Source organism: Streptomyces griseochromogenes, assembly GCF_001542625.1.
GTDB lineage: Bacteria > Actinomycetota > Actinomycetes > Streptomycetales > Streptomycetaceae > Streptomyces > Streptomyces griseochromogenes.
Genome location: NZ_CP016279.1, coordinates 392,422 through 507,427 on the forward strand (window position 1 = coordinate 392,422; position 115,006 = coordinate 507,427).

The 115,006-nt window shown below is 71.4% G+C and carries 98 protein-coding genes, 1 tRNA gene and 4 pseudogenes (1 of these 103 cut by a window edge); 64 read left to right on the plus strand and 39 right to left on the minus strand.

Annotated features, from left to right (window positions below; genetic code table 11):
- Positions 1-35 precede the first annotated feature (35 nt).
- From AVL59_RS01900 to AVL59_RS01935, 8 genes are read left to right on the plus strand one after another with little or no spacing between them, the layout of a single operon-like run.
- Complete coding sequence (locus AVL59_RS01900; RefSeq protein ID WP_067299473.1) at positions 36-1,229, plus strand: acyltransferase family protein; 1,194 nt, start codon at positions 36-38, stop codon at positions 1,227-1,229.
- The gene (locus AVL59_RS01905) at positions 1,222-2,607 is read left to right on the plus strand and encodes a sensor histidine kinase (protein ID WP_067299474.1); all 1,386 of its coding nucleotides are present in this window, start codon (positions 1,222-1,224) and stop codon (positions 2,605-2,607) included. Before AVL59_RS01900 ends, AVL59_RS01905 begins: the two co-directional genes overlap by 8 nt.
- Positions 2,604-3,278 carry a response regulator gene (locus tag AVL59_RS01910; RefSeq protein ID WP_067299475.1) on the plus strand — a complete coding sequence of 225 codons (675 nt, stop codon included), beginning with the start codon at positions 2,604-2,606 and terminating at the stop codon, positions 3,276-3,278. The genes AVL59_RS01905 and AVL59_RS01910 overlap by 4 nt, the downstream gene beginning before the upstream one ends.
- Positions 3,279-3,334: 56 nt before the next feature.
- Positions 3,335-4,723 (plus strand): sensor histidine kinase, encoded by a 1,389-nt coding sequence (locus tag AVL59_RS01915; protein ID WP_208870289.1) that lies wholly within the window; start codon positions 3,335-3,337, stop codon positions 4,721-4,723.
- The gene (locus AVL59_RS01920) at positions 4,720-5,385 is read left to right on the plus strand and encodes a response regulator (RefSeq protein ID WP_067299477.1); all 666 of its coding nucleotides are present in this window, start codon (positions 4,720-4,722) and stop codon (positions 5,383-5,385) included. Before AVL59_RS01915 ends, AVL59_RS01920 begins: the two co-directional genes overlap by 4 nt.
- A 43-nt stretch (positions 5,386-5,428) precedes the next feature.
- Positions 5,429-5,890: a hypothetical protein gene (locus tag AVL59_RS01925; protein WP_067299478.1), complete on the plus strand. Its 462-nt coding sequence runs from the start codon at positions 5,429-5,431 to the stop codon at positions 5,888-5,890.
- A 16-nt stretch (positions 5,891-5,906) separates the two neighbouring features.
- Positions 5,907-6,398 (plus strand): hypothetical protein, encoded by a 492-nt coding sequence (locus AVL59_RS01930; RefSeq protein ID WP_067299479.1) that lies wholly within the window; start codon positions 5,907-5,909, stop codon positions 6,396-6,398.
- Between the two features lie 58 nt (positions 6,399-6,456).
- Positions 6,457-7,677 carry a cytochrome P450 gene (locus AVL59_RS01935; RefSeq protein ID WP_067299480.1) on the plus strand — a complete coding sequence of 407 codons (1,221 nt, stop codon included), beginning with the start codon at positions 6,457-6,459 and terminating at the stop codon, positions 7,675-7,677.
- Between the two features lie 27 nt (positions 7,678-7,704).
- Here the strand turns inward: AVL59_RS01935 and AVL59_RS01940 are convergent, their stop codons facing one another.
- From AVL59_RS01940 to AVL59_RS01950, 3 genes are all read right to left on the minus strand, one after another.
- Positions 7,705-8,274, minus strand: coding sequence for an RICIN domain-containing protein (locus AVL59_RS01940; protein ID WP_067299481.1), 570 nt, complete (start codon positions 8,272-8,274; stop codon positions 7,705-7,707).
- A 163-nt stretch (positions 8,275-8,437) separates the two neighbouring features.
- Positions 8,438-10,078, minus strand: a complete 1,641-nt coding sequence (locus AVL59_RS01945; RefSeq protein ID WP_067299482.1) for an ABC transporter permease — start codon at positions 10,076-10,078, stop codon at positions 8,438-8,440.
- Positions 10,075-10,968, minus strand: coding sequence for an ABC transporter ATP-binding protein (locus tag AVL59_RS01950; RefSeq protein WP_067299483.1), 894 nt, complete (start codon positions 10,966-10,968; stop codon positions 10,075-10,077). The genes AVL59_RS01945 and AVL59_RS01950 overlap by 4 nt, the downstream gene beginning before the upstream one ends.
- Positions 10,969-11,042: 74 nt before the next feature.
- Between AVL59_RS01950 and AVL59_RS01955 the strand changes: the two genes are divergently transcribed.
- Entirely contained in the window at positions 11,043-11,558 is a 516-nt protein-coding gene (locus tag AVL59_RS01955; RefSeq protein WP_067299484.1) for a GbsR/MarR family transcriptional regulator, read from the plus strand.
- 85 nt (positions 11,559-11,643) lie between these two features.
- On the opposite strand, the gene AVL59_RS01960 is transcribed toward AVL59_RS01955, so the two are convergent.
- Complete coding sequence (locus tag AVL59_RS01960; protein WP_067299485.1) at positions 11,644-13,155, minus strand: APC family permease; 1,512 nt, start codon at positions 13,153-13,155, stop codon at positions 11,644-11,646.
- 135 nt (positions 13,156-13,290) lie between these two features.
- Positions 13,291-14,145 carry a diacylglycerol kinase family protein gene (locus tag AVL59_RS01965; RefSeq protein WP_067299486.1) on the minus strand — a complete coding sequence of 285 codons (855 nt, stop codon included), beginning with the start codon at positions 14,143-14,145 and terminating at the stop codon, positions 13,291-13,293.
- 196 nt (positions 14,146-14,341) lie between these two features.
- Here AVL59_RS01965 and AVL59_RS01970 point away from each other — a divergent pair, with 196 nt between their 5' ends.
- From AVL59_RS01970 to AVL59_RS01990, 5 genes are all read left to right on the plus strand, one after another.
- Positions 14,342-15,625: an adenylosuccinate synthase gene (locus tag AVL59_RS01970; protein ID WP_067299487.1), complete on the plus strand. Its 1,284-nt coding sequence runs from the start codon at positions 14,342-14,344 to the stop codon at positions 15,623-15,625.
- A 110-nt stretch (positions 15,626-15,735) separates the two neighbouring features.
- Positions 15,736-15,945: a hypothetical protein gene (locus AVL59_RS01975; RefSeq protein ID WP_067299488.1), complete on the plus strand. Its 210-nt coding sequence runs from the start codon at positions 15,736-15,738 to the stop codon at positions 15,943-15,945.
- A gap of 183 nt (positions 15,946-16,128) precedes the next feature.
- Positions 16,129-16,752 carry a DUF6230 family protein gene (locus AVL59_RS01980; protein WP_067299489.1) on the plus strand — a complete coding sequence of 208 codons (624 nt, stop codon included), beginning with the start codon at positions 16,129-16,131 and terminating at the stop codon, positions 16,750-16,752.
- Complete coding sequence (locus AVL59_RS01985; protein ID WP_067299490.1) at positions 16,743-17,204, plus strand: DUF6114 domain-containing protein; 462 nt, start codon at positions 16,743-16,745, stop codon at positions 17,202-17,204. Before AVL59_RS01980 ends, AVL59_RS01985 begins: the two co-directional genes overlap by 10 nt.
- 128 nt (positions 17,205-17,332) lie before the next feature.
- Positions 17,333-19,156: a bifunctional metallophosphatase/5'-nucleotidase gene (locus AVL59_RS01990; protein WP_067299491.1), complete on the plus strand. Its 1,824-nt coding sequence runs from the start codon at positions 17,333-17,335 to the stop codon at positions 19,154-19,156.
- 111 nt (positions 19,157-19,267) lie between these two features.
- Here the strand turns inward: AVL59_RS01990 and AVL59_RS01995 are convergent, their stop codons facing one another.
- The 4 genes from AVL59_RS01995 to AVL59_RS02010 all read right to left on the minus strand — a co-directional run bounded on the left by AVL59_RS01995 (position 19,268) and on the right by AVL59_RS02010 (position 24,947).
- Entirely contained in the window at positions 19,268-19,918 is a 651-nt protein-coding gene (locus tag AVL59_RS01995) for a hypothetical protein (RefSeq protein WP_067299492.1), read from the minus strand.
- 66 nt (positions 19,919-19,984) lie between these two features.
- Complete coding sequence (locus tag AVL59_RS02000; protein ID WP_067316785.1) at positions 19,985-22,369, minus strand: dolichyl-phosphate beta-glucosyltransferase; 2,385 nt, start codon at positions 22,367-22,369, stop codon at positions 19,985-19,987.
- 428 nt (positions 22,370-22,797) lie between these two features.
- Positions 22,798-23,490, minus strand: a complete 693-nt coding sequence (locus tag AVL59_RS02005) for a GntR family transcriptional regulator (RefSeq protein WP_067299493.1) — start codon at positions 23,488-23,490, stop codon at positions 22,798-22,800.
- Between the two features lie 101 nt (positions 23,491-23,591).
- Entirely contained in the window at positions 23,592-24,947 is a 1,356-nt protein-coding gene (locus AVL59_RS02010; RefSeq protein ID WP_067299494.1) for an aspartate aminotransferase family protein, read from the minus strand.
- Positions 24,948-25,096: 149 nt separating this feature from the next.
- On the opposite strand from AVL59_RS02010, the gene AVL59_RS02015 reads away from it, so the two are divergent.
- The 4 genes from AVL59_RS02015 to AVL59_RS02030 all read left to right on the plus strand — a co-directional run bounded on the left by AVL59_RS02015 (position 25,097) and on the right by AVL59_RS02030 (position 29,965).
- Positions 25,097-25,735 carry a DJ-1/PfpI family protein gene (locus AVL59_RS02015; protein ID WP_067299495.1) on the plus strand — a complete coding sequence of 213 codons (639 nt, stop codon included), beginning with the start codon at positions 25,097-25,099 and terminating at the stop codon, positions 25,733-25,735.
- Complete coding sequence (locus AVL59_RS02020; RefSeq protein ID WP_067299496.1) at positions 25,732-26,199, plus strand: MarR family winged helix-turn-helix transcriptional regulator; 468 nt, start codon at positions 25,732-25,734, stop codon at positions 26,197-26,199. Before AVL59_RS02015 ends, AVL59_RS02020 begins: the two co-directional genes overlap by 4 nt.
- 80 nt (positions 26,200-26,279) lie before the next feature.
- Positions 26,280-28,301, plus strand: coding sequence for a serine/threonine-protein kinase (locus tag AVL59_RS02025; protein ID WP_067299497.1), 2,022 nt, complete (start codon positions 26,280-26,282; stop codon positions 28,299-28,301).
- A 128-nt stretch (positions 28,302-28,429) separates the two neighbouring features.
- Positions 28,430-29,965: a substrate-binding domain-containing protein gene (locus AVL59_RS02030; RefSeq protein ID WP_067299498.1), complete on the plus strand. Its 1,536-nt coding sequence runs from the start codon at positions 28,430-28,432 to the stop codon at positions 29,963-29,965.
- A gap of 10 nt (positions 29,966-29,975) precedes the next feature.
- Here AVL59_RS02030 and AVL59_RS02035 read toward each other — a convergent pair whose 3' ends face one another.
- A complete protein-coding gene (locus AVL59_RS02035; RefSeq protein ID WP_067316787.1) occupies positions 29,976-30,725 on the minus strand; it encodes an SLATT domain-containing protein in 750 nt (249 codons plus the stop codon).
- Between the two features lie 316 nt (positions 30,726-31,041).
- Between AVL59_RS02035 and AVL59_RS02040 the strand changes: the two genes are divergently transcribed.
- Genes AVL59_RS02040 through AVL59_RS02050 form a run of 3 tightly spaced genes read left to right on the plus strand, consistent with a single transcriptional unit; the run spans position 31,042 to position 32,702 of the window.
- Positions 31,042-31,386, plus strand: coding sequence for a YbaB/EbfC family nucleoid-associated protein (locus AVL59_RS02040; protein ID WP_079146488.1), 345 nt, complete (start codon positions 31,042-31,044; stop codon positions 31,384-31,386).
- Positions 31,387-31,441: 55 nt separating this feature from the next.
- A complete protein-coding gene (recR, locus tag AVL59_RS02045; RefSeq protein ID WP_067004569.1) occupies positions 31,442-32,041 on the plus strand; it encodes a recombination mediator RecR in 600 nt (199 codons plus the stop codon).
- Positions 32,034-32,702 carry a DUF5063 domain-containing protein gene (locus AVL59_RS02050; RefSeq protein WP_067299500.1) on the plus strand — a complete coding sequence of 223 codons (669 nt, stop codon included), beginning with the start codon at positions 32,034-32,036 and terminating at the stop codon, positions 32,700-32,702. The genes recR and AVL59_RS02050 overlap by 8 nt, the downstream gene beginning before the upstream one ends.
- 2 nt (positions 32,703-32,704) lie before the next feature.
- Here AVL59_RS02050 and AVL59_RS02055 read toward each other — a convergent pair whose 3' ends face one another.
- From AVL59_RS02055 to AVL59_RS02065, 3 genes are all read right to left on the minus strand, one after another.
- Positions 32,705-33,100, minus strand: a complete 396-nt coding sequence (locus tag AVL59_RS02055; RefSeq protein WP_245383831.1) for a hypothetical protein — start codon at positions 33,098-33,100, stop codon at positions 32,705-32,707.
- 193 nt (positions 33,101-33,293) lie between these two features.
- Positions 33,294-34,112 carry a class I SAM-dependent methyltransferase gene (locus tag AVL59_RS02060; RefSeq protein ID WP_067299502.1) on the minus strand — a complete coding sequence of 273 codons (819 nt, stop codon included), beginning with the start codon at positions 34,110-34,112 and terminating at the stop codon, positions 33,294-33,296.
- On the minus strand, positions 34,109-34,597 hold the full coding sequence (locus tag AVL59_RS02065; protein ID WP_237281419.1) for a hypothetical protein: 489 nt from the start codon (positions 34,595-34,597) through the stop codon (positions 34,109-34,111). The genes AVL59_RS02060 and AVL59_RS02065 overlap by 4 nt, the downstream gene beginning before the upstream one ends.
- A 140-nt stretch (positions 34,598-34,737) precedes the next feature.
- Here AVL59_RS02065 and AVL59_RS47360 point away from each other — a divergent pair.
- The 8 genes and pseudogenes from AVL59_RS47360 to AVL59_RS02095 form a co-directional block, all read left to right on the plus strand.
- Positions 34,738-34,950: pseudogene (locus tag AVL59_RS47360) on the plus strand (hypothetical protein); the annotation flags it as partial.
- Positions 34,947-35,342 carry an ASCH domain-containing protein gene (locus AVL59_RS02070; RefSeq protein WP_067299503.1) on the plus strand — a complete coding sequence of 132 codons (396 nt, stop codon included), beginning with the start codon at positions 34,947-34,949 and terminating at the stop codon, positions 35,340-35,342. The pseudogene AVL59_RS47360 and the gene AVL59_RS02070, both read left to right, overlap by 4 nt.
- Positions 35,263-35,526, plus strand: a complete 264-nt coding sequence (locus AVL59_RS55495) for a DUF397 domain-containing protein (protein WP_079146489.1) — start codon at positions 35,263-35,265, stop codon at positions 35,524-35,526. Before AVL59_RS02070 ends, AVL59_RS55495 begins: the two co-directional genes overlap by 80 nt.
- 293 nt (positions 35,527-35,819) lie before the next feature.
- On the plus strand, positions 35,820-36,863 hold the full coding sequence (locus AVL59_RS02075; RefSeq protein WP_067299504.1) for a hypothetical protein: 1,044 nt from the start codon (positions 35,820-35,822) through the stop codon (positions 36,861-36,863).
- Positions 36,864-37,340: 477 nt separating this feature from the next.
- Positions 37,341-38,612 carry an aspartate kinase gene (locus tag AVL59_RS02080; protein ID WP_067299505.1) on the plus strand — a complete coding sequence of 424 codons (1,272 nt, stop codon included), beginning with the start codon at positions 37,341-37,343 and terminating at the stop codon, positions 38,610-38,612.
- Positions 38,612-39,691 carry an aspartate-semialdehyde dehydrogenase gene (locus tag AVL59_RS02085; RefSeq protein ID WP_067299506.1) on the plus strand — a complete coding sequence of 360 codons (1,080 nt, stop codon included), beginning with the start codon at positions 38,612-38,614 and terminating at the stop codon, positions 39,689-39,691. The genes AVL59_RS02080 and AVL59_RS02085 overlap by 1 nt, the downstream gene beginning before the upstream one ends.
- Positions 39,692-40,085: 394 nt before the next feature.
- The gene (locus AVL59_RS02090; RefSeq protein ID WP_067316791.1) at positions 40,086-40,688 is read left to right on the plus strand and encodes a SigE family RNA polymerase sigma factor; all 603 of its coding nucleotides are present in this window, start codon (positions 40,086-40,088) and stop codon (positions 40,686-40,688) included.
- 128 nt (positions 40,689-40,816) lie between these two features.
- Entirely contained in the window at positions 40,817-41,905 is a 1,089-nt protein-coding gene (locus AVL59_RS02095; RefSeq protein WP_067299507.1) for a hypothetical protein, read from the plus strand.
- Positions 41,906-41,936: 31 nt separating this feature from the next.
- On the opposite strand, the gene AVL59_RS02100 is transcribed toward AVL59_RS02095, so the two are convergent.
- Positions 41,937-42,728 (minus strand): SURF1 family protein, encoded by a 792-nt coding sequence (locus AVL59_RS02100; RefSeq protein WP_067299508.1) that lies wholly within the window; start codon positions 42,726-42,728, stop codon positions 41,937-41,939.
- Between the two features lie 457 nt (positions 42,729-43,185).
- Between AVL59_RS02100 and AVL59_RS02105 the strand changes: the two genes are divergently transcribed.
- Positions 43,186-43,413, plus strand: coding sequence for a hypothetical protein (locus tag AVL59_RS02105; protein ID WP_067299509.1), 228 nt, complete (start codon positions 43,186-43,188; stop codon positions 43,411-43,413).
- A 350-nt stretch (positions 43,414-43,763) separates the two neighbouring features.
- Complete coding sequence (locus tag AVL59_RS02110; RefSeq protein WP_067299510.1) at positions 43,764-45,557, plus strand: S9 family peptidase; 1,794 nt, start codon at positions 43,764-43,766, stop codon at positions 45,555-45,557.
- Between the two features lie 148 nt (positions 45,558-45,705).
- Here AVL59_RS02110 and AVL59_RS02115 read toward each other — a convergent pair whose 3' ends face one another.
- Positions 45,706-47,541 carry an NAD-binding protein gene (locus AVL59_RS02115; protein WP_067299511.1) on the minus strand — a complete coding sequence of 612 codons (1,836 nt, stop codon included), beginning with the start codon at positions 47,539-47,541 and terminating at the stop codon, positions 45,706-45,708.
- Between the two features lie 156 nt (positions 47,542-47,697).
- Between AVL59_RS02115 and AVL59_RS02120 the strand changes: the two genes are divergently transcribed.
- From AVL59_RS02120 to AVL59_RS02130, 3 genes are all read left to right on the plus strand, one after another.
- Positions 47,698-48,780, plus strand: coding sequence for a permease (locus tag AVL59_RS02120; RefSeq protein ID WP_237281422.1), 1,083 nt, complete (start codon positions 47,698-47,700; stop codon positions 48,778-48,780).
- On the plus strand, positions 48,777-49,493 hold the full coding sequence (locus AVL59_RS02125; RefSeq protein WP_067299512.1) for a TIGR03943 family putative permease subunit: 717 nt from the start codon (positions 48,777-48,779) through the stop codon (positions 49,491-49,493). The genes AVL59_RS02120 and AVL59_RS02125 overlap by 4 nt, the downstream gene beginning before the upstream one ends.
- Positions 49,494-49,650: 157 nt before the next feature.
- A complete protein-coding gene (locus AVL59_RS02130) occupies positions 49,651-51,174 on the plus strand; it encodes a serine/threonine-protein kinase (RefSeq protein WP_067316794.1) in 1,524 nt (507 codons plus the stop codon).
- Positions 51,175-51,192: 18 nt separating this feature from the next.
- Here the strand turns inward: AVL59_RS02130 and AVL59_RS02135 are convergent, their stop codons facing one another.
- The 4 genes from AVL59_RS02135 to kdpB (AVL59_RS02150) all read right to left on the minus strand — a co-directional run bounded on the left by AVL59_RS02135 (position 51,193) and on the right by kdpB (AVL59_RS02150) (position 56,140).
- Positions 51,193-51,708 (minus strand): hypothetical protein, encoded by a 516-nt coding sequence (locus tag AVL59_RS02135; RefSeq protein ID WP_067299513.1) that lies wholly within the window; start codon positions 51,706-51,708, stop codon positions 51,193-51,195.
- A gap of 129 nt (positions 51,709-51,837) precedes the next feature.
- Positions 51,838-52,659: an SCO2400 family protein gene (locus AVL59_RS02140; protein WP_067299514.1), complete on the minus strand. Its 822-nt coding sequence runs from the start codon at positions 52,657-52,659 to the stop codon at positions 51,838-51,840.
- Positions 52,660-52,832: 173 nt separating this feature from the next.
- Positions 52,833-53,651 (minus strand): SDR family NAD(P)-dependent oxidoreductase, encoded by an 819-nt coding sequence (locus AVL59_RS02145; protein WP_067299515.1) that lies wholly within the window; start codon positions 53,649-53,651, stop codon positions 52,833-52,835.
- Positions 53,652-53,986: 335 nt separating this feature from the next.
- Positions 53,987-56,140 carry a potassium-transporting ATPase subunit KdpB gene (gene kdpB, locus AVL59_RS02150; protein WP_067299516.1) on the minus strand — a complete coding sequence of 718 codons (2,154 nt, stop codon included), beginning with the start codon at positions 56,138-56,140 and terminating at the stop codon, positions 53,987-53,989.
- A 564-nt stretch (positions 56,141-56,704) separates the two neighbouring features.
- Between kdpB (AVL59_RS02150) and AVL59_RS02155 the strand changes: the two genes are divergently transcribed.
- Positions 56,705-58,153: a hypothetical protein gene (locus AVL59_RS02155; RefSeq protein ID WP_067299517.1), complete on the plus strand. Its 1,449-nt coding sequence runs from the start codon at positions 56,705-56,707 to the stop codon at positions 58,151-58,153.
- 107 nt (positions 58,154-58,260) lie between these two features.
- Here AVL59_RS02155 and AVL59_RS02160 read toward each other — a convergent pair whose 3' ends face one another.
- Positions 58,261-59,835: a Na+/H+ antiporter gene (locus AVL59_RS02160; protein ID WP_067299518.1), complete on the minus strand. Its 1,575-nt coding sequence runs from the start codon at positions 59,833-59,835 to the stop codon at positions 58,261-58,263.
- A gap of 235 nt (positions 59,836-60,070) precedes the next feature.
- On the opposite strand from AVL59_RS02160, the gene AVL59_RS02165 reads away from it, so the two are divergent.
- Both AVL59_RS02165 and AVL59_RS02170 read left to right on the plus strand, forming a co-directional pair.
- Positions 60,071-62,566: a sensor histidine kinase gene (locus AVL59_RS02165; RefSeq protein WP_067299519.1), complete on the plus strand. Its 2,496-nt coding sequence runs from the start codon at positions 60,071-60,073 to the stop codon at positions 62,564-62,566.
- A complete protein-coding gene (locus AVL59_RS02170; RefSeq protein WP_308281979.1) occupies positions 62,566-63,372 on the plus strand; it encodes a DUF4118 domain-containing protein in 807 nt (268 codons plus the stop codon). Before AVL59_RS02165 ends, AVL59_RS02170 begins: the two co-directional genes overlap by 1 nt.
- A 78-nt stretch (positions 63,373-63,450) precedes the next feature.
- Here the strand turns inward: AVL59_RS02170 and AVL59_RS02175 are convergent, their stop codons facing one another.
- The gene (locus AVL59_RS02175; RefSeq protein WP_067299520.1) at positions 63,451-64,008 is read right to left on the minus strand and encodes a hypothetical protein; all 558 of its coding nucleotides are present in this window, start codon (positions 64,006-64,008) and stop codon (positions 63,451-63,453) included.
- A gap of 272 nt (positions 64,009-64,280) precedes the next feature.
- On the opposite strand from AVL59_RS02175, the gene AVL59_RS02180 reads away from it, so the two are divergent.
- The 9 genes and pseudogenes from AVL59_RS02180 to AVL59_RS02220 all read left to right on the plus strand — a co-directional run bounded on the left by AVL59_RS02180 (position 64,281) and on the right by AVL59_RS02220 (position 76,188).
- Positions 64,281-66,119, plus strand: a complete 1,839-nt coding sequence (locus AVL59_RS02180) for an APC family permease (RefSeq protein ID WP_067299521.1) — start codon at positions 64,281-64,283, stop codon at positions 66,117-66,119.
- Between the two features lie 256 nt (positions 66,120-66,375).
- A complete protein-coding gene (kdpF, locus tag AVL59_RS02185) occupies positions 66,376-66,465 on the plus strand; it encodes a K(+)-transporting ATPase subunit F (protein WP_009326374.1) in 90 nt (29 codons plus the stop codon).
- Between the two features lie 7 nt (positions 66,466-66,472).
- The gene (gene kdpA, locus AVL59_RS02190; protein WP_067299522.1) at positions 66,473-68,134 is read left to right on the plus strand and encodes a potassium-transporting ATPase subunit KdpA; all 1,662 of its coding nucleotides are present in this window, start codon (positions 66,473-66,475) and stop codon (positions 68,132-68,134) included.
- Positions 68,134-70,272, plus strand: a complete 2,139-nt coding sequence (gene kdpB, locus AVL59_RS02195; RefSeq protein WP_208870290.1) for a potassium-transporting ATPase subunit KdpB — start codon at positions 68,134-68,136, stop codon at positions 70,270-70,272. Before kdpA ends, kdpB (AVL59_RS02195) begins: the two co-directional genes overlap by 1 nt.
- A 5-nt stretch (positions 70,273-70,277) precedes the next feature.
- Complete coding sequence (locus tag AVL59_RS02200; RefSeq protein WP_067299523.1) at positions 70,278-70,910, plus strand: potassium-transporting ATPase subunit C; 633 nt, start codon at positions 70,278-70,280, stop codon at positions 70,908-70,910.
- A gap of 79 nt (positions 70,911-70,989) precedes the next feature.
- Positions 70,990-71,673 (plus strand): response regulator, encoded by a 684-nt coding sequence (locus AVL59_RS02205; RefSeq protein ID WP_067299524.1) that lies wholly within the window; start codon positions 70,990-70,992, stop codon positions 71,671-71,673.
- 2 nt (positions 71,674-71,675) lie between these two features.
- On the plus strand, positions 71,676-74,222 hold the full coding sequence (locus AVL59_RS02210) for a sensor histidine kinase (RefSeq protein WP_067299525.1): 2,547 nt from the start codon (positions 71,676-71,678) through the stop codon (positions 74,220-74,222).
- A 124-nt stretch (positions 74,223-74,346) separates the two neighbouring features.
- Positions 74,347-75,453 (plus strand): annotated as a pseudogene (locus AVL59_RS02215) (PH domain-containing protein); the annotation flags it as partial.
- Positions 75,454-75,645: 192 nt separating this feature from the next.
- The gene (locus AVL59_RS02220) at positions 75,646-76,188 is read left to right on the plus strand and encodes a hypothetical protein (protein WP_159399859.1); all 543 of its coding nucleotides are present in this window, start codon (positions 75,646-75,648) and stop codon (positions 76,186-76,188) included.
- Here AVL59_RS02220 and AVL59_RS02225 read toward each other — a convergent pair.
- The gene (locus tag AVL59_RS02225) at positions 76,155-76,421 is read right to left on the minus strand and encodes a GlsB/YeaQ/YmgE family stress response membrane protein (protein ID WP_067299528.1); all 267 of its coding nucleotides are present in this window, start codon (positions 76,419-76,421) and stop codon (positions 76,155-76,157) included. The genes AVL59_RS02220 and AVL59_RS02225 overlap by 34 nt on opposite strands.
- Before the next feature lie 236 nt (positions 76,422-76,657).
- Here AVL59_RS02225 and AVL59_RS02230 point away from each other — a divergent pair, with 236 nt between their 5' ends.
- The 4 genes from AVL59_RS02230 to AVL59_RS02245 all read left to right on the plus strand — a co-directional run bounded on the left by AVL59_RS02230 (position 76,658) and on the right by AVL59_RS02245 (position 82,509).
- Positions 76,658-77,020, plus strand: a complete 363-nt coding sequence (locus AVL59_RS02230; protein ID WP_067299529.1) for an ArsR/SmtB family transcription factor — start codon at positions 76,658-76,660, stop codon at positions 77,018-77,020.
- Positions 77,013-79,793 carry a magnesium-translocating P-type ATPase gene (gene mgtA, locus AVL59_RS02235; RefSeq protein ID WP_079146490.1) on the plus strand — a complete coding sequence of 927 codons (2,781 nt, stop codon included), beginning with the start codon at positions 77,013-77,015 and terminating at the stop codon, positions 79,791-79,793. Before AVL59_RS02230 ends, mgtA begins: the two co-directional genes overlap by 8 nt.
- A 54-nt stretch (positions 79,794-79,847) precedes the next feature.
- Positions 79,848-80,528: a hypothetical protein gene (locus tag AVL59_RS02240; protein ID WP_067299530.1), complete on the plus strand. Its 681-nt coding sequence runs from the start codon at positions 79,848-79,850 to the stop codon at positions 80,526-80,528.
- Between the two features lie 265 nt (positions 80,529-80,793).
- Positions 80,794-82,509: an LCP family protein gene (locus AVL59_RS02245; protein ID WP_208870292.1), complete on the plus strand. Its 1,716-nt coding sequence runs from the start codon at positions 80,794-80,796 to the stop codon at positions 82,507-82,509.
- Between the two features lie 95 nt (positions 82,510-82,604).
- On the opposite strand, the gene AVL59_RS02250 is transcribed toward AVL59_RS02245, so the two are convergent.
- From AVL59_RS02250 to AVL59_RS02265, 4 genes are all read right to left on the minus strand, one after another.
- Positions 82,605-82,838 carry a hypothetical protein gene (locus AVL59_RS02250; RefSeq protein ID WP_067299531.1) on the minus strand — a complete coding sequence of 78 codons (234 nt, stop codon included), beginning with the start codon at positions 82,836-82,838 and terminating at the stop codon, positions 82,605-82,607.
- Positions 82,839-83,108: 270 nt separating this feature from the next.
- A tRNA-Pro gene (locus tag AVL59_RS02255) sits at positions 83,109-83,182 on the minus strand.
- A gap of 66 nt (positions 83,183-83,248) precedes the next feature.
- The gene (locus AVL59_RS02260; RefSeq protein WP_067299532.1) at positions 83,249-84,007 is read right to left on the minus strand and encodes a Pr6Pr family membrane protein; all 759 of its coding nucleotides are present in this window, start codon (positions 84,005-84,007) and stop codon (positions 83,249-83,251) included.
- Between the two features lie 158 nt (positions 84,008-84,165).
- Positions 84,166-85,092 (minus strand): metallophosphoesterase, encoded by a 927-nt coding sequence (locus AVL59_RS02265; protein ID WP_067299533.1) that lies wholly within the window; start codon positions 85,090-85,092, stop codon positions 84,166-84,168.
- A gap of 93 nt (positions 85,093-85,185) precedes the next feature.
- Between AVL59_RS02265 and AVL59_RS02270 the strand changes: the two genes are divergently transcribed.
- A complete protein-coding gene (locus AVL59_RS02270; protein ID WP_067299534.1) occupies positions 85,186-85,653 on the plus strand; it encodes a GatB/YqeY domain-containing protein in 468 nt (155 codons plus the stop codon).
- 134 nt (positions 85,654-85,787) lie between these two features.
- On the opposite strand, the pseudogene AVL59_RS02275 reads toward AVL59_RS02270, so the two are convergent.
- Positions 85,788-88,114, minus strand: a pseudogene (locus tag AVL59_RS02275) (transglycosylase domain-containing protein).
- Between the two features lie 611 nt (positions 88,115-88,725).
- Here AVL59_RS02275 and wblA point away from each other — a divergent pair.
- Positions 88,726-89,064: a transcriptional regulator WblA gene (wblA, locus tag AVL59_RS02280; protein WP_023547781.1), complete on the plus strand. Its 339-nt coding sequence runs from the start codon at positions 88,726-88,728 to the stop codon at positions 89,062-89,064.
- Positions 89,065-89,384: 320 nt separating this feature from the next.
- Here the strand turns inward: wblA and bagB are convergent, their stop codons facing one another.
- Both bagB and bagA read right to left on the minus strand, forming a co-directional pair.
- Positions 89,385-90,812, minus strand: a complete 1,428-nt coding sequence (gene bagB / locus AVL59_RS02285; protein ID WP_067299535.1) for an ATPase BagB — start codon at positions 90,810-90,812, stop codon at positions 89,385-89,387.
- Positions 90,809-91,786 (minus strand): ATPase BagA, encoded by a 978-nt coding sequence (gene bagA / locus AVL59_RS02290; RefSeq protein WP_067299536.1) that lies wholly within the window; start codon positions 91,784-91,786, stop codon positions 90,809-90,811. The genes bagB and bagA overlap by 4 nt, the downstream gene beginning before the upstream one ends.
- Before the next feature lie 106 nt (positions 91,787-91,892).
- On the opposite strand from bagA, the gene AVL59_RS50260 reads away from it, so the two are divergent.
- From AVL59_RS50260 to AVL59_RS02305, 4 genes are all read left to right on the plus strand, one after another.
- Entirely contained in the window at positions 91,893-92,054 is a 162-nt protein-coding gene (locus tag AVL59_RS50260; protein WP_003975360.1) for a DUF4177 domain-containing protein, read from the plus strand.
- Entirely contained in the window at positions 92,051-92,515 is a 465-nt protein-coding gene (locus AVL59_RS02295) for a RidA family protein (RefSeq protein WP_067299537.1), read from the plus strand. The genes AVL59_RS50260 and AVL59_RS02295 overlap by 4 nt, the downstream gene beginning before the upstream one ends.
- Positions 92,516-92,595: 80 nt before the next feature.
- On the plus strand, positions 92,596-93,477 hold the full coding sequence (locus tag AVL59_RS02300) for an NUDIX hydrolase (RefSeq protein ID WP_067299538.1): 882 nt from the start codon (positions 92,596-92,598) through the stop codon (positions 93,475-93,477).
- Positions 93,474-94,304 (plus strand): MBL fold metallo-hydrolase, encoded by an 831-nt coding sequence (locus AVL59_RS02305; protein ID WP_067299539.1) that lies wholly within the window; start codon positions 93,474-93,476, stop codon positions 94,302-94,304. Before AVL59_RS02300 ends, AVL59_RS02305 begins: the two co-directional genes overlap by 4 nt.
- On the opposite strand, the gene AVL59_RS02310 is transcribed toward AVL59_RS02305, so the two are convergent.
- A complete protein-coding gene (locus tag AVL59_RS02310; RefSeq protein ID WP_067299540.1) occupies positions 94,301-95,128 on the minus strand; it encodes a nucleotidyltransferase domain-containing protein in 828 nt (275 codons plus the stop codon). The two genes, AVL59_RS02305 and AVL59_RS02310, sit on opposite strands and share 4 nt — an antisense overlap.
- 137 nt (positions 95,129-95,265) lie before the next feature.
- The gene (locus AVL59_RS02315) at positions 95,266-95,940 is read right to left on the minus strand and encodes a Crp/Fnr family transcriptional regulator (RefSeq protein ID WP_018547939.1); all 675 of its coding nucleotides are present in this window, start codon (positions 95,938-95,940) and stop codon (positions 95,266-95,268) included.
- 275 nt (positions 95,941-96,215) lie between these two features.
- Between AVL59_RS02315 and nth the strand changes: the two genes are divergently transcribed.
- The 3 genes from nth (at position 96,216) to AVL59_RS02330 (ending at position 99,288) form a co-directional block, all read left to right on the plus strand.
- The gene (nth, locus tag AVL59_RS02320; RefSeq protein WP_067299541.1) at positions 96,216-97,199 is read left to right on the plus strand and encodes an endonuclease III; all 984 of its coding nucleotides are present in this window, start codon (positions 96,216-96,218) and stop codon (positions 97,197-97,199) included.
- Between the two features lie 52 nt (positions 97,200-97,251).
- The gene (locus tag AVL59_RS02325) at positions 97,252-97,947 is read left to right on the plus strand and encodes an NUDIX hydrolase (RefSeq protein ID WP_067299542.1); all 696 of its coding nucleotides are present in this window, start codon (positions 97,252-97,254) and stop codon (positions 97,945-97,947) included.
- A 141-nt stretch (positions 97,948-98,088) separates the two neighbouring features.
- A complete protein-coding gene (locus tag AVL59_RS02330) occupies positions 98,089-99,288 on the plus strand; it encodes a MarP family serine protease (RefSeq protein WP_067299543.1) in 1,200 nt (399 codons plus the stop codon).
- A gap of 16 nt (positions 99,289-99,304) precedes the next feature.
- On the opposite strand, the gene AVL59_RS53875 is transcribed toward AVL59_RS02330, so the two are convergent.
- From AVL59_RS53875 to AVL59_RS02355, 6 genes are all read right to left on the minus strand, one after another.
- Entirely contained in the window at positions 99,305-99,484 is a 180-nt protein-coding gene (locus tag AVL59_RS53875; protein ID WP_079146492.1) for a hypothetical protein, read from the minus strand.
- 262 nt (positions 99,485-99,746) lie between these two features.
- Positions 99,747-100,682, minus strand: a complete 936-nt coding sequence (locus AVL59_RS02335) for an alpha/beta fold hydrolase (protein WP_067299544.1) — start codon at positions 100,680-100,682, stop codon at positions 99,747-99,749.
- Positions 100,679-101,167, minus strand: a complete 489-nt coding sequence (locus tag AVL59_RS02340; protein ID WP_067299545.1) for a phage holin family protein — start codon at positions 101,165-101,167, stop codon at positions 100,679-100,681. The genes AVL59_RS02335 and AVL59_RS02340 overlap by 4 nt, the downstream gene beginning before the upstream one ends.
- 91 nt (positions 101,168-101,258) lie before the next feature.
- Positions 101,259-102,701, minus strand: a complete 1,443-nt coding sequence (gene nhaA / locus AVL59_RS02345) for a Na+/H+ antiporter NhaA (protein ID WP_067316800.1) — start codon at positions 102,699-102,701, stop codon at positions 101,259-101,261.
- A gap of 213 nt (positions 102,702-102,914) precedes the next feature.
- Complete coding sequence (gene acs, locus AVL59_RS02350; protein WP_067299546.1) at positions 102,915-104,870, minus strand: acetate--CoA ligase; 1,956 nt, start codon at positions 104,868-104,870, stop codon at positions 102,915-102,917.
- 116 nt (positions 104,871-104,986) lie between these two features.
- Complete coding sequence (locus AVL59_RS02355) at positions 104,987-107,293, minus strand: SulP family inorganic anion transporter (protein WP_067299547.1); 2,307 nt, start codon at positions 107,291-107,293, stop codon at positions 104,987-104,989.
- A gap of 351 nt (positions 107,294-107,644) precedes the next feature.
- Between AVL59_RS02355 and AVL59_RS02360 the strand changes: the two genes are divergently transcribed.
- Entirely contained in the window at positions 107,645-108,910 is a 1,266-nt protein-coding gene (locus AVL59_RS02360; protein ID WP_067299548.1) for a polysaccharide deacetylase family protein, read from the plus strand.
- A 3-nt stretch (positions 108,911-108,913) separates the two neighbouring features.
- Here AVL59_RS02360 and AVL59_RS02365 read toward each other — a convergent pair whose 3' ends face one another.
- Positions 108,914-109,894, minus strand: coding sequence for an ATP-binding protein (locus AVL59_RS02365; protein WP_208870293.1), 981 nt, complete (start codon positions 109,892-109,894; stop codon positions 108,914-108,916).
- A gap of 146 nt (positions 109,895-110,040) precedes the next feature.
- Between AVL59_RS02365 and AVL59_RS02370 the strand changes: the two genes are divergently transcribed.
- Positions 110,041-110,865: a Fic family protein gene (locus AVL59_RS02370; protein ID WP_067299550.1), complete on the plus strand. Its 825-nt coding sequence runs from the start codon at positions 110,041-110,043 to the stop codon at positions 110,863-110,865.
- 330 nt (positions 110,866-111,195) lie between these two features.
- On the opposite strand, the gene AVL59_RS02375 is transcribed toward AVL59_RS02370, so the two are convergent.
- The gene (locus AVL59_RS02375) at positions 111,196-112,029 is read right to left on the minus strand and encodes an HAD family hydrolase (RefSeq protein ID WP_067299551.1); all 834 of its coding nucleotides are present in this window, start codon (positions 112,027-112,029) and stop codon (positions 111,196-111,198) included.
- Between the two features lie 583 nt (positions 112,030-112,612).
- Here AVL59_RS02375 and ssd point away from each other — a divergent pair.
- The 3 genes and pseudogenes from ssd to AVL59_RS02390 all read left to right on the plus strand — a co-directional run.
- Positions 112,613-113,269 (plus strand): annotated as a pseudogene (gene ssd / locus AVL59_RS02380) (septum site-determining protein Ssd); the annotation flags it as partial.
- A gap of 113 nt (positions 113,270-113,382) precedes the next feature.
- Positions 113,383-114,831 (plus strand): site-specific integrase, encoded by a 1,449-nt coding sequence (locus tag AVL59_RS02385; protein WP_308281998.1) that lies wholly within the window; start codon positions 113,383-113,385, stop codon positions 114,829-114,831.
- Positions 114,831-115,006, plus strand: the 5' portion of a protein-coding gene (locus tag AVL59_RS02390) for a hypothetical protein (protein WP_067299553.1). The gene runs 1,597 nt beyond the window's last position; 176 of the gene's 1,773 nt are visible here — the first part of the coding sequence; the start codon lies at positions 114,831-114,833; the stop codon falls past the right edge of the window. Before AVL59_RS02385 ends, AVL59_RS02390 begins: the two co-directional genes overlap by 1 nt.

Genomic DNA, 115,006 nt, shown 5'->3' on the forward strand with positions numbered 1-115,006 from the left:
CCGCCCTGAGCGCTCCGCGCCGCGCGCTGGAGGCGATGCGTCGCGGTGCCCACCGCGTGGACGCCGCCACACCCGCCTCCCGGGACCGCGCGGTCGACGCCCTGCGCGCCTTCGCGATCCTCGGCGTCGTCCTCGGCCACTGGCTGGTCACGGCCCTGGTCGCCGAGGACGGAGCGCTGCACACGGCGAGCCCGCTGCAGCACATGCCGTGGCTGGCCCCCATCTCCTGGGCCTTCCAGACCCTCGCCGTGTTCTTCCTGGTCGGCGGCCATGTGGCGACCCGCAGCCATGCCGCCGCGCGGGCCCGTGGGGTGTCGTACGGCGCCTGGCTGCGCGCCCGCCTGGCCCGCCTCCTCGGGCCGGTCGTCGCCCTCCTCACCCTGTGGACGGTGGCCGCGACGGCCCTGCTGCTGACCGGCACTTCCTTCTTGACGCTCCACACGCTCGTCAAGCTGGCCCTGTCCCCGCTGTGGTTCCTCCTGGTCTTCGCCGCTCTGACGGCGGTCACCCCCCTGGCCGCCCGCCTCAACCCGCTCTGGCCCCTGGCCGTCGTCCTGCACGTGGACATCCTCCGCTTCGGCCTGCACACCGGCCCCTCCTGGCTGGGCTGGGTGAACCTGGCGGCGGGCTGGCTGGTCCCGTACACCCTCGGCGCCGCCTGGACCCGCGGCGAGCTGGAGACCCGCCGCGCGGCCTGGGTCCTGCTCCTCGGCGGTACGACGGCCACGGCCGTGCTCGTGCTGGCGGCGGGCTACCCCGCGTCGATGGTCGGCGTCCCGGGCGCCCCGGTCTCCAACCTCAACCCGCCGACCCTGGCGGCCGTGACCTTCGGACTGGCCCAGTGCGGTCTGGCCCTCCTCCTGCGCGAGCGGCTGCGGCGCGCGATGCGCCGCCCGCTCGTCTGGGCGGCCGTGGCGCTGGTCAACCTCTCCGCGATGACGATCTTCCTGTGGCACCAGACGGCGCTGATGGCCACGACGGCGACGGCCCTCTCGGCGGGCCGCCTTCCCGGACTGCACACGCTCCCCGACGGCCTGGGCTGGGTGGCGGCCCGGCTCCTGTGGCTCCCGGTGTTCGCCCTGGTCCTGGCCGTGTGCTGGACCGCGTTCCGGTCCCTGGAACAGAGGGCCCACCGTCGTTCCGCCGGCGCACACCGGGTGCGCCCGCGGGTGGTCCGGGTGCACCGGCCCAGGGACGCGGAGACTGCGCGGGCGGTCCGCCATGTCTAGGGTGAGGCGCGTGACGGAAACGGAGGGGCGCCGGGTGCTCGTGGCGCTCGGGGGCTGGGCCAGACGCTGGCTGCGCGTGCTGCGCGACGACTTGTGGACGACCAGGCCGGATCCGCTGCCCCCCTCCGTGTGGCTGCGCTGGCTGCCGCACGGCGTCGTGTGCCTGGCCGCGCTCGGGGTCACGCTCGGCGCAGTGGCACAGCTCAGGGAGAACGGGCATCTGGGCACCGGAGCGGCCTTCGTCATCGGTGTCGCGCCGGGCGGCGCGATGGTCCTCGCGCTGTGGCGGCCCATCCCGGCCTGGTGGCTGTCCATGGCGGCGACCGTGGTGGGAGCCGTCGCGGTCCACGGAAGACTGAGCATGGTGCGCCAGGTGACGTTCACCTGGCCCTGGACCGCGTCGGGCATCATCGCGCACCTGTTCGTCCTGCTGCTGCTCGCGCTGCGCGTGCGCACCCGGGTGACGCTCGAGGCGCTGGCCCTGACCGTGCTGGTCACCTACGTCCTGGAGGGCGTGTGGGGCGCGGAGCACTACCAGACCACCGGGGTCGTCACGGTGGTGCTGTCCGCGGTCGTCGTGCTGCTCGGCATCGCCCTGCGCGGCCGCCGGGTGGCGCGGGCCGAACTCGTCCAGCAGACCACCCTCACCGCGGAGGAGCGGGCCCGCCGCACCCTGCTGGAGGAGCGCAGCCGTATCGCGCGGGAGCTGCACGACGTGGTGGCGCACCACATGTCGGTCATCTCCATCCAGGCGCAGGTGGCCCCGCACCTCGTCGAGCAACCGCCCGACGAACTGATCGAGAACCTGGCGGGCATCCGCAAGAACGCGCTGGAGGCGCTCACCGAGCTGCGCCGGGTGCTCGGCGTGCTGCGTTCGGAGAACCCCGAGGACCCCTACGGCCTCGGGGATCCCGGCACCAGGTCGGCCCCGGACGCTCCCCAGCCCACGCTCGACCGGCTCGACGTGCTCATGGAGAACACCCGCGCGGCGGGGCTGGACGTGACCATCGAGGTCGTCGGCAAGGCGCGGCCCTACGATCCCGGTGTGGAGCTGTCGGCGTACCGGATCGTGCAGGAGGCGCTGAGCAACGCCCTGCGGCACGCGCCGGGGTCCCGGGTGCGCGTCGAGGTCGGACACTTCCCGAACGGCCTGCACCTGGAGGTGACCAACTCCCGCCCGCGGGAGCCCGTCCCGCCCTCTCCGGGCGCCGGGCACGGACTGCTCGGCATGCGTGAGCGCGCGGCGATGCTCGGCGGCCATGTCACCGCGAGCAGCACCCGGCACGGCGGCTTCCAGGTCATGGCCTTCCTGCCCCGGGACGGCACCCCGCCCGCGTCCCCGTCCGACCCGCCCCTGACAGGAGAAGTGACCCCATGACGAGCGGCACCATCCGCGTACTCATCGCCGACGACCAGGAGATGGTCCGGCAGGGCTTCACCGTGCTGCTCAACACCAAGCCCGACATCGAGGTCATCGGGCAGGCGGTGGACGGCAGGGACGCGATCGCCAAGGTCGCCGAACTGACCCCGGACGTGGTCCTGATGGACATCCGGATGCCCGATGTCGGCGGCATCGAGGCGACCGGCCGCATCACCCTCGACCACCCGGGCATCAGGGTCCTCGTCCTGACCACCTTCGACCTGGACGAGTACGTGTACGACGCGCTGCGCGCCGGGGCCGCCGGGTTTCTGCTCAAGGACGCCTCCGCGGACCAGCTCGCCGAGGCGGTCCGGATCGTGGCGGCCGGGGACGCGCTGCTCGCCCCGGGCATCACCCGCCGGCTGATCGCCGAGTTCTCCCGCCTGGACGGCACCCGCCGGGCCCCGCTCAAGCAGCGGGTGGGCGGTCTGACGGATCGGGAGACGGAGGTGCTGGCGCTGATCGCGCAGGGCCTGTCGAACGCGGAGATCGCCGAGCGGCTGGTCGTGGCCGAGCAGACGGTGAAGACGCATGTGGGCCGGATCCTGGTGAAGCTGGGCCTCAGGGACCGCACCCAGGCGGCGGTCTTCGCCTACGAGTCGGGCCTGGTCCGCCCCGGCGGCCGCTGACCCCGGCCCCGCGCCCGCGCGTAGTACCTGAGACGGACCCCCGAGGACCCCCCTCCATGGGGACGACCGCGCCCCCTCCGCCGCCTACCGTGTCGCATGTGACCGAGACGACACACACGCAGACGACACCGCCGGGCGGAGCCGCGAGGCCGCGCAGCCCCGAGTTCCAGCTCGCCGCGGACGCCCTGCGCGGGCTGCGGCAGGACTTGTTCCAGGACGCCTTCGCCTACCGCCCGCTGCCGCGCAGGGAGGCCCACGGCCGGCTCGCCCGCCGGTCCGGCCGTGTGAAGGAGTACGCGCCCTGGGCCCCGCACGCGATGGTGGCCGCCTTCGGCACGGTGGCGATGCTCCTCGCCCTGTCGAGCGAAGCCGGACTGCCGTCCGCGCTGTGCGGGCTGCTGGCGCTCGGGCCGGTGCTGCTGACCCTGGCCCGTCCGGTGGGCGCGTTCTGGTTCTCGCTCGCCGCGTCCACGGCCGCCGTCGTCGTCGGCGCCAGCACCTGGAGCGACCGGCCGTGGCTGCCGAGCAGCTTCCTGTCCCACCTGGTGGTGCTCACGGTCGTCGCGATACGCACGCGCCCGCGTACGGCGGCCTGGATGTGGGTGCTGACCGCGGCCTACGGTTTCCTCACCGAGACCATCGCCCCATGGAGCCAGTACGACACCAACGTGGGCCCGATGCTGGTGGTCTCCGCGCTGTCCCTGCTGGTCGTCACCGTCCGGCACACCCGCCGGGAGGCCCAGCAGGAGGTGACCGCCCAGCTGACCGTGACGGAGCACGAGCGCTCGCGGCGCACGCTGCTGGAGGAGCGCACGACCATCGCCCGTGAGCTGCACGACGTCGTCGCCCACCACATGTCGGTGGTCGCGATCCAGGCGGAGGCCGCGCCCTACCGGGTGGAGAACCCGCCGCCGGAGCTGGAGAAGGCGTTCGCCACCATCCGGGAGAACGCGGTGGCGGCCCTGACCGAACTGCGCCGCGTCCTGGGCGTGGTCCGAGCCGAGGACTACGAGGCCCCCGACGCCCCGCAGCCGAACCTCGCCGACCTGGACGGGCTGCTCGCCAATGTGCGGGAGGCCGGACTGGAGGTGGAGAAGGTGGTGACCGGAGCGGTGCGCGAACTGCCGCAGGGCGTCGAGCTGTCGGCGTACCGGATCGTGCAGGAGGCGCTGAGCAACTCGCTGCGGCACGCCCCGGGCGCGGGCGCCCGGGTGGAGATCGGGTACGTTCTCGGTGGACTGGGCCTGCGCATAGTCAACGGTCCGCCGCCCGCTTCCGCCCTGCTCAAGCCCTCGCCGGGCGCGGGGCACGGCATCACGGGGATGCGGGAGCGCGTCTCGATGCTGAACGGTGAGATGACGGCGGGCCCGGTGCCCGACGGAGGCTACGAGGTGACGGTGTTCCTGCCGGTGCCGGCGGACACCCCGATCGAGGGTGAGGCATGACGATCCGCGTACTGATCGCGGACGACCAGATGATGGTCCGCGAGGGCTTCTCCGTCCTGCTGAACGCGATGCCGGACATCGAGGTCGTCGGTGAGGCCGTCAACGGCCGCGAGGCGGTCGAGCGGGTGCGGGAACTCGCCCCGGACGTGGTGCTGATGGACATCCGCATGCCGGAGCTGAACGGCATCGAGGCGACCCGGGAGATCGTCGCCGCGGACGGGGCGGCGAAGGTGCTGGTGCTGACCACGTTCGACCTGGACGAGTACGTCTACCAGGCGCTGCGCGCGGGAGCCTCCGGCTTCCTCCTGAAGGATGCCTCGGCGCGCCAGCTGGCGGAAGGGGTGCGGGTGGTGGCGTCCGGGGAGGCGCTGCTCGCCCCCTCCGTGACCAAGCGGCTGATCACGGAGTTCTCGCGCCTCGCCGAGGCGCCGCGCATGATGCCGTCGGCACGGGCGGCGTACGGGGAGCTGACGGAGCGGGAGACTGAGGTGCTGGTCCTGATCGCGCAGGGCCTGTCGAACGCGGAGATCGCCGAGCGCCTGGTGGTGGCGGAGTCGACGATCAAGACTCATGTGAGCAGGATCCTGGTGAAGCTGGGCCTCAGGGACCGCACCCAGGCGGCCGTGTTCGCGTACGAGGCCCGGCTGGTCACACCGGGCTGACGGCGCGTGATGTCCACACGGGGGTCTGAGTGAGGGAGTACGCATGGAGGTCGAGATCCGCCCGCACGTCGGCGTGGGTCCTTTCCGGCTCGGCATGTCGGTCGAGGAGGCGCGCGGCGCGTTTCATGGGCCCGGGCCCTTCCGGACCGTCGCGAGCGATGCGCACCCGGGGCAGATCGTCCTCACACACGACGAGTCCCGGCTGAACATCGTGCTCGGATTCACCTCGGGCGCACTGAGCGGTGTGGAACTGTTCAGGTTCCAGAACGAGGACGCCGACGTGCGGATACTGTTCGACGGGCTGGATGTCTTCCGCACCCCGAGCGAGGACCTCTTCGGGCAACTCGCGCGGCGGGGCCACGTCATCGAGGAGGACGACCTCGGTTTCGACGCCCTGCCGGAGCTGAAGGTGATCCTCGCGAGCCAGAGCGGCCACGAGCACCCGGTGGACGAGGAGGGCGATCCCCTCTACTACGACTACGTTCTGGTCGCGGACTGGATCTGAACGGCGAAGGGCGGCCATGGAACTGGTACTCGACCCACCGCGCGGAGTCGCACCGCTGCGCCTCGGGATGACGCTCGACGAGGCGGTCGCGGCGGTGTCCGGCTGGGGCGAGCCCAGGGTGCTCGTGCGGGGCCGGAACTCGGCGACGGTCTCCTCGTCCCCGGACGGGGTGGGCGTGCAGGCTCTTCTGGAGGGCGGTCCCACCGTCACGGCCGTCGAACTGTGGTGGCCGGGGGAGGGCCGGGAGTCGAGCACACGCGTCCTGCTCGACGGGGACGACGTGTTCGCGACACCCGCCGTCGACCTGTTCCGCCGCGCCGCCGAGCGGGGCTGGACGGTCGACACGTCCCGGCCCGAGTACCCGGTGATCCCCGGGGTGTCCCTGGGCTTCACCCGGCAGACCTCCCAGGAGATCCCCCGCGACGCCGAGGGCCTGCCGCGGTACGTCACATCCGTCCTCGTCGGCGGCAAGGACTACTACGACTTCCGGTACGAGAACCGCGGCTGAGCACGTCAGCGGCGGACACCCCTGGTCAGACGCCGGTCCGGCGCGCTAGCGTCCCCGCATGGCAGGCCCCACCGACCTCGCGTTCGACCCCTGGGACCCCGCGTTCCTCGCCGACCCGTACCCGGCCTACGCCGAGCTGCGGGCACGCGGCCGGGTGATCTGGTACGAGCCGACCCGCCAGTGGCTGGTCCCGCACCACGCGGACGTCTCGGCGCTGCTGCGCGACCGCCGTCTGGGCCGCACCTACCAGCACCGCTTCTCGCACGAGGAGTTCGGCCGGAGCGCGCCCCCGCCGGAGCACGAGCCGTTCCACACCCTCAACGACCACGGCATGCTCGACCTGGAGCCGCCGGACCACACCCGGATCCGGCGCCTGGTGTCGAAGGCGTTCACCCCGCGCACGGTCGAGCGGCTGGGGCCGTACGTGGCGGACCTCGCCGGCCGGCTGGTGGACCGGCTGGTCGCGGCGGGCGGCGGGGATCTGCTCACGGATGTCGCCGAGCCGCTTCCCGTGGCCGTGATCGCCGAGATGCTGGGCATCCCGGAGCCGGACCGGGCCCCGCTGCGCCCCTGGTCGGCGGAGATCTGCGGGATGTACGAGCTGAACCCGTCGCAGGAGACGGCGCGCAGGGCGGTGCGCGCCTCGGTCGAGTTCTCGGACTACCTGAGGGAACTGATCGCCGAGCGCCGCAAGGAGCCGGGCGACGACCTGATCTCCGGGCTCATCGCCGCCCATGACGAGGGCGACCGGCTGACCGAGCAGGAGATGATCTCCACGGCCGTACTGCTGCTGAACGCCGGGCACGAGGCCACCGTCAACGCCACGGTCAACGGCTGGTACGCCCTGTTCCGCAACCCCGGCCAGCTCGCCGCCCTGCGCGGCGACCACTCCCTGATCCCCTCGGCCGTCGAGGAGCTGATGCGCTACGACACCCCGCTCCAGCTCTTCGAACGCTGGGTCCTGGACGACATCGAGATCGACGGCACGGTGATCCCGAGAGGCGCGGAGATCGCCATGCTCTTCGGCTCCGCCAACCACGACCCGGAGGTCTTCCACCACCCCGGGGAGCTCGACCTCGCCCGCGAGGAGAACCCGCACATCTCCTTCAGCGCGGGCATCCACTACTGCATCGGCGCCCCGCTGGCCCGTATCGAGCTGGCCGCCTCGATGACGGCCCTGCTGGAACGGGCACCGACCCTGCGGCCGGCCGAGGAACCGGAGCGGAAGCCGAACTTCGTGATCCGGGGGCTGGAAGGACTCCGGGTGGAGGTGCGCTGAAGTGCGGTGAGCCCTTGGGCGGGCGCGTCATCCGGCCAGTCGCAGGACCCAGCGCCGTGACGGGTCGGAGTCGCAGGTGAACTGGACCATCTCCAGGTTGTTGTCGGACAGGGTGCCGCCCGCGATCGTCGCGCACTTGCCGGTCTTCACGTTGACGAGCTGGTAGGAGGAGCCGTTCCAGTCGGCCACCCGATAGCGCCGTGACGGGTCGGAGTCGCAGGTGAACTGGACCATCTCCAGGTTGTTGTCGGGCAGGGTGCCGCCCGCGATCGTCATGCACTTGCCGGTCTTCGCGTTGCTGATCTGGTACGAGTCACCGTCGAAGTCGATGAGATTCCAGCGGCGTGAGGCGTCCGTGTCGCAGTCGAACTGGACCATCTTGAGGTTGTTGTCGGGCAGGGTTCCTCCGGCGATCGTGGCGCACTTGCCGGTCTGCACGTTACGGATCTGGAAGGAGGCTCCGGAGATCCGCGGCGCGTCAGCGGCGGCGGAGGTGGCGAGTTCCGCACGGGCGGGAGCCGGCAGAAGCAGGATGCCCCCGGCCACGAAGACCGTCGGCACCGTCAACAGACGGCGTGCGCGGGCGTTTTTGCGCATGGGGGTGCTCCTCTCCGAGGAAGAGGGAGGTGACAGCCCCGCCGACTGGTCGTCAGGTCCGCTCTCCGGCGCCGTGGGACGGACGGTCCGCCGGGGGATCACTGATCGGGACGCGGCTGTTCTCCCACTATCGGCGCCCCTGACCCCGCCCGCAACCTCAGCCTCACGACCCGATGTCCCGCCTGTGCAGCCCCGTCAGTCCCGCGGCCACCAACGCCGCCGCCAGCCCGGTGAGGACCAGCACCGGCCCCCATTCCATCCCCCCGCCCGGCAGCTTCGGCACATGCCCGAACGGGGAGAGGTCCAGGACGATCCGGGGTGCGTCCAGGGCCGGGCCGACCCAGCCGATCAGCAGCACGGCCACGGCCACGCCCCAGCTCGCGGGTGCCGACCGCGGTGCGACCCCGTACAGCAGCACCGCCACCCCGCCGATCACCCACACCGCCGGGAGCTGCACCAGGCAGGCGCCCAGGACCGGCCCCACCTGCTTGCCGTAGCCCACCGCGAAGCCCAGGCCCGCCAGGAGCATGATCAGGGCCGAGCCGCCGAAGGCGATCGTCAGATGGCCCGCGGCCCAGCGCAGGCGCCCCACCGCGCAGGCCAGCACCGGTTCGGCGCGGCCCGAGGTCTCCTCGCCGTGCGGGCGCAGCACCGAGGCCACGATGCAGAGGGCCGCGATCAGGCCGAGCATGCCGGTCATGGAGGCGAGGAACGCGTCCGTGAGGCCGCTCTGCCCGCCCATGCGCTCGAAGATCTGCCGGGCCTGGTCGTTGTCGCGGACCAGGTCGGCCGCGCCGTCCGTGAGGCCGCCGTAGACGACTCCGGCGAGGAAGAAGCCGATCGACCAGCCGAGGACGCCGCCGCGTTGCAGGCGCCAGGCCAGCGCGGCCGCCGTGCCGAGGCGGCCCACGGACGGTCCGGTCGGGGTCCCCCCGCTCAAGCGGAGCCGGGAGTGGGGGAGGGCGGGCAGGAAGCGCATGCCGAGGTCCCGGCGCCCGGCGAGTCCGTAGGCCACCGCGCCCTGCGCGACCACCGACGCCGCGAAGAGCGACAGCACCCACCACCGCTCGTCGGCGAAGGAGCGCAGGTTCTCCAGCCAGCCCAGCGGCGAGAGCCAGGTCAGTACCGAAGTGCCCCCGTCCGCCGCCGAGTCGCCCGCCGCGCGGAGGACGAACGCGGCCCCGAGCACCGCGGCCGTCAGGCCGCGGGCGAGCCGCCCGCTCTCCGTCAGCTGGGCGACGATCGCCGCCGTCGTGGCGAAGACCATGCCGACGCCCGCGAGACCGAGACCGAGGGCCAGGGCACCCGAGGGTCCTTGCCCGGCCAGACCGGCCGTGACCAGCAGCGCCAGTACGGCGTTGGCGACGGCCGCCGCCAGCAGCGCCGCCGTGAGGGAGGCCCGGCGGCCCACCATCCCCGACGCCACCAGCTCCTGCCGGCCGCTCTCCTCCTCGTCCCGGGTGTGCCGTACGACGACGAGCAGGCTCGCCGCGGCCGCCAGCGCGGCGGCGTACACCCCCACGCGCCAGGCGGTGAGCGCGCCGGTCGAGGTGTCGAAGACCGGTCCGATCAGGGCCCGGAACGAGGCGTTGGTCTCCAACTGGTGGACCAGGCCGGTGCGTTCGGCCGGGGTGCCGTACAGGTTCTTCAGCGTGTACGGCATGGAGAGGACCATGAGCGCGTTCACCGCGACGAAGACCGGGATCATCACCCGGTCGCGGCGCAGGGCGAAGCGCAACAGGGCTCCGGTGCCCGCGAGCCGGCGGGAGCCGCCGGACGGCGCCGGTGCCGCGAGAGCCGTCATCGGGAGACCTCGTCCTGGTAGTGGCGCAGGAACAGCTCTTCCAGGGTCGGCGGGGTCGACGTCAGCGAGCGCACACCGGACCGGCTCAACTGCCGCAGTACGGCGTCCAGCCGGTCCGTGTCGACCTGAAGCCGCACCCGGCGGCCCCGCACGTCGAGGTCGTGGACGCCGGGCAGGCGCGCGAGCCCGTCCGGCGGGCCCGCGAGTTCGGCGCTCACGCTGGTGCGGGTGAGGTGGCGCAGGTCGGCGAGCGAGCCGGTCTCCACGGTGCGGCCCCGGCGGATGATGCTGACGCGGTCGCAGAGCTCCTCGACCTCGCTCAGGATGTGCGAGGAGAGCAGGATCGTGCGGCCCCGGTCGCGCTCCTCCTCGACGCAGCGCCGGAAGACCTCCTCCATCAGCGGGTCCAGGCCCGAGGTCGGCTCGTCCAGGATCAGCAGGTCGACGTCCGAGGCGAAGGCGGCGACCAGGGCGACCTTCTGCCGGTTCCCCTTGGAATAGGTGCGGCCCTTTTTGGTCGGGTCCAGCTCGAAGCGGTCGATCAGCTCGGCGCGACGCCGGGTGTCGAGGCCTCCGCGCAGGCGGCCGTAGAGGTCGATGACCTCGCCGCCGGAGAGGTTGCGCCACAGGGTCACGTCGCCGGGGACATAGGCGATGCGGCGGTGTGCCTCCACGGCGTCCGCCCACGGGTCGAGGCCGAGCACCTGCGTGGCGCCCGCGTCGGCGCGCAGCAGGCCGAGCAGTACGCGGATCGTGGTCGATTTGCCGGCGCCGTTGGGGCCGAGGAAACCGTGCACCTCACCGGCTTCGACGTCCAGGTCGAGGCCGTCCAGCGCGTGGGTGCGGCCGAAGGACTTGTGGAGTCCGGAGACCGTGATCGCCTTGGTCATGGTTCCGAACGTACGCTTCTTTCAGAAATTTGTGAAGTTAAGGAAGCTCATGAATGCCGGATAGGGTGAGAGGCATGACGGAGTCGAGTACGGAGAGGGACCCGGAGTCGGTCTCGCGGTTCGTGGAGCACTTCGCGGCACAACTCGTCGAGGCGGGGATGCCGCGTATGCCCTCCCGGGTCTTCGCCGCGCTGCTCGCCTCCGACACCGGCACCCTGACCTCGGCGGAGCTGGGCGAACAGCTGCGGATCAGCCCCGCCGCCGTCTCCGGTGCCGTGCGCTACCTCTCCCAGGTGCACATGGTGTCCCGCGAGCGGGATCCCGGCTCGCGCCGGGAGCGCTACCGCGTGCACAGCGACCAGTGGTACGAGGCGCTCACCAACCGCGAGGCGATCATCAAGCGCTGGGAGGACGCCCTGCGCGACGGCGTGGCCAGCCTGGGCGCCGACACACCGGCCGGGCGCAGGCTGGCCGAAACCCTGGACTTCTTCGAGTTCATCGAGCGGGACGTGGCCGAACTGATGAAGCGCTGGCGCGCTTACCGGGAGCAGAAGTACAACCGCCCTGAAGGGGTGCGGGGCAGCGTCTGACGCGCGGCTGCCGCCGCGTGGGCGCGACCGGCCACGACGGCGCGGCAGCCACCCGGCGGCCCATGGCGGCACCCCCGGTGGAGCGTCACCGCTCCTTCGTCTCCTCCAGCACGGTCCGGCCCAGCAGCGCGTACCGCTCGGGCGAGCGCCGCTTGAGGTACTGCGCGTACCCGATACCCGTCCCCGCGACCAGCGCCACCAGCCACGGCGTCGCCTTCAGCACCAGCGAACCGGACTCGGGCCCGGCCGCCGCGCCCATGTTGGACACCAGCAGGACGACCACGGCGAGCATCGCGACGCCGCCGATGAGCGGCGCGGTGAAGGTCCGGAACCAGTGGCGGCTCTCGGGGCGGTGGGAGCGGAAGTACACCAGCACCGCGAAGGAGCACACCGCCTGGACGACCAGGATCGCCATGGTGCCGAGGATGGCGAGCAGGACGTAGGTGCCGGTGTACGGGTCCTTGCCCGCGGCCCAGAAGGCGCCGATCAGCACCGCGCTGACGACCGTCTGCACCAGGCCCGCGATGTGCGGGGAGCCGTGCCGGGCGTGGGTGCGGCCGACGGTGTTCTTCAGCGAGGGCAGGACGCCTTCCCGGCCCAGGGCGTACAGATAGCGGGCGGCGCAGTTGTGGAAGGCCATGCCGCAGGCCAGCGAGCCGGTGATCATCAGCCACTGCATGACGTCGACGGCCCAGTGGCCGACGTAGCGCTCGGTGGGGTCGAAGAACATCGCGAGCGGGTTCGCGGACGAGGCCGCCTTCACGGCCTCGGCCTCGCCGTTGCCGGTGATGGCCATCCAGGAGACGAAGACGTAGAAGACGCCGACGCCCAGCACGCTGATCATCGTCGCCTTGGGGATGATCTTCTTCGGGTCGCGCGACTCCTCGCCGTACATCGCCGTCGACTCGAAGCCGACCCACGACCAGAAGGCGAAGAAGAGCCCGAGCCCGGCGGATGTGCCCTTGAAGGCGTTGACCGGGTTGACCGGCGCGAAGGTGAAGCCGTGCGGTCCGCCGCCGTGGAAGGCGACCGAGACGGCCATCGCGGCCAGCACCGTCACCTCCGTCGCCAGCAGTGCCACCAGCAGCTTCTCGGCGACGCTCACCCCGAACCAGGTGCCGGTGGCGTTGATCGCCAGCATCAGGATCGCGAAGGCCCACCACGGGACGTGCAGCCCCGTCTGGTCCACGAGGGTGTTCGTGGCGAAGGTGGAGAAGATCCCGATCAGCGCCGGCTCGAAGACGACGTACGCGAAGGTCGCGAGCAGCCCCGAGGCGAGTCCCGCGGTGCGCCCGAGTCCGTAGGAGATGAAGCCGTAGAAGGCGCCCGTGGAGGTGATGTGCTTCGCCATCGACGTGAAACCCACGGAAAAGATTGCCAGGACGACCATTGCGACGAGATAGCTCGCGGGGGCCCCGATGCCATTGCCGGAGGACACCATGAAGGGCACGTTGCCGGTCATCGCGGTGATCGGCGCGGCGGTGGCAACGGCCATGAACACCACGCCGAGCAGCCCTACGGCGTTGGGTTTCAGTCGATGGACCGTTTCGTTCCCGTCCGTCTTCGCCGCCGGGGCGACGCCCTCGTCCACTGCCATCGGGTGGCCCCTTCCTGACCGTCACGCGCGGACGCACCGCGCCTTGATGGAGCAGGATGGTGGAGGACGAACCGGTCTCTCAAGGGGTCGGCACGGTTAAATATTTGTCACCAGACCTTTAGGGGGTCCGTGAGGTCAGGTGCCGGCGGGCAGCGTCAGCGTCCACGCGGCCTCGCGCACGGTCCAGGTCCGGCGCCGTACGGGCCCGGAGACCGCCGCGTCCGCCCGGTACCGGAAGTCCCCGCCGGCCACGGTCACCGAGCGCCCCGACGCCGTGAGCGGCGTCGCCTCCGCGCCCACCGACAGCGGTCGCACCTCGACCCGCGCGACCCCGCCGGAGCCCGGTGTCACCGTGACCGCCTCCACGGGCTGGTCCAGGTCCACCAGCGTCTCGCCGTCGATGTCCACCCGGAGCCGGGCGGGCCCCGGCGCCGGTACGGCCGTCAGACGGGCGGGGCGGGGCGCCAGGGTGCGGACCAGGGAGCGGTACGTCGTGCGCAGCCAGGGGCGGCCCGGAGCGACACTCACCGGTTCGGCGGCGACGGCCGCCCGCACCGGCGCCGGCGGGATGCCCAGTGCGCCCAGCACCAGCCCGTCGCCGTCGTCGACGAGGAGGTCCAGGGGGCGCTCCGCCCCGTCCAGCACGGCCCGCGCTGCGGCCACCGCCCCGCAGGGCACGCCGAGGGACTCCGCCAGGGCCGTGCCGCCGACCGGCACCACCGACAGGGCACATCCGGCCAGCTCCCGCTGCCGGTGCAGCAGGGTCACCGCGCGGACCAGAGCCCGGTCGTCGCCGACCACGACCGGGCGCCGGGACCCTCGCCGGCCGAGCGCCCGGGCGAATTCCTCGGGCCCGTCCGGCAGACACACTTTGGTGGTGGCACCCGCGCTGAGCACGTCTTTCGCGATCCGTACGGACTCACCGTCCGTCTGCCGGGCCGCCGGATCGATGATCACCAGCAGCTGTTCGGACGTCGCGAAGGTCGCCACCTCGGTCCTGCCTCGCTTCCTCGGGTAGCATCTTTGTGCAAGAGCCCCTTGCGCTATTGCGCCAGGGGCTTCGTCTATTCCGGGGCATCCGGTCCGACGGTTTGCGGCCAACGGCGGTCGCGGTGGCACGCGGCGGTGAACCTTACGCCCACGCCCCTGACCTTGGACATGCCCCGCCCGGAAGGGGTGTACGCGCGTGCCCGCACTTGTGCTGCTCGGTGCTCAGTGGGGTGACGAAGGCAAGGGGAAGGCCACCGACTTGCTCGGTGGCTCGGTGGACTATGTGGTGCGATACCAGGGCGGCAACAACGCCGGCCACACGGTGGTCGTCGGCGACCAGAAGTATGCACTCCACCTCCTCCCTTCCGGAATCCTCTCGCCCGGTTGTACGCCGGTCATCGGTAACGGTGTCGTCGTCGACCCGTCGGTCCTGCTCTCCGAGCTGAGCGGTCTGAACGAGCGCGGCGTCGACACGTCCAAGCTCCTGATCAGCGGTAACGCGCACATCATCACGCCGTACAACGTGACCGTCGACAAGGTGACGGAACGCTTCCTCGGCAAGCGCAAGATCGGTACGACCGGCCGCGGCATCGGCCCGACCTACGCGGACAAGATCAACCGTGTCGGCATCCGGGTCCAGGACCTCTACGACGAGTCGATCCTGCTGCAGAAGGTCGAGGCGGCCCTCGACGTCAAGAACCAGCTGCTCACCAAGCTCTACAACCGGCGCGCGATCGCCGCCGACCAGGTGGTCGAGGAGCTGCTGGGCTACGCCGAGCAGATCAAGCCGTACGTCACCGACACCGTGCTGGTCCTGAACCAGGCGCTGGAGGACGACAAGGTCGTCCTGTTCGAGGGCGGCCAGGGCACCCTCCTGGACATCGACCACGGCACGTACCCCTTCGTCACCTCCTCGAACCCGACCGCGGGCGGCGCTTGCACCGGCGCCGGCGTGGGCCCGACGAAGATCAGCCGGGTCATCGGCATCCTCAAGGCGTACACGACCCGCGTCGGCGCCGGCCCCTTCCCGACCGAGCTGTTCGACGAGGACGGCGAGGCGCTGCGCCGCATCGGCGGCGAGCGGGGCGTGACGACCGGGCGCGACCGCCGCTGCGGCTGGTTCGACGCGGTCATCGCCCGCTACGCGACCCGCGTGAACGGCCTGACCGACTTCTTCCTCACCAAGCTGGACGTCCTCACCGGCTGGGAGCAGATCCCGGTCTGTGTGGCGTACGAGATCGACGGCAAGCGCGTCGAGGAGCTGCCCTACTCGCAGACGGACTTCCACCACGCGAAGCCGGTCTACGAGACCCTGCCGGGCTGGTCCGAGGACATCACCAAGGCGAAGTCCTTCTCCGACCTGCCGAAGAACGCCCAGAACTACGTCAAGGCGCTGGAGGAGATGTCCGGCGCCCCGATCTCCGCGATCGGCGTGGGCCCGGGCCGGGACGAGACGATCGAGATCAACTCGTTCCTGTAGGACACGGGCGCGGGCCCGCCTCGCGCCACCTGCTCCGACCGCCCGCCGGTCCGCCCTCCGGGGCGTGACCGGCGGGCGGTCTCGCGTTGCGGGAGGCGCACAATCGGAGTATGAGCGTCCACCCCGCGCTGTGCCGGGGGCCGTACGGCGGCGAGGGTGACCGGGCCGACGGCACGCACTGCTCCGACCCCGCCGTCTTCGAGATCGCCCGGTACGCGCGGCCTCCGCTCAGGGTCTGCCCGGTCCATCTGGGGCCGGCGCTGCTGATGGCGAGCGGGGTGCTGTGGCCGCCGGAGATCACGCTCATCGGGCGGCTCTGAGGCGGCTCATCGGCCCCACCGCGGCCTGTCGCCCGTGGCGCCCGGCAGCCGCGTCACCCGTACGGCGGCCCCGGCGTGCGGTCGGCCGCCGCGGCCGGAAGCCTAGGATCCGTCACTGGACGGTGGGAAATGTCTGCCTTGATGGGTTCTGGGCTGATCCACTCCATGACCGAAGGAGCCGGGATGGCGCACCGCGTCGGCAGGACCCGTTGGCGACGCTTCGCGGTGGTCCTGGTGTCCGGTGTCGTGGCCTGCGGGACGCTCGGCATCGCCATGGGAGAGGGGGCGCTGGCGGCGTCGTTCCTCATCTCCGGCAAGAGGTTCCAGGTCACCGCGGACACCCTGACCGCGCGCGGACTCAGCATCTACAGCATGCTGGACGTGACCAAGCACGGCGAGCGCGTGCCGGTGCTGGTCACCGGATCCCGGCACTCGACGATCAGCGGGCTGTGCCAGTCCGTACTGGTCGAGGTCCCGGTGCTGGGCCCGCAGACGCTGAAGATCACCGGCGGGAACGAACGCCCGGTCGAGGCGACGAACCTGTTTCTCGACACGACCTTCCAGTCGGCGGGGCAGGCGGATTTCAGAGGCCTCGACATGGGCATCGCGCAGGGGGAGATCACCAAGGGGCCGATCAATCCGGGCGACCGGAACTCGCCCTACTTCGACCCCGGCGGCTTCGGGCAGCAGGCCACGTCGGTCAGCCTGACCGACGTGCGGCTGACCGCGGTCGCGCTCTCCGCCGGCACGTTCGACATCCCCGGCCTGCGCGTGCGGATCGAGCAGGGCCGCCACGAATGCGCCTGACCCCCGGGTGGGCCACGCCCGCCGAACGCGCCCGCGTCCGCCGCGCGGTGGCGCACGCACGCCGCAGGTTCCGCACCTGGCGCGGGGAACGCCCCTTCTGGGCGGGGCTCTTCACCTCGGCGGCGGGGCTGCCCATCCTGTACTGGCCCTACGTGGACCTGGACATGGGCGGGATCCCGCTGGCCCTGTCGACCACGTCCGGTGCCGGATCCCTGGTCATCGGCGTGCTGCTCATCACCCTGGGGCTCACTCTCTGGTACCACGCCCACCTCCGGGTGTTCGCCGGGATCGCCACCCTCCTGCTCGCCCTCGTCTCCTTCCCCGTCGCCAACCTCGGGGGCCTTTTCCTCGGTGTGTCCACCGGCCTGATCGGCGGTTCCCTGGCCTGCGCCTGGGTTCCGCCCGCCACCGAGGAACCGTCGGCGGCGGAGGCGGACGGCGGACCGAGCTGACCCATCCTTGACCTGGACATGGCCTGTTCCTGGTTCCGGCCACTGGCGGGCACGAGCACGATCTACGCGGGTAGCCCCCGCACGTACGCCCATCTGCTCGCGTCAACTCCAGCCTCCCGGGAGCCTGTATGCCCGCCCAGCCCCTCAACCGCCGCACCTTCCTGCAGAAGTCGGCCGTCACCGGCGCCGCCGTCGCCGCCGCGGGAGCGGTCGGCACCGGCACCGCCGAGGCCGCGGAAGCCGGGCACCGGCCCGAAAAGGCCCCGCGTACCTGGTCGTTCTCCATCCTCGGCACGACCGATCTGCACAGCCACGTCTTCGACTGGGACTACTACAAGGACGCCGCCTACAGCGACAAGGCGGGCAACTCGGTGGGCGTGGCGCGGGTGGCCACGCTGATCAAGCAGCAGCGCGAGGCGAAGGGCGAGGACCACGTCCTGCTCGTCGACGCCGGCGACATCATCCAGGGCACGTCCCTGGCCTACTACTTCGCCCGTGTCGACCCGATCACCGGCACCGACGGCAAGCGCGGCCCCAGGCATCCGATGGCCGTCGCCATGAACCACATGCGCTACGACGCCGCGGCCCTCGGCAACCATGAGTTCAACTACGGCATCGAGGTGCTGCGGAAGTTCGAGAGCCAGTGCCACTTCCCGCTCCTCGGCGCGAACGCGCTGGACGCGAAGACGCTGCGTCCCGCCTTTCAGCCGTACACCGTGAAGCGGATCTGTGTGCCGGGCGCCCCGGACATCAAGGTCGGCATCCTGGGCCTCACCAACCCCGGCATCGCGCTGTGGGACAAGGACAACGTCAGCGGCAAGATGGTCTTCCCGGGCCTGGTCGAGCAGGCGAAGAAGTACGTTCCGCGGATGCGTGCGCTCGGCTGTGACGTGGTGTTCCTGACGGACCACTCGGGCCTCGACGGCTCCTCGTCCTGGGGCGACTCGCTCCCGTACGTCGAGAACGCCTCGAACCTGGTGGCCGAACAGGTGCCGGGCATCGACGCGATCCTCGTCGGCCACACCCACGTCGAAGTCCCCTCCTACACGGTGAAGAACGCGGAGACCGGAGAGGAGGTCCTCCTCTCCGAGCCGTACTGCTGGGGCTACCGCCTGAGCGTCTTCGACTTCGAACTCGAACTCCACCACGGCCAGTGGAAGGTGACGAGCAAGACGGCGCAGACCCTCAACCCCAAGGACGTGGACGAGGACCCGGAGATCAAGAAGCTCCTGGAGGCCGACCACGAGCTGGTCGTGAAGTACGTGAACACGGCGGTCGGCACCTGCACGCAGGACCTCTCGGCGGCGGAGTCCTGCTGGAAGGATGTGCCGATCATGGACTTCATCCACAAGGTCCAGATGGAGACGGTGAAGGCCGGGCTCTCGGCGTCGGACGCGGCGCTCCCGCTGATCTCGGTCGCCGCGCCCTTCAGCCGCACGGCCGACATCCCCCAGGGCAACGTCACGATCAAGGACATCGCGGGGCTCTACATCTACGACAACACCCTGTACGGCAAGAAGCTGACGGGCGCCCAGCTCAAGGACTACCTGGAGTACGGGGCGAAGTACTACCACCAGGTCCCGGCCGGCACGAAGGTCGACACCGCGACCCTCACCAACGCCAACAACTTCTGGGACTACATGTACGACACGGCGGCGGGCGTCGGCTACGAGATCGACATCGCGCAGGCGGAGGGGTCGAGGATCAAGAACCTCACCTACAACGGCGCCCCGGTCGCCGACGACCAGGTCTTCGTCGTGGCGGTCAACAACTACCGGGCGAACGGCGGTTCGGGCTACCCGCACATCGCCTCGGCGCCGAACGCGTACAGCTCCACGAACGAGATCCGCCAGCTCATGATCGACTACGTGACGGCGAAGAAGACCCTCGACCCGGCCGACTTCGCGGCCACCAACTGGAAGCTGACGCAGGCCGGGACGCCGGTGTTCTGAGACGCGCGTTCCCGCGCCGACGGGCCGGTCCTTCGAGGCCGGGGCGGTCGTGACACAAGCTAGGAGGGCGCCCCCCCGGCGGGGGCGCCCTCCTCGTCTTCGGGCCGGGACTCAGCTGAACACGATCATCGACCCCTGGGCCAGGGATCGCGTCGCCGCCGCGTGCAGGCCGAGCCACACATGGCGCTCGCGGGCGAAGGGGCTGGGGTCGTACGGCGCCGGGACGGCCGGTTCCTCCAACTCCGTGGGGGCGGAGGGGGGTTCGGGCGCGGCCGGGGGGTTGGCCGGATCGATGCCGATCGACGGCGCCACGTACTCCAGTTCCCTCAGCAGCGTCTGCGCGGAGCCCAGGGGGCCGCCGCCCGCGAGGAGCTCGTCGCTGGACAGCGGGTGCGGGAAGTCGACGGGGACGTACGCGCCCGCGTGGTCGTAGTGCCAGACCAGGTGGGACTGCTGGGCCGTCGACTCGAACATCTCCAGCAGCTGCTCGTAGTCGCCCCCGAGCTCGTCCACCGGGGTCACCGGCAGCCCGCACACCTGGAGCAGGTAGGCCCGGCGCAGGAAGTGCAGCGCGTCGTAGTCGAAGCCGGCCACGGGGGCGACGTCGCCGGACAGGCCCGGCATGTACTGGTACACCGGCACCGGCGGCAGCCCGGCCGCGGCCAGCGCGTTGTTGTAGTGCGCGAGTTCCTCGGCGAACGGGTTGTCCGGGGTGTGGCACAACACGTCCACGAGCGGTACCAGCCACAGATCACAGGCCAAAGAGAGCTCCTCACACAGCGTGTTGTTCACGGCACGGGTAAGCAGAGTAGTTGGTGCGGTGCGGGCTCAGCTGCCCCTGTGCAGGTCCCATACCCAGACGCCGCCGGTCCACTTCCCGTCCCTCCCGGTCAGCCTGTTCAGGACGGTTCGCAGGGCGCCGTCGTTGGGCTGCGGGGCCAGCACCAGGGCGCCCGCCTTCCAGTAGGCGAAGTCCTGCCGGGCCTGCGCCCGCCACTCCTTGCCGATCACCGGGGCCACGCCCGTGTAGCCCACGTCCCGGAGCATGTTGGAGGTGTAGCGGGGGGAGGCGCCGTAGATGCCGATACGGTCCTTGCCCCAGGGGCCGTTGAAGTAGCCGCCGGGCAGCTTGAAGCCCAGGTGGGCCGCTGTCTGCCAGTGCAGGGCCTCGGCGGCGCCCGGGTCGGGCAGCGGCACGGGGACCAGGGTCTCGCCTTCGTGGACGTACGACTTCCACGTCCCCTCCGTGATGAACGCCGGCACCGCGACCCGGTCCGTGGACTTCAGCGGGGCCGGGATCAGCGGGAGCAGCGCGAGGGCCACGCCCAGCAGGCCGAGGTACTGGCTGGTCGGGTTCCGGGAGGCGGCGGCCCGGTCGACGGCGAGCGCGAGGAGCATGCCGAGGGCCGGTGCGCAGATCATCGCCACGCGGCCCTCGATGACCGACTCGAACAGCGGCTTGTGGGCGAGCAGGGCCCAGGGGCCGGGGCAGACGATGTCGGTGAGCGGGATGCGGATCTTCGGGCCGAGGGAGAGGACCGCGGCGGCCACCGTCGTGAACGCCAGCGCCTTGACCAGCGCGTTGTCCCACAGCCGTACGACGATCGCGAAGGCGACGGCGACCAGCGGCCAGCCGTAGAAGGCGTTCTGTTCGGTCGGGTTCAGGGAGAGCGAGCCCGCGATCTGCGCGTCGCCCGCGACCAGCGAGCGCTCGGCGAAGGCGAGCAGGGACAGGGGGCTGTTGCCCGCGTTGTCGCCGTGCAGGATGCCCTGGTAGCTCTGCGGTCCGGCGAACTGCCAGTACAGCGCGTATCCCGCCAGGGGCAGGCAGACCGCCGAGCCGATCAGCAGGCCCTTCAGCAGGGGCCGCCAGGCCGCCCGCGCCACGTCCCGGCGTACGGCGCCGTAGGCGGCGGCGAACAGGGCCGTTCCGATCGACGCGAGCAGCAGGGGCTCCTCGCCGAGGAAGACCTGGTACGCGGCCATCAGGCCGAGCACGATCCCGTCCCGGACCACCCGGGCGCCCGTGGCGAGGCGCAGGGCTCGGTCGATGATCAGCGGGATCATGAAGAGGATCACGAAGTTGGGGTGCGCGTTGGCGTGGCTGACCATCGGCGGCGCGAAGGCCGCGAGGGACGCCCCGACGAAGGCCGCGCTCCTGCGCCGTACGACCCGTTTCACGATCAGCCGGTACCAGGCGGCGGCGGTGGCGGCGATGCCGAGGGCCATGCAGACACTGAGCGAGACGGCGGGGCCGAACAACAGGGTGATGGGGGCGAAGGGCACCGACAGGCCCAGCATGGCGGTGTTGGCCATGAGGTTGACGCCGTCGGGGAAGCCCTGCAGGTCGGTGAAGAGCGGGTTGTGCAGATGGGCGACGCTGTCGGCGGTGACCGCGAAGAACCACTCCCACTGGTTCTGGTCCTGCATGGAGTCGGTCAGATAGCGGTGTGAGGGGGCGAAGAAGCGGCCGGAGTACAGGGCCACCGACATCAGGAGGAAGAGGGCGGTGGCGAGGAGGTCGGCGGGGCGCAGGGAGCGGGCCCTGATGCGGGCGAGGTCGGTGAGGACGCGAAGGTAGTCGAGGGGGCCGACCTTGGAGCCGGGGCGGTGGCTCCAGCGGACCGGGACCTCGGCGATGGGCCGGCCGGCGCGGTGGAAGTGGTGCAGCACCTCCACGTCGATGCCCCAGCCGTCGAGGCGGGCGGCGCCGAAGGCCTCGCGTGCGCGGTCGCCCTCGAACAGTTTGAAGCCGCACTGGGTGTCCCGGATCCCCGGTACGGCCGTGCGGCGTATCAGGAGGTTTCCGGCGCGGCCCAGCAGTTCGCGTGTGCGGTGCTGGCGGTGGGCTATGTCCGCGCCGGGTACCGAGCGGGAGCCGATGGCGGCCGTGTTGCCCTCGCTGAGGGCCTTGTCGAGGCGCTCCAGTTCCTCGATGGGGGTGGACAGGTCGGCGTCGGTGGTCAGGACCCGGTGGCCGCGGGAGACGGCGACGCCGAGGCGCAGGGCGTGGCCCTTGCCCCGGTTGCGGGGGCTGGTGACGAGGCGGACCCGCGGCCGGTTCAGCGCCGGGACCTCGCGGGTGCCGTCGGTCGATCCGTCGTCGACGACGATCACCTCCCAGGTGCCCCAGCGGCCCTCGTGGTCGGTGAGGTAGGTGGTGATGGCGTCGAGGGTGGGGGCGAGGCGGTGTTCCTCGTTGTAGGCGGGGATGACGACGGAGAGGTCGACCGCCGCCCCGGCTTCGCCTCCGCCGCCGTCTTCGTTCCCGCCCGCACCACCCGTGCGGCGCTCGCGGCCGGGTGCGGACGGCCCCGGGACGTACGCGCCGTCGGCGGCTCGCTGGTGGGGGATGGGCGTCGGGGAGGGGACGTCGCCGGGGTGCGGGCCCGGGCGGTCGGCTTCGGGGCGGATGTGCCCAGGGCCTGCGGGCCGGTTGTGTCCGGGTCCTGCGAGGTGGCTGTGTCCGGGTCCTGCGAAGTGGCCGTCTCCGGCCCCTGCGGGGTGGACGTGTCCGGGCTCTGGGGAGTGATCTTGTCCGGGCACGGTGGAGTGGTTGTGTCCTGGCCCTGTGGGGCGGTCGTGTGCGGGCCCTGCGGGGTGGGTTCCGGCAGGGCGGGCGGGATCGGTCGTGGGGCCCGTCATTCCGAGGCCAGACGTTCGACCAGGGCCAGGGAGTGGGCGTTGGCGGCGGCCATGATGGTGCGGGCCTTCTCCGTCTCGCGGCGGGTGAGGGCGTCGACCAGGTCGGTGTGGCCGGACCACAGGCGGCCGCGTACGTCGGGCAGGCGGCGCAGGTGCTGGACCGCGCAGACCCAGGACTGCACCCGCAGCCGGTGCAGGAAGTCGGCGAGGTAGGGGTTGCCGAACAGGCCGCTCAGCTCGCGCCAGAAGCGCAGGTCGTAGCCGATGAGCACGGTCAGGTCACCGGCCGCCGCGGCTCGCTCGGCCTCCTCGCCGCGCCTGCGTACCGCCGCCAGGGCCGCCACCGTCCGTGGGTCCTCGGTGTCGGCGAAGGTCGTGTGACCGGCGGCGAGGGCCTGGAACATACCGTCGGTGACCAGACTGCGGGCCTCGATCATGTCCCGGTAGTCGGCGAGGGAGTACTCGGGAACGCGGAAGCCGCGGTGCTGGTCGGCCTCCAGGATGCCCTGCGCGGACAGGTCGACCAGCGCCTCGCGGACCGGGGTCGCCGAGACGCCGTACTGGTCGGCGATCTCCTTGACGGTGAACGCCCGGCCCGGCCGCAGACGTCCCGCCAGCACCTCGTCACGCAGCGCGTCCGCGATCTGCTGGCGCAGGGTGCTGCGCGTCACGGTGCCGTTGCCGGGCATCGTCCGGGCCTCTCCTCACACGTTCGGGTGACGTACTCGCCATCTCTTACGAGCACGCCACCTTACGCGTTCGGGTTCCCGGGAGGGCAGACGCCGATCGGCTACGCGGTGTACTCGTCGGCGACGCTCAGCGCCGCGTCCAGTGCCGCGAGGCCTTCCTTCAGCTCGGCCTCCGTGACGTTGCAGGGCGGCACGACGTGGGTCCGGTTCATGTTGACGAAGGGCCACAGGCCGTGCCGCTTGGCGGCGGCACCGAACGCGGCCATGGGCGCGTTCGCCTCGCCGGCCGCGTTGTACGGCACCAGCGGCTCCCGGGTCTCCCGGTTCTTCACCAGGTCCAGCGCCCAGAACATGCCGACACCGCGGACCTCGCCGACGCTCGGGTGCCGCTCGGCCAGCTCGGCCAGGGCCGGGCCGACGACGCTCTCGCCGAGCCGCCTGGCGTTCTCGACGACGCCCTCCTCCTCCATCACCTTGATCGTGGCGACGGCGGCCGCGCAGGCCAGCGGGTGCCCGGAGTAGGTGAGACCGCCGGGGTAGGGGCGCTTGGCGAAGGTCTCGGCGATCTCCGCGGAGATGGCGACGCCGCCGAGCGGGACGTAACCCGAGTTCACGCCCTTGGCGAAGGTCATCAGGTCCGGCACGACGCCGAACAGGTCCGCCGCGAACCACTCACCGGTGCGCCCGAACCCGGCCATGACCTCGTCCAGGACGAAGACGATGCCGTACTTGTCGCAGATCTCGCGGACGCCGGCCAGGTAGCCGGGCGGCGGGACCATGATCCCGGCGGTGCCGGGCACGGTCTCCAGGATGATCGCCGCGACCGTGCCCGGCCCCTCGAAGGCGATCGTCGTCTCCAGGTGCTCCAGGGCCCGCGCGGTCTCCTGCTCCTCGGTCTCGGCGTAGAAGCGGGAGCGGTAGAGGAAGGGCGCCCAGAAGTGGACGACGCCGGCGCTGCCGCTGTCCGAGGCCCAGCGGCGCGGGTCACCGGTGATGTTCACGGCCTGCTGGGTGCCGCCGTGGTACGACCGGTAGGCCGAGAGCACCTTCGGGCGGCCCGTGTGCAGCCGGGCCATGCGCACCGCGTGCTCGACGGCGTCCGCGCCGCCGTTGGTGAAGAAGATCTTGTCCAGGTCGCCGGGGGTCCGCTCGGCGATCAGCCGGGCCGCCTCCGAGCGCGCCTCGACCGCGAACGCGGGCGCGAAGGTCGTCATCGTCGCCGCCTGCTCCTGGATGGCCGCGACGACCTTGGGGTGCTGGTAGCCGATGTTGGTGAAGACGAGCCCGCTGGTGAAGTCCAGGTACCGCGTGCCGTCGTAGTCCCAGAAGTACGACCCCTCGGCGCCGGCGACGGCGAGCGGGTCGATGAGGTCCTGGGCCGACCAGGAGTGGAAGACATGCGCACGGTCCGCGGCCTTCACTGCGGCGCCGGCGTCGGGGTTGGGCTGAGGGGTCATGCGGGCGAGCGTAAATGTCCGGGATGCGGACGCGACATCGGCGTCTTGTTCCTTGGACGGGGGATTTCCACGACAGGTTGTCGAAGGAGGGGGTGTGAGGGCGACGTTCGCGTATTGACAGGATGCTGTCGTGGCGACAGCCTCCTGTCATGAATGAAGCGACGCGCAAGCCCGTGCATCTGGCGGTCTACGACAGCCTCGCCGACTGGGAGACGGGGCACACGACCGCGCATCTCGCCCGCGCCGGGTACCAGGTCCTGACCGTGGCCATCGGCCGTGAGCCGGTCATGAGCATCGGCGGGCTGCGGATCCGGCCCGACCTGGCGCTCGCGGATCTCCGCGCCGAGGACAGCTCCCTGCTGATCCTCCCGGGCGCCGATCTCTGGACCCGGACGTCAGCCGCTGCCGCGGCGGGCACGGACGGCCTGGCCCCCTTCGCCCGCTCGGCCCGCGCCTTCCTCGACGCGGGTGTGCCCGTCGCCGCGATCTGCGGAGCCACGGCGGGCCTCGCCCGCGAGGGCCTGCTCGACGACCGCGCCCATACCAGCGCGAGCCCCCACTACCTGGCCGCCACCGAGTACGCCGGCTCCGACCGCTACGTCGAGGCCGACGCGGTCACCGACCGCGACCTGATCACCGCCGGGCCCACCGAACCCGTCGCCTTCGCCCGGGAGGTGTTCCGGCTCCTCGGGGTGTACGAGGGCGAGGTGCTGGACGCCTGGTACCGGCTGCACCACGACTCCGACGTCCAGGCGTACTTCGCCCTCCAGCAGGCGGCGGCCCGGTGAGCCGGGAACGCCAGGAACTGCTCAGCAGGGGTGCGCTCGGGGTCTTCCGGCTCAATGGACAGTTCCTGGGTGTCGCCGAGGAGCTGGCGCGGCCGGCCGGGCTCACCGCCGCCTGGTGGCAGGTGCTCGGAGCGGTGCTGCCCGGGCCGCTGCCGGTGTCGGGCATCGCGCGGGCCATGGGGATCACCCGGCAGAGCGTGCAGCGCGTCGCCGATCTGCTGGTGGAGCGGGGGCTCGCCGAGTACCGGCCGAACCCGGCCCACCGCCGGGCGAAACTCCTCGCGCCCACCGAGCGGGGGCGGGCGGCCGTGGCGCGGATCGGCCCCGGGCACGCGGCCTTCGCCGACCGGCTCGCGGCGACGATGGGACAGGCCGAACTCGCCGAGGCCGTACGGCTCCTGGAACGGCTGTCGGCGGTCCTGGACGAGCTGGGGCCGCCCGACGGGGCTGTTACGGAACCGTAGACCCCGGTCCGCGCGACTGTCCGTAGGATCGCACTATTCTCGGTCCGTTGCAGACCTATGGGGGGGAAGGCGGCGCGGGGATGGAGAAGCTGGGACCGGGGGATCCGCAGAGGATCGGGGCGTACCGGTTGCTCGCGCGGCTGGGCGCGGGCGGTATGGGGCATGTGTATCTGGCCCGGTCGGACCGGGGCCGCACCGTCGCCGTGAAGCTGGTCCGCGAGGAGCTGGCCGCGCAGGAGGAGTTCCGGGCGCGGTTCCGTCAGGAGGTGCGGGCCGCGCGGCGGGTCGGCGGGCACTGGACCGCGCCCGTGCTGGACGCGGACACGGAGGCCGCGGTGCCCTGGGTGGCCACCGGGTATGTCGCCGGGCCGAGCCTGCAGCAGGTCGTCGGCCGCGATCACGGTGCGCTGCCCGAGCGGTCGGTACGGATCCTCGCGGCGGGGCTCGCGCACGCGCTGAAGGACATCCACGCGGCGGGGATCGTGCACCGGGATCTGAAGCCGTCGAACGTGCTGGTGACCATCGACGGACCGCGGGTGATCGACTTCGGGATCGCGCGGGCGATGGAGACGCTCGCGGGGGAGGGGCTGACCCGTACCGGGTCGCTGGTGGGGTCGCCCGGGTTCATGGCGCCGGAGCAGGTGCGCGGGGACCGGATCACGCCGGCCTGCGATGTGTTCTGCCTCGGGTCCGTGCTCGCCTATGCCTCGACCGGTGTGCTGCCCTTCGGGGGTGCGAACAGCGGTGTGCATGCCCTGATGTTCCGGATCGCCCAGGAGGAGCCGGACCTGGAGGGGGTGCCGGAGGGGGTCGCGGATCTGGTGCGGGAGTGCCTGCGGAAGGACCCCGCCGCCCGGCCCTCGCTGGATCGGATCCTGGAGCGCACGGGGGCGGAGGACACGGTGGCCGGGGGGCGGTCCCGGGATCCGTGGCTGCCGGGGGCGTTGGTGGCGCAGCTGGGGCGGCATGCGGTGCAGCTGCTGGAGACCGAGGATCCGGAAGGGGGACCGGAGCCGGAGCCGGAGTCGGGTGCGGACGGCCCCGGTGGGGCGGAGGCGCCGTCGTCCGCTGCGGGTGCCGGTGCCGGTGCCGGTGCCGGTGCGGGTGCGGGCGCTGGTGGTGATCGGGCGGGAGTGCCCATGCCCCTCTGGGCTCGGCAGCAGGGTGATTCCGGAGGGTCTCCGGAGCATGCGTCCGTGGCCGATGACGGGGCCGTGGCGGGGGCCGCGCCCGCGGACCAGGGCGGGGCGGGCCGCCCGGCCGAGGGAAGCGGTGGGGCCGTCAATCACCTTCCGACCGTGGTGTCCGGGCAGACTCCGCCGCCCTCCCCGCCTCCCGCGATTCCCGGGTACGGCGCGCCCGGCCCGTACGGCTATCCGCAACAGCCCCAGCAGCACCCGCAGCATCCGCAGCCCCCTTCCGCCGCCTACGGATACCCGCAGCAGCCGTACAACCCCTATGCCGGCGGCGGGCTCGGTTCCACGCCGCCCTACGGTCCGCCGGCGGTCGGTGCTCCGCAGGAGCCGGAGCGCAGGAACGGGCGGTCGACCGCGCTGCTCGTCGTGATCGCGCTGGTGGTGGCGCTGGGCGCGGGCGGGTCGGTGTACGCGCTGATGAAGAGGGGCGGTCACGGCACGGCCGACCGGACGGTCAGCCCCGGGCCGGTCATCGGCTCGACGCCGCCGGGCACCTTCCGAGCGCCCGGCCCGACGTCTTCGGCGGCTTCCTCCTCCGCGCCCGCGGACGGCGTGATCCCGGACGGCTACCTGGGTACCTGGGAGACCACGATCGACAACGCCAACGGCTCCAACACCCGTGAACTGACCATCCAGCAGGGCCAGGTCGGCGACACGGTCCTCACGCTTGTCGCGGACGGACCCACCGACGACGGCGGCACGTACCACTGTGTCTTCGAGGCGAAGCTCACCGAACAGCCGGACAGCGACGGCCCGTTGGAGGTCGGCCCGTCCACGGTCTCCTCCGGTGAGCCGATGTCGTCCTGCTCCCCCGGCGAGGCCACCGAGGTGACGCTGCAGCCGGACGGGAAGCTGAGGCGAGTGAAGCGGAGCGGCGGGGAGAGCCTGACGTACACCAAGCGATGAGATGAACGGGCGTTGCTCCAGAGGCAGTTGAACGTTCGGCGAACTTCGGCGGACGCGTCCGGTTCGTCCCCTTCCTCGCGCGTACCGTGACCGCACCATCCGACTCCGGGCAGTGGCGGGGGCACCCCATGGAGTGGCTGAGCGCGGAGAACATCGTCGCCGTCGGAACAGCGGTGCTGGGCATCGCCGCGTCCGCGGGCATGGTCTGGTACGAGCGCCGGGTGCCGCGCCGCAGACGCGTCGGCTACCGCGTGCAGATGGACAACCCCATAGGCGACGACGTCCGTTCGGGTCGGGCCAACCGCCGGTTCGGCCTCCTGCTCTTCGACTTCGACGGGGCGCCGGACATGAGCGACGCCACGCTCGTCCTGCTCCGCATCGAGAACGACGGCTCGCTGGGCATCGACCGCGACGACTACACCAGCCCCGAACTCCACGGCCTGACCGCGGTGTTCACGGACCGCACCGTCCGCGGCGTCTCGGTCACCCAGCCGACCGACACCGGCCATCTGATGGACCACTTCACCGCCGAGCGCGGCTTCGGCTACGAGGGCAACACCCTGCGCATCCCGCGCGTCCCGCTGAACAAGGGGGACCACTTCAAGCTGCTCGTGCTGCTGTCCGGCGGGGACGTCGGCCGGGACATCCGGATCGTCGGCGGGATCAAGGAGGGCGAGGTCCATCCCAACCGCAGCGCCACACCCGACGACAAGCCGCCGCTGTTCAGCCGCGCGTCCCGGCTCATCACCATCATGCTGACGCTGTCCGTGGTGACCCTGGCGGCGATCGTCGTGGCCCGCGACGACACCCCGCCCCCGATCGGCTGTGCGAAGGGCAGGCTGACCGTCACGGGGTCGACCGCGTTCGAACCGGTGATGCGGGAGGTGGCGAAGAAGTACGAGGAGGACTGCGCGGGCTCCACCATCACGGTGGACGCGCACGGATCGACGGCGGGCATCCGGGAGCTGGCCGCGACCGGAGCGGCGGCGAAGGGCTCGCCCGCGCTGGTGGCCCTCTCCGACGGTCCCAAGCCCGCCGACATGCCCGAACTCCGCGAGAACCGGGTCGCGTTGTCGGTCTTCACCCTGGTCGTGAACGACGACGTGGGAGTGCGGGACCTCTCGATCGGGGACGTGCGACGCCTGTACCGGGGCGAGATCACCAACTGGCGTCGGCTGGGCGGCCGTTCACTGCCGGTGCACCTGGTCAGCCGGGACGCCAACTCCGGGACCCGGCAGGTCTTCCAGCGGCATGTGCTGGGCCGGGGCGAGATGGCGAACTCCTCCGTCGACTGCGTCCACAAGGACGACCCGACGGCGCCGGTGATCCGCTGCGAACTCGACTCCACCGACCAGGTGCTGACCGAGGTGGCCGAGCTGCCCGGCGCCATCGGCTACAGCGAGCTCAACCTGGCCGCCCGGGCCAAGGGCCTGCACGTCCTGGACCTGGACGGCGACGCGCCCTCGGTGGACGCCATCGAACACGGCCACAGCACGTATCCGTACCGCGAGATCGAATACGCCTACACCTACGGCCAGCCGCCCGCGGACTCACTGGCCTCGAGCTTCCTGACGTACCTGTCCCGGGGGAACGGCCAGGACATCGTCCGCACCCACGGGCATGTGCCCTGCTGGACTCCGGAGGGCATGAAGCTGTGCGCTTAGCCAGGTGGGCCTATCGAGGCTCCGGCGGCCGCTGTCTGGGCATGTTCGGGCGGGCGCCGTTCGCCGGGGGGAGCGGAAACCTTCCTACAGGCCCGGCCGACTCGGCGCGTGAGCCCGACGCCACCGCCGTCTGGATGCCGAGGGGTGCCGGCCCGGTCCGGAACTCCACCATCCAGTCGGCCGTCTCCGTGCGCACCAGCTCCAGCACGTCCTCGGAGAAGCGCCGCAGCACTCCCAGGCACCGCTCGGCGGCCTCGCTCGCCGTCCCCTCCGCCGGCCCCAGCACCTCGCGCACGCTCTCCGACGCCCAGTCGAACTGCAGCGCCTGCAGCCGCCGCTGCACGGCCTGCGCGGTGGCCACGTCCCTTATCCATCCGGAGGTGACGCCGAAGTACCGGTCGATCCCGACGCACGCCACCGCGAGCATCAGCGCGAGATATCCCCAGGGCGCGACCCCGCCGACCACCCCGGTCAGATCAAGCAGCGGCAGCGCGGCCCCGCAGACCGCCCCCGCCGCCGCCCCGGTCCGCAGCACCCGCGCCCCCCGCCGCTTCCACACCCGGTCCGCCAGATACCAGGCCGCCGTCCGCAGCGCCCCCTCCTCCACCCAGCGGTACAGCTCGTCGAGCCGCTCGGCGGGCTCCGCCCAGTCCCCGAGCGGGAACGCCCGCCCGGTCAGATCGCCCGGCCGCAGCCCGGCCGCACCCTCGCCCCGCCCGTCCTGAGGCGGCCCCTCGGGCTGCATCTCCGGCTGACCCACCCGGCACTCCCTACTGAACACGAGACCGAACACGGCACTGAACACGGCCGGTGACATTGCGTGACATTGCATGTCGAGGCGCGGCACCTTTCCTACCGCCCAATGGGTGGCTCGGACGTAGCTTTCCCGGCTTTTCCGCTCGGAAGAGGGTCTTGATCAGGTATAGGGCTGCCATTGCTCTCACTCGAAAGAGTGGCGGGGCGATGGCCGCGTAGACCACGTAGGCTCGTGCACAACGGAGAAACGGCGTTGTGGACGAAGCGCCACGCGGAACGCCGCGCAACGCCGAAGAGCGACGAGGAACCAGGAGCTGATCGTGATCCCCGGTGGTGGCCAGCCCAACATGCAGCAGTTGCTCCAGCAGGCCCAGAAGATGCAGCAGGACCTGCAGCAGGCGCAGGAGGAACTGGCGAACACGGAGGTCGACGGGCAGGCGGGCGGCGGCCTGGTCAAGGCCACCGTCACCGGCTCCGGTGAGCTGCGCGCCCTGAAGATCGACCCGAAGGCGGTCGACCCGGAGGACACCGAGACCCTCGCCGACCTGATCGTGGCGGCCGTCCAGGCGGCCAACGAGAACGCGCAGACGCTCCAGCAGCAGAAGCTGGGCCCGCTGGCCCAGGGTCTGGGCGGCGGCAGCGGCATCCCGGGCCTGCCCTTCTAAGTCGGGCCGCGGGCAACTACGGTACGTACTGAAAGACTCCAGGAAGGTCAGTCCGTTGTACGAAGGCGTGGTCCAGGACCTCATCGACGAGCTGGGGCGGCTGCCCGGCGTCGGTCCCAAGAGCGCGCAGCGGATCGCCTTCCACATCCTTCAGGCGGAGCCGACGGACGTGAAACGGCTCGCGCAGGCGCTCCTGGAGGTCAAGGCGAAGGTCCGCTTCTGCGCGACCTGCGGCAACGTGGCACAGGAGGAGCTGTGCAACATCTGCCGCGACCCGCGCCGCGACCCGTCGGTGATCTGCGTGGTGGAGGAGCCCAAGGACGTCGTCGCCGTCGAGCGCACCCGCGAGTTCCGGGGCCGCTACCACGTGCTCGGCGGCGCGATCAGCCCGATCGAGGGTGTCGGCCCCGACGACCTGCGTATACGAGAACTTCTCGCGCGGTTGGCCGACGGGACGGTCACGGAGCTGATCCTGGCCACGGACCCGAATCTGGAAGGCGAGGCCACGGCCACGTACCTCGCCCGCATGATCAAGCCCATGGGCCTGAAGGTCACCCGCCTGGCCAGCGGCCTCCCGGTGGGTGGCGACCTGGAATACGCGGACGAGGTCACCCTCGGCCGCGCCTTCGAGGGGAGACGACTCCTAGATGTCTGACGCCACGCTGCACGCCACGTCGCAGAACCCGGACGACTTCGCGGTCCAGATCGCGGACCAGGTCGAGAGCTTCCTGGTGGCCGTCACGGAGGTGGCGAAGGGCGACGAGCCCGACTCGGCCGTTCCCTTCCTCCTCCTGGAGGTCTCCCAGCTCCTGCTGGCCGGCGGCCGCCTGGGCGCCCACGAGGACATCGTCCCCGACGAGCGCTACGAGCCCGATCTGGGCCCCGAGCCGGACGTGGACGAACTGCGCGAGAACCTGGCCCGTCTCCTCGAACCCGTCGACATCTACTCCGAGGTCTTCGACCCCTACGAGCCCCGCAAGGCCCCCGTCCCGGCCCGTATCTCCGACGACCTCGCCGACGTCATCACCGACCTGCGCCACGGCATGGCCCACTACCGCTCCGGCCGCACCACCGAGGCCCTGTGGTGGTGGCAGTTCTCCTACTTCTCCAACTGGGGCGGCACCGCCTCCGCCACCCTGCGTGCCCTGCAGTCCCTGGTCGCCCACGTCCGCCTGAACCAGCCCCTGGAGGAACTGGACGGCCTCGACACCGACCAGGCCACCATGGGTGACGAGACCCTGGAGTTCGAGGCGGGCAGGGTCATGGCACAGGAGATCGGCGGGCCGCTGGGGATGCGCCCGGCCAAGCAGCCGTAGCCTCACCGGGCGACGGCGGCGAGCAGAGACTCCGGATCGACGTACGGGGCCTGCGGAGTCGGCTCGCTGTACCACCGCAGGGGCCAGGTGTTGCCGTCCAGCGCCGGGATCCCGATGTAGGTGACGGTACGCACGCCTCTCCCGCCGAACTGCTGCACACCGATCGGCCAATGGCGCCTCCGCACCTCACCGGGTGCCAGCAGGAAGTACATCCACCGGAAGCCGACCACCTCGCACACGATCGGCCCCGCGTCCCCGTCCGCCGCCTCGATGAGCCGCTCGGTGACCCGTTCCCCTCGTACGCCCTCGATCCGTACGGCGTCGAAGTGCACGCCCGCGATGCGAAGTTGATGCCCCGCGACCGGGATCCAGTCGGGGCGGTGAGTTGCGTTGTCCATGGTCACACGGTGGCGTCGACGGGCCTACGCTCGGTAGCGACTGAGGTGATACACGCCGGGGTGCATCCGCCGGAGGTGCGTGCCGTGTCGGGTCAGTACAACTCCCAGCCACCTGCCACCTGCCACCTGCCGCCTGGCGCTACAGCGGGAACCGGATACGGAGTGCGGCCGACGGCGATAGCCAAGTCGGCTCTCAGCGACGGCAGACGAGGACGCCGCCCAGGCACGTGACTTCGAAGGCCCCGAGTCGGGCGATGTGATCAACGAGGATCGCGCGGGCCCGCTCGATCGTGGCCTCGAACGGCACGTCGTGCTGGTCTGCCCACGCCCGGTAGGAGGCCATGTGCGCGACGACCGGCTCGGGATCGTGGACCGTGATAGTGCCGGGCAGCTCGATCGTCTCCACCCGGCCGAACTCCTCGCCGAGGAAGGCCGGGGCCTTCTCCAGGGAGAAGCGGGCGCTGAGCGAGATGCGGGCCGGGCCGCGTCCGGTGCCGAGGACGTCGCCCGCAGCCCGCTGCCACAGGTCGTCGAGTTCGGCCTTGTCCCGGTCGCTGTTGGTGGAGGCGATCACCGCCCCGTCACGAGTCACGACGCGGGACAGCTCCCTGACCGCCTGCGGGATGTCCGGGACGTGGTACAGCATGTGCAGGGCCAGGGCGGCGTCGACGCTCGCTGTGCCCAACGGCAGGCGGGTGGCATCTGCCACAGCGACCGGGCCGGGCACGCCGACGAGGATGCCGGGGGCGATGTCCAAGCCGAGCACAGCCAGCTCAGGCCGATCGTCGCGGAGCCGCTGGATGAACTTGCCGTTGCCGCAGCCGACATCGACCACTCGTCCGTGTACGCCGCTCAGCTGCTCGGCGACGATGCCGGGCAGGTCGTAACGGGGCGTCTGCCACTGGTACAACGACTGGCGGGCGGCCAGGTCCCGGTCGCTGTTGTAGGCGCTCCCTGCGAGGCGGCTCCGGTCGGTGACGGCGGCGTCGTGTGCGGCGGACAGTTCGGTCACGTCGGCAGCTCCGGTGGGTGGGCGGCGGGCGAGGCCGCGAGGACGGCCGTGTGCTGGAGTCGTTCGCGAAGGTGTGCGGCCTGCGCGGCTCCACCGTACTGCGGCCTGCCCAGCTCCCGGCCCAGAGCGGTGAGTCGGCGCACGATGCTGGCCGACATGCGCTCCGGTGGGGAATCGAGGACGAATCCGAGCATCGCCTCGGTGCCGTCCAAGTCGCCCAGGAGCAGATGACCGCGGGCGAGATCGACATGGGCTGCGAACAAGTCGCCGACCGACTGGTCGTCGTCCTCGGCACTGCGGTAGAGCCGGACTGCGGTGTCCGCGCTGGCGATGGCTTGCCGGACGTGCTCCCGCCCGCCCACGGCCAGGTGGCTCGTCCCGGCGTACGCGAACTGCTTGGCGGCAGGGAAGGCGAAGATGCCCGGCACCTCGTCGTGACCCGGCATCGCCTCACGCGAGCGCTCGGCGTCCGCCAAGGCGGCCACCGCGCCCGCCTGGTCTCCGGCTATGGCGAGCGCCCGCGCCTCCAGGCTCGCCAGCCGGGCTCCGATACTGCCGCGAGCCCGGTGGTGGCGGCCGGCCTGCGCAAGCCGCGCCGCCTGCTCGTACCGCCCGGTCCAATAGGTGCGATGGCCGTGCGCCCTCGCCCGAGGGGGCCGCCGACTGGATGCTCGACACCCGTCAGTGGCCTGGCACCGTCGCGGAGTATGCAGAGCGGCTGCTCGCCATGACCGATACGTTGCTGTCCGACCCCCGCCACTTCTTCCGCTCGTACTCGGCCTCCGAGATCAGCCGCATGATGACTGCACCAGCCACCAGGAGCGTCCCCGCCCCATGACCGACACCACCGCCCGTGTCCGCGAACTCAACCTCTACCGCCAGTACTTCGACCTCGTCGCCGCGGGCACCAAGACCATCGAGGTGCGGGTGAAATACCCGCACCTCGCCGACCTCGCCGCAGGCGACGTCATCCGCTTCCGCATCAAGGGCACGGACGAGACCTGCGAGGTCAAGGTCAAACGCGTCACCGAGTATCCAAACTTCGAATCTCTGCTTGACGGCGAGGGGCCGGCGAATGTCAACCCGACCGCCACCCGTGACGAGCAATTGACCAACATCCGCTCCGTCTACCCGCAGGAAAAGGAAGCCCTTGGCGCCCTCGCCATCGAGATCGAACTCGTTTCGGACAGCCGTAGCCAGCGCGGGCCTCGCACCCGCCACGAGACGTGAAGCCGGCGCTCAGTCCGACAACCCTGAGTCGAGTTACAGCGATGACGAAGGCGCTGACTGTGTCGAGGTAGCCGTGTCCGCCGACATCCATGTCCGCGACTCCAAGGCCTCTGGCGGCCCCCAGCTCCACATCACCACCCCCGCCTGGAAGGCGTTCATTTCCGCAGTTCAGCCCGGAGCTTGAGTCTCGGGCTTCGAGCTCCTCCCATGGGTTTTCCGGGTTTTGGTTTGGTTGAAATCCAACCCAACCAACCAAGCCTGTACGTGAGTTGAGGCGTCGTACCCCACATGGGTGACGTTCCGTGATTGGCTTGCATCGGAATGTAAAGCCGCTCTAGGTTCGCGGCAAACGACCAAATAGTTCGGCCCCGGTCGGTGCGCCAACACCGGCTCCGGGGCCTGACCTCGGATCGAAGAGGAAGTTCGATCGTGGCTTACGCCCAGCCTAGCCCTGCCCTGCCGTCCCCGTCCCACCCCATGGCCAAAACGGGTTACGGCAAACGCTCCGCAGGTGACGAAGACCCGCACGCAGATCCGGACTTCGCACACCTGCACCCCCGCGACGCCGAGATCGCCGTCTTCATCGACCACCTCGACAACGGCCACGCGATGGGCCACAAGGTGCTCGCGGCGGAACACCCCCGCTACGGACAGCAGGCGTTCCGCACCGCGCTCAACCACCTCACCGAGGCCGGCCACCTGCGCTGGATCAAGGAACACATCACCGTCGAGGACAACTCGATGCGCTGGGTGACGCGGACGTACTGGTCGCGTACGCCCAGGTCGCCGGAGTGGTGGGCCGACTTCGCGCGGGAACGCGACGGCAAGGATGTGACGGACTACCAGCCGGGCCTGGCCCGCACCGAGGACCCGGCACCACGGTCGGCCCCCGGAGTCGTACCGGGCGACGAACCGACCCCTGACGAGCCCGGCGCCGCGTACCGCATCCTCGCCGGACTCCGTGCCGCAGACCCTCGTATGCCTCTCTCCGAAACCGACTGCCGGTCCCTCGAACACCTCGCCGCGGAGTGGCTGTCCCGTGGCGCGACACCGAACGACATCACCCGAGCCCTGACCGACGGGCTCCCATCCACTGTCAGCAACCCTGGCGGGCTCGCCCGCAATCGACTGGAGGCAAAGATGCCCCCGCAGAAGAGCGACACCTCCACCGCCCCGGCTCGCCCCCTCCGTGGCCGGGTCACCCGCGTGATCATGGCCTGTGCCAGCTGCGACCAGGACGAACGCACAGTGAGGATCGACCGGGGCATCTGCGAGGACTGCCGCAAGGAGTGCGCGGAGAACCCGATGACCGATGAGGACATCGCCAAGGGCTTCGCCGAGATCGCCCACCTCGGCGTCACGTCCGCCCGCTTCCTCAAGCAGAAGCTGGAACGCCGTACGGGCGGCGCCGTACCCGACACGTTCCGCTCCGTGCCGATCGAGGACCGCGTCTTCTACCACTACCGCGACAACCGCGACCGCATCGCGAACGGGCTCCCGCCGAGGCGCTGGAACCCGTGAGTCGAGGACGAGCAGCGATGGAGGAGTACGAGGCGGAGTACGGACCGTTCTCCGCAGCGGAGGTGGCAGGGGCGGACGCCTGGGCCGGCGACCTCTTCGGGCCGGCCGGTGGGGAGCGGCGCGGCGCATGAGCCACGTTTGCGAAAGCGGCCGCGGTTCTCTGCCACGAGAACAGGACGTCCGACGTCATCGATGCCAGCGTCGTCGTAGCCTCCATCGTCTACGACGAGGCCCCGATCCTGACGGACGACCTGGGTGACATCCGAGCCCCCTGGACACCGAGCCGCTCAAGGAGCTCGTCGCTTGAAACTTGATCCACAGCGGTCACTGTGACCCGGGGCACTTTCCGCGTGGCGTGCGGAGCGGTGGGCAGGTTCGGAGGCGAGCGCCCGACGTCTCACCATGCGGGAGCAGGAGGGTCGATTTCGGACGCTCGTTAGACTGAGCCGACACAAACGAACCGAGCGAGGAGCGCACGTGGGCCTTGTCGTGCAGAAGTACGGAGGTTCCTCCGTAGCCGATGCCGAAGGCATCAAGCGCGTCGCCAAGCGGATCGTGGAAGCGAAGAAGAACGGCAACCAGGTGGTTGTCGTCGTTTCCGCGATGGGCGACACGACGGACGAGCTGATCGATCTCGCCGAGCAGGTTTCTCCGATGCCTGCCGGGCGTGAGTTCGACATGCTGCTGACCGCCGGAGAGCGTATCTCCATGGCCCTGCTGGCCATGGCGATCAAAAACCTGGGCCACGAGGCCCAGTCGTTCACCGGCAGCCAGGCAGGTGTCATCACCGACTCGGTCCACAACAAAGCCCGGATCATCGACGTCACGCCGGGCCGGATCCGGGACTCGCTGGACAAGGGCAACATCGCGATCGTCGCCGGCTTCCAGGGCGTGAGCGCCGACAAGAAGGACATCACCACGCTGGGGCGCGGTGGGTCCGACACCACGGCCGTGGCGCTGGCCGCCGCGCTCGACGCCGAGGTCTGCGAGATCTACACCGACGTCGACGGCGTGTTCACCGCCGACCCGCGCGTGGTGAAGAAGGCGAAGAAGATCGACTGGATCTCCTTCGAGGACATGCTGGAGCTCGCGGCCTCCGGCTCCAAGGTGCTGCTCCACCGCTGTGTGGAGTACGCCCGCCGCTACAACATCCCGATCCACGTCCGCTCCTCCTTCAGCGGGTTGCAGGGCACGTGGGTCAGCAATGAGCCGATTGGGGACAAGAAGGTGGAGCAGGCCATCATCTCCGGTGTCGCGCACGACACCTCCGAGGCCAAGATCACGGTCGTCGGCGTGCCGGACAAGCCGGGTGAGGCCGCCGCGATCTTCCGTACCATCGCCGATGCCGAGATCAACATCGACATGGTCGTGCAGAACGTGTCCGCGGCCGCCACGGGCCTGACGGACATCTCCTTCACGCTGCCGAAGACCGAGGGCCGCAAGGCCATCGACGCGCTGGAGAAGAACCGCCCCGGCATCGGCTTCGACTCGCTGCGCTACGACGACCAGATCGGGAAGATCTCGCTGGTCGGCGCCGGTATGAAGACCAACCCCGGGGTCACCGCCTCCTTCTTCGAGGCGCTGAGCGACGCGGGCGTGAACATCGAGCTGATCTCGACCTCCGAGATCCGTATCTCGGTCGTCACCCGCGCCGACGACGTGCCGGAGGCCGTGCGCGCCGTGCACACCGCCTTCGGGCTCGACTCCGACACCGACGAGGCCGTCGTCTACGGAGGCACGGGCCGGTAATGGCGCCGACCGGGAAGCCGACGCTCGCGGTCGTGGGAGCGACCGGAGCCGTCGGCGCGGTCATGCTCCAGATCCTGTCCCAGCGCGCGGACATCTGGGGCGAGATCCGTCTGCTCGCCTCGCCGCGCTCGGCCGGCCGCAAGCTGGCCGTGCGCGGCGAGGAGGTCGAGGTCACGGCCCTGACCGAGGACGCCTTCGACGGGGTCGACATCGCGATGTTCGACGTGCCCGACGAGGTCTCCGCCCAGTGGGCGCCGATCGCCGCCGCGCGCGGCGTGGTGGTCGTCGACAACTCCGGCGCCTTCCGGATGGATGCGGACGTGCCGCTCGTCGTACCCGAGGTCAATCCGCACGCGGTGCGGATCCGGCCGCGCGGGATCGTCGCCAACCCCAACTGCACCACCCTGTCGATGATCGTCGCCCTCGGCGCGCTGCACGCCGAGTTCGGGCTGCGCGAGCTGGTGGTGTCCTCCTACCAGGCGGTGAGCGGGGCCGGCCGGGCGGGCGTCGAGACGCTGCGTTCCCAGCTGTCCCTGGTCGCCGGCACGGAGCTGGGCACCACACCCGGCGACGTACGGCGGGCCGTCGGGGAGGAGACCGGGCCGTTCCCGGAGCCGGTCGCGCTGAACGTCGTCCCGTGGGCCGGATCGCTCCGGGAGGACGGCTGGTCGTCGGAGGAGATGAAGGTGCGGGACGAGTCCCGCAAGATCCTCGGACTGCCGACCCTGCCGGTCGCCGTGACCTGTGTACGGGTGCCGGTGATCACCTCGCACGCGCTGACCGTCCACGCCCGCTTCCAGGGCGAGGTGACCGTCGACGGTGCCCGCGAGATCCTCGCCACCGCCCCCGGGGTGGTGCTCTTCGACGACCCCGCCGCCGGTGAGTTCCCCACGCCCGCTGACGTCGTGGGCACCGACCCGACCTGGGTCGGACGGCTGCGGCGGGCCCTTGACGACCCCACCGCGCTCGAACTCTTCGTGTGCGGGGACAACCTGCGCAAGGGCGCCGCGCTCAACACCGCGCAGATCGCCGAGCTGGTGGCCGCGGAGGTCACGGGTGGGGCGGCGGCCCGTGAGTAAGACGTTTGTAGGATCCGTGTAAGAAATGTGGCCGGGAGCATGGTCCAAACCACTTGTACCGCGCTCCTCGGCGACAGAGGATTTTCCTCCCCGCTCTCCGCAACCGCGCGAAGGGCGGGGAGCGTCTTTGCGGTCACCCTTGCGGGGCGTGAGACGTGAGGATCCTGGCGTGGGGACGCCGTGATCGGGGCGTGGGGACGCCCGTTCATATGGGACATAAGGGAAGAGCGGGACGCATGACGGCACTTGCTTCACCGTCGGTTGTCGCACATGTGACGCCCGGCACGTACAACCCTGGCGGGGGAAGACGTGTCCAACTGGCGTGGCAGAGGTACTCGAACTCCGTGCGGCCGCTCGCGGCACCGCAGCGCTCCGGCCGCGCCTTCCCGGCGGCATGCCGGTGATCGCGCCCATGCCCGCAGCGCGGCCCGCCCGCATACCCAGCCAGCGCGACGGCTCCGACGGCTCCGGCGGCACCACGGCCACCGAGGACGACGCGGTCGTCGGCACCACCGTCGACCACCTCACCGAGACCTACCGGGCGCACTACCGCTCGCTGCTCGGCCTCGCCGCGCTCCTGCTCGACGACACCGCCTCCTGCGAGGACGTCGTGCAGGAGGCCTTCATCCGCGTCCACTCGGCCCGCAAGCGCGTCCGCGACCCCGAGAAGACCCTCGCCTACCTGCGGCAGACGGTCGTCAACCTCTCCCGCTCCACCCTGCGCCGGCGCATCCTCGGCCTGAAGCTGCTCTCCAAGCCGATGCCCGACATGGCGAGCGCGGAGGAGGGCGCCTACGACCAGCTGGAGCGGCGCGACCTCATCAAGGCGATGAAGGGGCTGCAGCGCCGCCAGCGCGAGGTCCTCGTGCTGCGCTACTTCGCGGACATGACCGAGGCGCAGGTCGCCGAGACGCTCGGGATCTCGCTGGGCTCGGTGAAGGCGTACGGTTCGCGGGGCATCGCCGCACTGCGGGTGGCCATGGAGGCACCGTCATGAGCGAACGCGATCAGGCGGGCGATTCCCATGAACCCCACTCCCGAGACCGCCATGAGCCCGACGTCCGGCACGAGCCGGCGAAGCGGCACGAGCAAGAGCACACGCAATCGCACGCTGGGAACGGAACTGTGAACCACGGCCCCGACGACAAGAGCCCCGAGGGGCTCGGCCCGGGCCTCGACGGGCTCGACGGGCTCGCCCCGGACGAGTCGGCCCTGCGCCGGATGCTGCACTCCGCGGTCGACGACATCGAACCGCGCTCCGGCACCCTGGACCATCTGCACCGGGCCGTACCCGCACGGCGGGCCCGCAAGCGTCAGGCCGTCGTCGGCATGGCGGCCGCGGCCCTGTTCATCGGCACCGCGATCCCGGCCCTGATCCACGTCTCCGACTCCGGTGGCTCCGACACCAACACCGGCCTGGCCGGGCAGTCGTCCCAGGCACAGGGCGGGACCAGCCAGGGCAAGAACCCGGACGGCGGCTCCAGCAGCGTCGGCGGCACCCACGGCACGACCCCGGGGCACGGCAGGAGCAGTGGCAAGGGGAGCACGCCGGGCAAGCACGACGGCAGCGGCGGCACCTCGTCCGGCGGCGCGAACCCGTCCGCCACCCTGGCCGCCGGTACCTCGGTGTGCACGGCGGCCCAGCTGGGCTCCGCCACCCAGAGCGTCGACGCCCCCGACTCCGCGGGCGTCGTCTACGGCACCTTCCGCGTCACCAACATCTCCTCCTCCAGCTGCAGCGTCGGCGGCGCGGGCGCCGTGGACGTCGCGGCGCAGGGCGCCGCCGACCCGGCCAAGATCGGCAAGGCGCGGCACGCGTCCGGGGACGCGGCGGCCGGTCTGCCCGACCCCTCCCTGGAGGTCTCGGACCTGGTCCTGCAGCCGGGCGCGGCCTACGAGGAGAAGTTCGCCTTCGTCCCCTCCGAGACCTGTCCCACCACCGGCGGGGGCACCTCCACCACCGGCGGCTCGGACAGCGGCGGCCCCTCGCCGGACCCGACGCCCAGCCAGGACACCGGTGCCACCGGGAGCACGGACACCGGCACCACCACGGCGGGCACCACGCCCCAACTCGTCGCCGAGGACGGCACGACGGCCGACGGCGGCGTCCTGGTCACCCACACCGCCCAGGGCGGCACGCCGACGGTGTCGGCGACGGTGTCCAACGCGTGTGCGGGGACCGTGTACTACACGGGCGTGCTGGCGGGGGCGTAGCACGGGGCGCTCGCGGCTCGCGCAGTCCGGTTCAGCCGCTGGACACCTCGACCCGGGGTTCCTCCTCGGGCACCAAGCCCAGGGCGGCGTCCCGCTGGTACTCCACCTCGCGGCGCAGCAGCCGGAACCACATGAAGACCACGAAGCCCGCGAAGACGAACCACTCCCCGGTGTAGCCGAGGTTCTGGAACGCCTTCAGGTCGAGGCCCGTGTCGTCCGGCGCGGTCGCGGGCACCGCCTTCATCCCCGCGTCGGCCTTGTCGAGGGTGACCCAGGCGTCGTACAGCCGGTACGGCACCAGGTTCACCAGCGAGGCCGAGCTGATCGCCGCCGTCTGCCCGGCGGGCAGCCCGCTCTGGGCGCTGACCCCGTTGTCACCCGGGCTCTCGGAGGCCTGCAGCGCACCGGTGACGGTGACCTCGCCGGCCGGCGGGGCGGGAGCCTTCGCCGCGTCCGCCGTGCCCGGCAGCCAGCCCCGCACGACGGGCAGGGCCTTGCCGGAGTCGGTGCGCAGCAGCGTCAGTACGTAGAAACCGTGCTTGCCGTCCAGCTCCCGGCCGGGCACCAGGAGTTGCTTGCCGTACCGGCCGCTCGCGCTGACCCGTCGTCCCGAGGTGCTCTTGTCGACGGGCAGCTGTGTGGCGAGGGGCCGGGCCGCCTCGTGTCTGTCGGAGGCGGCCTGCTCGGTCGCGGCACGGTGGTCCTGCACCCGTCCCTCGAACCGGCTCAGCTGCCACGTCCCCATGAAGACGCAGAACGGGATGGCGAGCAGCACGAAGACGTTGATGCCCCACCAGCGGGGTGTCAGCAGAAACCGGTACACGCCCTCAACGGTACGGCCGTACGGAACCGGACCTTTTGCGGGGTCCGGTTCCCGGGGGCGCACGGCGGGCCGCGTGGCCTTCGGCGAGCGGACGAGCGGGATGCGGACGATCCGCCCGAAAGCGGTAGTGGCCGTCCCGCGGCTCGAGGTACCCGAAGCGCCGGAAGACCGGGACGTCGTGTTCGCGGACCAGGGTGTCCGGGCTACGCGGGAGAGGGAATCTTCGGCCACCGAATTCCGGGGAACACTCATCTGGCGAATGCGAAGCTCGATGAAATCCGGTCCGGCGGCGAAAGCAATTTCTTGCGTTTCGGGTAATGCTCCGGTGAAGATTCTGTGTGATTGATCAAAGAGTCCGCAATGACTAGACTTCATCCGGCGTCGGCAGACCACCGACGTCCTATGGGCTCTACGGAACGGGGTTTAAGTGAGTAAGCTCAGGAGCAAGCTGGCGGCAGTGACCGGCCTGGCCCTGGCGGCCGGCACGCTTCCGCTGATATTTGCCGGTACGGCGCAGGCGAGTGCCTTTGACTGCATGAAGTACCTGGACAGCAAGGGCTACCGAGTCGGCCCGAAGGTGGAGGCCGCCTGCAACCTCGACGAAGGCAGCTGCATCCTCGAACTGGGAAAGCTGCATGTTGCCCAGCCGGTTAAGCTCGAGGCCTGCTACAGGATCCACCGCTAGCAGAGGCGATCTGGCGCGTTGATCTGTCGGCGGGCGATCGGTCGACAGGCCGGGGCGGATATTCCATCCCCCTGGGCGTTTTAATCCGACGCACTACATCGCCCGCCGACAGGCACCTGAAGTGCCGTAATTCCGCACCCACCCGAAGCGGACGCGGCGGAGCACGTCCTGTCCGACGGATTCATCGTCTTCATCGTCGGAATGGGACCGCTCCCCCTCTCCGGCCGGCCGTCGCGCACGGGACCGGAAGCGAGGCCCGAGTCGGCCATGACGCCCCACCCCGCTCCGGCTGGACGCCCTCTGCCCGCAGACACCTCGGAGACCCGGAGCTCATCGGGTTACATAGAGGCATGAGCGACGCAGAAGCCATGCCCGACTGGGAGAAGCGGTTCCGTGCCCCGCGCGTCTCCCTCCCCGACTGGGCGGAAGACGCCCCCGACCGCTCCCTGTTCGTGTCGAACGCGACGGGGACGTACGAGCTGTACGCCTGGGACCGGGCGACGGGCGGGCAGCGGCAGGCGACCGACCGGCCGAACGGCACGACGGACGGCACACTCTCCCCGGACGGCGAGTGGATCTGGTGGTTCGACGACAAGGACGGCGACGAGTTCGGCGTCTGGCGCCGCCAGCCCTTCGCGGGCGGCGCGGACGAGACGGCCGTCCCGGGCCTGGAGCCCTCCTACCCGGCCGGTCTGGCCCTGGCCCGCGACGGCCGCACGGCGGTGGTCGGCCGCTCCACGGACGAGGAGGGCACCACGATCCACCTCGCCCGCGCGGGCGAGGACCCGGCCGAGATCTACCGGCACCGCGAGTCGGCGGGCGTCGGCGACCTCTCGCACGACGGCTCGCTGATCGCGATCGAGCACACCGAGCACGGTGACGCCATGCACGCGGCCCTGCGCGTGCTGCGCCCGGACGGCACGGCGGTCGCCGACCTGGACGACACCAAGGGCGGCACCGAGGAACTCGGCCTGGAGGTCCTCGGATTCGCTCCGGTCGACGGCGACACCCGCCTGCTCATCGGCCACCAGCGCCGGGGCCGCTGGGAGCCCCTGGTCTGGGACGTGGCGACGGGCGAGGAGAAGGACCTGGACCTCGACCTGCCCGGAGACGTCGCCGCCGAGTGGTATCCGGACGGCAGCGCCCTGCTCGTCGTCCACAGCTTCGAGGCCCGCAGCGAGCTGCTCCGCTACGACCTGGGCGCCGGTGAGCTGAGCCGCATCCCCACCCCGCCCGGCACGGTCTCCGGGGCGACGGCCCGCCCCGACGGCAGCGTGGAGTACCTGTGGTCGTCGGCCGCCGAGCCGTCGGCGGTCCGCTCGACGTCCGGCGGGGTGGTCCTGGACCCGCCCGGCATGAAGTGCCCGCCGTCGGTGCCGGTCGAGGACGCGTGGGTGGACGGCCCCGGCGGCCGCATCCACGCCCTGATCCAGAAGCCGGCCGGCAGCACCGGCCCGCTCCCCACGGTCTTCGACCTGCACGGCGGCCCGACGTGGCACGACAGCGACTCCTTCGCCGCGGGCCCCGCCGCCTGGGTGGACCACGGCTACGCGGTCGTCCGCATCAACTACCGCGGCTCCACGGGGTACGGCCGCGCCTGGACGGACGCCCTGAAGCACCGGGTCGGCCTGATCGAGCTGGAGGACGTGGCCGCGGTCCGCGACTGGGCGGTCTCCTCCGGCCTCGCGGACCCCGCCCGCCTGGTCCTGACCGGCGGCTCCTGGGGCGGCTACCTCACCCTGCTCGGCCTCGGCACCCAGCCCGAGGCGTGGACGGTGGGCGTCGCGGTCGTGCCGGTCGCGGACTACGTCACCGCGTACCACGACGAGATGGAGTCCCTGAAGGCCATGGACCGTACGCTGCTGGGCGGCACACCGGAGGAGGTCCCCGAGCGCTTCGAGGCGTCGTCCCCGCTGACCTACGTCGACCAGGTCAAGGCCCCCGTCTACATCTCGGCGGGCGTCAACGACCCGCGCTGCCCGATCCGCCAGATCGACAACTACACCAGGCGTCTGGAGGCCCGGGGCGCGGTGCACGAGGTGTACCGCTACGACGCGGGCCACGGATCACTGGTGGTGGACGAGCGGATCAAGCAGCTGAGACTGGAGATGGAGTTCACGGGGAGCCATCTGCCCGAGGCGTGAGCCCCCGGGCTCCTTTCGCCGGAGGTGCTGCCGGGTGACGAGAAGAAGGGGGCTCTCCCGACCCTTTCCGGGTTGGGAAAGGTCCTTTTCGGCCGGCGTGGGGCGAGGAGGAGGGCGGGAAGCGCACCGGGGGGAGCACCTGGGCTGGTCAGCCGAGTTCGGCCAGGCCTCGGCGGGTTGCGGCGACCACGACACGGTCCCCCTTCTCCAGCACGTGATCGGGAGAGACATCGGCCCGCCCCTCCAGCGCCAGCACCCGCCACGCCCCCGCCCGGAACGCCTCCGCCACGGTCCGCCCCTCCAGCTCCGGGTGCCCGTCCACCTCGACCGCGGCGAACAGCAGCACCCGCCGCTCCACGGGTATCGCCCCCAGTACCTGCCGCCCCAGCATCGCCCCCGCGAACGCCGGTGCGGCCAGGTACGACACGCTCCGGCTCCGCGTCGAGGCATGGGGATGGGCGGCCCGCAGCGTCCGGTACACCGCGGTGGCGAAGTGGTCGTCATACAGCCGCAGCACCACCCGGAGATCCGGCCGTACGGACCGCGCGTACAGCGCGGCCTCCAGATTGGTCGTGTCCGCGCTGGTCACCGCGAGCAGCGCATGCGCCCGATGGATCTTCGCGGCCTCCAGCACCCCCTCCTGCGTGACATCCCCGAGTACCACCGGGACCCGCAGCCGCCGCGCGGTCGCAAGGCCGCGCGCCTCCGGGTCGGACTCCACGCACACCACGGGAACGTGCAGCTCCCGCAGCCGGGTCAGCACCCGGGTGCCGATCTTCCCGAGCCCGAGCAGCACCACATGCCCGCCCAGCCCGCGGGGCGGCTTGCGCAGCCCGGAGGTGGTCCGGAAGGTGCCGAGGGCTTCGAGCACGGCCGCGAGGAGGACCGGCAGCAGCAGCAACCCGACCAGGCCGGACAGGAGTTGGAGGATCTGCCGCCCCAGCGGCGCCCCGATCGCGGGGTCGTCGATCGCGAAGAGGTCCAGCAGCGTCAGATAGAACGCGCGCAGAGGGTGGGTACCGGTGACGAGCCAGAGCGCGACGGCGAGCGCCACCACACAGCCCACGATCCCGGCCAGCGACCAGCGCAGCCGCCGCGAGAAGAGGGAGGCGAGCGGCGGTACGCCACCCACCCCGCGCCCGGTCGCGGCCGACTCCGGCCCGCCGAAGGACGACACCTGCTCCAGCACCACGGCGGCCCGCCCGGCGGCCCGCCGTACCTCCTCGTCGTCCGGCAGCAGCCTGGGCCCCTGGTCCCCGTTGCCCTCGGAGCCGTCCGCCCCGGCGGGATCCGCGCCGGTCGCCGAGAGCAGGGCCAGCGTGCACAGCCCGGGACCGGCGACGTGCCCGTCCCGGGACGGCTGCCGTTCCACGGCCCGCAGCAGCAGGCTGTCGGTCTGTACGACCTTGCTGGTGCCGGCGACGGCCGTGGCGACCAGCGCGGGCGCGGCGGTGTCGGCGTCGGACAGGACGGCCGTGGACGCCTCCGGGCCACCGGCCGCTCCCTCGCCGGAGGCCAACGCGGCCGCCTGGTCCAGGAGTTCCTCGATGTGCTGGCCCAACCGGCGGTTGTACAGCCGCAGCACGAGCCTGAGACGCGGGTTGAGGCGGCGGGCGGTCAGCGCGGCCCGGATGTTCGTCTCGTCGTCGTCGTACACGAGCGCGAGCGCGGCGGCCCGCTCCACTCCGGCCTCGGCGAACACCGCCTCGGTCAGGTCGGCGGCCTCCAACACCCGCTCCCCGTCGGCCCGGTGGCCGTTGGCGCCGCTGCCCGCCGTGGCGGTGGATCCGCCGGCGCCCCGGCCGACGGCGGCGCTGACCACCCGGTCGAGCAGCGCGGCCGAGGCGGCCCGGGCCCGTCCGGCCACCGGGAGCCGTGCCGTGCGCTCGCTCGGCGGCACCACGAGGATGACCTGCTCGCCATGGACCCCGCGCAACTCGGCGGCCAGCCGGTACGCGAGGCCGTCGTCGCCGCACACCACCATGTGCGCCGGCGGGGCACCGGGCCCACCTTGATACGGAACACTCGCCACGAGGGAAAAGAGTGCCCCAAGGAGTCGGGGGGTTCCAGGATGAGGTGAACACCTGTGGCGGGAACCGCGTACCGATGGGGAGGGAGACACAGCCGGAGGTACGCACCCGTGGCCATCACCGAAGACGCCCCGCCCGGCGCCGCCGAGCCCGCTGCGGCGCGCCCGCCCGACCGACGGGCGGGCGGCGAACGGCCCGAGGACCGGCCGGACGAGCACCACGGTGAGCAGCCCGGCCCGGGAGACAGGCGGCTGAGTTCCCCTCTCGTGCTGACGATGGTCCTGCTGCTGGCGGTGCTCGCCCAGTCCCCGATCCGCGGGGCCCTCGGCACCCCGCTGATGCAGAGCTGGATGACGGTGTTCGTGGCCGTGACGGTCCAGGCGCTGCCCTTCTTGGTGCTGGGCGTTCTGCTCTCGGCGGCGATCGCGGTCTTCGTGCCTCCGTCCTTCTTCGCGCGCGCCCTCCCCCGCCACCCCGCCCTGGCCGTGCCGGTGGCCGGGATGGCGGGCGCGGTGCTGCCGGGCTGCGAGTGCGCGTCGGTCCCGGTGGCGGGCGCGCTGGTCCGCAGGGGCGTGACCCCCGCGGCGGCCCTGGCCTTTCTGCTGTCGGCTCCCGCGATCAACCCGATCGTGCTGACGGCCACGGCGGTCGCCTTCCCCGGCAGGCCGGAGATGGTCCTGGCCCGGTTCGCCGCCAGCCTTCTCGTGGCGTGCGCGATGGGCTGGCTGTGGCAGCGCCTGGGCCGTACGGACTGGCTGCGACCGCCGGCCCACGGCGCGCACGAGGGCGAGACCAAGGGGGAGGCGTTCTGGAACTCGGTCCGGCACGACACCATGCACGCGGGCGGCTTCCTGGTGCTGGGCGCGATGGCCGCGGCCACGCTGAAGGCGGCGACCCCGGCGGCCTGGCTGCGCACGGCCGCCGACAACCCGCTCTTCTCGATCCTCGCCCTCGCCGTGCTCGCCGTACTCCTGTCCATCTGCTCGGAGGCGGACGCGTTCGTCGCGGCCTCCCTCACCCAGTTCTCCCTGACGGCCAAGCTGGTGTTCCTGGTGGTGGGGCCGATGATCGATCTCAAGCTGTTCGCGATGCAGGCGGGGACCTTCGGCCGTGGCTTCGCGCTGCGCTTCGCCCCCGCGACGTTCGTCCTGGCCGTCGCGGGCGGCGTGCTGACCGGGACGGTGCTGCTGTGAACCGGCAGGCGCAGGCGGCGGTGATGTTCCTGCTCGGCGCCGCCCTGCTGCACGCGGGCGCGACCGATCTGTATCTGCGCTACGTCAAGGCGGGGTTGCAGCCGCTGCTGCTGGCGTCGGGCGCGGTCCTGATCGCGGCGGCCCTGGCGACGGCGTGGTACGAGCGCAAGCGGGCCAAGGCGGCGAGGGCCTTGGGCCACGCTCACCCGGAGCCCCGTATCTCCTGGCTCCTTCTGCTCCCCCTCCTCGCCCTGATCCTCATCGCCCCGCCGGCCCTGGGCTCGTACAGCGCGCTGCGCGCCGGTACGGCCCTGCAGAAGCCCTACGCCTACGGCACCCTGCCCGCCGGCGACCCGGTCCCGCTCAGCGTGGTCGACTACGCCTCCCGCGCGGCCTACGGCCACGGCCGTTCGCTGCACGGCCGTTCCGTCCGCGTCACCGGTTTCCTCGCGCTGGACCGCGCCGGCACCCCCTACCTGGTCCGCATGGCCCTCAACTGCTGTGCGGCGGACGCCCAGCCGGTGAAGATCGCCCTGACCGGCACGCTGCCCCCGGTCCTGCGGCCGGACGCCTGGCTGGAGGTCACGGGCACCTACAGCCCCAGGTCGGCCCGCGACCCGGTCAACAACGGTCCGATTCCCTACCTGAAGGTCACCTCCGCGAAGCCCGTTCCGACCCCGCGCGATCCCTACGACGAGACCTGGAACAACTGAGGCGACCCGCCCGCCGGCCGCTGGGACGCGCCGCGGCCGTGCCCGTTGACGCGATGGGCGTGCCCGTTGAATCGGATGAGTTAGATCGGATGAGTTATCGTGCCTCGTCGACCACGACTGTTCGCGAATGGGAAGCGAAGTAGGAGACGATCTCACGGTGTCCGATCTTGGACGGCTCGTAGCCGGCCGGTACCTGCTGGTGGAGCGGGTGGGCAGCGGCGGCATGGGCACCGTGTGGCGGGCCGAGGACAAGTTGCTCGGCCGTCACGTCGCCGTGAAGAAGCTGCACATCCCGCCGCATCTGCACGACGACGAGGTCCACAGGCTTTACGAGCGCACCCGTCGCGAGGCCCGCAGCGCCGCCCGGATCACCCACCCCAACGTGATCGTGGTGCACGACGTCGTCGATGACGAGGGCCTGCCGTGCATCGTCATGGAGTACATCCCGTCGGTCACGTTGAGCGATGTCCTCAAGCGTCAGGGTGCGCTGGCCCCTGAGGAAGCCGCCCGGATCGGCCGTGCCACGGCCGCCGCCCTGCGCGCCGCCCACGAGGCCGGGGTCCTGCACCGGGACGTCAAACCCGCCAACGTTCTGCTGGGTGACGGCGGGCGGATCGTCCTCACCGACTTCGGGATCGCCATGGAGTCGGGAACGTCCTCGCTGACCAAGTCCGGCGAGCTGATCGGCTCCATTCGCTACCTGGCGCCCGAGCGCCTCAGGAGCGGGCACCGGGAGCCTGGTCCCGCCAGTGATCTGTGGTCCCTCGGGGCAACGCTGTACCAGGCGGTCGAGGGGCGGCACCCGTTCCACCGCGACACTCCCATCGAGACCGCGTACGCCATCGCCACCGACTCGTACGAGCCTCTCCGCAACGCCGGCGACCTGGCCCCGGTGATCGAGGGCCTGCTCGTCAAGGAACCGGAACAGCGGATGGACGTGCACGAGGTCGAACGCCTCCTGGGCGAGGTGACCGGCACACGTACCGCTCCCGTCGATCCGCCCACGCTCTCGGACCGTGCCGTGGACCGCACTCCTTCCGGACGAAAGGGCGGCGGCCGTCGCCGCACGGTGATGCGGTCGGTCCTGGCCGTGGCACTCGCCGCCGGTGTGGCGGGCGGTGCGCTGTGGTGGCTCAGGGACCGTGCCGATGCGCCGCACACCCACCGGGCCGATGCCTCCTCCGCCTCCTCGCCGAGTACCGGCCCTTCCGGCTCCACCGTGCCGCCGTTGCCGGACGGTTACCACCTGGCGAAAGCGGACACCGGCATCTCCGTGCCGGTCCAGGACGGCTGGACCAGAAAGACGCTGGCCGGTGGTGAGGTCGGCTACATAGACCCATCCGGCAAGGTGGGCCTGAGGGTCAACGTCGTCCAGTTCGCGGGCACCGATCCGCTGCAGCACTGGCGTGAGACGGAAGAGGACCAGACCCGTCGCAAGAATCCCAACTACGAACGGGTGCGGATGGCCGCGACCACCTTCCGGGGACGGCCCGCCGGGTACTGGGAATTCACCTTCGACGGCAGGGCACGGAAGTACCGGGGGGCGGAGCTGGCCTTCGCCGGCGCCGACGGCACCCAGTACGTGATCTACCTGTCCGCGCCGGACGCGCAATGGCACACGTACCGGCCGGTCTTCGACACCGCCGTCAACGGGGCCCGCCTGAGCGGCGACGAACGCTGAACCAGGGCGGGAAGCGGATCAGGAGAGCCCCGATGCGCGCAGGACCGCCCGGGCCTCGGCGTCGATCTGGCGGCCGAGGCGGGCCAGGACGTCCGCGCCGTGGCGCAGGGTGCCGCGTTCCAGGGAGCGGCGTACGCCCGTGTCGAGCTCGTGCCAGAGCAGCGGGTTCGCGGCGAGGACCCGGGGATCGAGCTGGATGCGATGGCCGTGGACGTCCCGCAGGACGAGGTGGGAGGAGATGCCGCCGTACTGCCGTACGGCCGCCAGCGCGTCCGTGTGGACCACGAGGCGGCGCCAGGGGGTGCGGACGGCCAGCCAGCCGGGGCCCGCGCTGACCCGCTGCGGCAGCAGGACGACGCACACCGCCACCGACAGGGCGATCCAGAGCAGCGCGCGCGCCGGCGTCAGGCTCCCCGCGTCCCAGTCGACGAGCAGGGTCATGGCGCAGAACGTCAGGGCGCAGCCCAGAGCCAGCCGGGCGCTGCCACGCCAGTGGCGGTCGCCGGCCGGGCTCGCCGGTCTGCTCCGTCGCATGACAGCGACGCTAGGCGCCGTATGACGCCCCGCGACCGCTGCTGACGGAGTTCTGACACCCGGGTGGCGGATCCTGACGGAATCCTTACGCCTCGGCGGCTCCGGCCGGCCCGAGCCGCCGGAGGGCGGTCAGCCGAGGCACACCAGGACCAGGCAGAGCTGGGACGGCGAGGTCGCCGCCGGGGAGGGGCTCGCCGGGGACGTTCCCTGGTCCGTTCCGCCGCCGGCCGAGGGGGCGGGAGCCGGGGTGGCCGGCGGCGCGGACGGCTGCTGTGCCGTCGTGCCGGTGCCGGTGTTGCCGGAGACGGGCGCGGTGGTGTGCCGATGAGGCGCGGCCGGCGTCTGGGCGGGGACGGGCGCGGCCGCGGAATCGGGGTGGGTGTCCGGCGTGGTGGTCCGGGGTGCGGCGGCGAGGGTGTGTCGGTGCGGTGCGCCGGCGGCGGGTGCCTGGGCATGGGCCGGGGCGGCGGTGTGCGGGGACCGGTGGGTGCCGGGCGGTGTCGGCTCCGGGCGGGCGTCGCCGGTGGCCTGTCCGTCCGTGGCGCCCATGGGCCGGTTGTCCGGTGCCGAGGCCGCCTGGGCCCGGTCGGGGGACTGCCGGTCCAGTGCGGCCAGGGTGAGCCCGCCGCCGACGAGCGCGACGGCGGTGGCGACCGCGGCCCGGCGCTTGTTCTTCTTCCAGCGGGCCAGCTGGCGGCGCCGGGCCGCCCGTCCCCGCTGCGCGGGCGGAGCGCCGGTCACCTCGTCGGACGGTGCCTCGTCCGGGGCGGCCGCTGCCGGCTCGTCGGGGAGACCGCCGTGGTACCAGGCATCGGCCGAGCCGGCCTCGCGCACCGGCCGCACCGTCACCGCCGAGGCGGCGGGAGGAGCGATGTCCGGGGCGTAGGCACCGCACCCGGGGCACACCAGGGCGCCGTTCAGATGCCGACGGCACGAGGAGCAGTAGTCCATTTGCGGTCTTCCTGAGTCGACGGCGCCTGTGGCCTCGGCCCGGGGGGCCTGGCCACGTTCGCACGAGGGAGCGAGCGGCCAGCAACGCTAACGAGGCTTTCGGAAGACTGTGTGCGGCCCATGTGGCACTCCTGCACACATTCTCTGCGGATTCCTGGGGTGACTCGTGTCGTTCAAGCGGTACGGCCGACCAGCAGGTCCGCCAGCTTGTTCAGGCGCCGGACCGTGCGGTCCTCGGTCGCGGCCGGAGCCGGGTCGACGCGCTCGTCGCGGTCGTAGTAGGCGCCGTTGACGATCTCGACCGCAGGGTCGCACAGCCGGACCACGTGCCTGGCCCCGTCGGTGGGGGCGACGCCCTCGTGGGCGTAGAGGGGGAGCAGGGCCGTCTCGCAGACGCCGGGGTGCACGGAGACGGCGGTGACGCGCGGGTCGGCCGCGAACACCGTGAGCGCCAGCTGCGACTGGGCGTAGGCGGCGAGGCGGGAGTAGCGGCGGGCGCGGTTGGGGTCGGCCCACTGGATGGAGGCGGTGCGGTGCAGGGAGGAGGAGACGTTGACGACGCGGCCGCCCGGGTCGCTGGTCAGGGCCGGTTCCAGCAGACAGGTCAGCAGGTAGTGGGCGAGGAAGTTGACCTGGAAGGCGATCTCGTTGCCGTCGGCGGTGACGGTGTGCCGCTCGGGGGCGGCCATGCCCGCGTTGTTGACCAGGACGTCCAGGTGCCGATGCGCGGTGACCACCGTGCGGGCGAGGATCTCCACCTCCTCCAGGTGGCTGAAGTCGGCGGCGTACGCGGCCAGTCGGTCGGCCTTGACGCCGGTCGTGGCGATCAGGCGGTCGGCGGCGGCGCGGGTCTCCTCGGCGGTGCGGCCGTGCAGCAGCACGGTGGCACCGCGCTCGGCGAGCTGCCGGGCGGTCTCGTAGCCGATGCCGGAGGTGGCACCGGTGACCAGGACGGTGCGGCCGGAGAATGACGAAAGTGTTGAGTCGGGCATGTTCCCATCCGGGGGTGCGGGCACGCCGTCACGGCCCGGCGAGGGCGGTGGGCGTGGGTCGGAGAAAGTGGAGCGAGGGGCGCCGGAGCCGATCACGGCGCCCCTCGGTCACGGAAAGCGGCGTCGGCGGGACGCGGGACGCTTCCGGTCAGCGCGGCATGCGACGCGGCGGCCGAGCGGGACTCGGCGGCCGGTCGAGCAGGAGCCAGGCGCTGTTCACGGACTCCATGGAAGCGGTCCCGCATCCGCCGGGCAAGCCGGAATCCCGGTCTCTGACGAGGCTCTGACGTGCGCATACGGGACCTTGACGGGCGAGCCAGGCGGACGGACGTGGTTCACCCAAGGCCGGGCACCCCGGAGATCAGCAGGTCGATCAGCTTGATGCCCACGAAGGGCAGGACCAGGCCGCCGAGGCCGTAGACGAGCAGGTTGCGGCGCAGCAGGTCGTGGGCGGAGGAGGGGGTGTAGCGCACGCCGCGCAGGGCGAGCGGGATCAGCGCGACGATGATCAGCGCGTTGAAGATGATCGCCGAGGTGATGGCGGAGGTCGGGCTGTGCAGGCCCATGATGTTCAGCGACTCCAGGCCCGGGTAGGAGCCCGCGAACATCGCCGGGATGATCGCGAAGTACTTGGCGACGTCGTTGGTGATGGAGAAGGTGGTCAACGCGCCCCGGGTGATGAGCAGTTGCTTGCCGATATCGACGATCTCGATGAGCTTGGTCGGGTTGGAGTCGAGGTCGACCATGTTGCCGGCCTCCTTGGCGGCCGACGTACCGGTGTTCATCGCCACGCCGACATCCGCCTGCGCGAGCGCCGGTGCGTCGTTGGTGCCGTCGCCGGTCATCGCGACGAGCTTGCCGCCGGCCTGTTCCCGTCGGATCAGCGCGAGCTTGTCCTCGGGAGTCGCCTCGGCCAGGTAGTCGTCCACGCCGGCCTCTTCGGCGATGGCGCGGGCGGTGAGCGGGTTGTCGCCCGTCACCATGACGGTGCGGATGCCCATGCGGCGCAGTTCCGCGAAGCGTTCGCGGATGCCGTCCTTGACGACGTCCTTGAGATGAACGAGGCCGAGGACACGCGGTCCGTCCCAGTCGTGCACCGCGACCAGCAGCGGTGTCCCGCCGGAGGCGGCCACGGCATCGGCGTACGCCCGTGCCTCGGGCGGCACCTGGCCGCCGTACATCAGCACCCACTCGATCACCTGCTGCGCGGCACCCTTGCGGATGGCGCAGACCGCTCCGTTGTCCCAGCGCAGATCGACGCCGCTCATCCGGGTCTGCGCGCTGAAGGCCACCCAGCGGGCGTTCGCCAACTCGCCCTCGGCGGGCGCCCGCAGCCCGTACCGGTCCTTGGCGAGGACGACCACGGAGCGGCCCTCCGGGGTGTCGTCGGCCAGCGAGGAGAGCTGGGCGGCATCCGCGAGCCGCCGCTCGTCGGTGCCGGGCAGCGGGACGAAGGCGGCGGCCTCGCGGTTGCCGAGGGTGATGGTGCCGGTCTTGTCGAGCAGCAGGGTGTTCACGTCGCCCGCCGCCTCGACCGCGCGGCCGGACATGGCGACGACGTTGCGCTGCACCAGCCGGTCCATGCCGGCGATGCCGATCGCCGAGAGCAGGGCGCCGATCGTGGTCGGGATGAGCGTGACGAGAAGGGCGACCAGCACGGTCGTCGACTGGGCGGCGCCTGCGTACTCGCCCATCGGCTGCAGGGCCACCACGACCAGGACGAAGATGATCGTGAGGGAGGCCAGCAGGATGTTCAGCGCGATCTCGTTCGGGGTCTTCTGCCGGGAGGCGCCCTCGACCAGGGCGATCATCCGGTCCAGGAAGCTGTGGCCCGGGCGGGCGCTGACCCGCACCACGATCCGGTCGGACAGCACCGTCGTACCGCCCGTGACACCGCTGCGGTCCCCGCCCGACTCCCGGATCACCGGCGCAGATTCACCGGTGACGGCGGACTCGTCCACGGCGGCGACCCCGTCGATCACGTCGCCGTCCGCCGGGATCATCCCGCCCGCCTCGACGAGCACGACGTCCAGGGGCTTCAGGTCGGTGGCGGCGACCGCCTCCGTGCGGGCGGTGGCCGGGTCCGTGCCGTAGCTCCAGTGCAGGAACCGCAGCGCCACGGTCTCCGTGCGGGCCCTGCGCAGCGACTCCGCCTGCGCCTTGCCGCGCCCCTCGGCGACCGCCTCGGCGAGGTTGGCGAAGACCACCGTCAGCCACAGCCACAGGCTGATCACCCAGGTGAAGACGGCGGGGTGGAGCAGCGCGGAGAGGGTGGTCAGGACCGCTCCGACGGACACCACGAACAGGACCGGGTTGCGGACCAGGACGCGCGGGTGCAGCTTGCGCAGCGCCTCGGGGAACGAGCGGACGAGCTGGACGGGTTCGAACAGCCCGCTCGGCGCGCGGCGTCTCCCCTTCCCCTCGGGTAAGGGCCGGGCCGCGCGTTCGGGACGTGACGGTGGAGCCTGCTCGGGGGCAGCGGGAAGCATGGACACCTTCGTGTCTGGTCGGGGGAGTCGGACAGGGCGCGGGCCGTGCGGTGCCGGGGCCCCGGCACCGCACGGCGGCACACGGACGCCCGCGACGGGACGAGAGGCGTCGTGCGCCGGTGCCCGTCCCTCGGACCGGCACCGGGCCGCCGTCGCGTCACTGCGGAGTGCGGACTCCGCCCGTTGCGCCGGGCCCGTGGACGTTGGTGGCCCCGGCGGCGGCCGACAACGAATCTAGCCCCCGTCGCCGCTCGAAACGCCCCGCTGCGGCGGGAATTGGCGGCACTCATACGGCGGTGTCGTGCGGGCCGTCAAAGTGCCGTCAAGCCTCCCTGATGTGCCATCAGGGAGGCGTCAAGACGCGCCAGAGGTGGCCTGATCCGGTCGCAGACTGATCGTCAACGGGGGACGGGCGACCGTCCGTGGCGTGACGTTGGAGGGACCGTGGCTCTCACGGCCAAGACAGCGCGGGGTCCAAGGACCGAGGGGGAGACACCGCCACAGGAAGCGACGGCCGCACCGGCCGGCGCCGGCCCCGGACCACAGGGACGCGGGGGTTCGCGTGTGCAGCGTCCCGGTCCGGGGCTGCGCCGGCAGGCCGGGGCCGCGCGGGCCGCTCTGCGCCGCCGCTTCTGGGCCACCGTGCCCGCGCGGCTGCGTCTCCTGCGCGCGGCCACGGTCCTGCTCGCCACCGCCCTCGCGGTGCTGCTGACCGTCGCCGGGCTGGCCGCCCACGGAACCTGGGACAGCGTGGCCGAACGCGACGCACCGCGCACCACCAGCGCCGCCGACCTCGACCTCGCCCTGAACGACATGGACGCCCAGGCGGCCAACATCCTGCTGTCCAGCGGCGACGCGGGGAAGGGACGCCTGCGGACGCCGTACACGAAGGCGGTCGGCTTCTACGGCGACGCCCGGCGCGAGATCGGGCATGACCTGCGCACCCTCGCAGTCGCGGCCCAGGGCGACCGCTCCGACGAGAAGACCGTGGAGCACCTGACCGACGACTTCGCCGAGTACCAGGAACTGATCGGCCGGGCCCTGGAGAACGACGGGCACAAAGGCGGCAAGGCCGCCGCCCTCGCCGACTACCGCCGCGCCACCGACCTGCTGCGCAACGAGCTCCTGCCCGCCGCGACCACCTTGGTGACCTCGAACGACGCGGCCTTCGAGGCCGAGTACTCCTCCGCCCGCTCCACCCTGGACGCCCAGCTCTGCACCGCCCTCGCCCTCGGCGTGCTGCTGCTGGCCGTGCTCGGCGTCCTGCAGTGGTACCTGGCCCGCAGCTTCCGGCGCATCCTCAACCCCGGGGTCCTGGCCGCCACCGTCTGCACCCTGCTCGCGGTGATCCTCGGCACCCAGATGCTGTCCGCCTCCTCCGGTCATCTGCGCGTGGCCCGCCACGACGCCTTCGACTCCGTCGTCGCGCTCTCCCGGGCCCGGGCGATCGCCTACGACGCCAACGCCGACGAGAGCCGCTACCTCCTCGACCCGCAGTACCGCGAGCACTACGAGGAATCGTTCCTCGCCAAGTCGCAGCAGCTGTACGGCATCAACGGCGCGACCATCGACACGTACGACGACCAGCTGGCCATCACCTGGCGTGCGTACGAGAGGGACCACCACGACCTCCGGTTCACCGGGGAGTTCCGGCGGGAGCTGGACAACATCACCTTCCCCGGTGAGCGTGAGGCGGCGGAGAAGACGGTGCGCGCGTACGCCGTCTACGAGCGCGACGACCGGAAGGCCCGCGCGCTGCTGGCGGCCGGCAAGGAGCGTGAGGCGGTCGAGTTCTGCATGGACTGGAAGCCGGGCACCTCCAACGCCCACTTCGGCGCGTGGATGGCGGCGCTGGATCAGGTGACCGGGATCAACCGGGCGCACTTCGACGCGTCGGTGCGGGAGGGCCGGGCGGCGGTGAGCGGGTTGCTGCCCTGGGCCGGGGGACTGCTGCTGGCGGCGGTGGTTCTCACCGGACTGGGGCTTCGGCCGCGGCTGGCCGAATATCGCTGAGGGCTCCGCTCCCGAAAGGGGCGCGGGGCCGTATCGATGTGCGGCTCCGCCGCGTGGGCGCGACCAGCCACGACGCACCCGCGGACGACGCATGGGCCGTCCAGGGCTCACGCATCCGTCAGGCGGGCCTCCTCCAGGTCCAGTGAGCGCTGGAGGCGGCGGCGGGTCGTGTCGCTGATGCGATGGTCGTCGTAGAGACGCTGGAGTTCCGCTGTCTCCACGGCGATCAGGTCGCGGCGGAGCTGGCGGTAGACCAGGTCGGCGGACTCGGTCGCCGCGGCGGTGCCGTTGCCCTCTGCGAGGCGGTCGCGGGCGTCGTCCAGGCGGGCGGTCAGGCCGCGCCGCAGCCGGTCGACGACCACGTCGGGTACCGCCTCCAGCTCCGCGAGCTCCTCCAGCCGGGCGAGTCCGGCGTGCGCGAGACGGGAGCGGGCCTCGACCTCCTCGCGTTCGGTGTGGGCGGGCTCCAGGGCGATGCCGGAGGCACGCACGACCGGGGCCAGGGTGAAGCCCTGGACGACGAGGGTGACCACGACGACGGACGTGGTCAGGACGAGGACCAGGGGCCGGTCCTCCAGCGGAGCGCCGCTCTTGGTGATCTCGGGGATGGACAGCGCGGCGGCCAGCGGCATCACGCCGCGGGTGCCCGCCCAGGTCAGCACCATCGGCACCCGCCAGTTCATCCGGCCGAGCCCGCCCCTGCGCTGCACGAGTGCCGACAGCGGCGCGATCCACAGCAGCCGTACGGCGACGACCGTGGTGGCGACGGCGAGGGCGTACAGCGGCCAGGCCCGGTCGCCGTCGGCCAGCGCCCGTACCTCCGCGGGCAGGGCAAGACCTATGAGCGAGAAGACCACGCTCTCCAGGAGGAAGACGACCGTGCCGTAGACGGCGTGCAGCTGCAGCCTTATGCGGGCATTGGTGAGGCGGTCGCCGCGGCCGCCGAGGACCACCCCGGCCACCACGCACGACGTCACCCCCGAGGTGTGCGCGGCCTCCGCCAGCAGATACGCGGCATACGGGGTGACCAGCGCTATCACCGTCTCCAGGACCGGTTCCTCGGTGCGCCTGCGGATCAGCGCCACCACCCCGGCCACCGCGGCCCCGATCACCGTGCCGCCCCCGGCGAGCAGCAGGAACTGGCCGCCGGCCGCGCCCCAGTCGGCCGCCGCCGACGCGACGGCGATGCCCGCCGCCACCCGGACCAGCACCAGCGAGGTCGCGTCGTTGAACAGGCTCTCCGCCTGGACGAGCACCTGCACCCTGGGCGGCAGGGCGAGCCTGCGGCCGAGCGCGGTCACCGCGACCGGGTCGGTGCTGGCCAGGATCGCGCCCAGCACGAACGCCATCTGCCAGGACAGCGGGGTCACCCAGGCCGCCACCGCGGCGACGGCCGCAGCCGAGGCCAGGACAAGGCCTATGGCGAGGATGCCGACCGGTTTCCACACCGCGCGCAGCTCCCGCCAGGGCATGTCCTCGGCGCTGGCGTACAGCAGCGGCGGCAGCACCACGAGCCCGATGATCTCCGGGCTGATCTCGATCTGGGGGGTGCCCGGCAGCAGCGCCACCGTCAGACCGGCGACGACCAGCAGCGAGGGGGCGGGAATGCGCCACCGGCGCGCGAAAGTGGCCACCACGGTGGCCAGAATGACCAGCGCGAGTACCGTGCCGACGCTGCGCATGCCGTCTCCCCGGACCTGAGAAGGAGCCACCCTGGCTCCCCGCCGACCAGACTTCCCGGCACACCGCCTTCACCCTATCGGCCCAGGTCACGTCAAGACAGTGTCAAGGTCCTCCCGGACCGTGCCAAGGAACCGCTAAGGGCGGCACCCGGCGGCCTGTCGAGGCGCTTCCTTTGGGAGGAGTACCGCTTCGGTACCGGGGAGTTGATCCAGTGAGCGGAGCGCGTCGGCGGCGATGAGTGACGTACGGCCCGGACGGCTGAAGGTCTACCTCGGGGCTGCCCCCGGGGTCGGCAAGACCTATCGGATGCTCGACGAGGGGCGGCGCCGTGCCGCGCGCGGCGCCGACGTGGTGGTGGGCTACGTGGAGTGCCACGGGCGCCCGCACACGGAGGCGATGACCGCCGGCCTGGAGGCCGTCCCCCGCGCCCGCTGCGTCTACCGCGGCGGTGAGTTCGAGGAGATGGACCTGGGCGCGGTGCTGGACCGGCGCCCCGAGGTCGCGATCGTCGACGAGTTCGCCCACAGCAACGTCCCCGGCGACGGCCGCAACCCCAAGCGCTGGCAGGACATCGAGGAGCTGCTCACCGCCGGCATCGACGTCATCACCGCGCTCAACATCCAGCACCTGGAATCCCTCAACGACGTCGTCGAGAAGATCACGCACGTCCCGCAGCACGAGAAGGTGCCCGACGAGCAGGTCCGGCGCGCCTGGCAGATCGAGCTGGTGGACATGCCGCCCGAGGGGCTGCGCCGCCGGATGGCGCACGGCAACATCTACGCCCCCGAGAAGATCGACGCGGCCCTCGCCAACTACTTCCGGCCCGGCAACCTGACCGCGCTGCGCCAGCTGGCGCTGCTGTGGGTGGCCGACCGGGTCGACGAGGCGCTGCAGGAGTACCGCTCGCAGCACGGCATCGGCGGGGTGTGGGAGACCCGGGAGCGGGTCGTCGTGGCCCTGACCGGCGGTCCGGAGGGCGACACGCTGGTCCGGCGGGCCGCGCGGATCGCCGACCGGTCCGCGGGCGGCGATCTGCTGGCCGTGCACGTGGCCCGCAGCGACGGTCTGGCGGGCGGCGTCTCGGCCGCCTCCCTCGCCCGGCAGCGCAGGCTCGTGGAGGACCTCGGGGGCAGCTACCACTCGGTGGTCGGCGACGACGTGGCCACCACCCTGGTGGAGTTCGCCCGCGCGGAGAACGCCACCCAGCTGGTCCTCGGCACCAGCCGCCGCGGCCGGTTGTCGCGGTTCCTGACCGGGCCCGGTACGGGGGAGACCGTGACCGAGCTGTCCGGCGACATCGACGTGCACCGGGTCACCCACGAGCGGGCGGGACGCGGCACCCTGCTGCCGTCCCGGCGCCGCACCCTGTCCACGGCCCGGCTGATCGCCGGGCCGGTGGCCGGTCTGGTGATCCCCGTGCTGCTGACGGCCGTCCTCGCGCAGGTGCGCGGCACGCTGGACCTGACCAGCGAGGCCCTGCTGTTCCTGCTGGCCGTGGTGGGAGTGGCCTGCATAGGCGGGGTCGCCTCGGCACTGATCGCGTCGGTGACGGCCTCGCTGCTGCTGAACTACTGGTTCATACCGCCCATCGGCGCCTTCACCCTGAACGATCCCAACGCGCTGCTCGCGCTCGCCGTCTTCGCGGTCGTCGCGGCCACCGTGGCCGGGGTCGTCGACCGCTCCCTCAGGCTGTCCAGGCGTTCGGCACGGGCCACCGCCGAGGCCGAGACCATGTCGTCCCTGGCCGGCACCATCGTGCGAGGCGAGGCGACCATCCCCGCGCTGCTGGAGCGGACACGGGAGACCTTCGGCATGGAGTCGGCGGAGCTCGCGGACGAGCCGCCGGACACCGACGGCACGACCTTCGTGCCCGCCGGTCCCGGCGCCTGCCTCGTGCTGCGCGGCCGCACCCTGTCCGCCTCGGAGCGGCGGGTGCTGGCCGCCTTCGCCGCGCACGTCGGCTCCGCGGTGGAGCGGGCCCGGCTGGCCGAGGCGGCGGCCGAGGTGGAACCCGTCAAGGCCGCCGACCGGATGCGTACGGCGCTGCTGCGGGCCGTCGGCCACGACCTGCGCACCCCGCTCGCGGCGGGCTGGGCCGCGGTCACCTCGCTGCGCAGCCGTGACGTCCGGTTCTCCGCGGAGGACCGCGAGGAGCTGCTGGCCACCGCCGACGAGTCCATGGCCAAGCTCAACCGGCTGGTGGAGAACCTCCTCGACCTGAGCCGTCTGGAGGCGGGAGTCCTCACCCTGAACCTGCGCCCGACCTCCCTGGAGGAGGTCCTGCCCATGGCGCTGGCGGACACCCCCGGGGTCGTGGTGGCGGACACGGAGGAGATCCCGCCGGTGCTGGCCGACCCGCCGCTGCTGGAGCGGGTGATAGCCAACCTGGTCGGCAACGCCGCCCGGCACACCCCGCCCGGCCGGAAGGTGCTGGTCACCGCCAGTGCCCTGGCGGGCCGGGTGGAACTACGGGTGATCGACCGGGGCCCGGGGCTGCCCCGGACCGGCCGGGACCGTCTCTTCGAGCCGTTCCAGCGGCTCGGTGACACCGACAACACCACCGGCCTCGGCCTCGGCCTCGCCCTCGCAAGGGGCCTGACCGAGGCGATGAGCGGCACCATCGCGCCCGAGGACACCCCGGGCGGCGGACTGACCATGGTCGTCTCGCTGCCCTTCGCCGGGCAGTCGGTGGGTGCCGAAGCGATCAAGCAGAGCCTAGGAGGTGCGTGATGAGCACCATGACCGGCACCTGGAGCCCGCACCGCCCGCACCCGGCGCGCGGTACGGCACGTCCCTGGCCGACACGCGACCGGCTCGCCCTGGCCGCGGGCCTGTTCGCCCCGTTCCTGGCGGCCCTCGTCCTCGTGCCCTTCCGTACGAGTCTGTCGCACACGAACGCGGCGCTCGTCCTCGTCGTCGTGGTCGTCGCGGTGGCCGCGCTCGGCAGCCGCACGGCGGGCGCCGTGGGCGCGCTGTCGGCGGCGGCCTGGTACGACTTCTTCCTCACCCGGCCGTACGAGACCTTCGACATCGACGCCTCCGCGGACATCGCGACGGCGGTGCTGCTGCTGGCCGTCGGCGTGATCGTCTCCCAGCTCGCGGCGCGCGCCCGCCGGCTGCAGGTCCTGACGGTGACGGAGGCGGCGTACCTGGCCCGCATCCACCGCACGGCCGGCCTGGTCCAGTCCGCCCGCTCGGCCGACATCGTCGTCGACCACGTCCGCGGCGAGCTGACCGGCCTGCTCGGCCTCAGCGCCTGCCGCTTCGAGTACGGCACCCTGCTGGGGCGGCCGCCGCGCCTGGAGAAGGACGGGACCGTGACGGTGGGCCGGCGCAGCCGGAACCCCGACACCGACGGCTGGCCCGAGGGCGAGATCGAGCTGCGTGCCTACGGCAACGGCCACTACCTCGGCCGCTTCATGCTCACCCCCGGCCCGGGAGAGGTACCCGCCCTCCAGGCCCGGCTGGTCGCGATGACGCTCGCCGACCAGACCGGCGCCGCACTGGACACGTCGGGGCCGGTGCGCGGGTGGTGACGCGGGGGCGCCGGGCCGCCCTTTCCTTTCTCGTGTGACGTCAACTCCGCATCTGCGGCGTGGACTCGGTCAGCCGGGTCACTCCAGCCCGGACGCCTTGAACACGGCCAGTGCCGTCTCGCGCTCCATACGCGCCGAGAGACGGTGCAGCGCGGTCTGCCCGCACAGCAGGAGACCGCCGGCCTCCGCCTTGCGGGCGCTCTCGGCCAGGAGGTGCCACAGCTCGGGATTGTGCACGAGGGTGTCGGGGTCCATCTCGACCCGCGCGCCGAACGCGTCCCGCAGCAGGAGCCGTTGGGAGACGCCGCCCAGGCAGCGCACGGAGACCAGCAGGTCGGTACGGACCCGGTGCTCGCGCAGCAGCCGCCGCGAGGCCAGCCAGTCCTGGCCGGCCGAGACCCGGGCGGGAAACAGCACGAGGAACAGCAGGAGGGAGAGGGCGAGCCACAGAAGGGCGCGCCAGAGCGCGATCCGGCCCGTACCCCAGTCGACGAGCAGGAGCAGGACGAGCAGGACGCCGGCGCACCGGACGGCATCCCTGACGTCCCGCGCCCAGCGGCGGTCGTGCACCGCGTCGCCAGGAGTCCCGGCGCGTGCGCCGGCCGGTGCTCTGCGTGCGTTGTCGCGGCGTCCCATTCCGCCGACGGTAGAGACGAGCGGGGCCAAAACCCCGCATTTTGACGGGACTCTGATGACTCGAAGGTGAATCTTGGCGCAGGTCATGCGGGCGCGGCCCGCTCCGAGGCCGCCGACATGATCAAAAACCGTCAAGATCCCATCAAGGTCCGACCTGTGAGCGCGAAGATGGCGCAAGGATCGCTCGAATGCGGCTGGAAACGGTCAGAACCTGGGTGCACCGCGCACACCTCGGGCCTCGTGCGCGGCTCTTGACGAAGGAGCACGCACCCATGACCGTCCTGACCACCGAACCGGACGCCGTCCCCGCCGACGAGGAGCCGCCGGATACGGGCGAACGCCACCGGCTGACCGCCGTCACCGGGCTCGCGGCGCTGTCGCTGGACGCGATGGCGTCGGTGGCGTACGGCCCCGAGGCGATCGTCCTCGTGCTGGCGGCCGCGGGTGCCCACGGGCTCGGCTTCACCCTCCCCGTGACCCTGGCCATCGCCGGCCTGCTCGCGGTGCTGGTGGCCTCCTACCGGCAGGTGATCGCGGCCTTCCCGGACGGCGGTGGCTCCTACGCCGTCGCGAAGACCCATCTGGGCGCGCGCACCAGCCTGGTGGCCGCCGCCTCGCTGGTGCTGGACTACGTGCTCAACGTCGCCGTCGCCGTCACGGCCGGCGTAGCGGCCCTGACCTCCGCCTTCCCCTCCCTCTACGACGACCGGCTGTGGCTGTGCCTGGCGGTGCTCGTCCTGATCACGGGGGTCAACCTGCGCGGGATCGTGGAGTCGGCGAAGGCGTTCATCGTGCCGACGGTCGTGTTCGTCGGCGCCATCTTCGTGCTGATCGCGGTCGGTCTGTTCCGCTCCCACCCGGCGAGCACCGCGACCGCCGCCGGGCATGCCTCGGTGGTCGCGCACAACGCCACGTCGGTGGGTGTACTGCTGCTGCTCAAGGCGTTCGCCTCCGGGTGCAGCGCCCTGACCGGCGTCGAGGCCATAGCCAACGCCGTCCCCTCCTTCCGCGTCCCGCGCGTCAAGCGCGCCCAGCGCGCGGAGGTCGCCCTCGGCGCCGTCCTCGGCCTGATGCTCGTCGGCCTGTCGGTGCTGATCTCCCGCTTCCACCTCCAGCCGGTCGAGGGCGTCACCGTCCTCGCCCAGCTCGCGGACGCCTCCCTCGGCCACAACTGGGCCTTCTACGTCATCCAGTTCGCGACGATGACCCTGCTGGCGCTGTCCGCGAACACCTCCTTCGGCGGCCTGCCGGTGCTGCTCAAGCTCCTCGCCCGCGACAACTACCTGCCGCACGTGTTCGCCCTGAAGGCCGACCGCCAGGTCCACCGGCACGGCGTCCTCGCGCTGGCCGTGATCGCGGCCGCGCTGCTCGTCTTCTCCGGCGGTGACACCAACACCCTGGTGCCGCTGTTCGCGATCGGTGTGTTCGTCGGCTTCACCATCGCCCAGGTGGGCATGGTGAAGCACTGGCGCCTTGAGCGCGGCCGGGGCTGGCGCGGAAAGGCGCTGCTCAACGGGTTCGGCGCGCTGCTCACCGGTGTCTCGACGGTCGTCGTGACCGCGAGCAAGTTCGCCGAAGGCGCCTGGCTGATCGTGGTGGCGCTGCCCGTACTGGTCGCCGCCTTCCTCGCCGTGCACCGCGCCTACGCCCGGATCGGCGAGCGGCTCGGCCTCGGCCGCATCCCCGAGGCCCCGCACCGCGACCGCTCGCTGGTGATCGTCCCCGTCTCCAGCCTGTCCCGGCTCACCTCCGAGGCCCTGACCGCGGCCGCCTCGCTCGGCGACGAGGTCCGCGCCGTGACCGTCTGCTACCCGGACCCCGAGGACCGCGCCCAGTTGCACGCCCTGGAGCGCGCCTGGGCCGAGTGGGACCCGGGCGTGCCCCTGGTCCGGCTGGCCTCCGAGCGGCGCATGCTCGGCCGTCCCATCGCCGCGTACGCCCGCGAGGCGGCCGCTTCCGAGCCGCGCACCCGGGTCACCGTCCTGATCCCGGAGGCCGAGCCGGAGCGGTTGTGGCAGCGGCTGCTGCAGAACCAGCGGGGCGCGGTCGTCGCACATGCCGTCCACAGGGAGACGGATGCGGTGATCTGCCGGCTGCGCTTCCGGCTGTGAGATCGGTCACCGTCGGTCACGTGGGATTACCGACCGGTACGAGTCAGGAGCCGTAAGAGCCCCGTCAAAGCCGTAAGGGCTGCCGTAAGAGAGTCGTCAACGGGCGTCCGGATCCGGCCAGCCAGGCGCTTTCCTCGAATCGTCCGTTTCACCGAACCTCACTCCAGGAGTTCGCGATGGCCGATCTGGCCTTCGTCGTCACCGTGCTCGCGGGTTTCGCGCTGGTGGCCCTTGTCGCCAAGGGGGTGACGAAGCTGTGACCGCCGAAAACGTCGTCGGCCTGGTCGTGGCCGTCGCCCTGCTGGGCTATCTCGTCCTCGCCCTGATCTTCCCGGAGAGGTTCTGAGAGACATATGGGTCCCGTATCGGCCGGCCTGCTCCAGCTGCTCGCCCTGATAGGCGCACTGGCACTCGTCTACGCCCCTGTCGGCAACTACATGGCCCGGGTCTACTCCTCCGACAAGCACCTGCGCGTCGAGAAGTGGATCTACAAGGGCATCGGCGCCAACCCCGACGCCGAGATGACCTGGCCCGCGTATCTGCGCGGTGTCCTCGCCTTCTCGGCGGTCAGCGTCCTGTTCCTCTACCTGCTCCAGCGGCTGCAGGGCGTCCTGCCCGGCTCGATGGGCTTCTCCTCGGTCAACCCGGCGCAGTCGTTCAACACGGCCGTGTCCTTCGTGACCAACACCAACTGGCAGTCGTACTACGGCGAGCAGACCATGGGTCACGTCGTGCAGACCGCCGGTCTGGCCGTGCAGAACTTCGTCTCCGCCGCGGTCGGCATGGCCGTGGCCGTGGCCCTGGTACGCGGCTTCGCGCGCTCGCGCACCGGTGAGCTCGGCAACTTCTGGTCCGACCTGGTGCGCGGCACGCTGCGGATCCTTCTTCCGGGTGCCGCGATCGCCGCCGTCGTCCTGGTGGCGTGCGGCGCGATCCAGAACTTCTCCGGCATCCATGAGGTCGGTCAGTTCATGGGCGGCTCGCAGCAGTGGAACGGCGGCGCGGTCGCCTCGCAGGAGGCCATCAAGGAGCTGGGCACCAACGGCGGCGGCTACTTCAACGCCAACAGTGCCCACCCCTTCGAGAACCCCAGCGCGTTCACGAACCTCTTCGAGATCTTCCTGATCCTGGTGATCCCGTTCTCGCTGACCCGCACCTTCGGCGTGATGGTCGGCTCGGTCAAACAGGGTTACGCCATCCTCGCCACGATGTTCACCATCTGGCTCGGTTTCACCGCGCTGATGATGTGGACCGAGTTCGCCCACCACGGCCCGGCGCTGCAGGCGGCCGGCGGGGCGATGGAGGGCAAGGAGGTCCGCTTCGGCGTCGGCTCGTCCTCGATCTTCGCCGTGTCCACGACGCTGACGTCGACCGGTGCGGTGGACTCCTTCCACTCCTCCTTCACCGGGCTGGGCGGCGGGATCACCATGCTCAGCATGATGCTGGGCGAGATCGCGCCCGGCGGTACCGGCTCCGGCCTGTACGGCATCCTGATCATGGCCGTGATCGCGGTGTTCATCGCCGGTCTGATGGTCGGCCGTACGCCCGAGTACCTGGGCAAGAAGATCGGCGCGCGGGAGATGAAGCTCGCCGCCTGCTACATCCTGATCACCCCCGCCCTGGTGCTCGTCTTCACGGCCGCCTCCATGGCGCTGCCGACCCCGCCGAACTCGATGCTCAACTCGGGCGCGCACGGATTCTCCGAGGTGCTGTACGCCTTCACGTCGGCGTCGAACAACAACGGCTCGGCCTTCGCCGGCCTGAACGCGAACACCGACTGGTACAACACCATGACCGGTCTCGCGATGCTCCTGGGCCGCTTCCTGCCGATGGTGTTCGTGCTGGCGCTGGCCGGTTCGCTCGCGGAGCAGAAGCCCGTCCCGGTCACGGCCGGCACCTTGCGCACCGAGAAGCCGCTGTTCACCGGCCTGCTGGTGGGCGCGATCCTGATCATCACCGGTCTCACCTACTTCCCGGCCCTCGCCCTGGGTCCGCTCGCGGAAGGACTGGCGTGATGACCACCCGCACAGAGAACCCAGAGGACTCCATGTCCACAGCCACACCCACCCGGGCGCCGCACAGCGACGTCCCCACCGGGCACAAGCCCGCCGAGGGCCGAGTCGGAGCGGGCCTCTTCGAACCCAAGGCACTGATCAAGTCGCTGCCGGACGCGTTCCGCAAGCTCGACCCGCGGGTGATGGTCAAGTCTCCCGTGATGTTCGTGGTGTGGATCGGCTCCGTGCTCACCACGGTGTTCTCCTTCAAGGACCCGTCCGACTGGTTCGGCTGGGCGATCAGCGCCTGGCTGTGGCTGACCGTGATCTTCGCCAACCTGGCGGAGGCGGTCGCCGAGGGCCGCGGCAAGGCGCAGGCCGATACCCTGCGCAAGGCCAAGACCGACACGGTGGCGCGCCGCCTGCTCGCGGACGGCACGTCCGAGGAGCAGGTCCCGGGCACCGCGCTGACCATCGGTGACCTGGTGGTCTGCGAGGCCGGTGACATCATCCCGGGTGACGGCGACGTCATCGAGGGGGTCGCGTCGGTGGACGAGTCGGCGATCACCGGTGAGTCGGCCCCGGTCATCCGTGAGTCCGGCGGCGACCGCTCGGCGGTCACCGGCGGCACGAAGGTGCTCTCCGACCGCATCGTCATCAAGATCACGACGAAGCCGGGCGAGACCTTCATCGACCGGATGATCAACCTGGTCGAGGGCGCGGCCCGGCAGAAGACGCCGAACGAGATCGCCCTGAACATCCTGCTGGCGTCGCTGACGATCGTCTTCCTGCTGGCCTGTGCCACGCTGCCGCCGTTCGCCACCTACGCGGGCACTCACCTGACGATGGTCGTGCTGGTCGCCCTGCTGGTCTGCCTCATCCCGACCACCATCGGCGCCCTGCTCTCCGCGATCGGCATCGCGGGCATGGACCGCCTGGTCCAGCGCAACGTCCTGGCCATGTCGGGCCGCGCGGTCGAGGCCGCCGGTGACGTCTCCACGCTGCTGCTCGACAAGACCGGCACCATCACCCTCGGCAACCGCCAGGCCGCCGAGTTCGTCCCGGTCAAGGGCACCACCGAGGCCGAGGTCGCCGACGCCGCCCAGCTCTCCTCGCTGGCCGACGAGACGCCCGAGGGCCGCTCCATCGTCGTCCTGGCGAAGGAGACGTACGGGCTGCGCGAGCGCCACCAGGGCGAGCTGGCGCACGCCGAGTGGATCGCCTTCACCGCCCAGACCCGTATGTCCGGTGTGGACGTCGACGGCCGCAAGGTCCGCAAGGGCGCCACCGCCTCGGTCATCGCCTGGGTGGAGGCGGAGGGCGGCACTGTCGCCAAGGACGCGGACGCGATAGCGAACCGCATCTCCGAGGCCGGCGGCACTCCGCTGCTGGTCGCCGTCAGGGACGAGAAGGGCGCCCGCGTCCTGGGTGTCATCCACCTCAAGGACGTCGTCAAGGAGGGCATGCGGGAGCGGTTCGAGGAACTGCGCCGGATGGGCATCAAGACGGTCATGATCACGGGTGACAACCCGCTGACCGCGAAGGCGATCGCCGAGGAGGCGGGCGTCGACGACTTCCTCGCCGAGGCGACTCCCGAGGACAAGATGGCCCTCATCAAGCGGGAGCAGTCGGGCGGCAAGCTGGTCGCGATGACCGGTGACGGCACCAACGACGCGCCCGCGCTCGCGCAGGCCGACGTCGGCGTGGCGATGAACACCGGTACGTCGGCCGCCAAGGAGGCCGGCAACATGGTCGACCTCGACTCCAACCCGACCAAGCTCATCGAGATCGTCGAGATCGGCAAGCAGCTGCTGATCACGCGCGGCGCGCTGACCACGTTCTCCATCGCCAACGACGTCGCGAAGTACTTCGCGATCATCCCGGCGCTGTTCGCTGCGGTCTACCCGGGCCTGGACAAGCTGAACATCATGCACCTGTCCTCGCCCAACTCCGCGATCCTGTCGGCCGTCATCTTCAACGCGCTGATCATCATCGCGCTGGTGCCGCTCTCCCTGAAGGGCGTGCGGTACCGGCCGATGAGCGCGGACAAGATGCTGCGGCGCAACCTCGGGATCTACGGCATCGGCGGTCTGATCGCGCCCTTCATCGGAATCAAGATCATCGACGTGATCATCTCCTTCATCCCCGGGATCGGCTGATCGCCATGAACAACTCCTTTGTGAACACCGTCCGGTTGCTGGGGGCGGGCCTGCGGGCCCTGCTCGTGCTGACCCTGGTGACCGGCGTCATCTACCCGCTGGTCGTCACCGGCATCGCCCAGGCGGCGTTCCACGACAAGGCGAACGGCTCCGAGATCAAGGCGGACGGCAAGGTCGTCGGCTCGTCCCTGATCGGGCAACAGGGGTACAGCCTCAAGTACTTCCAGCCCCGCCCGGCGAACGGTCTCGGCGCGAACAGCATCAACACGCGGTACAAGCTGATCCTTTCGGGCGCCACCAACCTGTCCGCGGACAGCAAGGTGCTCGTCAAGCAGGTCGAGGACGCCAAGGCCAAGGTGGTCAAGGACAACTCCGTTGCCGGTTACACCGTGAAGCCGTCCGACGTGCCCGCCGACGCGGTCACCTCCTCGGGCTCCGGCCTGGACCCGGACATCTCCCCGCAGTACGCCGACCTCCAGGTCCACCGGGTCGCGGAGAGGAACGGTCTGTCCGTGACCGCGATCGAGGAGCTGGTCAAGGACCACACCAGCGCCCGCGCGCTCGGCTTCATGGGGGAGCCCCGCGTGAACGTGCTCGAACTCAACATCGCGCTCAAGGACCTCGCGGCGAAGAAGTGACCGTCTTACGCGATTCGCAACGGGAGTTGGCACCTCGGGGTGCCAACTCCCACCGTCATGACAGGAGAGGCACACACCCATGACCCGGGTGCTCGTCGTGGAGGACGACCCGCAGCTCGTAAGGGCCCTCGTGATCAACCTGCAGGCCCGCCGGTACGGGGTCGACGCGGCGCCCGACGGCGCCACGGCGCTGCGGCTCGCGGCGGCCCGTCAGCCCGATGTGGTCCTGCTCGACCTCGGCCTGCCCGATATGGACGGCGTCGACGTCATCAAGGGCCTGCGGGGGTGGAGCAGGGTGCCGATCCTGGTGCTGTCGGCCCGTCAGGCGTCCGACGAGAAGGTCGCGGCGCTCGATGCCGGTGCCGACGACTACATCACCAAGCCGTTCAGCATGGACGAGTTGCTGGCCCGGCTGCGTGCGGCCGTCCGCCGCACCGAGGACCTGCCGCTGGTGCCGGAGACCACGCTGGTGAACACGGACGGGTTCACCATCGACCTGCTGGCCAAGAAGGTCGTACGGGACGGCCGTGACGTCCGCCTCACCCCGACCGAGTGGCACCTGCTGGAGATACTCGTCACCCACCCCGGCCGTCTGATCACCCAGAAACAGCTGCTCCAGGAAGTCTGGGGGGTCTCCCAGAGCAACAAGACCAACTATCTCCGGGTCTACATGGCCCAGTTGCGGCGGAAGCTGGAAGCCGATCCGTCGAGCCCCCGGTACCTCATCACCGAGCCCGGCATGGGCTACCGCTTCGAAGGGTGACCATGGCACGAGGCAAGCTCCGGATCTACCTCGGCGCGGCGCCCGGCGTGGGCAAGACCTACGCCATGCTGTCCGAGGCACACCGCCGCACCGAGCGGGGGACCGACTGTGTGGTGGCGTTCGTGGAACACCACCACCGGCCGCGCACCGAGGTGATGCTGCACGGCCTGGAACAGGTGCCCTCCAAGGAGATCGAGTACCGGGGCGGCACCTTCGCCGAGATGGACGTGGACGCGGTGCTCGCGCGCCGCCCCCGGGTGGCCCTCGTCGACGAGCTGGCGCACACCAACATCCCCGGCTCCCGCAACGCCAAGCGCTGGCAGGACGTGGAGGAGCTGCTCGCGGCCGGGATCGACGTCGTCTCCGCCGTCAACATCCAGCATCTGGAGTCCCTCGGGGACGTCGTGGAGTCCATCACCGGCATCCGGCAGCAGGAGACCGTCCCCGACGAGGTCGTGCGGCGGGCCGACCAGATCGAGCTGGTCGACATGTCGCCACAGGCGCTGCGCCGCCGGATGGCGCACGGCAACATCTACAAGCCGGACAAGGTCGACGCGGCCCTGTCCAACTACTTCCGGCCCGGCAATCTGACCGCGCTGCGCGAGCTGGCGCTGCTGTGGGTGGCCGACCGGGTCGACGAGTACCTGACCGAGTACCGCAGCGAACACCGGGTCTCGAAGATCTGGGGCTCGCGCGAGCGGATCGTCGTCGGCCTGACCGGCGGCCCCGAGGGCCGCACCCTGATACGACGTGCCGCCCGGCTGGCCGAGAAGGGCGCCGGCGGCGAGGTCATGGCCGTCTACATCGCCCGCAGCGACGGGCTGACCTCGGCCTCCCCGAAGGAGCTGGCCGTCCAGCGCACCCTCGTGGAGGACCTCGGCGGCACCTTCCACCACGTCGTCGGGGACGACATACCGGCCGCGCTGCTCGACTTCGCGCGCGGCGTCAACGCCACCCAGATCGTGCTCGGTGTCTCCCGCCGCAAGGCCTGGCAGTACGTCTTCGGACCCGGTGTCGGCGCCACGGTGGCCGTGGAATCCGGCCCCGACCTCGACGTCCACCTCATCACCCACGACGAGGCGGGCAAGGGCCGCGGGCTGCCCGTCGCCCGGGGCGCGCGCCTCGGCAGAGCCCGGATCGTCTGGGGCTGGCTGGCCGGGATCGCCGGACCCGTGCTGCTGACCTGGCTGCTGAGCAGCGTGGTGCCCGAGGTCGGGCTGGCCAACGACATGCTGCTGTTCCTGACGATGACGGTGGCGGCGGCGCTGCTGGGCGGTCTCTTTCCGGCCCTGGCCTCGGCCGTGGTCGGATCCCTGCTGCTCAACTGGTACTTCACCCCACCGGTGCACACCCTGACGATCGCCGACCCGAGGAACATCGTCGCCATCGCGATCTTCGTCGGGGTCGCCGTGTCCGTCGCGTCGGTGGTGGACCTGGCCGCCCGCCGCACCCACCAGGCGGCCCGGCTGCGCGCCGAGTCCGAGATCCTCTCCTTCCTCGCCGGGAACGTGCTGCGCGGCGAGACCGGCCTGGAAGAGCTGCTGGAGCGGGTCCGGGAGACCTTCGGCATGGAGTCGGCGGCCCTGCTGGAGCGCGCCGGCGACGTGGCGCCCTGGACCTGCGCGGGCAGCGTGGGTCCGCGTCCCTGTGCCACGCCCGAGGACGCGGACGTCGACGTACCGGTCGGCGACCGTCTGTCGCTCGCCCTGTCCGGGCGGGTGCTGCCCGCCGAGGACCGCCGGGTGCTCGCCGCCTTCGCCGCCCAGGCCGCGGTGGTGCTGGACCGTCAGCGCCTGCGGCAGGAGGCGGACCAGGCCAAGGAACTGGCCGAGGGCAACCGCATAAGGACCGCCCTGCTCGCCGCCGTCAGCCACGACCTGCGCACCCCGCTGGCCGGTATCAAGGCCGCGGTCACCTCCCTGCGCTCGGACGACGTCGAATGGACCGAGACCGACCAGGCCGAACTCCTCGCGGCCATCGAGGAGGGCGCCGACCGGCTCGACCACCTCGTGGGCAACCTGCTCGACATGTCCCGCCTGCAGACCGGCACGGTCACGCCGATCATCCGCGAGACCGACCTGGACGAGGTGATCCCGATGGCGCTCGGCGGCGTCCCCGAGGACAGCGTCGACCTGGATGTCCCGGAGACCCTCCCCATGGTCGACGTCGACCGGGGCCTGCTGGAGCGGTCGGTCGCCAACGTCGTGGAGAACGCGGTCAAGTACAGCCCGGCGGGCGAGCGCGTCCTGGTCGCGGCCAGCGCCGTCGCCGACCGGGTGGAGGTGCGGGTGGTGGACCGCGGCCCCGGCGTGCCGGACGAGGCCAAGTCCCGCATCTTCGAACCCTTCCAGCGCTACGGCGACTCGCCCCGCGGCGCCGGGGTCGGCCTCGGCCTCGCGGTGGCCCGCGGCTTCGCGGAGGCCATCGGCGGCACCCTGTCCGCCGAGGACACCCCGGGCGGCGGCCTCACCATGGTGCTGACCCTGCCGAGGTCGGGAAGCGTCCGGGCGGGCGCGCAGCAGGGGGTGTCCGCGACGGCGAGGATGTGAGCGGGAGCGGTACGAGGGTCGAGTCCCGGCAACGCGGACCGCTCGCAGACTGCCGGGACCCGCACAGGAACCGGTGGCACCGGTGGTGCAGGATCCGTACGTGACAGCCCCTTCGCACATGACCGGCCGTCCCCGCCGTGAGCACTCTTCACCCGTCGCCTCCCGCCGCACGGCCGGCGGTGGCTGGATCGGGGCGTTGTGCGTGTGCGTGCTGCTGCTCGCGTGCGCGGGCCTGGCCGCGTGGTTCGTACCGGACACCGCGTCGGACGCGCGGGCGTGGCGGACGGCCGTACCCTGCACGGCCGTGACGCCCGCGGAGGGCCGCGACGACTGCACGAGCACCGTCCAGGCCGTGATCGCGCGCACGGAGGCACGCCAGCCCAGGCAGCGCAGCTGGCTCTACTTCACCGACGGCCGCCCGCTGGCCCGGCTGGAGGTCACGCCCGAGGCCGCCCAGGACTTCCGGGCCGGCGACCACGTCGGACTGACCGTCTGGCGCGGCCAGGTGATGAAGGTGGCGGGCGAGGGCCACGTCTGGCACGAGCACGTCACCACCCCGGGCTCCCAGGCGGTCATCGCCGCCGTACTGGCCCTGGCCGGGGCCTACCCGGGCGCGCGGGTGGCGCTGCGGCTGCGGCACGGGCGGCGGCTGCCCGCCGACGAACTCCTCCCGTCGGCCCTGCCGTTCGCGGGCGCGCTGGCCGTCACCGCCCTGTGGCTGTTGCCGCTGTGCTACGTCCACCCCACGACCCCGCTCTCCTCACCGGTGCCGATCGCCTGGGCGGCCGCGGGCTCGCTGGTCACCCTGGCCCTGCTGATCCTGGCCTGGCGCGCCACCCGCGTCCGCACGCCCGAGGAGGCCGAAGCGGCCGAGCGGCCCGAGAGGGCGAAGGCGGCCGAACAGTCCGAGGAGGGCGAGGTGTTTCTGCCCGCCCGCTTCCTGGAACCCACCGACTACAACCCGCACGGCTTCGGCACCCACATCGTCCTCGGGGACGGCCCGCTCGCGGTGACGCCCCACGCGGGCCCGGGCCGCTTCGCGGCGAAGCGGATCCCGGTGGAGCGCCTCACCGTCAAGGCCGTGCGGCGCGCCCGGGGCGGCGACGGCGACATCGTTCCCAGAAGCTGGCACATCGCCGAACTCGAGGACGCGGGCCACCCGGTGCGCCTGGCGGCCGCGCCGGACGACCTGGCCCGCATCCTGCGCGAGCTGCGTCCGGCCCGGGTCTGATCACCGCCGGCCGCCGTCGGTACGTCAACCCGGAGGCGCTCGATGCCGCCGGGAGTGTGGCCTCCGCGGTGTGAGTCTTTAAAGGTTGCGCAATTCAGGAACTATTAGACTCACCACTCCTCGACCGCAGTTCGGTGCGGTTGTTCCGCAAGCACCACGCGCGCCGCGAGGTCTTCTTCACCCGGGGGACACATGACGCAGCCCGAGCCGTCGGCAAGGGAGATCGGCGTGGTCTTCGAGCGCGTGCTCGATCAGGCTCTGGACTCCCGGCAGGTGCTGGACGCCCTCGACCGGGCCGGCGGAGCGTTCAGCCGGGAACAGCTCCGCACCCGTGCGCTGCGGGCGCGTACGGCGATCACCGCGGCGGTGGCCGTCGAGTACCAGGCCTACCTCCGGGCCCGGTCCGCGGCGACCGGACCGGGCGGCCCGGCGGAGGGCGCGCGCGAGGCGGCCCCGGCGCGCGGCACGGGGGCGCTCGTCCTGCCGTTGCTGGCCGCGGCCAAGCCGGTGCTCCGGCTGCTGGTGACGGCGCGGCGCCCCCGCTGCGCAGGCGAGGACGGCGCCTCGCCCGACGCCGACACCGTCGCGGACGCGGCGAGCGCGCGGGAGGCGTGGGAACTGGCCTTGCTGGAGCGCGGCGTCGTGCCCTTCCTGCTCGGCCGGCTGGAGGAAGCACTCATGGGCAGGGACCGGGGCGAGGGTCAGTCGCGGGAGTTGCCGAACAGGATGCGGTAGCCGATGAGCAGCACCAGTGAGCCGGCGATCGCCGCACCCCAGGTGTAGAGGTCGAAGAAGTGCTTCTCCACCGGGCGGTCGAGGAAGCGGGAGGAGAGCCAGCCGCCGATGAAGGAACCGGCGACACCGATGAGGGTGGTGCCGATCAGTCCGCCCGGGTCGCGGCCCGGCAGCAGCATCTTGGCGATGCCTCCGGCGAGCAGGCCGAGGATGATCCAGCCGATGATGCCCACGGTGTTGTCCTCCAGTCGGGTATTGCCTGTTTGCGCAAGCGTAGGGACAGTGGGCGGTTCCGGGCGAGGATCCCGTGCCCTCTGGTGATGTCCCGTAGAGGTTCTGTCACCTGCTCAAGACATCACCACGCGGACCGACGCGTCGATCCGTCGGCGCACGGCCGGCGGGTAAGGGGCCCTTACCATGGGCGAGCGCGTGTGCGTCGGCTGTGAACGGGGCGGGACGGGAGAGGGCTGTGAAGGAGATCGCCGGTGGCTTCGAGGACCCGTCGGCCGAGGTGCTGGCGGCGGCCGCCGCCGCGTTCGGACTGCTCGCCTCCTCCTCCCGGCTGCACCTGATGTGGGCCCTGTCGCAGGGCGAGTGCGATGTCACGCACCTCGCCGACCGGGTGGGCGGCGCGCTGCCCGCGGTCAGCCAGCACCTGGCCAAGCTGAAGCTCGCCGGGCTCGTACGCTCCCGGCGGGAGGGCCGGCGGCAGGTCTACTACATCGACGATCCCGATGTGGTGACGCTGGTGCGGGTGATGCTGGTCCAGCTGACCGCGCGTGCGCAGCAGACCCCCGCCGAGGTGCACCGGCTGCGCCGGATCGGTGGCTGAGACCACCGCGGCCTCGGGACGGAACGCGCGAGCGCCGGCTCCCGGCGACGCGGCGGGTCCCGGCGACGGCCGGGCCGCCGCCGAGGGGTCCAGGCCCACACCGACCGCGCCGACCGTGCTCGAAGTCCTGCGCGAACTGGACACCGGTCCCCGCGGCCTGACGGAGGGCCAGGCCGAGGAACGGCTGGCCCGGTTCGGCGAGAACGGCCTCCCGGACCGGCGCGAGGCATCCTGGCCACGGCTGTTCCTGCGCAGCCTGCGCGACCCCTTCACCGCGGTCCTGCTCTGCCTAGGGCTGGTGTCGGCGGCCGTCTTCGCCTGGGGGACCGCCGCGGTGATCCTCCTCCTGGTCGCGGTGAGCTGTGTGCTGCGGGCGACCGGGGAGCACCGCGCCGACCGGTCCACGGCCGCGCTGCGGGAACTGGTCGCCACCACCGCCACGGTGCTGCGCCGCGCCGACGAGGACGCCGCGCCGGTACCGCGGGAACTCCCGGTGGGCGAACTGGTCCCGGGGGACGTGGTCCGGCTCGGCCCCGGCGACCTGGTGCCGGCGGACGTACGACTGCTGCGGGCGAGCGGCCTGACCGTGCATCAGTCCGCGCTGACGGGGGAGTCGGCTCCCGTCGCGAAGACCGTCGACGCCCTGCCTTCGGCCGCCGACGCCGTACCTCCCGTCGCCGGTGCCGCCGCGTTCGAGCACCCGCAGTGCTGCTTCCAGGGCAGCAGCGTCGCCTGTGGCAGCGCCACCGCCGTGGTCACCGCGACCGGCGCGCGGACCCGGTTCGCCGCGGCCCACGGCCGCGGCGAAGAGCGGCAGGACCCGAGCGCCTTCGACCGCTCCGTGCACGGCGTCTCCTGGATCCTGATCCGGTTCATGCTGCTGACCCCGCCGCTGGTCCTCATGGCGGGCGCGGCGCTGCGCGGACGCGGCCTGGAGACGCTCCCGTTCGCCGTCGCCGTTGCCGTCGGGCTGACGCCCGAGATGCTGCCGGTGCTCGTCACCACCTGTCTGGCCCGCGGGGCGGCCCTGCTGGCCCGCACCCACGGAGTGATCGTCAAACGGCTGCCCGCGCTGCACGACATCGGCGCCGTCGACGTGCTGTGCCTGGACAAGACCGGCACCCTCACCCAGGACCGGCCGGTCGTGGACCGCGCCCTCGGCCCCGACGGCGAGGACGACCCCGAGATCCTGCACTGGGCCGCCGTCAACGCGTGGTGGACCCTGCAACTCGCCGACCTGCCGGCCCCCGACGCCCTCGACGAGGCGATCCTGGACGCCGCCGACGAGCGGGAGCCGGCGGCCTACGACGGCGCCGCGGCCGTTCCCTTCGACCCGCTGCGCCGCCTCGCCACCGCCGTGGTCCGCACCCCCGGGCGCCTCGGCACGCACACGCTGGTCGCCAAGGGAGACGTACAGGCCGTACTGGAGCGCTGCGCGCTCACGGACGACGAGCGGGCACGTCTGCGGGCGCTCGCCACCGGCCTGACCGACGACGGACTGCGCGTCCTCGCGATCGCCACCGCCGAACGCCCGGCGCGGCAGCGCGCCTACACCCCGGCCGACGAACGCGGCCTCGACTTCCGCGGTCTGATCACCCTGAGGGACGCGCTCGCGCCGACCGCCGCCGACGCGCTGCACGTCCTGGCCGGCCAGGACGTCGCCGTCAAGGTCCTCACCGGCGACCACCCGGGCACCGCCGTCCGCGCCTGCCGCGACCTCGGCATCCCCGTGCCGGGCGACGGCGTCGTCGACGCCGACGTCATCGACACCCTCACCGACGCCGAACTGTCCGAACTGGCCGTCGGTACGGCCGTCTTCGCCCGCTGCACCCCCGACCACAAGGCCCGGATCACCCGGGCCCTGCGCGGCGCCGGGCTGACGGTGGGCTTCCTCGGCGACGGCGTCAACGACCTGCCCGCCCTGCGCGCCGCCGACGTCGGCATCGCCCCGCGCGACGCCGCCGACGTGGCCCGGGAGGGTGCCGACGTGGTGCTCGCCGAGAAGGACCTCATCGCGATCACGCACGCCATCGCCGCCGGCCGGCACGCGGGCGGCAACATCGCCACGTACCTGCGCATCACGCTCTCCTCCAACCTCGGCAACGTCATCGCGATGCTCGCCGCGGGCCTGCTGCTGCCCTTCCTGCCGATGCTCCCGGCACAGGTCCTCGCCCAGAACCTGTGCTTCGACGCGGCCCAGCTCGCCTTCGCCCACGACCGGCCCCACCCTTTCGTGCTGCGCCGGCCCACGCTGCTGCGCCCGCGCGGCCTGCTGCGTTTCATCACCGGGTTCGGCGTGCTCAACGCCGTCGCCGACCTGGCCACCTTCGGCGTCCTCGCGCTCGCCCTGCACGGGCCCGGGACCGGGGACGACGAGGCGGTGTTCCACTCCGGCTGGTTCACCGAGAACCTGCTCACCCAGGCACTGGTGATGGTCCTGCTGCGGGTGGGTCACGTCCCCCGCTCCCGGCTTCGTCCGAGCGAGGGAACCCCCGTCGCGGCGGGCCGCGGGCCCGGCCCGGTCACCCGGGCGGCGATCGGCCTGGCCGTGATCGGCCTGACCCTCCCGCCGTCGCCGCTCGGCCCGGCACTCGGCCTGACCGCCCTCCCCGTCGTGTACTACGTCCTGCTCACCGCCGTCCTCGCCCTGTACGCCGCGGGTCTCCTCGCGGCAGGGAAGGCGTACGAACGACGCCGGGAGGCACGGGACACGGAGCGTGCGGGGGAACAGGGCGCGCCGGACACGCGCGGCACCGCCTCACACGGCTCTTAGCCGTCCTGCTGTACAAGAGGGCTGGCCGAGTGCGGTGTGCAGAGAGGACGAGAGATGTCCGATTCCGGGGCCCGCAGGCGTTGGCGCTGGCTCTCCGTGCTGGTCTTCGCCGTCGCGCTGTACGTCATCGTGCGCGCGGCCGACACCCCGCAGGGCGACAAGCCGCCCCCGGCCAAGGCCTCCGCCTCCCCGCGAACCCCGTCCCCCGGCTCCGCCGCGCCTTCCCCCTCACCGCCCGCCGACTCGTCGTACGACCCCGCCGACTACTCCTCCCAGGTCCTCACCCGGGCCCGGCAGACCGGTGTCAGCGCCCAGCTCCTGATGGCGATCCTCTGCAACGAGGCCTACAAACCCCACAGCCCGGCCTTCGAGCGGGCCTGGCAGAAGTTCAAGCCGGACGCGGCCTTCGGCATCGCCGACATGCACCGCGCCACCTTCGACGAGGTCAAGCAGGGCCGGGACTTCGCCGGCCGCAGCTGGGAGGAACTGCCCGACGACCGGGATCTCGCCGTCGAGGCCGAAGCCTGGTACCTGCACGACCTGGCGGCCCGGCTGCCGGCCCACTGGTCCGCCTCGTACCCGAAGAGCGACCTGCTGGCCCTCGGCTACAACACCGGCGCGGGCGACATGCTGGCCTTCGCCGGCGGAGCGACCCCCGGCAGCCAGGCCAGGTCGTACCTGGAGCGACTGCATGCGAACTGGGACAAGGCGGGCAGGGCCGTCGGTGTGGGCTGACGCGGCCGAGAAGCGGGCCGGGCCGGCCCGGGCTCGGTGGCCCGGTCTCCCACCGCTCCTGCCTTCGGCCTCGGTTCCATGACATGGGTCACTTATGAATCGTGCGTGGATCCGTGCTGCTCGGGCCAGGGGTTTGTTAGATTGCGCAACTACGCAACCCGGGCGGAGCCCTGCTCCGCCGACTGTCCGCACACTGCCGTGCACGCCCGGCCGTATCCGTCGGCCAGGCCTGCCGAGCCCGACCGTTCTTGCAGGGGAGTGGGAGATGAGCGACCCGTGGGACGGCCCGGTCGGCCAGGCCACGCGCGGCCGCACCGCCCGGGTGCCCGGACAGCGTACGGCGGGAGCCGATGAAGGCCGCCCCCCGGGCGGCCGCGCGGCCGCCCGGGCCGCCGCCCGCTCGCGCGGCGGCACACGGACGAGGCGGCGCGCCCGGCAGGCTGGACGCGGCAAACGGGCGCTGAAGATCATCGGGGTCTGTCTGTCCGTCCTCGTCGTGCTCACGGCCGGTGCCGGCTGGTGGTTCTACCAGCACCTGAACGGCAACATCCAGAGCTTCTCGCTGGACGGCAAGGGCGGCACGGAGAAGGCCGACGCGTTCGGCCGTACCCCGATCAACATCCTGGTGATGGGCTCGGACGGCCGTACCAGCAAGGCGGACTGCAAACTCGGCGGCGGCTGCTCGCAGACCGGGGTGCAGACCGGCAGCAACGCGGACGTGGAGATGGTGGTGCACATATCCGCCGACCGCTCCAACGCCACGGTGATGAGCATTCCCCGTGACACCATGGCCCACGTTCCGGCCTGCAAGGACAGCACGAGCGGCCAGTCCACGCCCGGTTACTACGGACAGATCAACAGCGCGCTCCAGTACGGCCCGGCCTGCCAGGTGGCCACCGTCCACCAGCTCACCGGCGTCCCCATCGACCACTTCGTCAAGCTGGACTTCTCCGGCGTGGTCAAGATGTCCGACGCGGTCGGCGGCGTCTCCGTGTGCGTCAGCGACAACGTGTACGACACCTACTCGCACCTGAAGCTGTCCAAGGGCACCCACACCCTCAAGGGCGTCGCGGCCCTGGAGTTCGTCCGCTCCCGGCACGGCTTCGGCGACGGCAGCGACCTCGGCCGTACCGTCTCCCAGCACATCTTCCTCAGCGCGATGATCCGCAAGTTCAAGAGCGCGGGCACGCTCACCGACCCCGGCGCGGTCTACGACCTCGCGGACGCCGCCACCAAGGCGCTGACCGTGGACGACGGCCTGGGCACCGTGAAGAAGCTGATCTCGCTCGCGTCGGACGTGAACAAGGTCCCCACCAAGCGGATGACCTTCACGACGATGCAGACGGCTCCCGATCCGAACAACGCTGACCGCGTGGTGGTGGGCCCGGGGGCCAAGACCCTCTTCTCCACCATCGCCGACGACCAGTCGCTGACCACCGGCTCGGGGAAGAAGTCCGCGGCGGCCTCCGCGACGGCGAAGGCGACGGCCACCGCCTCGGCCGTACCCGCGTCCGAGATCGCCGTGACGGTCGAGAACGGCACGGCCATCACCGGCCGGGCCTCCGCCGTCGCCACGGCACTCACCGACAAGGGCTTCAGCGCGGAGACGACCACGGCCAACGCCCCGAGCCCCGCGGGCACCACCACCCTCACGTACGGCACCGGCCAGAAGGCTGAGGCTCAGACGGCCGCCAAGGCCCTGGGCCTGTCCGGCTCCCATCTCAAGCAGGGCACCGGCAAGGGCCTGACCCTGGTGATCGGCGACGACTGGCCCAGCGGCACCGGCTACCCGGGCGGCTCGTCCTCGCCCGCGCCCGCCGACACCAAGGCCGCGGTCGGTGGCGCCCACGCCCAGACCGCCGACCAGGCCAAGACCTGCGCCAAGGTCAGCCCCTACAAGACGGTCAGCGTCAACGGCGTCTCCATGACGCCGTCCCAGGCGTACACGGCGGCACGCGGCAAGCCCGATTCCGACGACTGAGGCGACGACCGGCGTCCGGCCCGCTCAGGGCCGGACGGTCATGCGACGCGGCCACCGCGGCGGTGCGGCACGTCCGGGGGATCCGGCCGTACGGGTCAGGGGCTGGCGACGTCGAAGCCGTACCGCAGCGGCTCATCGGTCACGGTGTAGTCGCGGCGGTAGAGATACACGCCTTCCGCGTGTACGCCCGCCGGCGAGCCCTCCACCTGGCAGGGGTACGTCACCTGGATCACCCGCGGCCGGCCGGACACCTTCATCCGCACCCCGTCCGCGGGCCCGCCGTCGAGCACCGCGGCCTCCCAGCCGCCCGTCACCTCGGTCGTCTCCACGACAAAAGTTTATGTCTTGCGCAAGTCTCGGGTGTGTGAGCAGGGCCACGCGTGCCTACTCGTACATGGTCGCCGCCCTCAGCACATGTGCGAAGAAGCTCCAGTCCCGGTCTTCGAGAGGGGCGCGGGCCCCACAAGGACGACGCCTGAGGCCGAACGCCCCTCGGTGACGCAGGCGCACGCGCAGATCCTTCAGCAGAAGTCGTAGCAGCTGCCGCACGAACGCCCAGAGGCCGGGCAGCGAATCCGCTGCCCGGCCTCTGGCCTGTGTCGGGGTGGCGGGATTTGAACCCACGACCTCTTCGTCCCGAACGAAGCGCGCTGCCAAGCTGCGCTACACCCCGATGTCGCTGCTTGTCGCGGCGACGTCGTTTACTTTAGCCCACCGGTGGCCGGAGACGAAATCCGGTTTAGACGCGGCGGCGGACCGGGGTCGGACGGGTGTGGTCCAGGGCGATGAGGAGGAGCGCCAGGCCGTACATCGCGAGGCCCAGGAGGAGGGCGTTCGCCAGGGTGCTGCGGTAGCCGTGGGCGTCGGCATCGAGGAAGGGGTAGAGGTAGCGGGCGGGGGCGGACCGGGGGAGGAGTGTGGCTCGGGTGAGATAGAAGGCCAGGTAGGTCAGGGGGTAGAGGAGCCAGGCCGTCGCCTGGCGCAGATGCAGGCGGGCGGCCGGGGTGAGGAGGAGCCAGTCCAGCAGGGTCGCCAGGGGGACCACCGTGTGGAGGAGCTGGAGGGCCGCCCACTGGGCGTGCCAGCGCGTGGGGGGCGCGGTCGCGTCCGTCATGAGGAACGGGGGCGTCGCGTGGGCCAGCAGCAGGTGGTAGACCAGCGCGGTGATCACGGCGTAGAGGAGTGCGGCGCCTGTCACGGCCCCGGGTAGCGGGCGGCGGGCCCGCCAGGCTCTGGACGCCGACAGCAGCATCACCACGGCCAGCAGGACGGTGCTCTGAACGCTGAAGTAGCTCAGGGTGCGGGCGGGGGTGCCCAGGAGGAGTTCCAGGGCGACGCCCGCGGCCGCCGCGAGGGCGGTCAGGAAACGGAACACCGCCGCCAGGGGGCGGCGGGAGGGGGCCATCACCGCCGAGGCCGGGACCGGGGCGGGCAGCAGGGCGGGCGGGCGCGGGATGGCGGGCAGGTCCGGGATGTCCCTGGGTATCGGGGCGGTCATGCCCTCAAGCTATGCAAAGGGGACGAAAGGGGCTATGTGGGTTACTCCGGGTGGGGTGGTGTCGTTCGCTGCCGGGGACGTCGGCCTTCGGCCAACGGCTTCCGTCCGCCCGCTTCCCGTTCCCCTGTTCCCGTCCCGGCCCGCGCCTCCCCGTCGGCCTACTCCTGCCCCACCAGCGTCAGCAGTGTCGCCTCCGGAGGGCAGGCGAAGCGGACGGGGGTGTACCGGTTGGTGCCGCAGCCCGCCGAGACGTGGAGGTAGGACGTGCGGCCCTCCGCCGTGTGTGTGGACAGGCCCTTCACGCGGTCCGTGTCCAGGTCGCAGTTGGTGACCAGGGCGCCGTAGAAGGGGATGCACAGCTGGCCGCCGTGGGTGTGGCCGGCCAGGACCAGGGGGTAGTCGTCCGCCGTGAAGGAGTCCAGGACGCGCAGGTAGGGGGCGTGGACCACGCCCATCGAGAAGTCGTACGTGCCGGTGGGGCCGCCGGCCACCCGGGCGTAGCGGTCGCGCTTGATGTGGGGGTCGTCCAGGCCGGTCAGTTCGATCGACACGCCCTCGACCTTCAGCACGCCCCGCGTGTTCGTCAGGTTCAGCCAGCCCGCCGCGTCGAAGCCGTCGCGCAGGTCCTCCCAGGGGTTGTGGACCACGCCGACGGCCGGCGGGTTGCCGTTCAGGCCGTGGCGGCCGCTGGTCTTCTCCAGCAAGTAGCGGGCGGGGTTGCGGAGTTTGGGGCCGTAGTAGTCGTTGGAGCCGAAGACGTAGGCGCCCGGGAACTCCATCAGCGGGCCGAGGGCGTCGAGGACCTCGGGGACGCCCTCGGAGTCCGAGAGGTTGTCGCCGGTGTTGATCACGAAGTCGGGGCGCAGGCCCGCCAGCGACTGCAGCCAGCGCCGCTTCTTGCGCTGTCCGCCGACCATGTGGATGTCGGAGACCTGGAGCACGCGCAGCGGGCGCATGCCCGGCGGGAGGACCGGGACCGTCACTCGTCGGAGGCGGAAGGAGCGGGCCTCGAAGCCCGCCGCGTACGCCAGTCCGGCGGCGCCTGCCGCCATGATTCCCAGGGGTACTCCGTATCGCGCGCGCATACGACCATCGTGTCAGACCCCGCTGACCACCCGAGACCGGCGGCCGGTAAATCGGCGGGCGCCCGCGCCGTCGTACCTGCGACAATCGACGCCATGACCACCACGCTCAAGTCGAAGCTGCAGGATGACCTCAACGCCGCGATCAAGGAGCGCGACGAGCTCCGCTCCTCGACGCTCCGGCTGACGCTCACCGCCATCACCAAGGAGGAGGTCGCGGGCAAGGAGAAGCGCGAGCTCTCCGACGACGAGGTCCTCAAGGTGATCACCAAGGAGGCGAAGAAGCGCCGCGAGGCGGCGGACGCCTTCGCCCAGGGCGGTCGTGCCGAGTCGGCCGAGCGGGAGAAGGCGGAGGGCGAGGTCCTCGCCGCGTACCTGCCCAAGCAGCTGTCCGACGACGAGCTGAACGCGATCGTCGCCCAGGCCGTCGGGGAGGCGAAGGCGGCCGGTGCCGAAGGGCCGCGGGCCATGGGTGCCGTGATGAAGATCGTGAACCCGAAGGTGGCCGGTCAGGCCGAGGGCGGCCGTGTCGCCGCCGTGGTGAAGAAGCTTCTGGCCGGCTGAGCGGCGGGGGGCGCCTCGGCGTAGTGACCGCGGAGGGTGCCTCGGTGTCGTGACCCAGGTGGCGTAGCGACCTGGGTCACGACGAAGTCATCGAGGGCTTCTGCCCCCGCTACCGGTCTCCCGCCGGAGCCGGCCTACCCCTTCCGTCCACCGAACCCGTTCCCGTTCCCGCCGTTCGTCTGTCCCTGGATGAAGTTGCCCGGGAGGGAGAACGTCGGCGTCGGGAAGGTGCCGCCGGTGGTGTCACCGGTGGTGGCTCCGGTCGTGTCCCCGGTCGTGCCTCCGTCAGTGAGGCCGCCGATCAGCCCCCCGATGAGTCCGCCCGTGTTGTCCCCGTTGTTCCCGTCGTCGTTCCCCCCCGGCCTTTTCCCCGGTCGCCCCCCTTGTTGTCGTCGGGGATGTCGACCAGCTGGAAGTCCGGTGCGGGCTTGCCGTCCAGGGCGCCGGTCATCATGTCGCGCCAGATCGGTCCGGGGACCTCACCGCCGTAGACCTTGTCGTGCGGGATGCCGCCGATGGTGATGTTGGTCATCCGCCGCTTGTGCGCCGGGTCGCCGACCCAGACCGCGCCCGCCATGTTCGGGGTGTATCCGACGAACCAGGCCGCGTAGCGCTTGTCCGTCGTACCCGTCTTGCCCGCGCTCGGGCGGCTGCCGAGGCCGGCCTCCTGACCCGTGCCGTCCTCGACCACGCCCTTCAGGATCGTGCTCACGGTGTCGGCGGTCTTCTCCGACATCGCGCGCGAGCAGGTCGACTTCGGCACCTCCAGGGACTTCTTCTCGCTGCCCACCTGCTGGGTGATCGACTCGATGGCGACCGGCGTGCAGTACATACCGCGCGAGGCGAAGGTGGCGTAGGCGTTCGCCATCGTCAGCGGGGACATCTCCTGGGTGCCGAGCGCGATGGAAGGGGCCTGGTCGATCTTGCGGCCGTCGGCGCGCTCCACTCCCATCCTCTTGGCCATGTCGGTGACGGGGCAGATGCCGATGTCGCTGATCAGCTGCACGTAGTAGGTGTTGACCGACTTGGCGGTCGCCTCCTTCATGCCGTACGGGCCGTGCTCCGAGGCGTTCTCGTTGGTCAGCTTGGCCGGCTTGCCCGGGTCGTTGTGCCAGGTCTTGCCGTCGCACGCGGCCACGGGGCTCGGGTAGTACATCTCGTACGGCGACGAGTACTGCTGGGTCGCCGGCTTGCCGCCCTCGATGGCGGCCGCCGCCACGATCGGCTTGAACGTCGAACCGGGCTGGTAACCGGCGCCGCCGCCCATGTTCTGGTTCACGGACAGGTTGATCTGCGTCTCGTCCTTGCCGAAGCCGTACGGACGGGACTGCCCCATGGCGAGGATCTTGCCGGTGCCGGGCTCGACGACGGTCGCGGCGGTCGCCACGGCGTCGCTCTTGTAGACGTGATCCTTGATGGACGCCTGGGCCGATTTCTGCGACTGCGGGTCGAGCGTCGTGCGGATCGTCAGACCGCCCTGGTTCCACAGCTTCGCCCGGGCCTCCCGGCTCTTGCCGAAGACCGGGTCGGTCAGGAAGACCTCACGCACGTAGTCGCAGAAGAAGCCGGCACCGTCGATCGCGGTGATGCAGCCGTTCTTGGGCTGGCTGGGGTGCAGGCCGAGCGGCTTCTCCTTGGCCTGGTCGGCCTCCGCCTGGGAGATGTCGCCGACCTCGGCCATGCGCTGCAGGACGGTGTTGCGCCGCTTGGTGGCCTCGGCCTCGTCGTTGACCGGGTCGTAGCGGCTCGGGGACTGGACGATGCCGGCCAGCAGCGCGGACTCCTGCAGGGTCAGGTCCTTGGCGTGCTTGGAGAAGTAGCGCTGGGCGGCGGCCTCGACGCCGTAGGCCTGTTCGCCGAAGAAGGTGATGTTCAGGTAGTTCTCGAGGATCTTCTTCTTGCCGAGCTTCTCCTCGATCTGGATCGCGTACTTCAGCTCGCGGATCTTGCGACCGAGGGTCTGCTGGGTGGCCTCGGCGACCTTCGTCGGGTCGTCGCCGGCCTCCTCGATGAAGTAGTTCTTCACCAGCTGCTGGGTGAGCGTGGAGGCGCCCTGGGCGACCCCGCCGCTCTGCGCGTTCTTGTTCAGGGCGCGCAGCACGCCCTTGAGGTCGATCGCGCCGTGCTTGTAGAAGCGCGAGTCCTCGATCGCGACGATCGCCTTCTGCATGTACGGCGAGATGTCCTTGAGGTCCACCACCGTACGGTCGCGTGAGTAGACGGCCGCGATCTGGTTGCCCTGGCTGTCCAGGATGTTCGTGCGCTGACTGAGCTGGGGGCTCTTGAGGTTGGCCGGGATCTCGTCGAAGCCCTTGACCGAGCCCTTGGCCGCCAGGCCCAGCGCGCCGGCCGCGGGCAGCGCGATGCCCGCCATCACGGCTCCCGCGAGCACACTGACACCGAGGAACTTGGCGGCCTGCTGTGTTGCCGACAGACCACTGCCCGAGCGCTTCTTTGGCATGGGGGCAGCCTAATCCGTACTCCTGAGCGTTCCGATGGAGCGACCGTTCCTCGGGATGTTCGGGTGCCGGATCGTGATGTCCGCGATACCGCCGGGATGTCCGCGTGCTGCCCGGCAGGGGGCGGATCCGGTATGCCAAGGGCATGGGCCGCGGGCACGGCGGAGGCCGTGTGCGCCATGGGGGCCGCGTCACGGCGCGGCAAAGCGGGTCGCCTACGTTCCTATTCGCCGGACAGGCGTACAGGCATTGGCCTAAGCTGCTCTCAACTGTCACAGCAGCGCGGCCACGTATCAATACGTCCGGCGACCCCGAATCGTTCCGGAAGTACCCCGACTTTCTGGTGGGGACGTGCCCGAATCCGCCTCGTGTGTTACCTGGTGCCCGATGTAGCGCACCATAACTGTCCCGGTTTGCCGGGATGATCACGGATGTCGTCAGCTCACTCCCGCGGGTGATCTGCCGCTTACCCATAGTCCGTTCGGGCCATTCAAGATTGGGCCCGAAGGGGGTGTTGCGCTGTCCCCACCTTCCGTAACGTCCTCAACTGGCGGCGGTGAATATGCCGCTGCCGCCGTGGGGGAGCCTCGATTCGGGAGAGGACGGCGCCGGTATGGGCTGGGTAACCGACTGGAGTGCGCAGGCTGCCTGTCGCACTACCGATCCGGATGAACTGTTCGTTCAAGGAGCAGCGCAGAACAGGGCCAAGGCGGTGTGCACCGGATGCCCGGTACGCACTGAATGCCTGGCGGATGCGCTGGACAATCGCGTTGAATTCGGCGTGTGGGGAGGCATGACGGAGCGGGAGCGCCGCGCACTGCTGCGCCGGCGGCCCACCGTGACCTCGTGGCGCAGGCTGCTGGAGACCGCACGCCTGGAGTATGAGCGGGGCGTCGGCATCGTGCCCCTCGACAGCGACGAGGTGTACGAGCACTACGCGGCGGTGAGCTGAGGGCGTCGCCCTTCGACGAGAGGGAACCCAGGACCGCTCCGACCGGGCGAAAGCCACGGGAAGCAACGGTCGGACCTGTGTCCTGGGACAACATCTGCCGGACCGGCGCCAGGGGAAGCATCGGGCAGGCGCGTGCCTTGGGCACCACCCGCCCGGTAGGCGCGTCCGAACGCCCGTCATCAGGCATGTGGACGGCGGCGGGCAGCGGCTTCATCGGCCAGGCGCGCACACGCCGGTCGGGCGAGGGTGGTCTGCACCCGAGTGCGGCCTGCCACGGCCTGCCGCAGCCGTCGCGCCGCGACAGCTCCGTACGCCTGCCGCTACGGCAGCTCCGTACGCCCCGCCGCCAGCCGGTCCCCGATGTCGCGCAAGCCCGCGAGGTCGTGGACGTCGCCGGGGAGCGCGGGCACCTCGACGACCGCCACCTCGGGGTGGCGGGCGGCGAAGCGGTCACGCGTGCGCTGCTCGCGCGAGAGCAGCTGCATGCGGTCGGCATGCAGCCTCAGCAGGCCTGCGGTGAGCTGGTCGACGGTTCGCTCCGGGTCCGTGGCGGGGGAGTCGTCGTCCGTGGCGGCGGGGGAGCCGTCGTCCGGAGCCGGTGTCACCGAAGCGGGAGGTTCTGAACTGTCGTACGTGTCGGGAGAGTTACGAAGTCCAGCTTTCCCGCCCCCCTGATCCACAATGCGGGGCTCCTCAAGATTTTCCGAGGCGGGATCCCCGGCGAGGTCGAGGGTCTCCGCGGCGGCGAGCGCCCGCTCGGCCGACAGCCGGCCGGCGCCGCTGCCGTGGACCCGGTTGAGCACCAGGCCCACCAGCGGCATGTCCTCCGCGGCCAGCCGCTCCACGAAGTACGCGGCCTCGCGCAGCGCGTCCCGCTCCGGGGCCGCCACCACCAGGAACGCCGTACCGGGCGCCTGCAGCAGTTTGTACGTGGCGTCCGCGCGCGTACGGAAACCGCCGAAGGTGGTGTCCATCGCCGCCACGAACGTCTGGACGTCCTTCAGCAGCTGGCCGCCCAGCAGCTTGCCCAGTGTGCCCGTCATCATCGACATGCCGACGTTGAGGAAGGCCATCCCGGCGCGTCCGCCCAGCTTGGCGGGGGCGGTCAGCAGGCGGATCAGACGGCCGTCCAGGAAGGAGCCGAGCCTCTTGGGCGCGTCCAGGAAGTCCAGCGCCGAGCGGGACGGCGGGGTGTCGACCACGATCAGGTCCCACTCGTCCCTCGCCCGCAGCTGGCCCAGCTTCTCCATCGCCATGTACTCCTGCGTGCCCGCGAAGCCCGCCGAGAGCGACTGGTAGAAGGGGTTCGCGAGGATCGCGGCCGCCCGCTCGGGGTCCGCGTGCGCCTCGACGACCTCGTCGAAGGTGCGCTTCATGTCGAGCATCATGGCGTGCAGTTCGCCGCCCGCCTGTCGCCCGCCGTCGCCGTCGGCCGAATCGGTGCGTGATGCCCCACCTCGATCCTCCGTGCCCTTCACCCGCCGCGGCACGTTGTCCAGGGAGTCGATGCCCATCGACTGGGCGAGGCGCCTTGCCGGGTCGATGGTGAGGACGACCACCTTGCGGCCCCGCTCGGCGGCCCTGAGGCCCAGCGCCGCCGCGGTCGTCGTCTTGCCGACCCCGCCCGAGCCGCAGCACACCACGATCCGGGTCTGCCGGTCGTCCAGCAGCGAGTCGATGTCGAGCACGCGCGCGGGGGAGAGGTGAGGGCGGGCGGCGTCCTGCGCCTCGGCCGGGTCCGGACTCATGACATCCCCTGCTCTCGCAGCTCGGTGGCGAGTTCGTACAGGCCCGCGAGGTCCATGCCCTCGGCGAGCAGCGGCAGTTCGTGCAGCGGCAGGCCCAGCTCGCCGAGGACCGCGCGCTGCTCCTGCTCCAGTGCGTAGCGCTCGGCGTACTCCGCGGCCTGCTGCAGCAGCGGGTCCACCAGCCGCTCGGCGTTCCCGCCCCGCCGTGCCCCGCCGAGCCCCGCGGCCGACAGCGTCCGGGCAAGGGAGGAACGAGGCACGGTCCGTACGAGTTCCAGGTCGGCCGCGTCCAGCACCTCGGGCCGGACCATGTTCACGATGACCCGGCCCACCGGCAGCCGGGCCGCCCGGAGTTCGGCGATGCCGTCGGCGGTCTCCTGGACCGGCATCTCCTCCAGCAGCGTGACCAGGTGCACCGCCGTCTCCGGTGACTTCAGCACGCGCATCACGGCCTGCGCCTGATTGTGTATCGGGCCGATCTTCGCGAGCCCGGCGACTTCGTCGTTGACGTTGAGGAAGCGGGTGATGCGGCCGGTCGGCGGGGCGTCCATGACGACGTAGTCGTACGCGAAGCGTCCGCTCTTGTCCTTGCGGCGCACCGCCTCGCACGCCTTGCCGGTCAGCAGGACGTCCCTGAGCCCGGGCGCGACGGTGGTGGCGAAGTCGATCGCGCCGAGCTTCCTCAGCGCCCTGCCCGCACCGCCGAGCTTGTAGAACATCTGGAGATAGTCCAGAAGGGCCAGTTCGGGATCGATGGCGAGGGCGTACACCTCCCCGCCACCGGGAGCGACCGCGATCTTTCGCTCCTCATAGGGCAGCGCTTCCGTCTCGAAGAGCTGTGCGATGCCCTGCCGGCCCTCGACCTCCACGAGAAGCGTCCGCTTCCCCTCGGTCGCGAGGGCCAGCGCGAGTGCGGCGGCGACCGTCGTCTTTCCGGTCCCGCCCTTGCCGCTGACGACCTGGAGCCTGCTCACGTCTTCGAGCCTAACCAGTCCGGCCGACGGCCACGCGGGAGGCTGTGGATAACGGCGCCCCCGGCCGTCCGCCGGTCCCACCGGTCACAGCGGCTACAGTCGGCCCATGACCAAGTGGGAATACGCAACCGTGCCGCTGCTCGTCCATGCCACGAAGCAGATTCTGGACACCTGGGGCGAGGACGGCTGGGAGCTCGTCCAGGTCGTGCCCGGGCCCAACAACCCCGAACAGCTCGTGGCCTACCTGAAGCGGGAGAAGCAGGCGTGAGCGCGGTCGAGGCCAAGCTGGCCGAACTGGGCCTGACCCTGCCGGAGGTCGTGCCGCCGCTGGCCGCGTACCAGCCGGCCGTGCGCTCCGGCGTGTACGTGTACACCGCCGGCCAGCTGCCGATGGTCGAGGGCAAGCTGCCGGTCACCGGCAAGGTGGGCGCCGAGGTCACGGCCGAGGAGGCCAAGGACCTGGCCCGGATCTGCGCGCTGAACGCGCTGGCCGCGGTGAAGTCCGTGACCGGCGACCTGGACCGCATCGCGCGCGTGGTGAAGGTCGTCGGCTTCGTCGCCTCGGCCGCCGACTTCACCGGGCAGCCCGGCGTCGTCAACGGCGCCAGCGAACTGCTCGGCGAGGTCCTCGGCGACAAGGGCGTGCACGCCCGCAGCGCGGTGGGCGTCGCGGTGCTGCCGCTGGACGCGCCGGTGGAGGTCGAGATCCAGGTCGAGCTGGTTCCGTAACCCGGCTCGCCCACCCACCGCAGCCCCTCTGACCTCGGGTACCTCTCGAACATTCGCCCTATACGGGATAGCCTCCGGCCATGGCGAACGGTCAGTGGTACCCCGAGGAGTGGCCCGACCGCATCCGCGCGCACGCGGCGGGAACGCTCACACCGGTGACCCCCAAACGCGCGGCCACGGTACTGCTCCTGAAGGACACCCCGGACGGCCCCGCCGTCCACATGCTGCGCAGACGCGCCTCCATGGCCTTCGCCGGAGGCGCGTACGCGTATCCCGGCGGCGGCGTCGACCCGCGCGACGACGACCGTCGGGTCCGGTGGACCGGCCCCACGCGCGCGTGGTGGGCCGAGCGCCTGGGCGTCGACGAGGCCGGTGCCCAGGCGATCGTCTGCGCGGCCGTGCGGGAGACGTACGAGGAGTCGGGCGTCCTGCTCGCCGGGCCCGACCCCGACGCGGTCGTCGGCGACACCACCGGGGACGACTGGGAGGCGGACCGCGCCGCCCTGGTCGCGCGCGAACTGTCCTTCGCGGAGTTCCTGGACCGGCGCGGGCTGGTGCTGCGCTCCGACCTGCTGGGCGCCTGGACCCGCTGGATCACGCCCGAGTTCGAGGCCCGCCGCTACGACACCTGGTTCTTCGTGGCCGCCCTTCCCGAGGGCCAGCGCACCCGCAACGCCTCCACGGAGGCCGACCGCACGGTGTGGATCCGCCCGGAGGAGGCCGCCCGCGGGTACGACAAGGGCGAGCTGCTGATGATGCCGCCCACCCTCGCCACCCTGCGCCAGCTGCTCCCGTACGCCACCGCCGCCGAGACGCTCGCCGCCGCGCCCGCCCGCGACATGACCCCGGTGCTGGCGCGCGCCCGCCTGGAGGGCGGCGAGATCGTGCTGACCTGGCCGGGGCACGATGAGTTCACCAAGCACATCCCGACCGCTGAGAGCACCGGTGGAGGCCCCGCATGACCGACGCAGCAGCACTGCCCGGCCAGCCCCGGGGCGGGGTTCTCTCGGGCCCCGCGACCGAACGGGCCGTCAATGTGCTGGCGCCCAACGCCTCCGCGATGACCCTGGACGGGACCAACACCTGGATCGTCGCCGAGCCCGGCTCCGACCTGGCCGTGGTGATCGACCCGGGCCCCCTGGACGGCGGCCACCTGCGCAACGTCGTGGACACGGCCGAGAAGGCCGGAAAGCGCATAGCCCTCACCCTGCTCACCCACGGCCACCCCGACCACGCCGAGGGCGCCGCGCGCTTCGCCGAACTGACCGGCACACGCGTGCGTGCCCTCGACCCGGCGCTGCGGCTCGGCGACGAGGGCCTGGCCGCCGGGGACGTGATCACTGTCGGCGGCCTGGAGCTGAGGGTCGTGCCGACCCCCGGCCACACCGCGGACTCGCTTTGTTTCCATCTCCCGGCCGACCGGGCCGTGCTGACCGGCGACACCATCCTCGGCCGCGGCACGACGGTCGTGGCGCACCCCGACGGCCGTCTGGGCGACTATCTGGACTCCCTGCGCCGCCTGAGGTCACTGACGGTCGACGACGGCGTGCACACGGTCCTGCCGGGCCACGGTCCGGTCCTGGAGGACGCCCAGGGCGTCGTCGAGTTCTACCTCGCGCACCGGGCCCATCGCCTCGCCCAGGTCGAGACGGCCGTCGAGAACGGCTACCGCACCCCGGCCGAGGTCGTCGCCCATGTGTACGCCGACGTGGACCGCTCCCTGTGGCCGGCCGCCGACCTGTCGGTGCGGGCCCAGCTGGACTACCTGCGCGAGCACGGGCTGATCTAGGGCCCGTCCGGCCGGGGAGCCTTCGCGCCGTGCACGCGCGCGTACTCCTCGGCGAGCCAGGGGCCCAGGTCGTCCACGTAGGACCGCAGGACGTCCGGGTCGCCGACGGGCTCGCGGCCGTACTCCGCCGCCCCGCGCAGCTGTGCGGCCCGCTGCGGGTAATACGTGCCGAACGCCTCGGCCATCTCCCGCAGGTCGCTCGTCCAGCCGTTCCAGCGGGGCATGACGAGGGTGAAGCCGGTGCGCACGAGGTGCCGGGACATGAACCGCACCAGGGGGCGAAGGGCGTCCTCCGAGTCCCCGGCGCCGGCGATCCGCTCGCGCCAGCGGGGGAGCCGGAGCGCGAGGTCGCCGTTGGTCTCACGGGCGAGCAGGGAGTCGGGGCGGTAGCGGGGCAGGTACTCGGCGAGGTCGTCGCCGAGCAGTGGCGTGCACAGGCAGGCGACGAACCAGGCCAGGTCGTACCGCTCCAGGTCGCTCAGCAGCCGATCCCGTCCGTACAGCAGCGTGCCGACGCCGTCGATCTGCGAGAACTCCTTGTCGAGGGACTCCCCGAGGACGCGCACGGCCTCCCGGTCGGCGTCGGCCGGCTCCTCGCGCAGGGCGACCAGCAGATCCAGGTCGCTGCGCCCCACGCGCGCGGTGCCGCGCGGGACCGACCCGTAGAGGTACGCGCTGTGCAGCCGCGCGCCGAAGCCGTCCAGCAGCCGGTCGCGTGCGGCGGCCACGACCGGACGGAAGACGTGCGGCACGCGCGCGAGGGAGCCTTCGCGCTCGATGAACCCCTGCGCGTCGAGTCCGGGACGGTGAATGGTTTCGGCCATGCGCTCACTGTGCCGTGCGTGAGCCGGCCGTGTGGCTCATTTTCGGCGCAGGCCGACGACAACAGCCCGTCCGGCGCTCGGGTACGAGGCCGTCCGGGCCGAAGCGGGGGTCCGGGGACCGCGGCCCCCGGGGACGGTCACCGCGACCGCTTGGCGAGCCTTTCGACGTCCAGCAGGATGACCGCCCGCGCCTCCAGGCGGAGCCACCCGCGCTGGGCGAAGTCCGCCAGCGCCTTGTTCACGGTCTCGCGCGAGGCGCCGACCAGCTGGGCCAGCTCCTCCTGCGTGAGGTCGTGCACGACATGGATGCCCTCTTCGGACTGCACACCGAAGCGGCGCGAGAGGTCCAGCAGCGCGCGCGCCACCCGGCCGGGGACGTCGGAGAAGACCAGGTCGGACATGGCGTCGTTGGTCTTGCGCAGCCGGCGGGCGACGGCGCGCAGCAGCGCGGTGGCCACCTCGGGGCGCGCGTTCAGCCAGGGCTGGAGGTCGCCGTGGCCCAGGCCCAGCAGCTTGACCTCGGTCAGCGCGGTGGCGGTCGCCGTACGCGGGCCCGGGTCGAAGAGGGACAGCTCGCCGATGAGCTCGCCGGGGCCGACCACGGCCAGCATGTTCTCGCGGCCGTCGGGTGAGGTGCGGTGGAGCTTCACCTTGCCCTCGGTGACGACATAGAGCCGGTCGCCCGGGTCGCCCTCGTGGAACAGGGAGTCGCCACGGGCGAGGGTCACCTCACTCATGGAGGCGCGCAGTTCCGCGGACTGCTCGTCGTCGAGAGCCGCGAAGAGCGGGTTGCGCCGCAGAACGTCGTCCACGAGTTCTCTCCTTGTCGACCTGCTCAGGGGATCTTGCTCCCCGGTGTGCCAGGGGACCGTGTTCCCCATTTTGCCGGACGATCCAAACAGTGTGATCTGTCACAAGGATGCCGCACGGGTGTCCCGAGGTAAGCGGCAGGGGTCCAATCGGGGGCTGATCTTCCGGGTCCGGGGCGGATGTCGGTGCCGGGCTTTAGGCTGGCCGGGTGTCCAAATCGCCGGTGAGAGCACAGGCCAAGGGGGCTGGGCGGGTGGTTGTACGTCGAGATTCCGCTGTGGGCGAACAAGCCCCCGACGGAAACAGTAAAACGGGCAAAACGGCTAAAAAGGTCGCTCCTGTCAAGAAGGTTACGCCTGCCGGGAAGGCCCTGTCCGCCCCAAAGGCCACCCCGGCCAAGAAGGCCGTCGCCAAGAAGGCCGTCGGCGGGAAAGCCGTCGCCGAGAAGGCGGCGCCCGCCGAGAAGACCGCCGTGAAGCTCCCGGCGGACGAGTCCCGTACCGCCCTGGTCCGTCGCGCCCGCCGCATCAACCGCGAACTCGCCGAGGTCTACCCGTACGCCCACCCCGAGCTGGACTTCGAGAACTCCTTCCAGCTGCTGGTCGCCACGGTGCTCTCGGCCCAGACCACCGACCTGCGGGTCAACCAGACGACCCCGGCGCTCTTCGCCAGGTACCCCACTCCCGAGGACATGGCCGCCGCCAACCCGGAGGAGGTCGAGGAGATCCTGCGCCCCTGCGGCTTCTTCCGGGCCAAGACGAGGTCGGTGATAGGGCTCTCCAAGGCCCTCTCCGAGGACTTCGGCGGTGAGGTGCCGGGCCGGTTGGAGGACCTCGTCAAGCTGCCCGGAGTCGGCCGCAAGACCGCGTTCGTGGTGCTCGGCAATGCTTTCGGGCGGCCCGGGATCACCGTGGACACGCATTTCCAGCGGCTGGTCAGGCGCTGGCGGTGGACCGACGAGACCGACCCCGACAAGATCGAGGCGGCCGTCGGCGCACTGTTCCCCAAGAGCGACTGGACCGATCTGTCGCACCACGTGATCTGGCACGGCCGCCGTATCTGCCACGCCCGCAAGCCCGCCTGCGGCGCCTGCCCCATCGCCCCGCTGTGCCCGGCCTACGGCGAGGGCGAGACCGATCCGGAGAAGGCGAAGAAGCTCCTGAAGTACGAGAAGGGCGGCTTCCCGGGCCAGCGCCTGAAGCCCCCGCAGGCCTACCTCGACGCTGGAGGCAGGCCGGCGCCGCCGCTGGGGGCCGGATGACGGAACGATCTCCAGGCCTTCGGGCGTTGAACACGGCAGGACGGGGGTGGCGATGAGGTACACGCGCGACACGCACGAGGGCCCGGTGACGCTGCGCAAGGAGGGCCTTCCGGACTGGCTGGACCCCGTGGTGCGGGCGGCGGAGACGGTCGAGCCGCTCCAGCTCAGCCGCTTCCTGCCGCCGGAGAACGGCTCGGGGCGCCAGTCGGCCGTGCTGATCCTGTTCGGCGAGGGCGAGCGCGGCCCCGAGCTGCTGCTCATGGAGCGTTCCGGCTCCCTGCGCTCGCACGCCGGCCAGCCGTCCTTCCCCGGCGGCGCCCTCGACCCCGAGGACGGCGATCCGAACGCCGAGGGACCGCTCAGGGCCGCCCTGCGCGAGGCCGAGGAGGAGACCGGGCTCGATCCGGCGGGCGTCCAGCTCTTCGGCGTCCTGCCCGCCCTCTACATCCCGGTCAGTGGATTCGTCGTCACGCCCGTGCTCGGCTGGTGGCGCGAGCCCAGCCCGGTCGGCGTCGTCGATCCGAACGAGACGGCCCGCGTTTTCACGGTCCCCGTGGCGGATCTCACGGACCCCGTCAACCGAGCCACCGCCGTCCACCCCAGCGGCCATCGAGGTCCGGCATTTCTGGTCGAATCGGCCCTGGTCTGGGGCTTCACGGCCGGAGTGATCGACCGTCTGCTGCACTACGCGGGGTGGGAGCGCCCCTGGGACAGGGAGAAGCGGGTCCCGCTCGACTGGCGGTCATGACAAGGTGTCGTCCGTGCTGTGTTTTTCCGGGTGCCGTGAGCTGTGTCTTTCCGGCCGCTGTGACAGGTGCGGCCCCGCCGCGGAGCCCCGGACCCCCGGCCGAGCCGCGGGGACCGGAGTGGATAGGCGAGGCCTGAAGCGGTGAACGTGCTGGACATCCTGCTGCTGGTGGCGGCCGTGTGGTTCGCTGTCGTGGGCTACCGCCAGGGCTTCGTCGTCGGCATCCTGTCGGTGATCGGGTTCCTCGGCGGCGGCCTCGTGGCCGTGTACACGCTGCCCGTCATCTGGGACGCCGTGACCGACAACGCGGAGGTCGGCACCACAGCCGCCGTCGTCGCCGTGGTCGTCGTCATCGTCTGCGCCTCCATCGGCCAGGCCCTGACCACCCACCTCGGCAACAAGCTGCGCCGCTACATCACCTGGTCCCCGGCCCGCGCCCTGGACGCCACCGGCGGCGCCCTGGTCAACGTCCTCGCGATGCTGCTGGTCGCCTGGCTGATCGGCTCCGCCCTCGCCGGGACCACCCTGCCGACGCTCGGCAAGGAGGTCCGCGGTTCCAAGGTGCTCCTCGGCGTCTCCCGGGCGCTGCCCGCGCAGGCCAACACCTGGTTCGCCGACTTCTCCACCGTCCTCGCGCAGAACGGCTTCCCGCAGGTCTTCAGCCCCTTCGCCAACGAGCCGATCACCGACGTACGGCCGCCCGACCCGGCCCTGGCGCACAGCGTGGTCGCCACCCGTGCCCAGCGGTCCATCGTCAAGGTCACCGGCACCGCCCAGAGCTGCGGCAAGGTCCTGGAGGGCACCGGGTTCGTCTTCGCCGAGCGCCGCGTCATGACCAACGCGCACGTCGTCGGAGGCGTCGACGAGCCCTCCGTGCAGATCGGCGGGGAAGGCCGCAAATACGCCGCCAAGGTCGTCCTGTACGACTGGAAGCGCGACATCGCCGTCCTCGACGTACCGGACCTGAAGGCGAACGCCCTCCGGTTCTCCGCGCAGGACGCGGCCGGCGGCAACGGCGCGATCGTCGCGGGCTTCCCGGAGAACGGCTCGTACGACGTCCGTGCCGCGCGGGTGCGCGGGCGCATCACGGCCAACGGCCCGGACATCTACCACCGCGGCACCGTCCGCCGCGACGTCTACTCCCTGTACGCGACCGTCCGCCAGGGCAACTCCGGCGGCCCGCTGCTCACGCCCGAGGGCAGGGTCTACGGCGTGGTGTTCGCCAAGTCCCTCGACGACGCCGACACCGGCTACGCCCTCACGGCCGACGAGATCCAGCAGGACATCACCCGGGGGCGTACGGCAAGCGAGCGGGTGGGCACCGACAGCTGCGCCCTGTGATCCTCGGGGAGGGGACTCAGCCGCGCGGGTGACGCAGGCGTACCGAGACCCAGCGGGCCCGGCGCCGCAGGATACGCGGAATCCCCACCCTCAGGTCCGCCTCCGCCAGCTGCGGAGTGCCTCGCTGCGGGGAACTCGGCCCGGCGGCGGAACGGCGGTTGCGGGGTGCGTCACTGTAGTCGTGCGTCCAGCCCATACCCCGACGTGTGCCCCTGCCCCAAGGTCGATAACCGCCCTCGCGCCCCCCAATTGGCCTATGCGGCAGGCATGTGGCCGTTCGGGGAACACGTGTTCAGGAACCGGATACTCCACGCACCGGCCCGGTCACCGATCGGGTTCGGGGTCCTTGAGCCAGTTGATCAGCTCGGTGGAAAAGGCGCCCGGATCCTCTTCGTGCGGGCTGTGCTTCCCGGGGGCCAACCCCCGGACCCCCGGCCGCGCTCGGGACGGACGCTGTTTCAGCGGTCAGGTTCGGGGTCCTTGAGCCAGTTGATCAGCTCGGTGGAAAAGGCGCCCGGATCCTCCTCGTGCGGAAAGTGGCCGAGGCCGTCGAACAGGCGCCAGCGGTACGGGGCTTCGACGTACTCGCCCGAGCCGGCAGCGCTGCGCGTGCGGGTCACCGGATCCAGTGAGCCGTGCAGATGGAGCGTCGGCACCCGCACCGGCCGCTTCATCCTGCGGTTGAACTGGATGCCGTCCGGGCGGGCCAGCGAGCGCACCAGCCAGCGGTACGGCTCGATCGCGCAGTGCGCGGTGGACGGGATGCACATGGCCCGTTGGTACGTCTCCACGTCCGCGTCGTCCGGCAGCCGCGGCCCGGACCACTCCCGGATCAGCCGGCCCGTCAGGGCGCCGTCGTCGGCGGTCAGCTGCCGCTCGGGGATCCACGGCCGCTGGAACCCCCAGATGTAGGAGCTGGCGGCCGTCTGCCGCGCGTCCCGCAGCATCGCGGAGCGCCAGCGCCGGGGGTGGGGCATCGAGACCACGGCGAGCCGCCGTACGAGCTTGGGCCGCATCGCCGCGGCCGTCCACGCCAGATAGCCGCCCAGGTCGTGGCCGACCAGCGCGGCGTCCGGCTCGCCGAGCGAGCGGATCACGCCGGTGACGTCCAGGGCGAGGTTGGCGGGGTCGTAGCCGCGCGGGGTGCGGTCGCTGCCGCCGACGCCCCGCAGGTCCATGGCCACCGCCCGGTAGCCCGCGTCGGCGAGAGCGACCAGCTGGTGCCGCCAGGTCCACCAGAACTGCGGGAAGCCGTGCAGCAGCAGCACCAGGGGGCCGTCGCCGAGCTCGGCGATGTGGAAGCGCGCGCCGTTGGCGGCGACGTCCCGGTGCGTCACCTTCTCCCCGTGGGGAAGTTCGATCCGTACGGCCGACGCGGCGGCGGGCTCCGTCATGACGCCGAGCGTGCCACAGCCTCGATGGCCTCCGGAGCCCGGTCCTGCGGCAGCTCCGGGCGCGGATGCGGCTTGGCGTTCTGCAGGACGCCCGCCGTCTCCTTCATCGACGCGGCGACCTTCTGCGGGCCCTGGCTCTTCTTGGCCTTCTTGGCGAACGCCACGCCGATCAGCGCGAGCAGCCCGGCGATCAGCACGTTCGCCGCGAAGGACAGCAGGAAGCAGACGGCCAGGTTCCACCCGCTCCAGGTCCGAATGCCGTACGCCAGCGCGAAGTTGAGCATCGGAAGGGAGAACACGAGCACCGCGCCGGCCACCGAGAACGCGCCGCCGCTCATGGCGCCGCGCTTCACATCCTGCTTGAGCTGGGCCTTGGCCAGTGCGATCTCGTCGTGCACCAGCGCCGACAATTCGGTCGTCGCCGAGGCGAACAGCTGGCCGATGCTGCGTTCGGCGCCGACCGGGCTGCCGTCGGGTGCGCTCATCGCGTTCTCCCTCTGAAGTCTTGTCCGCCGTCTCGAAGGCCGGTCTCGATGCCGTCTCGAAGGCCGTCTTGATTTGTACCGTCTCGTCAGATCATGCCGGACGACCGTCCTCATCGCCTGCCCCGCCCGGCACTTCCTGAAGCCCGTGGCGCGCCGCGGTGGCCTTCTGGGCGGCGATCCGCCGGTGTTCCGCCGCCTTGTGCTCGTAGATCTTCGCCATCCGCAGGTGGTACGCCGGGTCGTCCTGCTCGTAGATGTCCGGGATGCCGTCCCGGTCCTCGTCGCGCTCCTCGTCCTCGCACAGCCCGCGGTACCTGGCGTTGCGTATCTTCAGCAGCACCGTCGCACACAGGGCCGCGATCAGCGATCCGGCGAGGACGGCCGCCTTCACCTCGTCGGTCAGCACCGTGTCGCCCGCGAAGGCGAGCTCGCCGATGAGCAGCGAGACGGTGAAGCCGATCCCGGCGAGGGAGGCCACCGCGAAGATGTCGGCCCATTCCAGGTCCTCGCTGAGCTCGGCGTGGGTGAAGCGGGCGGTCAGCCAGGTGCCGCCGAAGATGCCGAGCGTCTTGCCGACGACCAGCCCGAGTACCACCCCGAGCGTCTCCGGCTTGGTGAACACGTCCCCGAGCGCCCCGCCGGATATCGCCACACCGGCGCTGAACAGCGCGAACAGCGGTACGGCGAGACCGGCCGACAGCGGCCGCACCAGATGCTCGACGTGCTCGCCGGGCGAGTGCTCCTCCCCCTCACGGGTGGTGCAGCGCAGCATCAGGCCCATCGCGACGCCGGCGATGGTGGCGTGCACACCGCTGTTGTACATCAGCGCCCAGATCACGACCGCCAGCGGCACGTACACGTACCAGCCGCGTACGCCCTCGCGCAGCAGCAGCCAGAAGACCGCCAGTCCGGCGACCGCCCCGCCGAGCGCGGGGAAGCTGATCCGGTCGGTGAAGAAGATCGCGATGATCAGGATCGCGAAGAGGTCGTCGACGACCGCGAGGGTCAGCAGGAAGGCGCGCAGGGCGCTGGGCAGTGAGGTGCCGATGACCGCGAGGACGGCGAGTGCGAAGGCGATGTCGGTGGCGGTGGGCACCGCCCAGCCCTGTGTGGAGCCGTGGCCGGTGAGGTTGGTGAGGGTGTAGACGAGTGCCGGTACGGCCATGCCGCACAGCGCGGACACCACGGGCAGCGCGGCCGCCCTGGGGTCACGCAGGTCCCCGGCGACCAGCTCGCGCTTGAGCTCGATGCCGGCGACGAAGAAGAACACGGCGAGGAGCCCGTCGGCGGCCCAGTGGGCCACGGAGAGGTTCAGCCCGAGGGTGCCGGGGCCGAAGTGGAAGTGGCTGACCGACTCGTAGCTGTGGCGCAGCGCGGGGATGTTCGCCCAGACCAGCGCGGCGACCGCCGCGACCAGGAGCAGGACGCCGCCGACGGTCTCGGTGCGCAGCGCGTCCGCGACGAACGTCCGCTCGGGCAGGGACAGGCGTCCGAGAACCTTGCGGACGGTCTTCGGGGTACGGGGCGCGGCCACGGCGGGGACCTCCGGGTCTGTGGGCAGGACGGAGCGAACGCCGACCAGACTTCCCGGCACACCTTGAGCATCGTCTCGCGTTGATGACTTTGCTTAGTTTACCTAAGATTGCCGCGAGATGCACCCGGTGACCCGTGCGTCATGTGTGTGACGTGCGCAAGGGGCGCCCGGCGTGCTCTGCCGGGCGCCCCTTGCGTCGTACTGCCGTACCGCCTAGTCCTCGCTCGGCGCCGCCGGGAGCTTGGACTGGATGAGGTCCATGACCGTGGAGTCCGTCAGCGTGGTGACGTCACCGAGCTGACGGTTCTCCGCCACGTCCCGCAGGAGGCGGCGCATGATCTTGCCCGAACGGGTCTTCGGCAGCTCCGCCACCGGCAGGATCCGCTTCGGCTTGGCGATGGGGCCGAGCGTGGCGCTCACGTGGTCGCGCAGCTCGCCGACGAGCTTGTCGTCCTCCGACGCCGTGCCGCGCAGGATCACGAAGGCGACGATGGCCTGGCCGGTGGTCTCGTCCGCGGCACCGACGACGGCAGCCTCGGCGACCGCCGGGTGCGAGACGAGCGCCGACTCCACCTCGGTGGTGGAGATGTTGTGCCCGGACACCAGCATCACGTCGTCCACCCGGCCCAGCAGCCAGATGTCCCCGTCCTCGTCCTTCTTCGCCCCGTCGCCGGCGAAGTACTTGCCCTCGAACCGCGACCAGTAGGTGTCGAGGAACCGCTGGTCGTCGCCCCAGATGGTGCGCAGCATCGACGGCCACGGCTCGGTGAGGACCAGGTAACCGCCACCGCCGTTGGGCACCTCGTTCGCCTCGTCGTCGACGACGGTCGCGGAGATGCCGGGCAGCGGGCGCTGCGCCGAACCGGGCTTGGCCTCGGTCACCCCGGGCAGCGGCGAGATCATCATCGCGCCGGTCTCGGTCTGCCACCAGGTGTCCACGACCGGCGTCCGGTCGGCGCCGATGTGCTTGCGGTACCAGACCCACGCCTCGGGGTTGATCGGCTCGCCCACGGAGCCGAGGATCCGCAGGGAGGACAGGTCGAACTGCGCGGGGATGTCGTCGCCCCACTTCATGAACGTACGGATCGCGGTCGGCGCTGTGTAGAGGATCGTGACCCGGTACTTCTCCACGATCTCCCAGAACCGGCCCTGGTGCGGGGTGTCCGGGGTGCCCTCGTACATGACCTGCGTCGCGCCGTTGGCCAGCGGCCCGTACACGATGTACGAGTGTCCGGTGACCCAGCCGACGTCCGCCGTGCACCAGTAGACGTCCGTCTCCGGCTTGAGGTCGAACACCGCCCAGTGCGTGTACGACGCCTGCGTGAGGTAGCCGCCGGAGGTGTGCAGGATGCCCTTCGGCTTCCCCGTCGTGCCGGAGGTGTAGAGGATGAACAGCGGGTGCTCCGCCTCGAACGCCTCCGGGGTGTGCTCGGCGGACTGCCCCTCCACCAGCTCGTGCCACCACACGTCGCGCTCGTCGTTCCAGGCCACGTCCTGCCCGGTGCGGCGCACCACCAGCACGTGCTCGACGTTGTCCACACGCGCGATCGCGTCGTCCACGGCCGGCTTCAGCGCGGACGGCTTGCCGCGCCGGAAGCCGCCGTCGGCGGTGATGACGACCTTGGCGTCCGCGTCCTGGATACGGGTGGCGAGCGCGTCCGCCGAGAAGCCGCCGAAGACCACCGAGTGGGCGGCGCCGATCCGGGCCGAGGCCAGCATCGCGATCGCCGTCTCCGGGATCATCGGCATGTAGATGGCGACCCGGTCGCCCTTACGGACACCCAGCTCCAGCAGGGCGTTGGCGGCCTTGGAGACCTCGTCCTTCAGCTCCGCGTAGGTGATCGCGCGGCTGTCGCCGGGCTCGCCCTCGAAGTGGATGGCGACCCGGTCCCCGTTGCCCGCCTCGACGTGCCGGTCCACGCAGTTGTACGCGACGTTCAGCTCGCCGTCCTTGAACCACTTCGCGAACGGCGGGTTCGACCAGTCCAGCGTCTCGGACGGTTCCTTGGCCCAGGTCAGCCGACGGGCTTGCTCGGCCCAGAAGCCGAGCCTGTCAGCCTTGGCCTGCTCGTACGCCTCGGCCGTGACGTTGGCGTTCGCCGCCAGGTCGGCCGGCGGCGCGAAGCGTCGCTCCTCCTTCAAGAGGTTGGCCAGGCTTTCGTTGCTCACGACATCTCCCTTTCCCGGGGTGTCCGTTGTGTCCTGGGCCACAGCTCATCAGACGCGAGGGGCCGATGACAAGAGCCTGCGGCCGAATTGGTTTAGACCTGTCTGTGCGTGGCCGCTCACACCGGACCGCGCGGCTCCTCCGCCGCGCTCCCGTCCTCTTTCACGTCCTCGAACACCCTCCCGGTTCGGTCGAGCAGATACGCCTGTGCCTCGCCCACGTGGAAGTACATCCCGTGCAGCTCCAGCGCACCGGCCGCCAGTGCCCGCGCGACCGGGGCGTGCGCGCGCAGGTGCTCCAGCTGCTGGACCACGTTGGTCAGGCACAGTTGCTCCACCGCGTCGGCCGGTGCCCGCCCGGCCAGCCGGGGCCGAGGGCGCCGGTCGCCGCCCATCCGCTCGAGGCTCGGCAGGCCGTGTCCGAGCCACCGCTTCAGCGGCGTCGCCGCACCCTCGTGCTCGGTGCCGAGCAGCGCCTGCATCGCCCCGCACCCGGAGTGCCCGCACACGGTGACGGACCGCACCCCGAGCACCTCCACCGCGTACTCGATGGCTGCCGCCACCGAGTCGTCGCCGTGCTCCTCGCCCGGCGGCGGCACCAGGTTGCCGACGTTGCGGACGACGAACAGATCACCGGGACCACTGGAGGTGATCATCGAGGTGACCAGCCGGGAGTCGGCACAGGTCAGGAAGAGCTGCGAGGGCCGCTGCCCTTCCCGCGCGAGCCGCGCCAGCTCCTTGCGCACCAGCGGGGCGGTGTTGCGCTGGAACGAGCCGATGCCACGGGCGAGTTCATGGGCGACCGGTGCGGCGGGAGCCTGCGGCGGGCAGGCCCGGTGGTTGCGCCAGGGCGTCCAGGGACGGCAGCGACACGCGGCCGAGGTCGCCGGATCGGTGGTCCGCACTCCGTTGCGCCGGCCCGTGAGCTCGGTGGAACCGCCACGCGCGGTGTGCGCGCTCTGCCAGTCCTGCAGTGACTCGTACGCCGCGTGGTCCATGAACGACCCGTCCAGCTCCACGACGGCGTGGGCGCCTTGGGGTACGAGATGCAGGGCTCTGCTGAGCCGGGGCACTGCGAGGAATGTCAACTGGCCTCGTACATGTACGTGATGGACTCCTTCCTTCTCTTCGTGCGTGATGCGGGTGCGGGCGAGGCGGCGCAGGGCGAGGGCGACCGCCACGGCGACCCCGAGGGCCACACCCTCCAGGACGCCGAGGAACACCACGCCGAGTGTGGTGGCGGCGTACACCGGCACTTCACGGTGGCGGGTCACCGAGCGGATGTGGTGCAGGGACACCATCTGGATGCCGACGGCCATCACCAGGGCGGCGAGCGAAGCGAGCGGGATCCGCTCCAGGAGCGGGACCATCAGCAGCGCGGCGACTACTACGAAAACGCCGTGCAGCATCGTGGAGTTCCGGCTCACGGCACCGGAATTCACATTCGCCGAACTCCGCACGGCCACTCCCGCGACCGGCAGTCCGCCAAGCGCTCCGGAGACGATGTTGGCGGCGCCCTGACCGAGCAGCTCGCGGTCCAGGTCCGAGCGGCCGACGGGGGCGCCGGGCCCGGGCCGGCCGGCGACCAGTTTGTCCACGGCGACCGCGCCGAGCAGCGACTGCACGCTGCACACCAGGGTCGTGGTGAGCACGGCGGCGGCGACGCCGAGCACCGGCCCCTCGGGCAGCGAGGCCAGAGCGTGGCTGCGCCAGGACGGCAGGTCGACCCGGGGCAGGGACAGCGCGGTCAGCGCGGCGGTGGCGGTGGCCCCGGCGACGGCGACCAGGGCGGCCGGGATCCTTCGGGTGAGGCGTCCGGCGCGGCCGGGGATGCGCGGCCAGGCCAGCAGCAGGGCCAGGGTCAGCGCGCTCATCGACACGGCGCCCGGGTGCAGGTGGGCCAATTGGGCGGGCAGGGCCCGCAGATTGGCGAGGACGGAACTGTCCGGGCTGCCGCCGAGAACGATGTGCACCTGAGCGACGGCGATGGTGACGCCGATGCCGGCGAGCATGCCGTGCACCACGGCGGGGCTGACGGCGAGCGCGCCGCCGGCCACGCGCAGGCTGCCGAGACCCAGTTGGGCGAGCCCGGCGAGGACGGTGATGCCGCAGGTGGCTTGCCAGCCGTAGCGGTGGATCAGGTCGGCGGTGACCACGGTGAGTCCGGCGGCGGGGCCGCTGACCTGCAGCGGGCTGCCGCCGAGCCGGCCGGCGACGAGTCCGCCGACGGCGGCGGCGACCAGACCGGCCTGGAGCGGGGCACCGGTGGCGAGAGCGATGCCGAGGGAGAGGGGCAGGGCGATCAGGAAGACCGCCAGGGACGCGGACAGATCGGCGCCCTCGACGCGGAAGCGGCGGCGCGGGGCCGGCCGGGGGCCGTGCGGCGAGTGGGGGTGCTGGGTGTGAAGGGGTGCGCAGGCTGACATGGTCCCGTCTCCTCCGGGCGGCGCGGTCGCGGACTGGGGTTTCCCCGTCGAGGCGGGGGTTCGGTCGCGGCCGTGAGGTCACGGCGTACAGCGGCGGGATGACATCAACTCTTGGTAAACGAACCGTAATGCCAAGTAAAGGATATACATAGATTTACTGGGCAAACGGAGCATCAGCTCACCCTTATTGATGAACCGATCATTTTATCGGCTTGTCGTATTAATTCCTTCTCGGTCCCGTGGGACCTTGGCGGCGCTGTCGGCACACCCCGACACATCACCAGAAAACGCCCTCTCCGGTGCGTGCCTGAGTCGGCGTTTGCCTGAGAGAAGGAAGAAGGTGAGCGGAACATGGCCGCCACCCAGAGGATGGCCGTCGGCGCCGTGGCCGCCGCGGCCTGTGCCGCGTCGCTCGCCGGCTGCGCGACCGGCTCCAACGGAACGAAGGAAGGGACACCCGCACCGCGGAAGGGGGCACCGGCACCCAACAGCGTGCTTCGCCTGATCGGCGACGGGTCCACCGCCTACACCGGCGCGCAGCCGCATCTGCCCAGCCCTGAACGGCTGAAGCCAGGCCAGAAGCCTCCGCAGTTCGTGGTGTTCTCCTGGGACGGCGCGGGCGAGGACAGCCAGAAGCTGTTCTCCCACTTCCGCAAGGTCTCCAAGGAGAACAACGCGACGATGACGTACTTCCTCAGCGGCGTGTACCTGCTGCCGGAGGAGAAGCGCGACCTCTACCGGCCGCCCCAGCACTCGCCCGGCAGCTCGGACATCGGCTTCAACGACGAGCAGGGCATCGCCGACACCCTCAAGCAGGTACGGCTGGCCTGGCTGGAGGGCAACGAGATCGGCACCCACTTCAACGGCCACTTCTGCGGCCCCGACGGCGGGGTCGGCGAGTGGTCGGTCAAGGAGTGGAAGAGCGAGATCGCCCAGGCCAAGGAGTTCGTGAAGTCCTGGAGGACGAACGCCGAGATGAAGAAGGCGGCCCCGCTGCCCTTCGACTACGACAAGGAGCTGATCGGCGCCCGCACTCCCTGCCTGGAAGGGCAGAAGAACTTCATGAAGGCGGCCCGCCAGCTGGGCTTCCGCTACGACTCCAGCGGAGTCAACGACCAGGTCTGGCCCAAGAAGAAAGAAGGCCTGTGGGACGTGTCCATGCAGCTGGTGCCCTTCCCGGGGCACACCTATGAGCAGCTGACCATGGACTATAACTTCATGATCAACCAGTCGGGCACCCAGACCCAGGGCGACCCCGACAAGTTCGACTACTGGGGCGACCAGATGCGCGACGGCCTGCTCAAGGGCTTCTACCGGGCCTACGACGGCAACCGCGCACCCCTCATCATCGGCAACCACTTCGAGTCCTGGAACGGCGGCACCTACATGCGTGCCGTCGACGAGGTGGTGAAGGAGGTGTGCAACAAGTCCGAGGTGCGCTGTGTCTCCTTCCACCAGCTCGTCGACTGGCTGGATGCCCAGGACCCGCAGACGCTGGCGAAGCTGCGCAACCTGAAGGTGGGCGAGGCGCCGCGGCAGGGCTGGGCGTCCTTCCTCTCCGGCCGCCCGGCCCCGGCTCCGAAGGGCGTCCCGGGGGCGCCGGCCGACAAGCGGTAGGCGTCAGACGGGAGTTGCCACGCTCTCGCCCAGCACGAAGTCGGGGTCGACCTGCGCCGCCAGGTCGGCCCCGGTGCGCTCGTTGCCCCACGCCTCGGCGTTCTTCAGGTGGAAGTGCACCATCTGCCGCGTGTAGCGCTCCCAGTCGCGTGCCTCGTGCCTGGCGTCCGCCGCGGCCCGCAGGGTGTGCAGGGCATGGGCGTTGGCTTCCTCCAGGAGATCGAACCTGGGCGGGCGGCCCTTCTCCATGGCGCGCACCCAGTCCGAGTGGCCGACCGTCACCAGCAGATCGTCACCGACCTCCGAGCGGAGGAAGTCGATGTCGTCCTGCGCCTGGACCTTGTTGCCCACGACCTTCAGGGCCACGCCGAAGTCGCGGGCGTACTCCTTGTACTGGCGGTAGACGGAGACCCCCTTCCGGGTCGGCTCGGCGACGAGGAACGTCATGTCGAAGCGGGTGAACATGCCGGAGGCGAAGGAGTCCGAACCCGCCGTCATGTCGACCACGACGTACTCGTCGGGGCCGTCGACGAGGTGGTTCAGGAACAGCTCCACCGCTCCCGTCTTGGAGTGGTAGCAGGCGACCCCGAGGTCGGCGTCCGTGAAGGGGCCGGTGACCATCAAACGGGCGGCGCCGCCGTCGAGTTCCACCGGGCGCGCGCAGGCGTCGTACACCGGGCTGGGCTCCCGCACCCGGACCAGCCGCGAGCCCTCGCCCGGCGGGGTCGTCTTGATCATCGTGGCGGCGGAGGCGATGCGCGGGTTGGAACCGCGCAGATAGTCCTTGATCAGCGAGAGCCGTTCGCCCATGGCGGGCAGCGCGGCCGCCTCCGACTCCTCGAGACCGAGCGCCGGGCCGAGGTGCTGGTTGATGTCCGCGTCGATGGCGACCACCGGCCGTCCGGCCGCGACGAGGTGGCGGATGAAGAGGGAGGAGAGCGTGGTCTTGCCGCTGCCGCCCTTCCCGACGAAAGCAATTTTCATGTTCACCAAGGGTAGTCAGCTGATAGCTGTATGTGTCAGTCGGAGTCGAGAAGACCACTCCTTCGTGGGGTGGGACCGGCGAGGCGTGCGCCAAGCCCGCCGGGGGCGGACGGTCGGGTGAAGGGTGGGCGCGTACTGTCGTACTCATGAGTACGACAGGTGCGACCGCCGATCCGCTCGCGGCCCTGGGCTCACTGCCCGGTGTGGCCGAGTCCGTGGAGTCCGTGCGCAAGGCCGTGGACCGGGTCTACGGGCACCGGGTCATGCGGCGCCGCAGCAACGAGATCACCTCCGAGGCGGCGCTGCGCGCCGCCCGCGGTTCGGCGGCGCTGTCCGGTGCCGACTGGGCCCTGGAGGAGGTACGGCGGCGCACCGACTTCGGCGTCGACGCCGAGGCGCGTGTCATGGGCGCGGCGCTCAGGCTGACGGCCGAGGCGGGCCAGCTGCTGTCCATCTGGCGACAGTCGCCCCTCAGGGTGCTGGCCCGGCTGCACCTGGTGGCCGCCGCGGACCAGGGTGCGGAGATCGGCCGGCCGCGCCAGGCGGGCGAGGCGGTCGACGAGCCGCTGATCGAGCTGCCGCTGCCGGACGCGCGTGAGGTGTCCGGACGGCTGGAGGGGCTGGCGGACCTGATCATCGCGGGCACCTCCGCGCCCGCGCTGGTGACGGCCGCCGTGGTGCACGGCGAACTGCTCGCCCTGCGCCCCTTCACCTCCCACAACGGCCTGGTCGCGCGTGCGGCCGAGCGGATCGTCCTGATCGGCAGCGGACTCGACCCGAAGGCCGTGTGCCCGGCCGAGGTGGGCCACGCCGAACTCGGCCGCGCCTCCTGCCTCGCCGCGCTGGACGGGTATGTTTCCGGCACTCCGGAAGGCATGGCTGCCTGGATCGCGCACTGTGGCAGGGCGGTCGAGCTGGGTGCCCGCGAGTCCACCGCGGTGTGCGAGGCGCTCCAGCGCGGCGCGGCCTAGGAAAACTCCCCTGACAAGGGTTGCGGCGGTACGAGTTCTCGTACCGCCGCTGGCATGTTCACCCGGTTACCAGGCGTCCTCGATATGTCGCCCATCAGGTCGGGGTCTTTTGCCCGTCACCTGGTGCGGCTGGCCCGTAATCGACGGGTCGACGTCGCGTGGGTGCCCGATGTTCATGCAAGGTCCGTGGGCCAAGTGCGTAGTGGTAGGGGATCCTCTCGGATGTCCTTTGGTCTCGCGGGCCGTTAAATCCTTTGTACTGCAAGCGGGAAATAAGCGGAACCCCTGCCTGCGGTTCTTTACTTTCGGGTTCAAACAGGGGCGAATCGGTCAGGATGCCATGCTGCGGCGCCGGTTCGCGTACCAGACCAGACCAGCGGTGGCGGCCGCCGCTCCTATGGCCGCCGCCGCGACGAGTGCCGGGCGGGGCGGCACGGAGAACGCGGGCAGCCGCTGCTTGAGCCGGACCGGCCTGCGGAACTCCAGAACCGGCCACCCGCGCGCGAGCGCTTCACGGCGCAGCGCGCGGTCGGGGTTCACGGCGTGCGGATGTCCGACCGCCCGGAGCATCGGCAGGTCGGTCGCCGAGTCGCTGTAGGCGTAGCAGCGCTCCAGGTCGTACCCCTCGGTCGCGGCCAGGTCCCTGACCGCCTCGGCCTTGGTCGGGCCGTAGGCGTAGTACTCCACCTCCCCGGTGAAGCAGCCGTCCTCGCCGACGACCATGCGCGTGGCCACCACCCGGTCGGCGCCGAGCAGTTCGCCGACCGGCTCGACCACCTCGGCGCCCGAGGTGGAGACGATCACGACGTCGCGTCCGGCCGTGTGGTGCTCCTCGATGAGGGAGGCGGCCTCGTCGTAGATGATCGGGTCGATCAGATCGTGCAGGGTCTCGGCGACGATCTCTTTCACCTGCTGGACGTTCCAGCCGCGGCACAGGGCGGAGAGATACTCGCGCATGCGCTCCATCTGGTCGTGGTCCAAGCCGCCCACCAGGAACACGAACTGGGCATATGCGGTACGCAGTGCGGCCCTGCGGTTGATCAGTCCACCCTGGTAGAAGGACTTGCTGAAGGTGAGGGTGCTCGACTTCGCAATGACCGTCTTGTCCAGGTCAAAGAAGGCTGCTGCGCGGGGCAAGGAGTGGTTTTCCACGCCCCTGAGCATAGGCGCCCACCATTCGGCGTAAGGTGGGGCGCGTGGGTTTGCCTGAGAGGGCTCTCGGGTACACCATGGAAGTCACGGATCGTTCGCGACCGTGCTAACCCGGTCCGACTCCTCCCCCCCCGAGTCGGCCGTGGGGACGACCCCCGCTCTCCCCCCCGGCGGGGGTCGTCGCATGTCCGGGTGGGTTTTCTCCCTTCTTTTCGAGGCCGCGAGGCCGGTGAGCGGCTACGCGGTCGCCGTTTCGTCATGTCCATGATTCATTACTCATGGTAATCGACAGGCTGCTCTACGGAAGTTGTACAGGGATCGGCGCAGGGGTCACCGGTATGAGTGACAGCGATATTCACAATCGCTGAGTTGTCCACGGTTTTCGACCAAGATCCACACGATTTCCGGGTTCGCTGCACCGTGATTCCAGCGCGCTTCGGCCGCGGCGAGTTCATGGCCGGTTCCGATTGCCGGGGCGCGTATGGCCGGTTCCTATCGGCCGTCCATATGGGGGCCGGTTGCCGGTTCTCCACAACTTTGGGAATCGCGTGGCCGCAGAGGCTGCGTGGAAGTCACAGCCTAGGGGGGATCACACGTGGCCGGAACCGTCACCCATGACCCGTCGCCCGCCGCCGGAAGCCGGCCGGGACGGCCGCTCATCGTCACCGAGGACGCCGGACTCCTCGACGATCTGCTGCGCCTGTGCGCGGCCGCCGGTGCCACACCCGAGGTCCATCACGGCGTACCCGACCACGGCGGTGGCTGGGAAACGGCCCCGCTCGTCCTCGTCGGCGACGACGCCGCCCGCCGGGTGTGCGGAGCGGCCCGTCGGCGGGGAGTGGTGCTGGTCGGCCGTGACCAGGACGACTCCGGGGTGTGGAAAAGGGCCGTCGAGATCGGCGCCGACCACGTCCTGATGCTGCCCGACGGCGAGCAGTGGCTGGTCGACCGGATCGCCGACGTCGCCGAGGGCGTCGGCCGCCCGGCCCTCACCGTCGGGATCATCGGCGGCCGGGGCGGGGCCGGTGCGTCCACGCTCGCCTGCGCGCTCGCCGTCACCTCCGCGCGCGAGGGCCTGCGCACCCTCCTCGTGGACGCCGATCCGCTGGGCGGCGGACTCGATGTACTCCTGGGCGGTGAAACGGCCGAGGGGCTGCGCTGGCCCGCCTTCGCCGCCTCGCGCGGCCGGGTAGGCGGCGGCGCCCTGGAGGAGTCCCTGCCCGAACTGCACGCACTACGGGTGCTCAGCTGGGTTGTTTCTGCTTAGTTGCAGTGTCTCTTTGAGGACGAAGCCCATGGTCAGCGACTGTTTGTGGGTACACAAGTGGTGCGTCCCACGAGGTAGCGTCCGTCGGTATGCAACAAATGATCTATTCATCCTCTGGGTGGGAGACCTGGGGGCTGGAGCACAAGCCGGTCATACCCGAGGGCATGTCGTTGATCTTCGACGAGGACCTGCTCTTCGAGGACGAGCACGGGCTGCGGCCCTCGGCTGTCGTGAACCGCTGGGCTTGTGAGCTGCCGACCAGCAAGGTCCCGTCGGACAACTCGTGGCCTTCGTACGTCCGCGCCGTACGGGAGTGGATGGAGTTCGGGGCCGGGCACGGAGTGGGGCTGCTGGAGGGCAGGGACCGGCTCAAGGCCCTGCTGAGCGCCTACTCGGTCCACCGGGCCCGTGGGCCCCTCGCGGCCCGTTTCAAGGCGTCTACGTGGAACCAGCACATGGCCATGCTCGGCAAGTTCTACGCGTGGGCGATCGACAACGGCTACACCACCGCCCTGCCGTTCACCTACGACCACGCCACCGGCGTCTTCGAGAACCAGATGCGCGAGGTGAAGGTCAACCAGGCCCGCCGCCGCCGGGCGAAGGGGCACGTGACGATCAAGTACCTGGAGGACGACTTCGCCGACCTGTTCCTCAAGGGCCTGGCCCGGCTGGAGCCGGACGGTTCAGAGGAGCGCGGATACCGGGGCCGGGAGATGGCCCGGAACGCCGCGGTGGGCCGGTTCGTGATCGCTTCGGGACCGCGCAAGCAGGAGTTCACCTACCTGCTGGCCTGCGAAGTCCCGGCTCTGCCGAAGCGACGGACGGAGATTCCGACGCCTGTCCCGCTGCCGTGGGGGATCACCAAGGGCGGCAAGTTCCGCAGCACCTGGGTCGACTACGACACGCTGGCCGAGCTGCACAACTATCTGGCGTTCGAGCGGGCGACCGCTGTGGCGGGCTCGTCGTGGACGCCGCCGGCCCGCTGGGGCGAGCCGCTGATCGTGACCGAGGCCGATGCCCGGGGCGGGCGGGTCAACGGCGCCAGGGTGCTGTGGGAGGACCTGGGGCCCGGTGAACGCCGCCGGCTGGTCGCGCCGGGAGGCGGGTCGATGCTGCTGTCGGTCTGCGGGCCGGGGCGGCCGTTCACCGCGTGGAACACGGTCTTCGAGCGGGCCTCGGACCGAATCCGGGACCGCTACGAGCCGCGGTTTCCCCATGTTCATCCGCACCGGGGCCGGCACACCTTCGCGATGCAGACGATGGCGAGGCTCGCGTCGGGCTACTACGCGCGCTTGGCCCAGAAGGTCCGGCCCGGTGACACCGATGCCGCGCTGGCGCTCTACCTCACCAGCCATGAACCGCTGATGATCCTGCGTGATCTTTTGGGTCACTCCAGTGCTCTGACCACGGAAAAGTACCTGAACCGCCTGGATACGACGCGGATCTTCGCCGACCTGCACACGGCACAGGAGCAGGGCACAGCACGGGCCCGGGCTGCGGAACGTGAAGCGGCGGCGGAGTTCGACGACGAGGGAGACGGCATCTGATGCCCGCCACAGTGATCGACGAGCCGCCGGGCATCACTGCGGTCTTCAGCGACGGGACCGGATGCACCCGCTGGGTGAACAGCCAGGCCCACGGCGAGAGGTTCTCCACCAGGAATCCGGCGCTGGCCCGTGAGCTGCTGCACGGCCTGGCCGATCTCGTGCATCCGCACGGGGA

Bases quoted from the DNA above. Each gene is read 5' to 3' on its own strand.
- AVL59_RS01900 (WP_067299473.1), top strand. From the start codon at position 36: ATGCGTCGCGGTGCCCACCGCGTGGACGCCGCCACACCCGCCTCCCGG.
- AVL59_RS01905 (WP_067299474.1), top strand. From the start codon at position 1,222: ATGTCTAGGGTGAGGCGCGTGACGGAAACGGAGGGGCGCCGGGTGCTC.
- AVL59_RS01910 (WP_067299475.1), top strand. From the start codon at position 2,604: ATGACGAGCGGCACCATCCGCGTACTCATCGCCGACGACCAGGAGATG.
- AVL59_RS01915 (WP_208870289.1), top strand. From the start codon at position 3,335: ATGGGGACGACCGCGCCCCCTCCGCCGCCTACCGTGTCGCATGTGACC.
- AVL59_RS01920 (WP_067299477.1), top strand. From the start codon at position 4,720: ATGACGATCCGCGTACTGATCGCGGACGACCAGATGATGGTCCGCGAG.
- AVL59_RS01925 (WP_067299478.1), top strand. From the start codon at position 5,429: ATGGAGGTCGAGATCCGCCCGCACGTCGGCGTGGGTCCTTTCCGGCTC.
- AVL59_RS01930 (WP_067299479.1), top strand. From the start codon at position 5,907: ATGGAACTGGTACTCGACCCACCGCGCGGAGTCGCACCGCTGCGCCTC.
- AVL59_RS01935 (WP_067299480.1), top strand. From the start codon at position 6,457: ATGGCAGGCCCCACCGACCTCGCGTTCGACCCCTGGGACCCCGCGTTC.
- AVL59_RS01940 (WP_067299481.1), bottom strand. From the start codon at position 8,274: ATGCGCAAAAACGCCCGCGCACGCCGTCTGTTGACGGTGCCGACGGTC.
- AVL59_RS01945 (WP_067299482.1), bottom strand. From the start codon at position 10,078: ATGACGGCTCTCGCGGCACCGGCGCCGTCCGGCGGCTCCCGCCGGCTC.
- AVL59_RS01950 (WP_067299483.1), bottom strand. From the start codon at position 10,968: ATGACCAAGGCGATCACGGTCTCCGGACTCCACAAGTCCTTCGGCCGC.
- AVL59_RS01955 (WP_067299484.1), top strand. From the start codon at position 11,043: ATGACGGAGTCGAGTACGGAGAGGGACCCGGAGTCGGTCTCGCGGTTC.
- AVL59_RS01960 (WP_067299485.1), bottom strand. From the start codon at position 13,155: ATGGCAGTGGACGAGGGCGTCGCCCCGGCGGCGAAGACGGACGGGAAC.
- AVL59_RS01975 (WP_067299488.1), top strand. From the start codon at position 15,736: ATGAGCGTCCACCCCGCGCTGTGCCGGGGGCCGTACGGCGGCGAGGGT.
- AVL59_RS01980 (WP_067299489.1), top strand. From the start codon at position 16,129: ATGGCGCACCGCGTCGGCAGGACCCGTTGGCGACGCTTCGCGGTGGTC.
- AVL59_RS01985 (WP_067299490.1), top strand. From the start codon at position 16,743: ATGCGCCTGACCCCCGGGTGGGCCACGCCCGCCGAACGCGCCCGCGTC.
- AVL59_RS01990 (WP_067299491.1), top strand. From the start codon at position 17,333: ATGCCCGCCCAGCCCCTCAACCGCCGCACCTTCCTGCAGAAGTCGGCC.
- AVL59_RS02005 (WP_067299493.1), bottom strand. From the start codon at position 23,490: ATGCCCGGCAACGGCACCGTGACGCGCAGCACCCTGCGCCAGCAGATC.
- AVL59_RS02010 (WP_067299494.1), bottom strand. From the start codon at position 24,947: ATGACCCCTCAGCCCAACCCCGACGCCGGCGCCGCAGTGAAGGCCGCG.
- AVL59_RS02015 (WP_067299495.1), top strand. From the start codon at position 25,097: ATGAATGAAGCGACGCGCAAGCCCGTGCATCTGGCGGTCTACGACAGC.
- AVL59_RS02025 (WP_067299497.1), top strand. From the start codon at position 26,280: ATGGAGAAGCTGGGACCGGGGGATCCGCAGAGGATCGGGGCGTACCGG.
- AVL59_RS02030 (WP_067299498.1), top strand. From the start codon at position 28,430: ATGGAGTGGCTGAGCGCGGAGAACATCGTCGCCGTCGGAACAGCGGTG.
- AVL59_RS02050 (WP_067299500.1), top strand. From the start codon at position 32,034: ATGTCTGACGCCACGCTGCACGCCACGTCGCAGAACCCGGACGACTTC.
- AVL59_RS02055 (WP_245383831.1), bottom strand. From the start codon at position 33,100: ATGGACAACGCAACTCACCGCCCCGACTGGATCCCGGTCGCGGGGCAT.
- AVL59_RS02070 (WP_067299503.1), top strand. From the start codon at position 34,947: ATGACCGACACCACCGCCCGTGTCCGCGAACTCAACCTCTACCGCCAG.
- AVL59_RS02075 (WP_067299504.1), top strand. From the start codon at position 35,820: ATGGCCAAAACGGGTTACGGCAAACGCTCCGCAGGTGACGAAGACCCG.
- AVL59_RS02085 (WP_067299506.1), top strand. From the start codon at position 38,612: ATGGCGCCGACCGGGAAGCCGACGCTCGCGGTCGTGGGAGCGACCGGA.
- AVL59_RS02090 (WP_067316791.1), top strand. From the start codon at position 40,086: ATGCCGGTGATCGCGCCCATGCCCGCAGCGCGGCCCGCCCGCATACCC.
- AVL59_RS02110 (WP_067299510.1), top strand. From the start codon at position 43,764: ATGAGCGACGCAGAAGCCATGCCCGACTGGGAGAAGCGGTTCCGTGCC.
- AVL59_RS02115 (WP_067299511.1), bottom strand. From the start codon at position 47,541: ATGGTGGTGTGCGGCGACGACGGCCTCGCGTACCGGCTGGCCGCCGAG.
- AVL59_RS02135 (WP_067299513.1), bottom strand. From the start codon at position 51,708: ATGCGACGGAGCAGACCGGCGAGCCCGGCCGGCGACCGCCACTGGCGT.
- AVL59_RS02140 (WP_067299514.1), bottom strand. From the start codon at position 52,659: ATGGACTACTGCTCCTCGTGCCGTCGGCATCTGAACGGCGCCCTGGTG.
- AVL59_RS02145 (WP_067299515.1), bottom strand. From the start codon at position 53,651: ATGCCCGACTCAACACTTTCGTCATTCTCCGGCCGCACCGTCCTGGTC.
- kdpB (WP_067299516.1), bottom strand. From the start codon at position 56,140: ATGCTTCCCGCTGCCCCCGAGCAGGCTCCACCGTCACGTCCCGAACGC.
- AVL59_RS02160 (WP_067299518.1), bottom strand. From the start codon at position 59,835: ATGCGCAGCGTCGGCACGGTACTCGCGCTGGTCATTCTGGCCACCGTG.
- AVL59_RS02165 (WP_067299519.1), top strand. From the start codon at position 60,071: ATGAGTGACGTACGGCCCGGACGGCTGAAGGTCTACCTCGGGGCTGCC.
- AVL59_RS02170 (WP_308281979.1), top strand. From the start codon at position 62,566: ATGAGCACCATGACCGGCACCTGGAGCCCGCACCGCCCGCACCCGGCG.
- AVL59_RS02175 (WP_067299520.1), bottom strand. From the start codon at position 64,008: ATGGGACGCCGCGACAACGCACGCAGAGCACCGGCCGGCGCACGCGCC.
- AVL59_RS02180 (WP_067299521.1), top strand. From the start codon at position 64,281: ATGACCGTCCTGACCACCGAACCGGACGCCGTCCCCGCCGACGAGGAG.
- kdpA (WP_067299522.1), top strand. From the start codon at position 66,473: ATGGGTCCCGTATCGGCCGGCCTGCTCCAGCTGCTCGCCCTGATAGGC.
- kdpB (WP_208870290.1), top strand. From the start codon at position 68,134: ATGACCACCCGCACAGAGAACCCAGAGGACTCCATGTCCACAGCCACA.
- AVL59_RS02200 (WP_067299523.1), top strand. From the start codon at position 70,278: ATGAACAACTCCTTTGTGAACACCGTCCGGTTGCTGGGGGCGGGCCTG.
- AVL59_RS02205 (WP_067299524.1), top strand. From the start codon at position 70,990: ATGACCCGGGTGCTCGTCGTGGAGGACGACCCGCAGCTCGTAAGGGCC.
- AVL59_RS02210 (WP_067299525.1), top strand. From the start codon at position 71,676: ATGGCACGAGGCAAGCTCCGGATCTACCTCGGCGCGGCGCCCGGCGTG.
- AVL59_RS02220 (WP_159399859.1), top strand. From the start codon at position 75,646: ATGACGCAGCCCGAGCCGTCGGCAAGGGAGATCGGCGTGGTCTTCGAG.
- AVL59_RS02240 (WP_067299530.1), top strand. From the start codon at position 79,848: ATGTCCGATTCCGGGGCCCGCAGGCGTTGGCGCTGGCTCTCCGTGCTG.
- AVL59_RS02245 (WP_208870292.1), top strand. From the start codon at position 80,794: ATGAGCGACCCGTGGGACGGCCCGGTCGGCCAGGCCACGCGCGGCCGC.
- AVL59_RS02260 (WP_067299532.1), bottom strand. From the start codon at position 84,007: ATGACCGCCCCGATACCCAGGGACATCCCGGACCTGCCCGCCATCCCG.
- AVL59_RS02265 (WP_067299533.1), bottom strand. From the start codon at position 85,092: ATGCGCGCGCGATACGGAGTACCCCTGGGAATCATGGCGGCAGGCGCC.
- AVL59_RS02270 (WP_067299534.1), top strand. From the start codon at position 85,186: ATGACCACCACGCTCAAGTCGAAGCTGCAGGATGACCTCAACGCCGCG.
- wblA (WP_023547781.1), top strand. From the start codon at position 88,726: ATGGGCTGGGTAACCGACTGGAGTGCGCAGGCTGCCTGTCGCACTACC.
- bagB (WP_067299535.1), bottom strand. From the start codon at position 90,812: ATGAGTCCGGACCCGGCCGAGGCGCAGGACGCCGCCCGCCCTCACCTC.
- AVL59_RS50260 (WP_003975360.1), top strand. From the start codon at position 91,893: ATGACCAAGTGGGAATACGCAACCGTGCCGCTGCTCGTCCATGCCACG.
- AVL59_RS02300 (WP_067299538.1), top strand. From the start codon at position 92,596: ATGGCGAACGGTCAGTGGTACCCCGAGGAGTGGCCCGACCGCATCCGC.
- AVL59_RS02305 (WP_067299539.1), top strand. From the start codon at position 93,474: ATGACCGACGCAGCAGCACTGCCCGGCCAGCCCCGGGGCGGGGTTCTC.
- AVL59_RS02310 (WP_067299540.1), bottom strand. From the start codon at position 95,128: ATGGCCGAAACCATTCACCGTCCCGGACTCGACGCGCAGGGGTTCATC.
- AVL59_RS02325 (WP_067299542.1), top strand. From the start codon at position 97,252: ATGAGGTACACGCGCGACACGCACGAGGGCCCGGTGACGCTGCGCAAG.
- AVL59_RS53875 (WP_079146492.1), bottom strand. From the start codon at position 99,484: ATGGGCTGGACGCACGACTACAGTGACGCACCCCGCAACCGCCGTTCC.
- AVL59_RS02335 (WP_067299544.1), bottom strand. From the start codon at position 100,682: ATGACGGAGCCCGCCGCCGCGTCGGCCGTACGGATCGAACTTCCCCAC.
- AVL59_RS02340 (WP_067299545.1), bottom strand. From the start codon at position 101,167: ATGAGCGCACCCGACGGCAGCCCGGTCGGCGCCGAACGCAGCATCGGC.
- AVL59_RS02355 (WP_067299547.1), bottom strand. From the start codon at position 107,293: ATGTCAGCCTGCGCACCCCTTCACACCCAGCACCCCCACTCGCCGCAC.
- AVL59_RS02360 (WP_067299548.1), top strand. From the start codon at position 107,645: ATGGCCGCCACCCAGAGGATGGCCGTCGGCGCCGTGGCCGCCGCGGCC.
- AVL59_RS02365 (WP_208870293.1), bottom strand. From the start codon at position 109,894: ATGAAAATTGCTTTCGTCGGGAAGGGCGGCAGCGGCAAGACCACGCTC.
- AVL59_RS02370 (WP_067299550.1), top strand. From the start codon at position 110,041: ATGAGTACGACAGGTGCGACCGCCGATCCGCTCGCGGCCCTGGGCTCA.
- AVL59_RS02375 (WP_067299551.1), bottom strand. From the start codon at position 112,029: ATGCTCAGGGGCGTGGAAAACCACTCCTTGCCCCGCGCAGCAGCCTTC.
- AVL59_RS02385 (WP_308281998.1), top strand. From the start codon at position 113,383: ATGATCTATTCATCCTCTGGGTGGGAGACCTGGGGGCTGGAGCACAAG.